Below are 113,795 nucleotides of genomic sequence, written 5' to 3' on the forward strand. Positions count from 1 at the left end.
GCTTTGCGGCGTTCGCTTTGGTTGGCCAGCTGCTGCTCGTAATACTGTTCCGGCGGCAAGCCTTGGCGGGCCAGCAGCATATCCTTCTCGCGGAATTCGTCAATCTTGGCTCCCGCCTGCGCGGCCAAATCTTCCCCGTACTGCTTAGAAATTTCCTGCTTTAATAAATTGTCCTTTTCAATGCGTTCCTGTTCAAACTTTTTAAATCCGTTGTCTTCCGACATTTTTTGCAGTTTCTGCTCGTACTTTTGAGCCACTTGCTGTACTTTTTCGGCAATTTGCTCAGAGGTTTGCCCCGGCGCATTGACGACGGCGGCCATTTCGCTTTGGAACGAATCCATTACTTTAGACGCTTCCTGCGCGGCCTCTTGCCCAAACGCCTGCCCCATGCTGTGCACCACCCCCGCCTTTTGGGCGGACACTTGCTCCAGCACCGGCGCAAACGGCCCGGCATGGGCCGCTTCCGGCGAGGCATGACGCTGGAGGTATTTTTCTATATTAGCGTCTTTTTTGCTTTTGGGAAGCAACGCCTTGGCCACGGCGCGGTTAATCCCGCTGGAAAGCCCTTTTAACTGCATTTGCAGCCGTTTTTGCTGTTCTTTGGGAACACTGGCCATAAACGGCGCAAAGGAGCGTTCCCGCTCGGCCTGCATTTGCTCCTGCACGGACGGGCGATAAACCCCCGCCTGCTGGCCGTCAGCTCCCCCCGTATACGAACCGGAAGAAGAGCCATACCGGCCGTAATCGGCGGCAGAAAGCCCTTTGGGGCGGTAGGAAGAAACTGCGGACGACTGCGCCCCAAAAGAACCGCGCACCCCCTTTTGCGGGCGGGCATAAGGTCGGGCGGAAAAAGCGTCCGCCTCGGCATGCCCCGGCCGTCTGATAGACAAATCCGGCCTTCTGGCATACCACTGCACCGCCAGGGCGCGTTTTTCTTCTTTACTGAGGGATTGCTGCGGATCAATGCCCAAAATTTCTTCAGCCTTTAAGTCTGCAATAACACGGCGCTGCTCCTGCCGGATTTGATTGGCCGCCCCGGCCGGAGACACCTGCTGATGATAAGCCGAAATACGCAGCCACGCCAATCCAATGGCGAGTAAAGCAATAATTAAAATTCCCAGCTGAAACAGCCGCTTATTGTTATTCATATGTTATTTCCTTGCCACCGAAACCGGAATTCCCCTCACTTCCGCCGCGCGGCGTTCCAAACTTTCATTTAACGCCACTTGCAGGGCCGCCATTTCTTTGCGGTAGGTTTCGCCGGCTTGGTTTAATTCATTTTGCATTTGGCTCAGGCGTGCCGCCCGGCGGACGATTTGATCCGCCGCGTCTTTGTAGCGCTCAAAAATGTCGCGCGTTTTCAGCACCGCTTCTTTGCCGTACAATTTATCAAATTGGTTTTCAATTTGCTGATGCGCCGCAATCAGCCGCGCCCGCAGCGAAGCCGCTTGGTCATCCGACACCGTAACCACCGGGTCTCCATACGCGGCCACCACGCCGCGGAAGGCTTCATCGGCTTCGTCGCCCACCCGCGTCAGTTCCTGCTCCATTTCCTGCGGATCGGAAACGGACGAGAGCGCCAGCCAATAATCATCTGCCGCCTTATGCAGCACCGGCTGAGCTTTTTGCGCGCAGACGCTTCCGTAATCCCGCTCAATGCCTTCCGTTAATCCGTCTACGGCATCCTGCAGGGTTTGGCGGGAAAGGAGGCTCTGCTCCTCATCCGGCAAGGCCCACGAAGCCGCTTGCTGGTTTTTGGAAAAAGCCGCTATTTTTTGCGAATACAAAGCTGTTGTTTCGTCCAGCTTTGTCGCCAGTTCCTGCGGGGTTTGCGCCGTCAGCGCGGCGGCCATGGCTTCTTCGCGAAATTGAGCCAACAATTCCCCCGTTTCTTGGGCTGCCCGGCGGGCGTGCGCCTGGCGCACTTCATTTTGAAGGGCGTTTTTCTGGGCAAAAATTTGAGAAGAAATCCGCAAGTCCGGCATTTGCGGCAAAAATTCTTTTAAAACGTCTGCGTCCACCAGCGGGCCTTGCACGATAGCTTTCGAGCGTGCTTGCGCCATGGCGCGGTGATGCTGGGCCTTGTTCATATAGCGCTGCAAATTATCGGCCCGGGCCGAGCGGCGTTTGGGGTGCACTTCGTCTTCCGGCGGAGTGCAGGCAACAAATCCGAAGCAAACCAACAAAGCAATTAGGAAGCGAGATGTTTTCATATTTTCATTATACTTCAAAAAGGCCCTTTTGTCAGGCCCTTTTCCGAACGCGCGCGTACTGCAAAAACGCTTAAACGCCCGATAAAAAACCCCGCCGAAGCGGGGTTTTAAAACTTTATTCTTTGCTGATTTCAATGCCCAGTTCTTTCAGCTGGATGTCATCTACCACATTGGGCGAATCCGTCAGCGGGCAGACGGCCTGAGCCGTCTTAGGGAAGGCAATGACCTCGCGGATGGACTCTTCGCCGGCCAGCAGGGCGGTAATGCGGTCTAACCCCAGGCCGATCCCTCCGTGAGGAGGCGCCCCCGCTTCCAGCGCGTTTAACAGCATGCCGAAACGGCGGGCGGATTCTTCTTTGGAGTGTTTCATCAAGGCCAAAATCCGTTCCTGCACTTCGCGGCGGCAGTTGCGCACCGAACCGGAGGCCAGCTCGTTGCCGTTTAACACCAAGTCAAACTGATAGGAGCGGACGGAGCCGGGATCCTTTTCCAAGTTGGGCAGGTCTTCTTCCACCGGGGCCGTAAAGGGGTTGTGTGCGGCGTCCCAGCGGTCTTCTTCCGGGATATATTCCAACAGCGGGAAGTTGGTAATCCACGCAAAAGCCCATTCGCTTTGGCGGGGCAATTCTTTAACCAATTCTTTGCGCAGCGCGCCCATAAACGTTTGGCAGGTGTGCAGGTTGGCGTCGCTTCCTACCAAAATAATATCGCCGTCCAGCGCACTCACGGCTTCTTTTAAAGCGCTCATTTCCTGCGGCGTAAAGAACTTGGCAGAAGGGCCTTCCAGCGCGCCGTCTTTTACTTTCAGCCACACCAATCCTTTCGCGCCGTTCTTTTTGGCCAGTTCCGTCAGTTTATCCAAATGTCCGCGCGAATAGGCGGCGCCTTTTTCGCCGCGCAGCGCACGGATGGCTCCGCCGGCAGCCAAGACTTCTTTAAACACTTTAAACCCGGTGTTCTTGAAAACGTCGTTGACGTTTTTCATTTCCAGGCTGTAGCGCAAATCCGGCTTGTCCGAGCCGTATTTTTCCATAGCGTCATGGTAAGAAAGCTTGGGGAACGGAACGGAAATGTCTTTGCCGGCCGTTTTAAAAATTTCTTTCATCAGCCCTTCCACCACCTCGTGGATATCGTCAATCGTTACGAACGACATTTCCATATCAATCTGCGTATGTTCGGGCTGGCGGTCGGCGCGGAGGTCTTCGTCGCGGAAGCAGCGCGCCAGCTGGAAGTAGCGGTCAATGCCGCTGGCCATCAGCGTTTGCTTGAACATTTGCGGGCTTTGCGGCAAGGCGTAAAATTCGCCGTGGTGCACGCGGGAAGGAACCAAATAGTCGCGTGCGCCTTCCGGGGTGGAGCGCGTCAAAATAGGGGTTTCCACTTCCAGAAATCCTTGCCCGTCCAGATAGCGGCGGGCGGCCTGCATAATGCGGTGGCGCAGCAGTAAATTGGCATACATGTGCGGGTTGCGCAAGTCCAGGTACCGGTATTTTAAACGGATTTCTTCGGCTACCGAGAGGGATTTGTCCACGTCAAACGGGAGCGGAATGGAGGTGTTTAACACTTTAAATTCTTCCGCCACCACTTCAATTTCGCCGGTTTTCATATTTTTGTTTACGGCGCCTTCAATGCGGCGGTTTACGGTGCCCGTTACTTCCACCACGTATTCATTGCGCACGGCGGAAGCTTCGGCAAAGAACGGCTTAGACGGCTCTACCACCACTTGGCAGATGCCGCTTCTGTCCCGCACGTCGATAAACAGCACGCCCCCGTGGTTGCGGTAACTGTTTACCCATCCGCACAGGGTTTGTTTGGTGCCCAGCAGGGAAGCGGTAATGTCCCCGCAATAGTTTGTTCGTTTCATACCAGTTTTTTTACCTCATCAGTTAAAGCTTCAAATGGAATTTGTTTTTGTTCGCCCGTCGTTAAATCCTTGAGCGTAACCGCCTGTTTGGCCAGTTCGTCTTCGCCCAAAATAAGCGCGTACGACGCGCCGCAGCGGTCGGATTGTTTCATTTGGCCTTTGACGTTTTTGTCAAACAAGCCCCCTTCCGTGCGGATGCCCGCGTGGCGAAGGGTTTGCATCAGGTTAAAGGCCGTTTCGTTGCAGGTTTTGTCCAGCGAAACCACATATACGCTTTTTTGTTTGGCGGGCACGGTTTCGCCGCGGGCCATAATCACGCGTTCGGCACCCATCGCCCAGCCGATGGCCGGCGTGGCGGGGCCGCCCATGTGTTTCACCAAAGTATCGTAGCGCCCCCCCGCCGCAATGGCGTTTTGAGAGGCATCCCCCGCCTGAAATTCAAATACCGTGCGGGAATAATAATCCAGCCCGCGCACGAGCATGGGGTCTACTTCAAAATCAATTTTCCCTTTCAGCAGGGCTTGCACTTCGTCAAAATGCGCCTGACATTCGGGGCAAAGCTTCATCGTAGGCACGCGGCCCGCAAAACGGGAGCCGTCTATCTTGCAGTCCAACACGCGCAAGGGGTTTTTCTCCAAGCGGGTTTGGCAATTTTCGCAAAGGGTATCTTTTTCGGCGGAGAGGAAATCAATTAATTCCTGGCGGTAGAGCGGGCGGCATTTGTCACAGCCCAAGCTGTTAATTTTGACCTTATAATTTTTGGCGCCGAATTTGGCCACAATGTCTTTTAACATCAAAATCACTTCGGCATCCGCCGCCGGAGCCGAGTTGCCTATATACTCCGCCCCGATTTGTTCAAACTCGCGGTAGCGGCCCGCCTGCGGGCGTTCGGCGCGGAACATATTGCCGATGTAATAAAACTTCTGAACCGGCGCGTTTTGCGTGAAATTATTTTCCAGATAGGCACGCACCACGCCGGGGGTGCCTTCGGGGCGGATGGCCAATTGGCGGTGCCCCGCATCTTCAAAGGCGTACATCTCTTTTTGGACGATATCGGTAGTTTCGCCGGTGGATTTAATAAACAGCTCTTTAAGTTCCACGGTGGGCAGGCGCAATTCGCCAAACCCATAGAGGGAAAATACGCCGCGGGCGCAATTTTCCAATTCGGTAAAATTTTTGGATTGGGGTTCAAAAATATCTCTGAACCCGCGTACTAGTTTAGACATATAGTTAATTTTAGCATTTTATGTTTCTGCGGGATAGTCATAAAAAGGCCTCCTTGCGGAGGCCTGTGAAAATTATTTTTCTTGTTCTTGGCAATACTGGGTAAGCTCGTAGTTCTTATAGAGTTGGCTGTAATTTTGTTTGACAAGCCGCTCTTTTTTGGAAAGCACGCGCCCGCCCTTTTCTTTCTTGCTGATTTGCTGAAGAACTTCTTTGTTTTCTTGCGCGTAGCGGGAAAGATCGTCCTTTGTTACCACCATATAGAAACCGCATTTTTCCTGCTTTTTGGCGCGGGCTTCTTCCTGCTGTTTCGTTTCCCGGAACTGGGCTTGAATCTGCTCTTGCTGCGCCTTTTTGGCGGCGGCTTCCTGCGCGGCATAGCGGCGGACGTCTTTAATCGTAAGTCCTAAATTCTTTAAATTTTCCCGCGCCTGCACGACATCCTGCGGCATATGCAGGAAGTAGAAATCTTCATAGCGGGCCAAGCTGGCATCATCCGTGGCGTGATACTGGGCAAAGGCCCGGTAAGCGCACAGGGAATTTTTATGTACGTGGCGGCTTTGCGAAAATGAATAATACTCGCCTTCTTCCAGTTCTTTGCCGCAAATATAGCATTTTTTAACCGGTTTCTTTACTTCGGCAACCGGAGGCACGGCACCGGCTTTGGCCACGCCAGCTGGCGAGCCTTCTTCCACCGCTTGAGGAGCGCGTTTTGCAAAAGACTTAGGCTGCAACTGCGGAGGCGTCGGCGTTTTGACCGGTATTTTTTGTACAAAACCGGTGCTGGGAGTCAAGCCGCCGCTTAAAGGGGCCGGGCGAGCCGCCGTACGCTGGGCAACAGGTTGATTCAGCACAGAAGGAGCTTTTTCCGCCGTGCTAGACTCTTCCGCCGCAGCCACCGTTCTTTCTGTTGTGGCAACCGGTACGGCAACCGCAACAGGGGTTTCTGCACTGGCCGATTGGTTAAAACCCTGCCGGGTAACCGGTTTACCGGGGATTTCCGGCAACGTCGTGGTAGACGGGGTTGCCATTTCTTTCAACGCGGCTAACGCAGGCGATACGGGCGGTTGCTCTTTCCAAGTTTTTAACAAGGATTGAATCCGGTTCCGAACTTCCTGCTCTTCCTTGCTGTGCTTAAGCGGAACGCAAACTTCCTTCTTGGCACGCTGGTTGTGATACCAACAAACCAACGTGGCTAAGCGAAGGCCGTCTTCCGAGCTGGGACGAACAACGCCTTGTCCACCAATAATGGAAGGATGCATAATAGAACTTTTGTCGTTAATATGCACTAATCCAAACAAGTGTCCCACTTCGTGGGTAACGACGTATTGATGATAATCCGCCCAAGGGCCTTTGCTTTTCCATTCCGCAACCGGAATTTTAGAAAGCATATTAAAGAAGCGTTTGGAATCGTCACTTAAATAGGAATCCCAGTCCTTCCCGATAGAACTGGGAGAGGAAAAATAACTTTCCCCCGCCAGTTGGGCACTGGCAGCTTTTTTGTATTCTTTGGCGGCGATGGCTTGTTCTTCTTCCGATTTATTTAACGAATTTAACCACCCCATCCATTCTTCTTCCATAAAAAATTGGATTTGCCCAAATCCGTTACCGTCATCCGTAAAATACGGAATAGCACGGCCGCGGACAGAATCGGAACCAATCTTACCCGTAGTGATTTCCAAAGTAAGGTTTAAAGCTTTGGGATTATAGTGAACGTTGCGGGCCATACGGGCCTTATAGATATCTTTTAACGTAAACTTAAGTTCCGGCAGATAGTATTTTTCGGGCAGCCACGCATTGGCTTTATCCCGCCAATCTTTCCAAGCCTGTTCCAGATATGGGGCAATTTCTGTTACACCCCGCCAATAACTGGGGTTGTTCTCCAAATATCCGGTCAGTTCATTCGCGGTGGCCAGTCTGGGGATATTAACAGAAGCCCAAACAACCACTTCTTTTTTCTGCTTGGGGAATATGATATTGGAAAGAAAAAATTCATAATTTCTGATTTTTTGCAAACGCAATACGGACGAATTCCCGGCAGAAAGCTGCTCGTGAGAGGAGTCGTCCCACACGGCAGATCCCCACGAAAAACCCGTGGAAACAAATAACACAAACAGAATAGATAATAAACGTTTCATATGTTCTCCTTGTAGGAGTCTTTTTTAAAAGTATAATTTTAAAAAACAGATTTTCAATGTATACTTTAGCAAAAAATACGCTACAAAACGAGGGCCTTTAGTCCTACATCCACATAGGCCTGGAAATGGAGATATATGCCGGCTGGATGATTCTCTAAAACAAGAAAACCGCGTCTAAACGTGGTTTTTAGCTAAATGGTGGACGTGATCGGGACCCGCCCGACGACCTCCTCCGCTCACTTCGGAAGCGGCTGCGCCTCGTTAGTTTATCCCCTAAAACAAGAAAACCGCGTCTAAACGTGGTTTTTAGCTAAATGGTGGACGTGATCGGGACCCGCCCGACGACCTCCTCCGCTCACTTCGGAAGCGAAACGCGCCTCGTTAGTTTATCCCCTAAAACAAGAAAACCACGCCTAAGCGTGGTTTTAGCTAAATGGTGGACGTGATCGGGATCGAACCGACGACCTCCTCCGCTCACGTCGGAAGCGAAACGCGCCTCGTTCGTTTCTTTGTCCGTAAACAAGAAAACCACGCCTAAGCGTGGTTTTAGCTAAATGGTGGACGTGATCGGGATCGAACCGACGACCTCCTCGTTGCGAACGAGGCGCTCTCCCAGCTGAGCTACACGCCCGAAAAATCGTTTTCGTAAGGACTGGGCCTTCTTGCAACATATTTATTATAGCATATCCGAATTTAAAAAGAAAAATAATTTTATTTTTTCACGTCGTACAAAGTAGTCCTGCGCCACACGGCGCCAATGCGGAAAAGGTCTTGCACTTCTTTTCCGTGCCGCTTTCCTGCGCGCCTGAGGCGTGCCCCTTTTGCGCGGGCGCACACGGCAAAGTGATTTTATTTTCTTGTCTCAAAAAGCTACAATATACATATACTTTTTATTTTGTAGAGGAAATTATGTCTAGCAAATATCGCGTCAAAGACGTGGGCCAGTACTTGGGCCAAGAAATTACCTTAAAGGGCTGGCTGTACAACAAACGCTCCAGCGGCAAGCTGCATTTCCTGCAGCTGCGCGACGGAAGCGGCATCATCCAATGCGTGATGTTTAAAGGAGACGTTTCTCCGGAACAGTTTGAACTGGGCGATAAAGTAACCCAAGAATCTTCCATTATCGTAACCGGTACCGTGCGGGAAGACAAACGCTCCCCCTTGGGCTATGAGCTGGGCGTAAAGAATTTAGAAGTGCTGCAAATGGCCAAAGACTACCCGATTTCCCCCAAAGAACACGGGCCCGAATTTTTGATGAATTACCGCCATTTGTGGCTGAGATCGGCCAAGCAGACCGCTATTTTGCGCATCCGCGACGAAATTATTTTTGCCATTCGCGAATACTTGCATAAAAACGGCTTTGTATTGGCGGACTCCCCCATTTTAACCCCCGCCGCGTGTGAAGGCACCAGCACGCTGTTCGAAACCGATTATTTCGGCGAAAAGGCATTTCTCTCTCAAAGCGGGCAGCTGTATGCCGAGGCCTCTGCCATGGCGCTGGGCCGCACGTATTGTTTCGGCCCCACTTTCCGCGCCGAAAAAAGCAAAACCCGCCGCCATTTAACGGAGTTCTGGATGGTGGAACCCGAAGTGGCCTATAACGATTTGGACGATAATATGGATTTGGCGGAAGACTTTATTAAATACATCATCCGCCAAGTGCTTACCAACCGGGCGGCCGACTTGAAAACTTTGGAGCGTGATACGTCCAAACTGCAAGCCACGGTGGAAAAGAAATTCCCCCGTATTGATTATACGGACGCCATTGAAATTTTGCATAAAAAAGGCAATAACACCCCCTGGGGCGGCGATATCGGCGGCGACGAAGAAACCCTGCTGGGCGAAGATTACGACACCCCGATTATGATTCACCGCTACCCGGCCGCCATTAAGGCTTTCTATATGAAACGCGACCCCAAAAACCCCAAAGTGGTCTTGGCGGTGGACGTGATTGGCCCGGAAGGTGCCGGAGAAATTATCGGCGGCAGCGAAAGAGAGGCCGATTACGACGCCTTGCTCGCCCGTTTGAAAGAACAGGGCTTAGACCCCAAAGGCTACGAGTGGTACCTGGATTTGCGCCGCTACGGCAGCGTGCCCCACTCCGGGTTTGGTATGGGCATTGAACGCATGGTGCGCTGGATTTGCGGTTTGCAGCACGTGCGTGAAACCATTCCGTTCCCGCGCATGATGGACAAAATCCATCCGTAATTCATACAACAGCATTTAAAAACCCCGTGGCAGCCCACGGGGTTTTTTATATTCTAAAAATCCTTTTGTAATTCCTTCTTGCCCACAAAAAACCGGCCCCGCCTGAACTGGCGGAGCCGGTTAACAAAGGGGCACTTCGTCAGCGCCGTTTGGCGGCAGAACGCGTCAGCGTTTTGGCCTGCGCCGGTTTGGCTTTGCATTCCTGCATTAAATCGGCCGGCGTTTTATAGCCCAAGATGTTAGGCTTTTTGCTCAGTCCGCCGTCTTTGGCACCCACCGATACCAAGTAATCGTAAATTTCTTTGTTGCACAGCAAGGCCGCATAGCCAAGCGGCGTCATGGATTGGGCATTCTTCTGCGGCGCGGCGCGGTATTCCAGCATCATGGCCAAGCGCCCTTCTTTGCGCGCCAGACTGACCAAATGTTTGAGCATTTCCAAATTTTGCGTGTTTACCGCCACATGGAAGACGTTTCCCTGCGGGGACGATTCAAACAGGCGCGCCATATTGTCCACCAAATAGGTAACCATTTCGATTTGCCCGTTTTGCACCGCAATAAACAAGGGCGTATAGCCGGCCTTGTTCTTTTTAAATACGGCCGCTTTATTGGACGCAATCACTTTCTTGGCCAGTTCCATATCCCCCGTCTGTGCCGCCGTGAAAATATCATCTTCCGTAACGGGTTTTGTTTGGTTTTTTTGGCCCGCCAGTTCCGGCAGTTCGCGGCCTTCGGCTTTGGCCTGGGCAATCAGCGCGGCATTATCCTGTTCAATTACGCTGTTTTTAACTTCCCGAATGTCTTTATTAAACCATTCCAGCACTTGCCCGCGTTTATTTTTGCGGGCGATCATATACGGAATCAATCCGTCTTTGGCGGCGATGGTCGGGTCGGCGTCGGCTGCCAGCAGGCGGCGCACCACTTCTTCATACCCTTTGGCCGCCCCCCAGTACAAAGCGGTTTGCCCCTGTTTGTTTTGCATATTTACGTCCAGCGGGGCTTGCATCGTCTGCGGTTTTAAAAGCTCGCGGATAATTTCCGGATGATTATAGCGCGCCGCATAAATAAGGGAGGTGTTGCCGTCGTTATTGGCGGCGTTTACATCGGCCCGGTAGGCCATAAGCGCCTGTACGCTTTCCACATCCCCCAGCGAAGCCGAAATAATAAGCGGCGTGTTTCCTTTTTCATTCTTTACGTTCGGATCCACGCCCCCCTTGAGCATAGCCAACACGCCCATCGGGTTCTTTTTGGCGCTGGCGCGGAAAAGATTGTCGGAATTTAATCCTTCTTTTACGCCGCTGGTAAGGAACAAGTCAATAAATTCGGGCAGTTTCTTCTCCAAGGCCAAATACATGGGAGAATGGTTATAATTGTTCTTGGCATTAATATCCGCCCCGGAATACACCAGCAGGCGGGTAATCTCCGGGAAATTGCCATACAGGCTGCGCAGAAGGGCCGTGTCTTTGTTAAAGGCGTTTGCCTTATTGACGTCCGCCCCGTTTAAAATAAGCTGCTGTACGGCTTCCAAATTGCCCATGGTGGCCGCCATTACAATCAGCGGGTCGCCTTTGCTGTTGACGATGTTGGGGTTATTTTTGGTTTGGGTATTTAAAATATCGGTAAACGTTTGTGTATCTTTTTTTTGCAGCGCGTCGGTGGCCTCGTCGGCAATTTCGGTAGGCGTTTTGACGATGACGATATCGTCAAACTTGGTATTTTTGGAATTGGGGGTGTAGCCGCTTTTAAAGGTGAATGCCAGCATCAAAATTACCGGCAGCGCCGCCACAATGGCAAGCGTTACCAGCGGTTTTTTGGTAAGCACGGACAAGGCTTCCGGCAGTTTCCTCTCCGACGACGGAACACTGACTTTCGCAGAGTCCTTCTTATGCGGAAGCATAGGCACCCTCCTTATTTCTTTTTCAACTGCTCCAACGCCGCATGCGCAGCGGATTGTTCGGCCAATTTTTTATTTCGGCCTTTTCCGACTCCCAACTCTTTCTCCCCCAGGCTCACGCGCACGGTAAACGTTTTGTCGTGCTCCGGGCCCACGGTTTGAATCACTTCGTACACGGGCGTATGCTGGCCGCGTTTTTGCAGAAATTCCTGCAGTACACTCTTAAAATCTTGGGCGTCCTGCGTAAGGGCTTGGGTTTTTACCCAAGGCAAAATCATCGCTTCGGCCGCCGGGTAACCGCCGTCTATATACACGGCGCCAATCACCGCTTCCACCGCGTTGGAGATGATACTGTCGCGCTCTCTGCCGCCGGTGGCCAGCTCGCCGTGGCCCAAGCTCATATAACGGCCCAAGTCCATTTGTTTGCCCCAAAGATACAGGTTGCGTCTGGAAACTAAGTTAGACTTAATTTTAGAAAGCACTCCCTCTTCTACATGAGGGCATTGGTTGTAGATATAATCCGCAACAATAGCGCCTAATATACTGTCCCCCAGGAACTCCAAGCGCTCGTTGTGTTTGGCGCTGCGGTGCTCCCCGGCAAAGGACTTGTGAGTGAGTGCTTCCTTTAAAACGGCCTTATCTTTAAAGCAATATCCAATGATATGCTCTATATCCGTATACACAATTATTTTTTGGCGTTTTGTTCAATGTATTCAATCGCTTCGCCAACCGTTTTGATCTTTTCGGCTTTTTCGTCCGGAATTTCGATGTTGAATTCTTCTTCCAGCGTCATGATCAGTTCTACCGTATCCAAGGAATCGGCGCCCAAATCATTCACGAACTGGGCTTCGGGTTTCACCTGGTCGGCTTCCACACCCAACTGATCCACAATGATATTTTTTACTCTTTCTTGCACGTTTTCTACAGACATTTTAGTCCTCCGGTAATTAAAAGGGGCTTCCCCTTGTTTACAATTTTATCAAATATAAAGCCCGCCATTGACGGCGAGAATATGCCCCGTAATGTACGAAGCATCTTCGCTGGCCAAAAACATTACTGCTTTGGCGATATCCTGCGTCGTAGCAAATCGTTTAAGCGGCACCGCTTCTAAAGCTTTTGCCTTTACGTCTTCGGGCAGGGCGTCGGTCATGGCGGTTTGCACAAAACCGGGCGCCACGGCATTTACCCGCACGCCGCGAGAGCCGAATTCTTTGGCGAAAGTTTTCGTCAGCCCGATAATGCCCGCCTTGCTGGCCACATAATTGGCCTGCCCGGCGTTGCCCATTTCCCCCACTACGGAAGAAATGTTGACGATGTTGCCGCTTCTCTTTTTAAACATCACTTTCAAAGCGGCCTTGGACATTAAAAACGTACCCTTCAGGTTGACGGCTATCACGTCATCCCAGTCTTCTTCGCTCATGCGTACGGTTAAATTGTCTTTGGTGATGCCCGCATTGTTTACCAGTACGTCCACCGAGCCCAATTCTTTGAGGGTATTTTGAACAAACTGTTCACAATCCTGCGCGTGGGCTACGTTTACCGGCTGGGTATACACCTTTACGCCGTGGGCGCTTAAGGTTTTGGCCGCCGGGGCCAAAGCGTCCGGATGGGTGCCGCAAATGGCCAGATTGGCGCCGGCTTTGGCAAATTCTTCGGCGATAGCCAAGCCAATGCCGCGCGTAGCGCCGGTAACCAAAACGGTTTTCCCTTTAAAATCCGCCATTAGGCTTCCTCCTGATGGATTTCTTTTTCAATCGCCTCAAAAGTCGGTTTCAAAGCAGCCATTTTTGCGGCAATATCGCCGATGAAATCTTTTTCCACCAGGCGGGCGGCCGTTTTAATGGCGTTAAAAATAGCAAAATCGTTGGATTTGCCGTGCGAAATAATCGCCACGCCGTTTACCCCCACCAACGGCGCACCGCCGTAGCAGTCCGGGTTGGTATGGTTTTTGACGGCTTTGAAAGCACCCTTGGCAAGCAGGGCGCCCAACACCGCCAGCGGGCGTTTTTTGATTTCGCGCTTGATCATTTGAATCATCGTTTTGGCCAAACCTTCGGCCATTTTTAAAACGATGTTTCCCACAAATCCGTCGCAGACGATGACATCCGTATCGCCTGTATTTACGTCGCGTCCTTCCACCGTTCCTTTAAAGTTCACGCCGATTTCGCGCATATGCGGAATGGTGTGTTTGACCAAAAAGTTGCCTTTGGTTTCCTCTTCCCCGATGGACAAAATGCCCACCGAAGGCGCCGGAATATCAAACACTTTTTGCATATAGGCCGAGCCCATTACCGCAAACTGCAGCAGGTGAATGGGTTTGCAATCGGCATTGGCGCCGCCGTCCAAAAGCAGGCTTACGCCTTTGTACGTCGGCATAGGCGTGGCAATAGCCGGCCGCTGGACGCCTTTAATGCGCCCCATGCCGAACAACGCCGCCACCATTGCCGCGCCGGAATGACCGGCCGAAACAAAAGCATCCGCCTGCCCGCGGCGCACCAAGTTGGCGCATACCACGATGCTGGCGTTTTTTTTGCTGCGGCATTCTTTGGCGGGTTCGGCCCCCATGTCAATGGTTTGGGGTGCATGGACGATGGAAATGTTTTTAGGCAAATCCGCGTAGCCAAGCGTTTTGAGTTCTTCGCGCAATACGGCTTCGTTGCCGACCAAAATAACTTCCAACTTCAGTTCTTTGGCCGCCTTCAAAGCGCCCAACACGTTGGGCTTTGCGCCGAAATCTCCGCCTAATGCGTCCAGGGCTATTTTCATAATAACGGTTATTTGGCTTCTTCGGTTGCTTCGGCCTTGGTTTTCTGGGCCACGACCACTCTGTCTTTATAGAATCCGCAAGTCGGGCAGACGTTGTGCGGCAGTCTGGGAGATTTGCAATTCGGGCAGGCCACGAGCTGCGGCAATTCTACTCCGGAATTGTGGGATCTTCTCATGTCCCGGCGGGAACGAGTGTGTTTTTTCTTTGGATTCGGCATTTGTCTAACTCCTGTTTTACTCTAGTAAAATTCAATCGAATTCTTACTTAAATTTTCCTTTCAGTTCGGCGAAAGGCGACAAATTCACCGGCTTGCAGGCGCACGGCCCTTCGTTTAAATCTTGGCCGCACTGCGGGCAAAGCCCCTTGCAATCGGGCTTGCACAGAAAACGGATTTCCTCCGTTAAAGCCAGCGTTTGTCTTACCAGTAACATTATATCAATTATTTCTAACTTGTTGCTATATGTTTCCAAAAATTCTTCGGCAAAGGGCTGCTCGGTCATCTTCAAACAGCGCGCGCACTGCACCCGGCGCTTGCCGCTGATATTGCCCCGCACCAAAATTTCGTGGGAGGCCACCGAAAAAGACAGCGCCACATTGACCTGCGTAATTTGATTGGGCGCGGCAAAAACATCCGCAAAATACTTGGGGCTCAGCCGGGCCGTGCAATCCAGCCCGCCCATGCGGATAATATCGGCGGTTTTAAACTGCAAATCCTGCGGGACATCATATTCTTGGTAAAAAGATTTTTCGCTCATATATATATATTTTAGCAAATAACTTCTGCCCGTTACGCGCGCCGGCGCGTGAAGCTTTTATCTTCCCACTTGCGGCTTTTCCAGCGGCGTTCAAACACCACGGCGCGGATGTTTTCGTCCAGCGCCATAGCCAGCCATATGCCGTTGAGCCCCCAGCCCCACCAAATGCCCAGCACATAGGAAAGCAGCGTGGCCACCCCCCACATCACGATAATGCCCGTAATGAACGGATACATAACGTCCCCCGCCGCGTTTAAGGAGTTGACGGACGTAATGTTGACCGCCCGGCCGATTTCCAGCAACACATCAATGTACAGCACCGTTGCGCCAATGGAAATCACCTCGGGGTTGGAAGAAAGTAGTTTAAAAATATCCGTTCCAACCAGCGCCGTCAGCACCGAAATGCACACCGTTACCAGCATGGCCAGTTTAATGGAGTATTTTTCTACCGAGAAGGCGGCATTGTCGCGCTCCTCCCCGATCAAATGCCCGATGGAAATGGCCGCCCCCTGGCCGATAGCAATGGCAAACACGTACGAAAACATCACAATGCTCATCGCATACGTACGCGCCGTCAGCGCGGCCGTACCCAGCATCACGGAAAAGTACGTAATTAACACCTGCGATAAATTATACGACACCTGTTCCCCCGCCGCCGGCAGGCCGATAGTCAGCAGGTTTTTAATTTTATCCCACGGGAAGGGCTTAAATAATTTAAGGGACGGCACCGCCGTTACTTTGCTAAACAAAATATAGGCCAGCAGTCCCACCGCCAAGAGGCGGCTTAGCGAGGTGGAAATACCCGCCCCCGTAATCCCCAGGCGCGGCGCACCGAAATTGCCGAAAATCAGCATATAGTTGCCGATGACGTTGACGATGTTAATCAGCAAGGTAACAAACATCGGGTAATACGCTTTGTTGTGGCTTCTTAAAATGGCGGAAAGCGTCATGGACAGGGCCTGCAAGAACGAAAACCCGCCCACAATTTTCATATACGAAATGCCGTACCCGATCAGGCTCTCGTCCAACCCCATCAGCTGCAGCGAAGGCCGTGCCAAGAAGAACAGCCCTGCACTTACCAACAGGCCCATCAGTAAGTTGGCCAGCAGCGAAACCCCTATCACCTGGGCCACATTTTTCTTTTGTTTGGCGCCTAAATACTGCGCGCACAACACGGAAGTGCCCAGCGTGGTAATGCCGTAGAGAATAAACACCAAGTTGAGCAGTTGGTTGACTACCCCCCCGGCGGCGACGGTTTCGTCCGAATAGCGGCTGAGCATAAACACGTCCACCGTGCCGGTAAGCATAATCAGCAGCGTTTCCACAAAAATGGGGCTGGTTAAATTAAACAATTTCCGGCGGATTACTTTTCGCGGTTTTTTAGATGAGACCTTTGTTTTCATTTTTTAGCTTCAAATTGGCTTTCCAGTTTGGCAACGTCAATCATTCCGTTTCCTTGGGCAATATCGGGCAGGCCCGGGATTTTGACGGCCGCTTTTTTAAGGGCGTCTTTCACTTCCTGCGCCGTGGGGTAGCGGCCCAATTGGCGGGTAAGGCCTTCCACCGCCAGCGCCGCCGCGGCGCTTACAAAGCCCGCCGCCGCGGAAGTGCCGCTCATCAGAGTATAGCCGCCGTCTGAAGAAGCGGTGAATACCCGGTCTCCGGGGGCGATAAAGTCCACCTCCGGCCCGTAGGCAGAATTGGGATAAAGGGTTTTTCCGTCCGCCCCCAAGGCGCTTACGGCAATGACGGTGGACAAATTGGCCGGGTAAAACACGCCCGGAAAGCCATAGTTCCCGGCGGGAGAAACAATCGTAATCCCCGAGTCGTGCGCGCGGTTAACGGCGTTAGTCAGTGCGGCGTAGCCGCCGCCCGAAACGCCGTAGCTTAAATTAATGACAGTAATTTTATCGTTGGGGTTCTGTTCGTTGTAGGTTAAAATCGTATTGAGCGCATTGGCCGCGGCCTGCGGGCCGATTAAGCGGCTGCCGTCGTCTATCTTGTAAATAAGCAGCGAGGCTTCCGGCGCAATGCCCGTAAAGCGCAGCCCGCGCGCGCCGATAATGCCGGCCACGCCCGTGCCGTGGTTTTTTAAATCCGTCAGCGCGCCGGACATGGTAAAATCCTGCCCCATAATATGTTTGCCGTTAAATTCCGGATGGGAAGAAATGCCGCTGTCGGCCACGGCCACTTTCACGCCCATGCCCGTCAGCTTTTTTTCAATGGGGTAATAGCGGTAGGCCCACAGGTTGTCAAACGCTTGCGGTTTGGGGGTTGTATCCACCCACGAAAATTCCCCCTGGTCGCTTACGCGCAGATTCGTCGGGCCAAGGAACACCGTGTCCGCCCCGTACACGCACGAACCGACACACAGGCACAATCCCAGCCACACGCTTTTGCGAATCATTACAAGTTTACCTTTTTGATAATCGGCCGCAAGACGGATGCAAACGGATGCGCGCTTACCTGCAGGGCAGGGGCCGTTTGGCGGCGTTTTAAATCCGCCTGGTTGACGCGGGTTAACACATCCTGCACCACAGCCGCCTTAACATGAAATTTTTTGCTGATTTCTTCCGGTGTTTTGCCTTCTTCCAAATAAGCGCGGAGCATTTTGTCCAGCACGGAATAGGGCGGCAGTTGGTCTTCGTCTTTTTGGTTGGGGCTTAACTCGGAAGTGGGGGCGCGTTCAATAATGCCGCGCGGAATGAGCTCCCCTTGTTTATTAATGTATTCCGCCAGTTCGTAAATTTCGCTCTTATACAAATCGCCGATCGGCTGCAAGCTGCCGCCGGCATCGCCGTAGAGTACAAAGGATCCTACCGCACATTCGCTTTTATCGTCGGTAGAAATCAGCATGGCGTGGTATTCGCTGGCCAGCGCCCCCAAAATGGTGGTGCGCAGGCGGGACTGCAGTTCCTGTTCGGTAGTGTCTTTGGGGTGCGAAACGATATGTGAAATGGCTTCCTTCACGCCGCCCAACGCCGGAATCACGCCGACTTCTTCCAAATTTACCCCCAACGTGCGGGCCAATTGCCCGGCCAGCGTTTTGCTTAAATCGCTGGTGCAGTAGGACGGCAAAGACACGCAGTACACGCTTTCGCCGCCCAGCGCCTTGGCCGCCAGTACGGCCGTGAAGGCGGAATCAATCCCGCCGCTGATGCCAAACATCACCTTATCCATTCCGCTTTTATGCACATAGTCGCGCAAACCGAATGCAAGCGCCGAAAGCAATTCTTCCTGCCACGGTTTTTTATAGGAAACGGGCGTATATTTTTCATCCAAATCAAACGTTAGCGTCTGCTCGCGGAAAGGTTCGCCCAGTAAAATTAGGGAGCCTTTTTTGTCGGCCGCGGCCAAGAGGCCGTCAAAAATCATTCCGTCCCCGCCGCCTAACAAACAGCATAATAAGGAAGGAACGCCGTGCTTTTTGGCAAACTTTTTAAGCGCGTCCACCCGCGGTGCGATGTTTCCTTTTAAATAAGGCCGCGCCGCCAGAAAGAGGACGGCGTCCGCGTCCGGGTCGGCCGGGGCCTGATCGGGCGTGCCCAGCACCAGCTGGAGGCGTTTGCCTTTATAAGACACGGTTTCGGTGTCAAAAATTTTGGTGATTTTTCCTTTATATATAAATGCCGCGGCGGTGGCGGGCGCGCCGTTTTGTTTGTCCATATACCCCAAAACGACGGCCGTTTCTTTGGTTTCTTTGGCAATTTCTTTCAACGCGGCCAGATTTTGCGCCAGCAGCCGTTTGTCGTCAAACAAATCAAACAGCGGGCAGCCGCACAAGGCCGCCTCCGGCAGCACCCATATATCCGCCTGGGGCGCGGGCGCGCGCAGCAAGTCCAGCACGCGGGCAGAATTGTCGGCGGTGTCGGCCGCCAGCGGATTAAAAGAAACCAAATTTATTTTCATATGTTTACCTCTTTAGTTTATTGTAGCACTTTCTACTCTTGTTTTTCTGTGTAAAAAAATGCCTAAAAAGTGCTACAATAAAAACGTTGAATAACTTTAAAACGAAACGGAGGACAACAAACACATGAAGAAACTAGCCTTGATTATGGCTTTATTTGTGGCGGCGGCTATGCCCGCGGCTGCCGAAGCGGGCAATTTAAAACTCTCGCTCTGGGACGAAATTGCAGTAGCCGTGCCCAATAACATTCACGACGTAAAAGGCGTGGATTTGGGTATCGCTTCCAAAACCTCTACCGTCACCGGCTTGCAGTTTGATTTCCTGTTTGCCCAAACCGAATACGAACTCAACGGCGTCAGCATGACCTGGATCATCAACCTGGCCAACCAAGTAAAAGGCGCCCAGTTTGGGTTGCTGACCAAAAACGACGACTTAATCGGCGCGCAGCTGGGTTTGGTCAACCTGTCTATGCACAGCACCACCGGCTTGCAGTGGGGCTTCTTCAACCAAGCCGAATACATGAACGGCTTGCAGCTGGGTTTTGTAAACTACGCCAAAACCATTGACGGGCTGCAAATCGGTCTTTTAAACATTGCCGAAAACGGCTGGTTCCCGGCGATGGTAATTGTGAACGGACGCTTCTAAACCGCTGTTCCGTTTAAAAAGTTTTAAACCGCGGGTATATGGCCCGCGGTTTTTTTATGGTATAATAATACAAGGTGTAATATGAGCGGGATAGCGAAAACAGTTTGTAAATCAAAGCCAGTCCCGACGACACCCACGGCCAAAACCACCGGGGAAGCCCCCTTCCCTAATTTCGGTTGCGGCCACAGGAGAAAACATGAGCAACGTATCGATGAAAGCCATGCTGGAAGCCGGTGTGCACTTCGGCCACCAAACTTCCCGCTGGAACCCCAAAATGGGCCGCTTTATCTTTGGAGAAAGAAACGGCGTCCATATCTTAGACTTACAAAAAACCGCCAAAGAACTGAAAAAAGCCTGTGCTTTTATTAAAGAAGAAAGCAAAAAAGGCTCCAAATTTTTGTTCGTCGGCACTAAAAAACAAGCCCAGGAAGCCATCCAGGCCGAAGCCGCCCGCTGCGGTGCATATTGTATCCACGAAAAATGGCTCGGCGGCACGCTGACCAACTTCCAAACCGTCAAGAAATCGGTTGAAAGACTCAACGAACTGGAAAAATGGGAATCTTCCGGCGTGTTTAAAGCCATCTCCAAAAAAGAAGCCAGCCGCTTGACCAAAGAAATGCTGCGCTTGCAGAAACTTTTGGGCGGCATCCGCGAAATGAAAGTATTGCCGGATGTGGTATTTGTAATTGACCCGGTGGACACCGCCGGCGCCGTGCGCGAATCCCATGCGTTGGGCATTCCGGTGGTAGCCGTGTGCGACACCAACGCCGACCCCGATATGATCACGCTGCCGATCCCCGGCAACGATGACGCTGCGCGCTCCATTAAGCTTTTCTGCTCCGCGATTGCCGACTCCATCTTGGAAGGCAAAGCCGAGCTGGAAGCCGTAAAAGCCGCTGAAAATCAACCCGCCGAAAACCCGGTAATGGCTCAGGCGTTTGAAACGGCCATGTTGGCCGCCGAAAAAGCCGAAGCCGCTGCCCCGGCCGCCGTGGAAACGACCGTCGTGGTGGAAGAAACGGTAAAAGCGGAAGAACCGGCTAAAGAAGAAGCCAAACCCGAAGCCGAACAGCCCAAAGCCGAAGAAGCTGCAAAAGCCGAAAAACCGGCCGCCAAGAGAAAAACGGCCGCCAAAAAACCGGCTGCTTCCAAAGCCAAAAAAACCGTAAAAGCCAAAGCGAAAGCCGAAGCCGAAACGGAAGCTGAACCGAAAGCCGAAGCCAAAGAAGAAGCTCCGGCCGAAGAAGCCAAATAAAATTGCTCACGGAAGTTCCCGCTTTGGCGGGAGCTTCCGCTCAGATTTAACCCTATTATAGGAGAACAAAATGTCTTTAGCCGAAAACATTAAAATCCTCAGAGAAAAAACCGGCGCCGGTTTGATGGACTGCAAAAAAGCCTTGGTGGAATGCAAAGACGATATGGAACAAGCCATCGTATTTTTGCGCAAAAAAGGCTTGGCGGATATGGCCAAACGCTCCGACCGGGAAACCAAAGAAGGACGGGTATCCGTTAAAACCGACGGCAAAAACTACGCCATGATTTACCTGGGCTGCGAAACCGACTTTGTGGCCAAAACCGATGCCTTCATCAAATTGGCCGACGAGCTGGCCCAATATGTGTTGGAACACCCCGGCTTGGATTATTCCGCCGATGAAAACATCAAAGCCATGATCGTGGAACAAGCCCCCAAATTTGGCGAAAACACCACCTTCAAAGGCGGCTACAACTGGACGCCCGCCGAAGGCAGCGTGATGGCTTATTATGTACACTCCGACAACAAAAAAGCTTCCATTTTGGAATTGGCCGTCATCGGCGATTGCAAAGATATGGAAAAAGCCAAAGAAATTGCCCGCGGTTTAGCGATGCACACCGTCGGTATGCAAAGCGGCTGGGTGGATGCCAAAGACATTCCGCAAGCCGTGATTGACCGCGAATTGGACATTTACAAAACCCAGGCCATCAACGAAGGCAAACCTGCCGCCGCCATTGAAAAAATGTTGCCCGGCAAAGTTAAAAAGTTTGCCAAAGAAAACTGCCTCTTGGAACAGCCGACCATTAAAGACAACAAAAAAACCGTTGCCGATTACCTAGCCGAAGAATCCAAGAACTTGGGTTGTGAACTGAAAGTCGTTCGTTTCGTTCGCTTCTAATCAAAAGCCCCTCCCCGCGAGGGGCTTCTTTTTATGCCGGTGCGCAACAGCCAAACCAAACGCCAGCATAAGAAGAAGCCGCCGCGTAGCGAAGAAAGCGGTTTTGTGCTACAATAGTAAAAACAAAATAACCCTGAGAGGATCCCATTTATGGAAACGTGCTGCCCATCCAAAAACTGCCAACCTAAAAAAAGAGTATTGCTCAAATTGTCCGGCGAGGCCTTAATTAACGAAGGCCACCGCGGCATTAATCCGCAGGCGCTGAAAGAAATCGCCGAAGAAATTGCCGACGCGTACCGCTGCGGCAACTGCGAGCTGACCATTGTGCTGGGCGGCGGAAACATCTGGCGCGGCGTACGCGACGGAGGCGGCGTGATTGACCGCGTCAATTCCGACAATATGGGTATGCTGGCCACCGTCATCAACGCCCTGGCCCTCCAGTCCGCGCTGGAAGAAGCCGGCGTGCCTACCCGGGTGCTAACCTCTATCAACATTTATCAACTGGCTGAACCGTTCGTGCGCCGCAAAGCCCTGCGCCATTTGGAAAAAGGACGCATTGTTATTTTTGCAGGCGGCACGGGAAACCCCTTCTTTACCACCGACAGCGCCGCCGCACTGCGCGCCTCGGAAATTAACGCCGATGTGCTGCTAAAAGCCACCCAGGTGGACGGCGTGTACGACAGCGACCCCAAGAAAAACCCCAACGCCAAACTCATTCACAAAATTACCTACAAAGAGGCCATTGCCCGCCAACTGCAATTTATGGACACCGCCGCTTTGGCCCTCTGCTTGGAAAACAAAGTACCCGTACAGGTGTTTAACCTGCACACGAAAGGAAACATCAAAAAAGCCCTCTGCGGCGAAGACGTGGGAACGATTATTTACTAATTGACAACACCGGCCCGAAGTTCCGTTTTGCTTCGGGCTGTTTTATTTTTATGAAAAAACACACGAACCTGACTGTTTTTCTTATTTTGGTAGGCTTACTACTGGCCAGCATCTGCTCGCTTATCTGGCAGGTGAAACGCAGCCTGGCGGAGGCCCCACGCGCCCAAGAAGAATTGAATGTGGCGCCCGTTCCGGCGGCGCCGCGGGAGGAACCGCAGCCTCTCCCCCCCGTACCGCCCAAACAGACAGCCGTTACCCTGCCCCCGGCCGAAGAAGCACCTGCCCCTTCCCCCATTCTTTCCAACGAGGAACTGCTGCAGTTGGCCAAGCAGGATTTGGCACCTTTTTTCCCGCCGGATCAATTGGAGGAGATGGCCAAGCGAACCCAGAATATCGTTTTGTATCCCATGGTCATTGCGGCAGGGACAAAAATCATTCATGCAAAATATCCCAAAACGGATCCTACGCTGGAGCAAACCCGTACGGAACAGATAAAGGCCCTGCAAAGAACCGTCTTTGACATCCGAAAACGCATCCAAAAAAATGATCTGTTAAAAAAACGGGTTCCGCCCGAGGAACAAAAAAATTGGTTGGAACAATCGCCTCTGCACCGCAAGAACATTTCCATTGCCGGGCCCAAAGGCCAAACGCCGCTGCGCCGCATTACCGTTTCCTGCCCGCCCTGGCAAAAGGACTACGATTTGTGCGAACAGGTTTTTTATTCTAAAAATGAATTCAGTTTATTTCTTTTTAAGAACGACATTCTGCTAAGCCGCGAAGACTATCAAGCCCCCAAAAAACTAAGCGCCGGTTATATGTTTTTCCCGCCCAATCCGTATAAAAGCGGCGAATCCGCCGCCGGGCAAGAGCTGCTGCAGGGCCGGGTGTCCTATTGCGCCCACTGGGATAGCACCCACCCGCTCCCCTTGCGCGAAAGCCGATACCGGGAAAACGGATTATTGCAGCAAAACCTGACACGCAATTTTGAAGAAAACACCCAGCAAACGATATTCTACGATGAAAAAGGACAATTTACCCAGCTGGATATTTCTTCCATTTCAACTACCGGCCGCGCCAAACTGCCGCAAAGCTTAGCGATTATGTCCCGGAAGTACGCTTCCCCCACCGCTTCCTTTGCCTCCGAAGGGAGTTACCGCAAGGACGTTTCCGCCCACGCTTCCGGCCGCTGGACGGCGTCGCCCGACGGAACCGTTACGTTAGATGAGGGGCGGCGTTTTCCGCCGGCGCAGTCTTTCCCGCGGGCGCCGCTTTACCGCGACATATACCCCGCGCAAGTTCCCGCCGCGCAAACCGCGCCAGAATTGCTATAATAAAGTAACATTTCACTATACGAGGAAATAACACTATGGAAGGCATCAGCAACCTTTTAAACAAAACCAAAACCAATATGGCCGAACACGTATCCCGCTTGGAACGCGACTTGGCCACCATCCGCACCGGCCGCGCCAGCGCAGGCCTGCTGGAAAACATCCGCGTGGAATACTACGGTACCCCTACCCCCATTAAACAAATGGCTATCATCAACGTGCTGGATGCCAAAACCTTGGAAATCCAGCCCTGGGACGTCAGCTCCATCAACGATATTGACAAAGCCCTTCAAAAAGCCGACTTGGGCGCCAGCCCCGTAAACGACGGCAAAGTAATCCGCATTACGCTGCCTTCTATGACCGAAGACCGCCGCAAACAGCTGGCCAAAAACATTTCCAAAATGAGCGAAGATTTCAAAGTAGCCGTGCGCAACGAACGCCGCGACGTAATTGAAAAGCTCAAAAAAGCCCAAAAAGCGGCCGAAATTACCGAAGACGATTTGAAACGCTACGAAGCGGACGTGCAAAAAGCGACCGACGCCAACATCGCCCAAATTGACAAGGTAATTAAAACCAAAGAAGACGAAATTATGAAGATTTAATTCGTTTCGTTTTTTGAACCCCGCTTTCCGGCGGGGTTTTTTATTTGCGTAAAACGCCAAAAAAGCTACAATATCTTTATGAGCCAAACACCCGTCAATCCCGTTCCGCAGCATGTTGCCATTATTATGGACGGCAACGGACGCTGGGCCCAAGAACGCCGCCTGCCCAGGCTGGCTGGGCATAACGCCGGAGCCAAAGCCGTGGAGCGCACCTTAAAAGCGGCGCAGAAAGCGGGTGTAAAAGTGCTTACGCTGTACGCCTTTTCTACCGAAAATTGGACGCGCCCGCAGGAAGAAATTGCCGGGCTTTTTAAATTGTTGGCGCAAACTCTTTCCCGCTATACGCAACAGGCGGATAAATACGGCGTACGCCTCCTGGTAAGCGGCGAGCGGGAGCCGCTGCCCCCGGCTATTCTTAACCAAATAGACCACGCCGTTTCCTCCACGGCACACAATACGAGATTTACCCTCAACCTGGCGCTTAACTACGGCGCGCGGCAGGAAATTGTGCACGCCGTCAATGCCCTTTTGCGGGAAGACAAAAAAGAAATTACGGTGCAGGACATTTCCCAGCACCTCTACCAGCCCGATCTGCCCGACCCGGAGCTCATTATCCGCACCTCGGGCGAGGAACGCCTGTCCAACTTCCTTTTGTGGCAGGCAGCCTACAGCGAATTTTATTTTTCGCCCGTATTGTGGCCCGATTTTGACGAAGCCGAATTTGAAAGGGCCCTCGCCGCCTACCGCGTGCGCAGGCGCCGCTTTGGAGGCGTATGACTTCCCCCATTACCCGTTCCCGCTGTGAAGAACTGCTGAGGCGCATCAAGCGTTTTTCTTCGCCCGCGTTTAAAAAACAAATGAGCGAACGCTTTGGCATCTGCATCGACAACGCCCTCGGCACCCCGGTTACGACGCTGCGCCTGCTGGTAAAGGGGCTGCCGCGGCCGGATCAGGAACTGGCCGAAGCCCTGTGGGAAACCGGCATACACGAGGCGCGCATCACCGCCTCTATGCTGGCCGATCCCGCCCGAATGACGCGCGAGCAATTAAACGACTGGGCCCACGCGCTCAATTCCTGGGATATTTGCGATTCGTGCTGCAACAACCTGTTTTCCAAAGTAAAAAATCCGCTGAAACTGGCGGAACGCTGGATCAAGCGGGAAGAAGAATTTGTACGCCGGGCCGGCTTTGCGATTATCTGCTCGCTGGCCGCGCCCCGCGCCAAAACAAAAGACGAGGAACTGATTAAGCTCTTGCCGCTTATCAAAAACCACGCCGCCGATCCGCGGCCGATGGTGTATAAAGCGGTCAACTGGGCGCTTCGCAACATCGGCAAAAAGAACCCGCGCCTGACGCCCAAAGCCATTGCCTGCGCCGAAGAAATTTTGGATTTGTACGCGGACAATAAATCCGCCCGTTGGGTAGCCTCCAACGCCTTGTGGGAACTGAAAAGCCCCAAAATAAAAGCGATGGTAGCCAAACGAAAATGACCACCCCCCTTATCCGCCCGGCCCGGCCGGCCGATTTACCGCGCATCCGCCAAATCATCCGGGCGGCCAAGTCGCTCTTGCTCAGCCGCCACGTAGACCAATGGCAGGACGGATACCCCAACGAAGCCGTCCTGGCCGACGATATCGCCCGCGGCAAAGGCTACGCCGTAGAAACAAACGGCGCCGTGCACGGGTATTTTGCCCTGTCGTTTGAAGACGAAGAACCTTACCGCGTCATTACCCAGGGCGCCTGGCTGACGGACGGGCACTACTGCGTTCTGCACCGCCTGGCCCTTACCGAAACCCTGCGCGGCACGGGAGCGGCAGGATTAATCATAGATTTTTGGGAACGCCAAACCCGCGCCCAAGGCATCCGCTCCCTCCGCGCCGACACCCACCCCCAAAACCATCCCGTGCGCCACCTGCTGTTGCAGCACGGATTTACGGACTGCGGCGTCATTTTTGTACGCCAAAGCCAAGCGCGCCACGCGTTTGAAAAAGTCCTTTCGTTTTAGCTTGTTTTTTCCAAGATAAAACCGCCTAAATATAGTAAAATAAAATTATGCTATTACCCCGTATTTTAACTGCCCTGATTGGGATTCCCGTTGTACTGGCCGCCATCCACTTTGGCGGCGTGATTTACATGGCCTTTGTAGGCGCTGTAATTCTGCTCTGTCTGTATGAATACGGACTGGTGCTGACTGCCGGCAAAAAACCGGTGCATATGCCCAGCTTGCTGCTGTTTGGCTTGCTGATGGCAGTAGTGGCCATTTTGGGCCGCGCGCCGGCCGATATGGTGGATCTGCCCGACAACTTGTACCCGTTCTCCGTCAGCGTGGTCATTTTCGGCGTGCTTTTCTTTGAAGTGCTTACCCCCAAACGCTCGTGGGACAGAGTCTGCAACACCTTTACGGGCGTGTTTTTAATTCCGTGGTCGCTGGCGCATTTGGTCAACCTGCGCGACATTGCCACCTACGGCGAATACTTAACCCTGTTTATGATTATTACCGTGTGGGTATGCGATACGGGAGCCTATTTCAGCGGGCGCTTTTTGGGGCGCCATAAACTAAACAAAGAAGTCAGCCCCAAGAAAACCTGGGAAGGGGCCGTCGGCGGTACGGTGCTGGCCGTGGGTGCGGCGGTGCTGATGCGCCATTTGTTTTTATCCACGCTTTTCTCCGTGAGCGAAGCGGTATGGCTGGGGCTGTTGGTAGCGGTAGTGGGCCAAGTGTCCGACCTGGCCGAATCCGTCATCAAACGCTCCACCGGCGTAAAAGATTCTTCCAATCTCTTGCCCGGGCACGGCGGCTTTTTAGACCGTTTTGATTCCTACCTGCTCCTGGCGCCGCTGTTCTACTACGTGGTATTGTATACGTTATGAAGAACATCGTTATTTTAGGCTCCACGGGTTCTATCGGCACGTCCGCGCTGGACGTGATTGCCCGTTTGGGCCCGGACTACCGCGTCATCGCTCTCTCCGCCAATAACAATACGGATTTATTTTTAAAACAGCTCCACTCGTTTAAGCCCCGTTTCGCGGCCGTCTTAAACCCGGCCAGCTACGAAAAAATCAAAGACCAAATGCCCGAAGGCACCCGGCTCTTGCCGCCGGAAATTGACAGCCTGATGTTTATGGCTTCCTTGCCTACGGCGGATTTAATCGTCAGCGGCGTGGTGGGCGCGGTGGGCTTTCAGCCGCTGGTCAGCGCCATTAAAGCGGGCAAAACCATCGCCCTTGCCAATAAAGAGCCTATGGTCATGGCCGGCAAAACCCTGATGAAAGAATGCGAACGCTGGGAAGCCGCCATTTTGCCGGTGGATAGCGAACCCTCCGCCATTTTCCAATGCCTAAGCGGCATGGCGGACGCGCACGGATATTCCAAACTGGAGCCGCAGATTTCCCGCGTGTTTTTAACCGCTTCCGGCGGGCCGTTTGCCAAGCGAAAAGGAGCGCTCTCCACGGTTACTCCCGGCGAGGCGCTAAATCACCCCCGCTGGCGCATGGGCAAAAAAATTACGATTGATTCCGCCACGTTAATGAACAAAGGCTTTGAATCCATTGAAATTATGAATTTGTTTAACCTGCCCGAAGAAAAAGTGCAAATTGTCATTCATCCGCAGTCTATTGTGCACTCGGCGGTGGAATTTAACGACGGGGCTATCTTGGCGCAGCTGGGCGAGCCGGATATGCGCGTGCCCATTCAATACGCCATCACCTACCCCAAACGTGCGCCCGGGCCGGTTAAAAAACTCAATTTGTTTGAAACCGCCAAACTGGAATTTTTCGCCCCGGACTTAGACCGCTTCCCCTGCCTGGACTTGGCCTTGGCGGCCGCGCGCAAAGGCGGCCTGCTGCCTGCGGTGTTAAGCGCGGCCGACGAAGTGGCGGTGGACGCGTTCTTAAAAGAAGAAATCAAATTTACCGACATTGCCAAACTGGTGTACACGGTGCTCAAAGCGGCCCCGCAAACCCAGGCGGACGCTACCCTCAACCAAGCCTTGGAAGCCGACCGCTGGGCGCGGGAAGCGGCGGCGGCGTGTCTGAAAGAAAAAGCTTATAAAAAAGCCGTTATCTAGGAGAGAATATGCTTTTATCCGTTATTGCCGTAATTGTGGTGTTAAGCCCTATCGTGATTGTGCACGAATTCGGGCATTATATCGCCTGCCGCCTGACCGGGATTCGCGTCAACGAATTTTCGTTCGGGTTCGGCAAAATTTTGTGGCATAAAAAAGTGGGCGATACGGATTACCAAGTCCGCGCCATTCCGTTTGGCGGCTTTGTGGAGCCAGCCGGCCCGATGTTCCACCCGCAGGACGCGCCCGAACCGCCCAAGCCGTACGAATTTGCGGCCAAGAAATGGTACGCCAAATTTTTTATGGTGGTAAACGGTGCGCTGTTTAACTACCTGCTGGCGGCGCTGATTTTTGGCGTTTTGATTTACATTAAAGGCATGCCGGAAACGGATCCCGTCAAACTGCCGGCGGCGGTGGGAACGGTAGCCAAAGGGTACCCCGCCGAAAAGCTGGATTTGCAGCCGGGCGACGTAATCCGCCAAATCAACGGGCAGCCCATTGCCAACTGGAAAGATTTAACCCAAGCCATGGCCCTGCGCAAAGGGGACGTAACCCTTTCGTACGAGCGCGACGGCCAAACGCTTACCGCCACGGCAAAAGCCGCCGATTTCAAGCCGGAGGCTCCCACCGTGCTGGGCATTACCGTCAACCCGACGTTTAAACCCGTTTCCATATGGGCGGCCGCGGGGCTGGGGTTTTACCAGTGCTACTACTGGACGGACTTTTCCCTGCGCTCGCTGGCGCAAAGCTTTACCAAAAAGAAAGCGCCCGAGCTGGCCGGGCCGATTGGCATTGTGAACGTGATTCACCAATCGGTGCACCGCAGTTTGTTTGATTTTGTGTTTTTAATTGCCATGCTGTCCTTGGCGGTAGGGATGTTTAACCTGTTCCCGATTCCGATCTTGGACGGCGGGTATGCGTTGGTATATTTATGGGAAGGGCTGACCAAAAAACTCCCCACCGAAAAAATGCTCAACCGCGCCGCCAACGTAGGATTATATATCCTGCTGTTGTTGGTGGTATATGCGTCTTATTCGGATATTAAACGCATTTTCTTTAAACCCAAGGCCGCCGCTGTGGCTACGCAAGCCCAAGCGGAAAAAGGCACCCCATCCGCGGAGGCGGAACATGTACAAGACTAGAGAAGTTAAAGTAGGCCCGTATATTTTGGGCTCCGGGCACCCCGTGCGCGTGCAGAGCATGTGCAACACCGATACGCGCAACGTGCAGGCAACCGCCGCACAAATTAACCTGCTGGAAGACGCCGGCTGCGAAATTAACCGCGTAGCCGTGCCCGATATGCAGGCCGCGCAGGCTATCGGCGAAATCAAAAAACGCATTCACTCCCCCCTCGTGGCGGATATTCATTTTGACTATAAACTGGCCTTGGAAGCCATTAAACAGGGCGTAGACAAAGTGCGCATCAACCCCGGCAACATCGGCGCGGTGGAGAACACCAAAGAAGTCGTCAAAGCCGCCAAAGACGCCGGCGTGGCCATTCGCATCGGGGTAAACGCGGGCAGCGTAAAATACTTAAAAAGCGTGCAGGGCAAAATGGATTTGTCCGATGAAAAATGGGCCGAAGTAATGGTAAACGAAGCCCTGGAGCAAGCCAACATTTTGGAGCAGTTAAACTTTAAAGATGTGGTCGTTTCGCTGAAATCGGATAATTTTAAACGCACCGTATTGGCCAACGAACTGTTTGCCAAACAGAGTGATATTCCGCTGCACATCGGGCTGACCGAGGCCGGCAGTTTTTTAAGCGGCACGGTCAAAAGCGCGGTGGCGTTGGGAACGCTCTTGCAAAAAGGCATTGGCGCCACGATACGCGTATCGCTGACGGAAGACCCGCGCATGCAAGTGCGCACCGCGTATGAAATTTTAAAGGCTCTTGGCCTGCGCGAATACGGCCCCAACTTAATTTCCTGCCCCACCTGCGGGCGCACCCAGGTGGACGTAACGGGCACGGTGCACGCGTTGGAAGAAAGAATTTATTCCGACAAAGCCCTCCTGCAAAAAGCCACCGGCCTTAAAATTGCCGTAATGGGATGTGTGGTAAACGGCCCGGGCGAAGCGCGCGACGCCGATTTCGGCATCGCCGGCGGCAAAGGCGAAGGCTTGTATTTTGAACACGGGCAGACGATGTTCAAACTCCCCCAGGAAAAATGGGTAGATTTTTTAATTCAAAAAATTAAAGACTGGAAAAAATAAAAGGAAACACTACAAATGAAACTCTCAAATTATTATTTGCCTACCTTAAAAGAAGCACCCAAAGATGCCGACACGCTTTCGGCCAAACTGATGATCCGCGCGGGGCTGATTCGCAAAGTGGCCAGCGGGCTGTATGAATGGCTGCCGTTGGGGCTAAAAGTGCTTAAAAAAGTGGAAACGATTGTGCGCGAAGAAATGAACCGCGCCGGCGCGTGCGAAGTGTGGCTGCCGCTGGTGCAGCCCAAAGAACTGTGGGAAGAAAGCGGCCGCTGGACGTATTACGGCAAAGAACTGCTGCGCTTTGCAGACCGCAAAGAAGCCGAATTCTGCTTTGCCCCCACCGCCGAAGAAGTAATGACCGATTTAGTGAAAAAAGACACCACTTCCTACAAACAGCTGCCGTTCTGCCTCTATCAGTTCGGCACGAAATTCCGCGATGAAATCCGCCCCCGCTTTGGCGTGATGCGCGCGCGCGAATTTTATATGAAAGACGCCTATTCCTTTGCCGCCAACGATGCAGACGCCAATGACTGGTACCAAAAAATGTACGACGCTTACCAGCGCATTTTCAAACGCTGCGGCTTTGAATTTAAAGCGGTAGAGGCAGACACCGGTGCCATCGGCGGGAACTTTTCGCACGAGTTTATGGTGCTGGCCGATACCGGCGAGGACGCCATCGCCAACTGCCCCGCCTGCGGCTACGCCGCCAATACGGAGAAAGCCGAAATTCAGGCCCCGGCCGACCTTGCGATAAACGAAGCCGATTTAAAACCCATGGAAAAGCGGGACACGCCCAAAGCTTATACCATCGAGGACGTAGCGGCCATGCTCAATGTGCCCACTTCCCAGTTAATCAAGCTCTTGGTGTTCACCGCCGACGGGAAACCCGTAGTGGCGTTGGTGCGCGGCGACCATGAACTCAATGAATTTAAATTTAAGGCCCTTCTTAAATGCAACGAGCTGGAAAAAGCATCCGAAGAAGTCTACACCCAGGTAACGGGTTCTTTTGTGGGCTTTGCCGGCGCGCAGGGGCTGAAAGAGAAAAACCCGTCCGTCATGATTTATGCCGATAACTACGTTAAAAACATCGTAAACGGCGTGTCCGGCGGCAACGGAAAAGACGTGCATATGATCAACGTTACCCCCCGCCGCGACATTAAAGTGGACGTGTACGCCGATTTAAAAATGGCCTCCGCCGGCGATAAATGCGCCCGCTGCGGCAAAGAATTTACCTTTACCCGCGGCATTGAAGCCGGGCATGTATTTAAACTCGGCACCAAATACTCCGCCAGTATGGGCGCCAATTTCTTGGACGAAAACCAAACTTCCAAACCCATGATTATGGGTTGCTACGGCATTGGCATCAGCCGCGTGGTGGCCGCCGCCATCGAACAATCCCACGATGAAAACGGCATCATCTGGCCCGCGCCGCTGGCTCCGTTTGACGTGGCGTTGGTGGCCATTGATTATGCGTCCAACCCCGAAGTCAAAAAACACGCGGACGCCATTACCGAACAATTGGAAGCGGCTGGGCTGTCCGTGCTGCTAGACGACCGCGACGAACGCGCCGGCATTAAGTTTAAAGATATGGACTTAATCGGCCTGCCGCACCGGTTGGTGGTCAGCAGCCGCACGGTAAAAGACGGGCAGTGCGAATACAAAAAGCGCACGGAGAAAGAGTCCGTCCGCTGGAATTTGGACGAAGCGGTTAAAAAACTGTTGCAAGCCGCCGGAAAATAAACTTTCCGCGCAGTGAGCCTTTAAAAAAGCCCCGGCTTTGCCGGGGCTTTTTTATCAACAACAATTACACACTCTATCTTCTATATTTAACGTTTTTGGCACATTAAATTTGGGATAATTTCCGTTACCACACCCAGCCGGCTCTTGATCGGCAAAGAAATTACCTTCTTCATCAATACATATACATACATCACTTAATTTATGATACCCTACCGCTAATACATCCGGATCAGTTAAAGAACCTCGGTCAATTATATAGGTAAACTGTTCCGTGTTAAAAAAATAAGAATCCGGCGTACCCAATTCTATATCTAAAGCAGAAGTATCATAACATGGATAAGTAGACCACTGTCCGGCAGGAGGGCCCCCATTTGTTAATTCACATACTTGTATGGCTCGTGCCAGATTTTTTAAATTGACAAAAGCTTCACTCATACGTGCTTTAAAAACTGCTTTTTCATATTGAGGCAAGGCGACCGCTGCCAAAATACCAATAATTAAAACCACTACTAATAACTCTATTAGCGTAAATCCAGCGTTTTTAGCACCCGGAGATGATTTTTGATAAATTTTGTTCATAGCCCAAATTTATCAAAAAAAGCGAGTCAAGGGGCGAGCCGCCCCTCCCGACTCAATGCCCGTTCATCCGATTGGTTTAGGCCACATTGTTTCTGTACTGTTGCACACTAACAAAACGGCAGGCGAGCCGCCCTGCTATACAAAGAAGTATTTCCCTTTTGTGTTGTTGCCGTTTATCCGCCCCTTTGTCCTGTTTCTAAAAAGCCTTTCAAACGACAAGGCCCTTTTATTGTTCGAGCGAAGCGAGTTGTAAAAGGGTCCGTTTGAAAGTGATTTTTAGAGAACGCCGGGGCGGACGCTTTTTGGTACTTTTTCCCGTCGGAAAAAGTACCCCCTTGCCGGGCCCGGCTGCCCGCTCTATGCCCGTTCATTGGACTAGTTTAAGCCACCTTATTTTCACACTGTTACCCCCTTGTAAAACACCTCCGAAATCCAGCCGGAGGTAAAGATTTTTCCTCTGTAAAAAAGTAAAATAGAAATATGTTAGAACAAATTTTTCACGTCCGTTTTGACGAATTAGACGCGGCCGGGCACATCCCCGCCGTTACCTTCTTAAAATACTTCCAGCAAGCCGCCGCACTGGACAGCGCACAATCTGGCTTTGGCTTTGACGATTTGCACCCCCAAAACCTGGCTTGGATCCTGACGCATATGCAAGTGCGCGCCTTGCAAAAAGACGTTCCGCTGCAGCCCGTAACGCTTAGAACGTGGCACGCTTTTTCGGATAAAATTTTAAGCCGCCGCCAGTTTGTGGCCTACGGGAAAGACCAAACGCCGCTGTTTGAAGGTTCTTCCTGGTGGGCGATTATGGATATTGTAAAGCGCCGCCTGACCCGCACGCCCGCGCAGCTCCTGTCCGTGCGCGCGCCGGAAGCAGACGCCTTGGAGCCCGAAGAAAATTTTAAAGCCCCCCTGCCCGCCGCCGCCCCTGCCGCCACGCTGGAAATTGTTACGCGCGAGGAAGACTTGGATTTAAATGCGCACGTCAACAACACCCATTATGCGGCGTGGGCCATTCAAAGCGTGCCCCCCTCCGCCCGCCAAGACCGCCAATTAGACCGCATGTTAATTTCCTTTAAAAACGAATGCCGCGCAGGAGAAGTCATCCGCATCGGGGTGTATCCCTGTGAAGAAAATGCCTTCTGGCATACGCTTGTCCGCGCTTCAGACGGCAAAGAAGCCGCCCGCGTATATACCCGCTGGCGTTAAACGCAGGCAGAACTGAAACCATAAAAAAAGGAGCCCCGAAAGGAGCTCCTTTTTTGACAGGGCGTATGTTAAAAGCGCATGCCCAGGCGCAAAAAGGCGGAATGGTATTGCAAATCTTTGTCGCGCCCGTAAGCAGAAAGGTCTTTGTCGCTGATAAAAGCATACGTATAGCGGTATTCCAACCCGGCAAATACGCGGGCGGAAATATCATACTGCAGGCCTAAACCTACATAAAAACCCGTCCCCCATTTGGACTCGCTGGAACGGGCCGCATCGGAATGGGTTTTCATTTTGGCGTTCATCATTCCCCAGCCCATGGGCACGTAAAGGCGCCAGCTGTCCCACGCGTTGATCGTGTACTTGCCGGCCAAAGCAATGCTGTGCAGGTACAAGTCGTCATAATTGCGGGCTTCGCCGTCGTGATTATGCGATTTGTTGCGGGGGTGCAGCATCATATAGTCCGCCCCGAAGGCAAAATGGGGCGACACGTGCCACAGCATATTTACGTTGCCCGCCAATCCGTTTGTGGCGTAGCGGTCGCTGCGGTTGTCTTTGTTGTAGCTGTAGGTTTCCCCCGCCGCAACAGACACTTCCAGGCGGTTGTCGTTGGTTAGGGCCGCTTTGCTGGGCGTATAGCTTTCGTAAACGGCGCCGTCCGTAGTGGTCTTTCCTTGGGCGTTGGTAACGCTTTGCTCCACAATCACGGAATCCGTCGTGCCTTTTTTGTTGCGAACCGACGTATCATACACGCTGGTCGTGGTGGTCGTCTTGTTTACTTTAAGCTGCGGCACGCCTTGTTTTAAAGACGCTTCATTGGCTTTTAGCGTAGCCGCCGCGCCCGCTTTTTGCTGGTAAGCGGCGGAATTCATCCCTTTCTGGGCAAAAGCGGCCGTGGCGCCCAAAAGCGTGCAAACCGCCAGAGCGAATGTTTTTTTCATTTTTCCCCCTGTAATTTGGAAGTTTGGCGAAAATCGCCTTGATACCTAATCATTTTAGATAAGGCTTTTCCCGCCCGCAACGGCAAAAAAGGATTAGAAGGAAAGTTTATTCTTCACATTGGATTTTGTGCCGGGCCAAAAAATTTCCGGCTTCAGTCTTCTCCCATTCCAAGCGGGCAAGCATCTTCTCTGCGGCTACTCCGTGCAGGACCCAGGTTGCCAATTGTTCACTAAAAAGCTCTTTTTATTTCGCACGAACAAAAAAATTCCACACACATAAAAGAGTTCCTGCCCGATGCAAACAATACAGCTTTATTTAGTTTTTGGATTGTAAACTTGACAAAACATATTTTTATAGCTAGAATATGACTGACAGTCAGTCATATTCTCTTCGTAAAAGAGGTTTAATGGATACAAAAACGAAGTTGGTAAACGCCGCCATGGCGGTATTTAAGAAAAAAGGTTTAGAAAAAACCAAGGTTTCCGACATTGTAAAACAAGCCGGCGTAGCGCAGGGCACATTTTACTTGTATTTTTCTTCCAAACTCTCTGTTATGCCCGCCATTGCCCAGGGCATGGTGCTCAAAATGAGAGAGGAACTGACAAATACGGTAAATCCGGCCGCCCCGCTGCCACAACAGGTAGACCAAATAGTGGAAAGCATTTTTAAAACGGTAGACAAACACCGCGATATACTGGCTTTTCTCTATACGGGGCTTACCCAAAGCGCCGACATTACCAAATGGGAAAGCTTATACGCCCCCATTTATGAATGGATAAAACAATTTCTGCAGCGCAACTGCCTTTCACTGCGTGCGGGAATGAATGCGCCGTACACGGCGCGATTGCTGATAGCTTGTATTGAAGAAGCGGCCGAACAAGTGTTTCTCTTCAGCCACCGGGATGCACAGGAGGCCGCACGCCAACAGGAGGAAACCGCCGTATTTGTTAAACACGCTCTGGGAGTCTGATGACTAGGCTGGCAGAGGTGTTTTATGAAGAAGTTAAATCCTTGGATCTTTGTTGTACTCACCTGTGTGTTTGAACTGCTGTGGGTGTATGGATTCAACACAGCAAGCACAGGCTGGCATTGGGGATTGGTAGCTGGGGTGATTGGATTGGATTTTTATTTTCTCACCAAAGCGTGCCAATCTTTGCCCACGGGCACGGTATATGCCGTTTTTGCCGCGGCGGGCTCTGCAGGGACGGTGGTTATGGATCGTTTCCTGTTCGACGAAACGCTTTCCGCAGGGCAGCTTATTTGTATTGCCTTGCTAATTTGCGGAGTCGTCATTTTGAAGTTGTCAGACGGAAAAGAACCGTCGGGAGGTATCCGATGAGTTGGTTATGGGTACTGGCGGCGGCTTTTGCCGAAGTTTGCGGTACAATCGGGCTAAAAAAATTTAGCTCATTTCCCACCTGGCGGAATTTGCTATTATTTACAGGCGGGTTTCTGTTCTCTTTTGCCCTGCTCTACACTTCCTTTCAGTACTTGGCCGTAAGTGCGGCTTATGCGGTGTGGATTGGGCTGGGAACAACGGGTGCTGTCCTGGTAAATATGTTCTTCTTTCACGAAGGACGCAACGCCGGACGCCTAGCCGGAATGCTTTTGATTGTTATCGGAGCCGCCGGCATAAAATGGCTGTCCTAACGGCACATAACCAAACGTCCCGGCTGCGCCTAGGCGTTTCGTTAAGGCCGTTTGCGGGGTTGACAAACATCCCCCCGGAATGTTATTATAATAATGTACTAGAAAGAGCGACTTGGCAACAAGTCGCTCTTTCCATAAATAAGGCACTTACAAGGAGTAGCCATGAGAGATCCCAAAACCATAGAAGAAACCGTGGCCAAAGCCCTCGCCCCGCAAGAGGTGGAATTGGTGGATTTGGTCATCCAAAACCAAGGCAGAAAAAAAGTTTTGCAGTTTTTTGTAGACAAAGTCGGCGGCATTACGCTTGACGACTGCGGCGAACTGACGGATAAAATTGATTCCATTTTGGAAATGGAAAATTTGATGGACGGCGCCTATATTTTGGAAGTATCTTCCCCCGGCGTACAGCGCGTGCTGAAAAAACCCGAACATTTTAAGCGCTTCGTTGGGCAGCGCGCCAAAATTGTGCTGAAAGTGCCCCTGGAAGGGCGCGGCTCTTTTACCGGAATCATCGCTTCGGCCGATGACGACGCTTTCGTATTGGACGACGGAACCAACCAATTTCGCTTTTCATACGACAACATCAAGAAGGCAAACTTGGATCCCGTTCTTGAATTTTAACCCCGCCGCGGCACCCGCCGGGCCATACAAGGAGAATAATAAAAATGGAAGGAACAGCTAAAGATTTAGTATTGGCGTTGGAAGGCCTCGAAAGAGAGAAAAACATCAAACGCGAAGACATTTTAAAAACGATTGAAGACGCCCTCGTTTCCGCCTTGCGCAAAAACTTGGGCAAAACGGCCCAAATCAGCGCCAAGATTGACGTGGAAAAAGGCACCATTCAGGCCTTTCAAACCTTAAACGTAGTGGAACTGGTTACCAACCCGGAAATGGAAATTGACGTGGAAGGCGCCAAAAAATACCTCAAAAACCCCAAAGTGGGCGACGTGGTAACCATTACGCTGGAAGTGGAAGACTTCTCCCGCATTGCCGCGCAGATTGCCAAACAGGTGCTGATTCAGAAAGTACGCGGCATTGAACGCGACAATTTTTATAAAGAATTTAAACCCCGCGAAGGCGAAGTGGTAACGGGTTCCGTGCGCCGCTTTTCCGACCGGGATATCATCGTAGACTTAGGCAAAATTGAAGCCATTTTGCCCTACTGCGAACAAATCAAAAAAGAACGCTATGTAAACGGTTCCCGCGTGAAGGCGGTCATTGCCAAAGTGATGAACCAAAACGACCTGGCCGCCGTAGGAGACGACCCCGTGCTTTCCCGCTATAAATCGGCCGCTTACAAAATGGATAAAGGCCAGCGTGGGCCGTACGTGTTTCTCTCCCGCGCCAACGGCAAATTCTTGGAAGAATTGTTTAAAGTAGAAGTGCCGGAAATCAACGAAGGCATTGTGGAAATTAAAAACATCCAGCGCGACCCCGGCTTCCGCGCCAAAGTGATGGTGTCGAGCATTGACAGCAAAATTGACCCCATCGGCACCTGCGTGGGCATGCGCGGCATCCGCATTCGCGCGGTGATGAACGAACTCTCGGGCGAACGCATTGACCTGATTAACTATTCCGACGATATTTCTACCGTGATTATGAACGCCCTTGCGCCGGCCAAAGCCGACTTCGTAAAGATTGACAGCTTGGCGGAAAAGAAAGCCACCGTCATCGTGCCGGACGACCAACTGGCCATTGCCATCGGCAAAGATTGGCAGAACATTAAACTGGCTTCCAAACTGACGGGCTGGAACTTGGAAGTAAAGAGCGAATCCCAAAAAGCGCAGGAAGGCAAAGAAGCTTCCGACGCCGTACAGGCCGCTTTGGCGGATGTGGAAGGGATTGGCCCCAAAATGGCCGAAGTACTGCAAAAATCCGGTTTTACGAGCGTAGAACAAATTGCCGAAATGGATGTGGAACACTTGTCTACCGTGCAGGGAATCGGCGAAAAAACGGCCGCCAAAATGATTGAAGGTGCCAAGAAGTACCTGGCGGACAAACAAGCCGCTAACGAGCAGGAGGATGTGAATGACAACCAAGAAAACAACTAATAGCGAAGAGGAATCCTCCGCCAAGAAGAAACCCGCGGCCAAAAAAACTGCGGCCAAGACAACGGCTAAAAAAACGACGGCTAAAAAAACCGCCTCTAAAACGACGGCCGCTAAAAAAACGACCGCCAAAAAGACGACGGCCAAAACAACGGCCGCCAAAAAAACAACCGCTAAAAAGACGGTCAAAAAAGTCGCTTCCGCCGAGCAAGAAGCGCCCCAAACGCAACCCGTGCAGGACGTTCAGCCGGCAAAAGAAAGCCCCGTTTCCGCAACGCAGCCCGTTGTGAAACCGGCCCAGCCGCAGGCGGCTCAACCGGCTCCTGCCCAAGCGCCGCAGGCAGTTTCCCAGCCTAAACCGGCTCAGCCGCAGGTGCAGCCCAAACCGGTGCCTCAGCCGGCCCAACCGCAGGTGCAGCCTAAACCGGCATCTCAGCCGGCACAACCTGTTTCCCAGCCCAAACCGGCGCCCACCCACCCGCAAGGCCCGCGCCACGGGCATCACCACGGCGAACAGCAAGCGCCCAAACAGCCGGAAAGAGACCCCAAATGCATCCGCATTGTGGGCCAGCCGACGGTAAAAGAGCTGGCTGAAAAGATGAATTTCAAAACCAATGATTTCATCAAAAAACTGATGATGATGGGCATTTTCGCCACTATTAACCAGCGTCTGGAAAAAGATATGATTGAGCTGATTGTGGACGAATGCGGCTTTAAGGCGGAAATGGCGGAAGAAGATTTGGACAAAGAAACCGTCGCCCTGATGGAAACGCCGGACGATCCCGCTTCTTTAAAACCCAGAAGCCCCGTCATCACGATTATGGGCCATGTAGACCACGGCAAGACCAGCTTGCTGGATGCTATCCGCAAGTCCAACGTAGCGGCCGGCGAAGAAGGGGCCATTACCCAGCACATAGGCGCCTACCGCGTGACCACGCCGCGCGGTACCCTGACGTTCTTGGATACGCCCGGCCACGAAGCGTTTACCGCCATGCGCGCCCGCGGCGCCCAAGCCACGGATATTGTGGTGCTGGTGGTATCGGCTACGGACGGCATTATGCCGCAAACCATAGAAGCAATGGAACACGCCAAAGCGGCGGGAGCTCCTATTATTGTGGCCATCAACAAGATTGATCTTCCCGGCGCCAATCCGGATCGCGTCAAACAAGACTTGGCGGCCCGCGGCCTGGTGCCCGAAGAATGGCAGGGAAATACGATTTTTGTGGAAATTTCCGCCAAGAAACACATCAACATTGATAAACTCTTGGAAATGATTTCCCTCCAGGCGGAAATGATGGAACTCAAAGCCAATCCGGATCGCCCGGGTGTAGGCGTGATTTTGGAAAGCAAACGCGACAATAAACGCGGCGTAGTGGCCACGGTGCTGGTACAGAAAGGCACGATGAAAGTGGGCGACCCGTTTATCGTAGGCACCAACTACGGCCGCATCCGCGCGCTGATTGACGAAAATTCCCAGCGTTACCAAAAAATCGGCCCCAGCACGCCGGCTGAAATTTTGGGCATTAACGGGGAGCCGCCCCAAGTAGGCGATACGCTCTACATTATGCCCAGCGAAAAAGAAGCCCGCTACGCCGCCGAAAAACGCAAACTGGCCCAAAAAGAAGACTCTCAGGCACACCGCAAGCAAATGTCTCTGATGAGCTTGGGCAAGAATGATGAAAACGGCAACCGCGTCAAAAAGCTGCAGCTTATCTTAAAGGCGGACGTGCAAGGCTCTATTGAAGCCATTAAAGACGCCTTGCTGCGCATTCCGTCCGATGAGGTGGAATTGGATATCATCCTTTCCGCGCCGGGCAACATCAACGAGTCGGATATTTTGCTGGCCAAAGCCAGCAATGCCGTAGTGATTGGCTTCCACGTGGACGTGGAAAATAAAGCCCAAGCCGAAGCCGAACGCGAAGGCATTGAAATCCGCCGCTATACGATTATCTTTGAACTCTTGGAAGACATCAAAGCCGCTATGGAAGGCTTATTGGAGCCGGACGTGGTGGAAACGGTCGTAGGGACGGCTACCATCAAAAAAGTGATGAAATTAAGCTCCGGTTTAATTTCGGGCTCTTTGGTGGAAAGCGGCACGATTATCCGCGGCTACGAAGTGCGCATTAAACGCAACGGACAAGAAGTGGGCCACGGCAAAATCGGCGGATTAAAACGCTTCAAAGACGACGTAAAAGAAGTGGAAAAAGGCTATGAATGCGGGATCCTGGTGGAAGGATTCAAAGGCGTTGCCGAAGGCGACACGATTGAATGTTTCCGGAAGGATAACGTGACGAGAAGAATTAAAATGTAATTTAATTCTTCGTCCTAATCATACGAATTGAAACATAAAGCCCCGGGCGTCAGCTTGGGGCTTTTTATGTAGCGCAGATTGTGACGAGCAGAATTAAAATGTAATTTAATTCTGATTCCAACAGCAAGAATTAAAACATAAAGCCCCGGGCGTTAGCTTGGGGCTTTTTATGTAGCGCAGATTGTGACGAGAAGAATTAAAATGTAATTTAATTCTTCGTCCTAATCATACGAATTGAAACATAAAGCCCCGAGCGTCAGCTTGGGGCTTTTTATGTAGCGCAGATTGGGACGAGCAGAATTAAAATGTAATTTAATTCTTCGTCCTAATCATACGAATTGAAACATAAAGCCCCGGGCGTCAGCTTGGGGCTTTTTATGTAGCGCGGGTGCGCAATAGGTGGGCCTTTCTCCCCCTAGCCAAAACAAAACACCCGCATTGCTGGCGCGTATTCATCCGGCTGGAAATTGCCGCGCAACGATTTTCTGTCATTTCCTTTCCGTCCCGGACAAAAAAAATCCGGGGCTTTTACAAGCCCCGGAAAATATCGTTTGCAAGCGTTATTTAATCATACCGCCCGCGTTGCCGTTTGCAATAGATTTGCAAATGGACGAAGCACCGGTGGTTTTATCCGCCGTTAACACAGCAGTCGGCTTTGCCGTTTCGCACCAGCGGCGAATGTTTCCGTTGGCATCAATGGAAGCATTGATGGTGTATTGGGTGTCCGTATTCGTAGAGGCCGTAAACGAAGTGCCGCTTACCGTTCCGCGCTGGGCAACCGCCAAGAAGGTGGTGGAAGTAGCCACCGGAATGGTCAGCTGAAAGTTTTTGGTTAGCGTAGAAGTTTGGGTCGTAGTTCCCGTAACACCCGGCAATTGCAAATCCAAAAGCGACAGGTCATTGGTGTAAGAACCGTTGGCCATTTTGTAGATTTGCTCCGCATTAATCAAGTCCCCTAACAAAGTAACCGCTTCCGTCGTGCGGGCTTTTTCCACCGCTTTGGTGTACTGCGGCAACGCCACCGCGGAAAGAATCCCGATAATCAACACGACTACCAAGAGTTCAATTAACGTAAAACCTTTTTTCATAGTTTATCTCCTTTTTTTGAATGAGCGCAGGAAAAATGCACCTATCAGATATAGTTTAAATATATTTCATTTCTTTTTCAAGTATTTTTTAGCTCGCGAAAGCAAAATGCTATAATAGGAATATGATTGACAGAATTAAACGTTTGGAAACCCTTTTTTTGGAAGAAATTAATACGCTTATTACCAAAATGGCCGCCAACGGCGATTTTGGCGGTTTTGTTACCATTACGGCGGTGCGCCTGTCTAAGGATTTAGCAAACGCCAAGGTGTTTTTCTCGGTGTTTGGCAGCCCCGAAGACAAAAAGAAAACGCAGGAAGCCCTGTCGCTCCTGCGCAAGGAAATCGGCGCCAAATTGCGCGGCCGGCTGCATTTAAAGCGGATTCCCTCTTTTAGTTTCGAATTTGACGATACGCCCGAAAAAGCTTCGCGCGTGGAATCCATTTTCCAAATTTTAGAAAAGGAAAAACAAGATGGAAAATAGAGAAGAAAGCCTGCAACAAATCTGGCAAGCCATCCGCGCCGGAAAACGGTTTTTTATTGCCGGGCACCTCAACCCGGACGGCGATTCTTTAGGCTGCACGCTGACGATGACCTCCCTGCTGGAACGGCTGGGAAAGACGGTCTATGCCTATGCGGCGCCCGCCATTGGAAACGATTTAAAATTTTTGCCGGGGCTTTCTAAAATTCACGTAGGCGTCTTGCCCGAACAGCCCGATTTTGACACCGTCATCCTCTTGGAATGTTCCGACCGCCAGCGCGGCGGCGATTTGGAAAGCGTCTTGGGCAAAGCCAAAACGCTGGTCAATATAGACCACCACTTGGTAAGCGACGCTTATGGAGACGTCAATCATATTGATTCCAAAGCCTCCTCCACGGCGGAAATTATCTTCCAGCTTTTTGAAGCCTCCGGCGAGGCTCACTGCCTGCCTACCCCCGACGAGGCCACCTGCCTCTATACCGGCCTTGTGACGGATACGGGCCGCTTTGTGCACTCCAACACCACGGCCGAGGCGCTGCGGGTGGGTTCTGCTTTGGTGGCGTTGGGCGCCAATGTGGATAAAATCAACCAGGTCATCTATTTCACCAAATCTTACATTGAATTAAAACTGCTGGGCCGGGCGCTTGAAAAAATGGAAATGCGCTTTGACAACAAATACAGCCAAATTATTCTTACCCGGCGCGATTTTGAATCCTTTGGCGCGACGCCCGCCCAAACGCAGGGCATTGTCAGCCAACCGACGATGATTCCCGGGGTGGAAGTATCGGCCCTGATTAAGGAAGAGCCGGACAAAGTATCCGTCAATTTACGCTCGCGCGGCGGGGTGGACGTAAGCAAAATCGCCCAGACGTTCGGCGGCGGCGGGCATGCACGGGCTTCCGGGTTTAAAGTAACCGGCAAAGCCGTCAACGAAGTAGCCGACGAGCTGGCCCAAGTGGTGTATGATGTCGTCAAAGATATCCGCTGAACCGCAAAAGAGCGGGCTGTTGCTGCTTGATAAACCGGCGGACTTTTCTTCGCACGACATAATTGCCATTTCCCGGCGCATTTTAAAAACCAAAAAAATCGGCCACAGCGGCACGCTTGACCCCATGGCCACGGGCCTGTTAATTTTGCTGGTGGGGCGGGAAGCTACCCGCCGGCAGGACGCTTTTTTGAAATTACCCAAGACTTACCAAGCCCGCTTGCAATTAGGTGCGGAAACGGATTCCTGGGATGCGTATGGCGAAGTAACGCGCCAAACGCCCGTCCCCCCGCTTACGCCGGAGCAAGTCCGCCAAGCCGCCCAAGCCCTTACCGGCACCATCCGCCAGCCGATTCCCTTTTTTAGCGCCAAACGCATTGGCGGCAAACATATGTACGATTTGGCCCGGCAGGGCCTGCCGATGGAACGAAGATACAACGACGTAACGGTTCAATGGCAGGACATCCGCCTGCTTGCGCCGGATAAAATTGAATTTACGGTATTTTGTTCCTGCGGCACCTATGTGCGGTCGTTAGGGTATTTGCTTGCCAAGCAGCTGGGCTGTGCGGGGCATTTAACGGCGCTGAGGCGTTTGCAAATCGGCCCTTACTGCGTGCAGGATGCGTTTGACGGCAACCTGCTTAAAAACGCGGATGCGCAAGTATTATACGCGCGGGTAACCCCTATTAGATTATGAGCAAGAAAAATTTTATCACCATTGGCACATTTGACGGCGTTCACATCGGACACCGCTGTTTATTTAACCGGCTGGAAGCCTTATCCGTCCGGCATTTGCAGCGGCCGCTGGCGCTGTATTTCCCGTATCCGCCCAAAACGCTTTTGTCGGCCCATCCCGAAATGACGGTGCTTACCACCCCCTCCGAAAAGAAAGCCCTTCTAAAAACGTTGGTTTCCAACACGCAGGCGCTGGACTTTGCCCAATGCCGCAATATGGAGCCGTTGGATTTTTTTGAAAATATACTCTTGCGTACCTTTCAAATGGGCGGGCTTTTGATCGGGCAGGATTTTGCCTTCGGCAAAGACCGCAGCGGGGACGCGGCCTTTCTGCGGGAAGAATGCACCCGCCGGGGAATTCCGTTTGAAACGCTTCCTTTTTACCAGGTAAACGGGGAGAAAGTATCTTCCTCCTTAATCCGCAAAACCTTGGCTCTGGGCGATATTGAGCGCGTCAACCTGCTTTTAGGCCGGCCGTACGAATTGACCGGCACGGTCGTGACCGGGCACAAGCTGGGCCGGCGGCTGGGCTTCCCGACCGCCAATTTGGATACCGGCATTTATAAAATTCTGCCGCTTGGCGTGTTTGCGGTAAAAGTGCGGGTGGGCCGCCGCTATTACGATGGATTCTGCAACATCGGTTTTCGCCCTACGGTAAACACCATTCATTCCAGCTTGCCGCTGGTGGAAGTAAACATTTTTGATTTTCACCAAAGCATTTACGGCCGTAAAATTACCGTATGGTTCGCCGGAAAACTGCGCGAAGAAACCAAATTTAACGGCTTGGATGCGCTGGTGGCCCAGCTGAAAAAAGACCGCCAAACGGCACGCGCCCTCTTAGCGCAAACGCCGCCGGATATTTTGCAGCGATAAAAAAAGCCCTCCTTTCGGAGGGCTTTTTCAGACTGCAAATTTTTTATTCTTCTTCCGGTTCGTAATAATCGCGCACAAACAGCACGATATACGCCAGCCAAGTGGCCCCGAAAAAAATCAGGAAGCAATACGAAAACCACCACAACTTGTTGAGCGGATTGTAGTCCAACACTATGGAATCCACAAACAGCGTGCACAAGATAACCGCTATATACCCCCACAAAAACACAGTCAGGAGTTTAAGCAGCAGGTCAAACGTGCCGACGATGAAACCCTTTTCGGCATACGGTTTTTTTAAATAGGCCAGTAAAGTTTGCATAAATTTATTTTAATCCCCCTTTTTCCGTTTGTCAAGCTACGGCTGCATGGCCGGGTCGGTAGCGTTATAGCCGAAGGATTGTTCCCCCGCCACCAGGTTATTGTCTAAAAATCCGTTCGGGGCCGCGCCGCCCGCGTTGCCGGACGGCTGGGAAAGCGGATCGTTTTCCAGCGCGTAGGCTTGCTGCAGTTCCCCCTGCGGGGTGCCGGTAGGAACAGCCGGCGTTTGCGGCTGGGCGCCCGGATAGGCGGCCGGCTGCGCCGCGTTTACGCCATAGAGGTTTTCATCATAAGAAGAAACGGGCTGAGTCTCTTGGGCGGGCGTTTTCATAAAGCGGCGGGGCTTTTGGTGGCGCGCCAGCAAGCCGGCTTCATTTTCTTCCGATAACACCGACGGAGCTTCCAACGGCTTTTTTGCCACGGATGCTTGAGGCGCGGCCGCGGGCGTTTTGCCCTGCGGTTTGCGCAGCATGGCCGCTTGGGCCGCATCTTGCTTGGCCAAGCGTTCCAAGGCGGCGCGTTCCTGCTCGCTTAACATTTCGTTTTCAAAAGCAGGGAATTTCTTGGTATCTACAAAATGTTGATTGACGGCGACACCGTCTTTATCAAAATACACGGGCTCGCGGTCTTTGGCGGGTTCTTGCGTTTCCGGCTCCGGGGCCGTATCGGCCACGCCGTAATACACCAGTTCCGGCCCGGCCGGGAGCGGCGGCTCCGGCTCCGGCGTAAGGCAATAGGCCACGCGTTGTTTGGTGGTGGCGTCGGGGTGGCTGTCCACGCGGGTTTCACAGGTGGACGCCGCAAAAGCCGGCAAAGCGGCTGTAAAAAACACAAAAAAGGATGCGAAGGTTTTTTTCATAATAAGCTCCGTAATTTTATCATAGTACATTTTGGCTGTTTTTTCCAGATAAAATAGACAAAAAAATACCCTTCCTGGCGGGAAGGGCATAAAAAAATGTCACCGGGTGGGATCGAACCACCGACCTAGCGCTTATGAAACGCTCGCTCTAACCAGCTGAGCTACGGTGACGTAAATCTTGTATATTTATTATAACAAAAGATTTGCCGGCCGTGCAAATTTTTTATTTCCCCGTCGGGGAAATACTAGTCTATCATGGAATAGACATTCAGCGTAGCCGGCATTTTGCCGGATTTTGCCGCTTCAAAATCCTTTTGGGCCAACTCATGCTGGCCTAATTTTTCATAAGCGGCACCGCGGGCGTTGTACACTTCGGCCGCCGGGCGCAAATTAATGACGGACGTGTAATCCATAATGGCCTCCTGATAGCGCCCCAGCATAAAATATACCCCCGCACGCGAAAAGAAAATTTCCGGCTTATTCGGTTTTAACTGCATGGCCAAATTCAACACGGTTAATGCGTTGTGAAAATCCCCCTTGGCCGCGAGCGTGCTGGCATAGGCGGTATAAGCATCGGCCTGATAAGGGTTGGCTTGCAAGACGCGCAAAAAATCCTGTTCGGCGCGGTCATAATCGCCGGTAAAAAAATACACCGACCCGCGGGAAGCGTAGCCTTCCAAATTATCCGGATTGAGATCCAAGGCCCGGGTATAGGCTTGCAGGGCCTGCTGGGGTTTGCCGTCTTTAAAATAACCGTCTCCGCGCAGCAGATATTCCGAAGAAGTAGGCAATGTGCCGCAGGCCGCCAGCCCTATCGCGGCCAATGCGCCCAAGTATTTTTTAAGCATAAGTTATCCCCCTTATCCAAAAGTCCTAAAAAATTATACAACATTGGGCCTATTTTTTTCTAGGCAAAGGGTTGTCTTTTACATAGGCATTTTTTCTGTTTGCTTTTAGGCCCAATGGCCCTGTTGCAGCCCCGCGGGAAGTGGTATAGTAAAGTTATAGAAATTAATTTCCATTTCATCCAAACCGCTGTAGTCCCAAACCCTGCTACAGCGGTTCCCCTTTTTATACGCTTTGGTTTTTCCCGCGGGAAATGCTACAATAGCCTTATGAAATCTCCCCGAATTACCCTTTTTATTATTGCCCACAACGAGGAGTCCAAAATTGCCAAATGCATTTTAAGTGCAAGAGGGCTCGCCAATGAAGTGGTGGTGGTAAACGGTTTATCCAAGGATAAAACCGCGCTGGTCTGCCGGGAATTGGGCGCCCAGGTGTTTGACCGCGCGTTTGACGGATTTGCCAGCCAGAAGAATTTTGCACTGTCTAAAGTAACGTCGGAATGGGCGCTGAATTTGGATGCGGACGAAACCCTTTCGCCGCAGCTGAAAGAAGAAATCGCCCGCGTGATTCAAACGACCGACTGCGCCGGATTTGAAATCCCGTTCTGCAATTATTTTTTAGGCAAAAAAATGCGCTTTAGCGGTCTGAATAAAGAAAAACACCTGCGCCTCGTCCGCACGCAGCAAGCCCGTTACGTGGGCGGGCTGGTGCATGAAGGGCTGGAAGCAAACGGCAAAATCGGCACGCTGAAACATCCGATTAACCACTATTCCTACGATTCCATTGAAACGTATTTCCGCAAATTTAATAAATATACGTCGCTGGCGGCCAACCAGATGTATCAAAACGGGCGGCGTTTTTCGCTGTTGTTTATGCTGGTTACGATTCCGTTTGAATTTATAAAACGCTACGTGCTTAAACTGGGCGTGTTGGACGGCATGCGCGGCTTGTTGTGGGCGTCGTTTTCCACCTTTTACGTATGGGTGAAATACGCCAAGCTGTGGCAAATTCAGGAGCAAAACGAAAAATGACCTTCTGCTGGATTGCATTACTTGTGTTGGTAATTTATCTTTTCTGGCGCTTTCCAAACCTGCGCAAAACGTGGTATCTGCCCAAGCGCAAAGGCTTTGTGGCTTTTATGTATCACCACGTGGGTGTTTTGCAAGACCCGCAGGCCGAACAATATCCCTTCACCATGCGTCCCGATATGCTGGAGCGGCAGATTTTGTTTTTAAAAGCAAACGGCTACACGCCCCTTTCGCTGGAAGACTTGCAAAACGCCACCCGCGCGGGCAAATCGTCCGTTTCTAAACCGGTGATGCTGACCTTTGACGACGGCTACCGCGACAATTACGAAAATTTGTTTCCCCTGCTTAAAAAATACAATCTCCCGGCTTTGATTTTTTTGATTACCGACCGGATCGGCTCCCCCGAGTACCTGACGTGGGAACAAATCTATGAAATGCAGCAAAGCGGGCTGGTGTCTTTTGGCTCCCATTCCTGCTCGCACCGCAGGCTGCGCAGTTTATCCGACGAAGAAATCGTGCAGGAGTTGACCTGCAGCAAACAAATTTTAGAAGAAAAACTGGGCCGCGAAATAACGGCGTTCTGCTATCCCTACGGCGCCGGCGGGTTTGACAAACGCGTCCGCCCGCAAGTGTTCAAAGCCGGCTACCTTTTTGATTTCAGCACCAAAAAAGGCATCAATCCGTGGCCTTGGAAAGGAAAATCCACCCTGCGCCGGGCCTTTCCGCGCGGCGGAGAAACCATGTTTGATTATTATCTCCAGCTGACCCGCGGGCAAAGCAAACTTTAATATGATTTACGGACTTTATACCGCGGCCGGATTATTGGCCGCGCTTTGCATTTACTTTTTGTTGCGGCGCCGGCCGCACGCCTTGTTTGTGCTGGCGTACGAAAAAGCAGGCGCGGCGCCTAAGCACTCCTCTTTAAAAGGCGAATGGATTTCTCCCCAAGTCTTTGGCCGGCACTTAAACTGGCTTTCCAAACACGGGTTTACCGTCATTTCTTTGCAAACGCTTTCATCCGCGCGGCGCCTGCCCGCAAAGCCCGTTGTATTGGCGTTTTTGGGCGGGTATCAGTCCTTTTTTACGCAGATTTTCCCCATGCTTAAGCAGGCCAATACGCCGGTCGCGGTATTTTTGCCCCCCGCGCTGGCGGACGCGTATAATGCCTGGCAAGACCCGCACCGCGAGCCGTGGCAAAACCTGCTGACGGAAAACCAAATAAAAGAAATGCAAAAAAGCGGACTGATCGATTTTGGCGCGCTGTGCGAAAACGGGGAAGACCTGACCCTTCTCCCCCTGCAGCAGGCGGCAGGTTTACTGCAGGAAAGTGCGGCCGTGATGCAAATCCGCCTTAAGCTAAAGCCGAAAGGATTTGCGTTTTGGCCGGCGGCCCGTTTTACGCTTAAAAAAGCTTCCCGCCTCCTGCCGGAAGGTTTTGGCGGGCTGGTTCTTACCCCGCTAGAGGGCCCCAACAAGCGCACCGGGAAAAAATTATTTTTAAAAGTTCTGTTTCCCGCCCGCCGCCCGCTTGCCGTACGCTGGGCCTTGTGGAAACGGCGCTAGACTTTGCTGACGATAAAAAAACCCGGCCTGAAAGCCGGGTTTTTTGACGGGCGAAAGTTCAGCGGTTTTTGATTTTGGAAAATTTCGGATACAGCACGTCCGTAAATTTATCAAATTCCTTTTCCCCGCCGCGAATTTTTAAATTGACCGACAGCACATACACGTTCTTCGTCAAAATATCGCGCCAGTTGTCGGGGAATTTCACAAAATCCTTAAACGTCGTAATCAGCGGCAAATCCCCGCGGGTTTCTTCAAACGTGCGCAGGTTTTCTTCCGTATAGAACTGATGATCCGGGAAACGCCATTTTTGTTTCAGTTCCAATCCCAAATTTTCCAGCGTTTTTTCAAACGTTTCCGGATGCCCCAGCGCACAAAAACACGCCGCCGGGCCTTGGATGTCTTTCAGTTCCACTTTTTTGGTGTTGCAAATATCAAAATAGTATTCCGGCTTGTGTACGCTTTCCAAAATTTCCACCGTGTCGTTCTGCAGGCGGATTTGGTCGCGGATGTCTTCCAGCTGGCGGTCGGACACTTGGTCACAATGCGTCAGCACGATTAAGGACGCGCGTTTTAAGGCCGAAAGCGGCTCTCGCAAAATGCCGTATGGAAGCAGGTGATAATTGCCAAAGGGGTTTTTGGCGTCTATTAAAATAATGTTGGCGTCGCGGCGCAGACGGTGGTGCTGGAAGCCGTCGTCCAACAAAATAATCTGGCTTTTAAAGCGCCGCAAGGCTTCTTTGGCGGCCTCGGCGCGGTTGGGGCAGATGACGATAGGCACTTTGTATTGGCTCAGCACGCGGCTCATCATAAAAGGCTCATCGCCGGCCAAGCGCCAATCGGCGTCCGGGTTATCAAAAAGCACCACGGGCTCGTTGCTTTTTTGCTGGCGTTTGTACCCGCGCGACACAATCGCTACGCGGATGCCTTCCTGCGCCAAAGTGGTAGCCGCCAGCAGCACCGCCGTCGTTTTGCCGGTGCCGCCCGCCGTAATGTTGCCGATGCACACCACCCGGGAATTTACGCTTTGGGCCGTTTTCCAGCCGTTTTCGTAAGAAGCGCGGTCTAACCACGCGCCCAAGCCGTAAAGTTTAGAGGCAACCAGTAACACCCCGCGCCCCAAAGCGTTTTGCTGTAAATTTTCTTTTAACTCTAATAAATCCATACATTCCTCAAAAATCGGTTTTAGATATTTTAGCATTTCCAAAGCGTTTTCAAAACCAAACGGGTTTCCAGCGAAAACTTGCTATAATGGGTATATATGGAAAAAGCCCGTTTTAAAAAGACTCCGTTTCATTTTATGCAATATGCGGCGCTCAAAACGTTTTGCGCGCTGTTTGGGCTGCTGCCCTATAAAACCGCCGTTTGGCTGGGGCGAAAAGCCACCGGCGCGGTGCGTTTTGTGATGAAAAAGCGCTTTGAACGCTCCGTCTACGATATCCGCCGGGCTTTCCCGCAGATGACCCCCGCCGAGGCCCGGGCCGTAGCCTTGGAGTCCTGGCGCAACATGGGCGGCATTTTGGCGGAATTTATAAAGCTTACCCGCATGACGCCCGAAGAATTTAAAAAGCACTGCCGCATTATCGGAGCGGAAAAAATGCTCAACGCCCAAGGACACACGGGCGGCATTATTCACATCGGGCATTTTACCAACTGGGAAGCGTTCGGCCTGGCGGGCGCCATTTACGGGGTGGACAAAGCCGTACTGGCCCAGCGGGTGGACAACCCGTATGTGGACGAAGAAACAAACCGCCTGCGCAATATCTTCACAGGGCGCACGTTTTACAGCAATAATGAAGACAAACCCTTTTTTGCCTGCATGCGCTGGCTGAAAAAGAAAAAAATGCTGGGCATTTTAATTGACCAAAACGCCGGCTCCAGCGAAGTGTGGATTCCTTTTATGGGGCGCATAGCGGCCTTCTCGCCGATTACGGCCCTGCTGGCGATCAAAATGCAGGTGCCGGTGTTCCCGGTGCGGGTCTGGAGAGAAAAAGACGGCACCATCGTTTCGGAAGTGATGGATCCGGTGCTTCCGCCCAAAGAATACAGTATGGAAAACGCCCGCCAATTTACCAAAACCCTGGTCGGCTATTACGAAGATTGGCTGCGCGCCAATCCGGGCTCGTGGCTGTGGGCCCATAACCGCTGGAAACGGGAAGCCGAAGGCGAGGCCTACCTGAAAAACCACCCGGAGGAACGGGTATGAAGGAGCGGATAAAAGCCGTTTTCCTAGACCGGGACGGCACCGTCATCCACGAAAAACCGGGCACTTATTTAAGCGACCCAGCCAAAGTAAAACTCTACCAAAGCGCGCCGGCCGCTTTTAAACTGCTCAAACAATGCGGATTTAAATTTTTTATTGTTTCCAACCAATCCGGCATCGGCCGCGGCTATTTTACCGAAAAAGAAGTCAACGCCGTACACGCCCGGATGTTAAAACTGCTTCGCCCGGCCGTAATAGAAGAAATTGCCTTCTGCCCGCACGCCCCGGAGCAAAACTGCAGCTGCCGCAAGCCGAAACCGGCTTTAGGGCTGCGCCTGATTAAAAAATATCATATTGACCCCGCCCAATCGTATATGATTGGCGACAAGAAAGCCGATGTGGAATTCGGCCACGCGCTGGGGTTTAAATCCGTCCTGGTTACTACGGCAAACGGCAAAAACCACTTGCAAAAATACCCGGATTTAAAGCCCGAAAAAGTGGCTTCCAACCTGCTTAACGCCGCACGCTTTATCGCCAAAGACAGCGGAGCCGCCCATGAAGCATAAGGTTACCTGCTTGCTGGCGGCCCTGTTGCTGGCGGCCTGCACCGCCCAGCGCCAAACGGTTGCGGAGCCTGATTCGCCCGCTCCCGTTTTCGCGGCGGCACCCGTAAGCGCCCCAGCTGAGGCGGCCCCGGCCGAGGCTGCCGCCCCGGCTGAAAAACCCGCTGCAAAACCGTCTATTCCCGTAAATCCGGCCGTTAAAACCGAGCCCCAAACGCAGGCCCCGGCGCCTGCCGCCGCACCCGCGCCTTCCTCCCCCCAGCAAGAGGAGCCTTCTCCTACGCCGCAAGCCCTGATTCGGCAGGCGCGCCAAGCCCAAACGCTTTCCGCCCCGCCGCAGGATACCCCCGCTTTTGAAGACGAAGACCTGATTTCCCTAGAAGGCCGCCGCTTAAGCCCGCTGGCCTATTCGCCCCTGCGCCCCGACACTACGCAAGCCCCCTGGAGCGCGGAAGAACTTAAATACGGCGTCTATTATACGTTTATCCGCGCCGGAACGGCCTACATCAAAAACCGCGGGCTGACCACCGTCAACGGGCGGGACGCCTACCTGCTGCAAACCACGGCGTTTTCGGCCTCGGTCATAGACGCGTTTTTTAAGGTAAGGGACGTAAATTATTCGTGGCTGGACACCGAAAATTTTTATTCGCTGGGCTACCTGCAAAGCGTGCGCGAAGGCAGCTATAAGCGCGACGAATGGCTGACTTTTGATTACCCCCGCCAATTGTTTTACGGCGAAGTGCAAAAAAAAGAAGATCCCCGCGTCATCTCGGGAGGGCTGTCCATGCGGGTGTTGGATATGCTTTCTTCGCTGTATTTTGTGCGGGCGCAAAAACTGGAGCCGGGCAAAGACATCGTGTTTGACATCATCAACCGCGAAAAGCAATATCCCTTGGTGGTAAAAGTGCTGGGAAAAGAAACCGTCAAAACCGATGCCGGAGAATTTGACTGTATTGTGGTGGAACCTCAGTTTAGAGGCGAGGGCATTTTTGTAAGCAAAGGCAAGAGCCTAAAAGTATGGCTGACGGACGACGCCTACAAAATGCCCGTTAAAATGAAGGCGGAAGTATTCATCGGCAGCGTATCGGCCGAGCTACTGGAATACAAACGCAATTAAATATATAATGGTGTAATAATACAGCAGGAGAAGCTATGCATACGATACCGACCAAACGCTTAAAAGAAATTTTAAAAGATTTTGAAGGACAGGAAATTATCGTCGTAGGCGATATTATGCTGGATCATTTTATCAAAGGCACGGTCAGCCGCATTTCGCCGGAAGCGCCGGTGCCGGTGGTGGACGTAAAGAAAGAATTTTTTGTAGCCGGCGGTGCGGGCAATGTGGCGGTAAACTTGGCCGCATTGGGTGCGCGCCCGGTGATGATTTCCGTCGTGGGGCAGGATTTGGGCGGCGAAATGCTCAAAGGATTTCTGCGGGAGAAAAACGTCAATATCTACGGCGTGGCCGAAGACCCCGACCGCCCGACCACCCAAAAAATCCGCGTGATGGCCGAGCAGCAGCAGATCGTCCGTTTTGACCGCGAAAGCAAAAAAACCATTTCCCCCTCGGTTTCCTCTTTGTGCATGAAAAGCTTTGAACTGGCGGTAAAAACCGCCAAAGGCGTCATTTTGTCCGACTACGGCAAAGGAATGCTAAGCGACCACAACATCCAAACCATCATCGAAACCTGCCGCAAGCACAAAATTCCCGTCTGCGTAGACCCGAAAATTGACAACTTTAAAAAATACAAAAACATTACCTGCATGACCCCCAACACCAAAGAAGCCTGGGAAGGCATGGGCGAAGCCCCCAAACCCGGCGAAGAAGCCATTGAAACGTTGGGCAACAAAATTTTAAAAATGTTAAATGCCGACTCTATTTTAATCACGCGCGGCGCTGACGGCATGAGCCTGTTTGAAAAAGGCAAAACAAAACCCGTTACCGTCCGGGCCACCGCACGCGAAGTGTACGACGTTACCGGCGCGGGCGATACGGTGATCTCCGTACTCACGCTTGCGCTTTCCACGGGCGCCACCCTGCAGGAATCGGCGGTGCTTTCCAACTATGCCGCCGGGATTGTAGTAGAAAAATCCGGCACGGCCACCGCCACCCGCGAAGAAATTGAAGGAGTATTGCCGTGAGTGATATTTTAATTGCCATCCCTGCGCGCTACGGTTCGTCGCGCCTGCCGGGAAAAATTTTGAAAGATTTGAACGGAAAACCCGTCATCCAACACGTCTATGAAGCGTGCAAACGCACCGGACTGGGAGACGTGGTAATCGCCACCGAGTCCCCTTTGGTGGTGGAGGCTGTTGCCAAATTCGGCGCCACCGCCGTACTGACCAGCGAATCCTGCCAGAGCGGCACCGACCGCATTTTTGAAGCGGCGCAAAACCGCCCGGAAAAATTTATTATTAACGTCCAGGGCGACGAGCCGTTTATCAGCACGGAAACGGTCAGTGCCGTAGCGGAACTGCTGCGAAGCGATCCGTCGTGCGATATTTCTACGGCCGTCTTTGCTACGTTAGACGACGCCAAAATTGACAATCCCAACTGCGTCAAAGCCGTTATCGCCAAAGACGGGCGCGCCCTCTATTTTTCGCGCTCGCGCGTACCGTACAAACGGGAGCTGACGGAAGAAAACAAAAAAGCCCCCTATTGGCAGCACTGCGGCATTTACGGCTACCGCCGCGAAGCGCTGGAACGGTTTGTACAGCTGCCGCCCAGCCCGCTGGAACAGTTGGAACGGCTGGAGCAGCTGCGCGCGCTGGAGGACGGGATGACCATCAAATGCGTGGAAACCCACCCCACCGGCCCCGCCATTGACACCGCGGCCGACTTGGAAGCCGCCGAAAAGTATTCGAAAGAACATCAATAGCGAAGAACTCCCGCTGCGGCGGGAGTTCCTCTTTTTGGCACGCCGCCAAACGGAATGTGCGGCAGAGAAGATTTTATTTTTATTTACAGGAGTCATTTATGTCTAAATTCATTATCATCACGGGCGGCGTGGTCAGTTCGCTTGGCAAGGGCATTTCCGGCGCCAGCATCGGCAAACTGCTGCAGCTTAACGGCCTGCGCGTCAATATGATTAAGTGCGACCCGTACATCAACGTAGACCCCGGCACCATGAGCCCCTACCAGCACGGCGAAGTGTTTGTGACCGCAGACGGCGCCGAAGCCGATTTGGATTTAGGCCACTATGAACGCTTCTTGGACGTTACCATGACCCGCGCCAATACCAACACCGCCGGCAGCATTTATCAAACCGTCATTGATAAGGAACGCCGCGGCGAATACTTGGGCGCCACGGTGCAGGTCATTCCGCACATTACCAACGAAATCAAAAAACGCTTTACCGCGTTTGAAAACGATACGGACGTGTCTATCATTGAAATCGGCGGTACGGTGGGCGATATTGAATCCCTCCCGTTTTTGGAAGCGGCCCGCCAGCTGCGGCTGGAAAAAGGCCCGCAAAACGTCATTTGCGTGCACGTAACGCTGATTCCGTACATTGCCGTAGCGCAAGAGCTCAAAACCAAGCCCACCCAACACTCCGTCAACAAACTGCGCGAAGTGGGCATTGAACCCAGCATGCTTATTTGCCGCACGGAAAAACCGCTGAACCAGCATTTAAAAGAAAAACTTTCCCTCTTTTGCAGCGTGCCGGCCAAAGCCGTTATTGAATGCGCCGACGCCAAATCCATTTACCACGTGCCGGAAATGTTCTATAAACAGGAAGTGGACAAGCAAATCATTTCCATGCTGGGCTTAAAACCCACCCAGGAAGTGGATCCCAAATGGTTTGATTTCTTTAACAAAGCGCTCAAGCCTTCCAAAACCGTCAAAATTGCCATCGCCGGCAAATATGCCGAATTTCAGGAGGCTTATAAATCCGTGCACGAAGCGCTGAAACATGCCGGAATGAATAACGACGCCAAGGTGGAAGTCGTCTATATAAACACGGAAAAAGACACCGTGGAAGACAAGCTAAAAGACGTGGATGGCATTTTAATCCCCGGCGGATTTGGCGGCCGCGGAATTGAAGGGAAAATTGCCACCGTTAAATACGCGCGCGAGAAAAAAGTGCCTTTTCTGGGCATTTGCCTGGGGATGCAATGTACGGTGATTGAAGCGGCGCGCAACCTCTGCGGGTTGCACGACGCCAATTCCACCGAGTTTGACCCCACCACCAAAGACCCGGTGGTGGATTTAACCCCCCAGCAAAAAAACGTGGTCTACAAAGGCGGCACGATGCGCTTGGGCAACTATACGGCGGACTTGAAAGAAGGCTCGCTGGCGCGGCGGTTATACGGCAAAGACCAAATTGTGGAACGCCACCGCCACCGCTACGAATTCAACCCGGCCTACGTAAAATTACTGTCGGAAGCGGGGCTGAAAGTGTCCGGCTGGCACGAAGGAGTACTGCCCGAAATTGTGGAACGGGAAGATCATCCTTTCTTTATCGCCGGCCAATTCCACCCGGAATTTGGTTCCCGCCCGTTGCGCCCGCATCCGCTGTTTGACGGGCTGATTAAGGCCAGTTTAAAACAAAAAGAAAGCAAAAAAGCTCACCATAAATAAAAACATCCCCCGAAGAAATTCGGGGGATATTTTTTAGTACCTTTTCTCTTTCCGCTTGGCTTGCTGTCCAAACCACTTATAGAAAAATAAAAAAACGCCGGAGCATACCCTCCGGCGTTTTTGAAACGATTTGACTGCGCGTTATGCGTCTTTCTTTTCGTCGGACAAGTAATGGCAGCCCACCGAATGGCGGTTTTTCAAGGCGGCGTAAGTAATTAACAGCGCCGTCTGGGTACCGTTGCGCAAGTCCAAGAGTTCCTGGCACAACGCCGTGCCTTTGTAGAACGCATCAATTTCGTTATGCAAGTGGCGCAGGATTTTTTCCGCGCGGCCCAAATGCTTGCGGCTGCGGATTAAGCCCACATAGTTCCACATCGTACTGCGCAGGGTGGCCAGATCCTGTTTTACCAGGTTTAAATCGGGCTTTTCTTCCGGCACGACCCACGGCTTGGGATCGGGAATGTGAAACGACCCCGAGGCGATATCCTTCGCATCCGCCTCGGCACACAAATACCCCATGGCCACCGCTTCCAACAGCGACGTGCTGGCCAAGCGGTTGGCTCCGTGGTAGCCGGTGCACGCCGTTTCGCCGATGGCGTTTAAATTGGCGATGTTGGTGCGCCCCTGCGGGGTGGCATACACGCCGCCGCAGAAATAATGCGCCGCCGGCACCACCGGCACGGGCACCTTGGTCATATCAAAGCCTTCTTCCAAACATTTTTTGTAAATAGCGGGAAAGCGCTCTTTGGTTTCTTCTGCCGGGTTGGCGGTGGTATCCAAATACACGCAGTCGTGGGATGTTTTCAGCCGTTCTTCTTCAATGGCGCGGGCCACGATATCCCGCGGGGCCAAATCTTTAAGCGGGTGATATTTGGGCATAAAGGCTTCACCATTGCAATTGCGCAAAATGGCGCCTTCTCCGCGCAGGGCTTCGGAAAGCAAAAAGCTTTTCCCTTTGGCAAACACCGTGGGGTGAAACTGCACAAATTCCATATTCATCACGCGCGCCCCCACCCGGTACGCCATCGCCACGCCGTGGCCGTAGGCGTGCGCCGCGTTGGTGGTATGGCGGTACACCTGCCCCACGCCGCCGGTGGCCAGCACCGTTTTCTTAGCCGTTACGGCAAAGACTTCACCCGTTTTATTATCCAGCACATAGGCGCCAAATACCGTCAGCGGGTAGTAGCGGTCCATCGGGTCGGGCGAACTGTGGGAAAGGGTCAGCAAATCAATGGCCGAGGCATATTCCCGCACGGTAACCAGCGGGTTTTTGCGAACGGCCTGCTGAATGGCCGCCAGCATGGCGTGCCCGGTGGTATCCTTGGAATAAATAATGCGGTTTTTGCGGTGGGCGCCTTCACGCGTAAAGCGCAGTTGATGTTGGGCGTCCCGGTCAAAATTGACGGACAAATCCGTCAGAAAAACTTCTTGGACGGCTTTGCACCCGGCGGCGGAAAGTTCCTTGACCGCTTTTTCGTTGCACATGCCGGCCGTGGCCATTTTTACATCGGCCAACAAATCGTCCATATTCAAGTTGGGCTCGTAAACAATCCCCCCTTGGGCCAAATCGCTGTTGGCTTCGGGCATATCTCCGCAGCACAAGAGCATGGTTTTAAGGCCTTTTTTGGCGGCTTGGTGGGCGTACACGCAGCCCGCAATGCCGCCGCCTATTACTAAACAATCGGTGTGAAGTACTTTCATAATATTTATATTATATAAAAAGGCGTTGGGGGCTGAGGAGCCAAAAAAGCAAAAAAATTATTGCATATTCTTTTTATTTTTGTTATTATATATATCCTTAATTTACAACGTTACTAAAAATTTGTATAATATTTTAAGAAAGATAAGAAGTTCTCTCCTTATCGGACTTTAAACAGGAGAATAAAAAAATGATGAAGTTACTTGAAAAAATGGCTGAAGCTCTGACGAAAGTCGGTGAAAATGTCAGCGGCGCCCATTATATGATCAGCAAAAAATAAGGGCGTCTAGAAGCACACAATTAGCAGTTTGAAGCCGGCCAGTTGTTTCGCCGGCGGACAGGGGAAGAAAACTCTTCCGCCTGTCCAAAACGGCTTAACAAGAAGATTCCATAAAGCATACGCTTTGTGGTTTTTTTATGCCCAAAAAATGCCCTGCTGGCGCAGGGCAATAAAAACACAAAAGCAGAGCACATTATTTTGTACAGCTATAATAAGAACCGGAGCCGGAGCAATTTGTATATCCCATGGTTACGCACAAGTCATGCCCGGTAGCACTGCGCGAGATGCATTGATCCGGGTAGCGGCCCGAAGCATACTCCGGATACAGGTAGAAATAATAATCTTTTACCGCATTGTTTTGTACGCGGTTTACCTGTACCCCCCAGGTTTGAATAACAATTTCAAAGTATTTGGTGCGCAGGCAATAGTCTTTATTGGGGTTTATGGTGCACGAACGCGCATTAGACAGCCCAATATCCAAATAATCGGCTTTGGGACGTTTGCGCTCCGAATCGGATAAATCCGGGTTGTCGTAATAATACCGGTTTACCGCTTCCAGAACCGTATGTCCCGCCACCAGCCCCTCCGTAAAATGGCTGCGTTCGGCGGCTTTTTTATAAGAGCCCAATGCAACGCCGGACAAAATGGCAATAATAATCACTACGGCCATGAGTTCCGTCAGCGTAAAACCTTTGGCAAGCATATTTTTAAGCATAAAAACCTCTGTTCAAAATTTTCATTACTTTATTATTATATCCTTTTTTGCTTTTCTTTCAATGAAACCGCGCCTTTAAAACAATTGAAAAACCGCCCAAAAACCGATATACTGTACAAGAAGAAAGGAGTCATTATATGAAAAGAAATCATACGGGTTTTACGCTTATTGAACTGTTGGCAGTGGTGATGATTATTGCCATGTTAACTTCCGTTGCTTTGCCGCAGTACCGCAAATCGGTACAGCGGGCGGAATCGATGGAAGCGTTGGTTAACTTAAGAACGATTTTTGACGCTGCCAAGCGCTACCGCTCCGCCAATTCCGAAGCGCCGATGAAACTGAACGGATTGGATGTTTCCTTTTTTGATGCCGACACGCCGGAAGCCTCCTCTTTTAACATCGGAAACTACCATTACGCTTTTTCCGACTGGGGCGTATCCGCCTGCCGCATCAGCGGAAGCGGTTCCTATGCCAATACTTATTGCTTGGATATGTATTATACGTACCGCTTGGGAGACACCAAATACAAGGATTTGCTTATTTGCGCGAGCAAGAGCCAAAAATACAGCTGGTTGTGCGACTCTTTAAAAACAGATGAACTGCCGGACGGAACAGCCGTCATCGGCACGGAACTGGATTAAAAAAGAGCTTAAAAAGCCCTTTTTTAACGGTGTTTGCGTTTAGAAAATTTTTTGACGTTTTTATGCCCGGTTTTGGATTTTTCCCAAGCCGGGTTTTCTGTCTTGCGGCGGGCGGTTTGCCGAAGCGTCTTTTTGCTGGCGCCTACTTTAACCGTGCGAAAAGGATTTTGTGTGGTCTCTTCCGCCAACACCGAGGCACCGGCTAACGCTTTGCGAAAGGTTTTTGGCTTTTGCGGGCGAAGAGGAAAGGCTTTAGTCTCTTCGCGCTTGGCCGGCAGTGTGTTGGGAACTTGGCGAAAGGGTGCTTTGCTGTCGGCAAGAGCGGCCGAGCGTTGAGGCAAATCCACTTCGCCTTCTTGCAAAAGTTGTTTTGCCAGTGCGGTGGCTTTGGACGGGCGGGACGTTTGGTGAACCCGCGCGCGGCGGCTCTTGCCGTGGGCGGCGCCTTCTTCCTGCGCCACAAATTTGGGCGCGGGCAGCGGTTCAATGGTTTTTTGAATGGTTTTGACGGGAATAGAAAAACGGGTTACTTTGCAAATCTCTTTCCATTTCTCGCCGTCATCTGAAATCAGCGACAGCGCCGCCCCCACCGTTCCCGCGCGGCCGGTGCGCCCGATGCGGTGGATGTAATCTTCCGGGCATTGGGGCAAATCGTAATTAATCACGTGTGCGATATGCGGCACGTCAATGCCGCGGGCCGCCACATCGGTAGCCACCAAAATCCGCACGGTGCCGTTTCGGAAAAATTCCAGCACCTGCCGGCGGCGGTTTTGGCGCAAATCCCCGTGCAGGGCATTGGCTTTTTGGCCGTATAATTTAAGCTGTTTGGCCAGCCGTTCCGCCCCGTGTTTGGTGCGCGTAAAAATCAAGACAGATCCCTTTCTCGTATTCAGTTCGTGCAGCAGCTGCGGCAGTTTTTCCCGCACGTCCACCCGCACAATTTCCTGTACCACCAAATCCGCCGGGCTGACCACCGAGCCGATTTGCACCCGCACCGGACGGGTTAAAAATTCCCGGGCCAGCGTTTGGATTTGTTCCGGCAGCGTGGCCGAAAACAACAGCGTCTGGCGCGGCGCGGGCAAAGCGGCCACAATCCGCCGCATATCGTCAATAAATCCCATATCCAGCATGCGGTCGGTTTCGTCCAGCACCAGCAGATGCGTCTTTGTTAAATCCACGCTTTTGCGGCCCATATGGTCCATTAACCGGCCGGGCGTGGCGATAATCACGCGCGGGTGTGCGCGCAAATCGGCATATTGTTTATGGATATTGTCCCCGCCGATAATAAGAGCCGTTGGAAGCGAAAAAGCCTCCGAAAACAGTTTTTTTAGCTCTTCCTGCGTCTGCTGCGCAAGCTCCCGTGTGGGCGACAAAATAAGTGCATTTTCCTGCGGATTTTCGGCCAGTTTTACGGCAAGCGGCAGCAAGAAAGCAAACGTTTTGCCCGTGCCGGTCTGCGCCGTAGCCAACACGTCGCGCCCCTGCAAAGCAGGCGGAACCGCCCCCGCCTGTACGGGCGTGGGGACGGTAATATCCAGGCGGGCCAGCGCTTGCTGCAAATACGCGGGCAGGCAGGAAAAATCGGGCATTTGTTCATTCGGCGCAGGCTTGTTCATATTCTTCACTCAGCCGCATCCATTCGTCTTCGGCTTTTTGGAGTTGGTCGTTTAACAGGGCCAGCTCAATACTGCCGTCTGCAGAGTATTGGGCCGTCAGTTGTTCTTCCAACGCTTTTTTGCGGGCGGTCAGCTTTTCTATTTTTTCGTCCAGCGCGCGGATTTCCTTTTTAAGCGGAGCGACGCGCGCCCGCCGTTGGGCGGCGGCACGGCGCTGGGCTTCTTTGGAGGTCATTTTGTCGCTGGCCAAGTCGTTGCGGTCGTTGTTTTTTAAGAGCTGGGCCTTGTAGTCTTCCAAATCGCCGGTAAACGTTTGGCAGGTGCCGTGGCGGACGATCCACAGCGTATCACAGGTATATTCAATCACGTGCAAGTCATGCGTAATCAGCACGACGGCGCCCTCGTAATCGTTCAGCGCCTCCAGCAAGGCTTGGCGGGATTGAATGTCCAAATGGTTGGTGGGTTCGTCCAAAATCAACAAATGCGGCGCGTCCTTGGTAATCAGCGCCAAAAGCAGGCGGGATTTCTCCCCCCCGGACAATTTGCCTATTTCCGTATCGGATTTGGCTTTGTTTAACCCAAACGCCCCCAGCTGGGCGCGAATCTGCGTTTCCGTAGCCAAGGGCATCACGGCGGAAAGCTGTTCGTAGGGCGTTTTTTCCACGTCCAATTCTTCCGTTTGGTGCTGGGAGAAATAGGCGATTTTCATTTTTTTGGCCATCGTCATCTTGCCCGACATCAATAACAGCCGGTGCGAAAGAATTTTGGCCAGCGTGGATTTGCCGTTGCCGTTGGCGCCCAAGAGGGCGATTCGGTCGTCGGGTTCAATGCGCAGGTTTAAATTTTGCAAAACGGGTTTATCGTCGTAGCCGGCAACGCCGTTTTCGATGGTAATCAACGAATTCTGCAGCCGCTCCGGCGAGGGAAACTGAAAGTGCACTTCCGGATCTTTGGGAATGGCGGGCGCGTCACCCAGTTTTTCAATCATTTTAATGCGGCTTTGGGCCTGCTTGGCCTTGGTGGCTTTGTAGCGGAAGCGGTCTACAAACGACTGCAAATGCGCCACCACGCGCTCGTGCTTGGCGGCCGCCAGCCGGGCGCCTTCTATGGCGGCGGCGCGGGTGCGCTCATACGTATCGTAATTGCCGTTATAAAGCTTCAGCTGGGCGTCTTCCACGTGGATGATTTTGTCGCACAGGCGGTTTAAAATATGGCGGTCGTGGCTGATGATAAAAATGGTTTTGTCCAACCGCACCAGATAGTTTTCCAGCCACATGGCGGTTTCCAAGTCCAAGTGGTTGGTCGGCTCGTCCAACAGCAAACAGTTCGACGGCGCATACAAGCACGCCGCCACATTGGCGCGCACCTGCCAGCCGCCGGAAAATTCTTTAAGCGGGCGGCGGAAATCTTCGTTCACAAACCCCAGCCCGCTTAAAATGGCGCTGGCGCGGGCTTCGGCGCTGTGGGCGCCCAAAAATTCCAGCCGGTCAAACACTTCCGCCATCCGCTCGCCCGATATATTGGGGTCTTGCAGTTCCTTTTGCAGGGCGGAAAGTTCCTTGTCGCTGGCCAGCACATAATCCAAAAGCGCCACGGACGGGTCTTCTATGTCCTGCGCGACGGAAGCTATTTTGGTGCCGCGGGAGATATCTATGCGTCCCCCGTCCGGCGAGAACTTGCCTTCAATCAGCTTAAAAAGCGTACTCTTGCCGCACCCGTTGGGGCCGACAAGGCCCACTTTCTGCCCGTCTTGAATCATGACGGAAGTATCTTCAAACAAGGTGCGCAGGCCGAAATGGAAGGAAAGGTCTTTGATGTCTATCATAGCTAATTATATTTTACTAAATTAAGACGGCGCGCGCCCCAAATTTGCGCGGCGCGCACCGACGGGAATGAGCCAAACGCTTGCGAGCCCCTCCGACGGAGAAATTTAAATTTTTCGGCCGGCCAAAAACGCCGCCCCTCTACAAAATTGCCAAACGGTTAAATTTGATAAAATAACATACAGAACGGAGCCTGTATGAACCGCGATATTTTATCCCTGGATTTTTACGGCGGCGAAATTACCGCCGCCCTGGCCGCCTTGGACGACGAAACCGACACCCTGCGCATCCGCCATATGCTGCGCCGGCCGTGCCGGTCGTTTGCGGGCGCGTTCGTGCGGGATATGCAAGGGGCGCAGGAAGAACTGGGAAAAGTTTTTGCCGAAGTGTCGGAATATGTGTCGTTTGATCCGGCGGTGGTGGTGGGATTGCGCGGCAATTTTTTGTCTTTCAAGCGCTCCAGCGGGTTTAAATCCATAGAATCGCGCCACCGCATCATCGGCCCGAGGGAAATGGAAGAAGCCGCCCGCTCCTCCGTGCCGCTAAACCTGAGCGACCGCCTGGAAGTGGTGGACATTTTGCCCCAGTTCTACTCGGTGGAAGGAAACATTGGCATTAAAAACCCGCAGGGAATGACGGGCTCTTTATTAGAGGTGGAAACATTTCTCTCGTTTGCGGCGTCCAGCCATTTGAACAATTTAAACCAAGTGTTTAACGCCTGCCACTGTACGGAATATCAGGTGTTGCCGTCGTCGGTTGCGCTGGGGGAGACGCTTCTTAGCACGGAAGAAAAGCAAGCCGGCGCCCTGCTGCTGGACATCAGCGCCAACCTTACTTCCGGCCTGCTGTACTACAAAGGCACGCTGATGGACGGCTGGGAACTGCCTTTCGGCACCGACCGCCTGTTGGAAGCCGCATCCGACTTATTGCAAAACGATTTGGAAACCACCCGCCAAACCCTGCGCGGCTACGAGCCGGGAACGGACGAAATTACCGACGAGATTATAGAAGACGCGGCCGAAAAATTAACCTCCGCCCTCAGTAAAGAGCTCTGCCAGTCGCTTCCGTACCTGCAACATTTGCCGGCGCGGCTGGTGCTGTGCGGCTCGGGCGCCAATAAAATTGTATTAAAATCCGCCAAACAAACCTTGGGCATACGCAAAGCACGCATCGGCGTATTTGACGATTTAATTTCCGACTGCCCGACCGATAACCCCGCCTATTGCGGTGCCTTGGCCCTCATCCGCCACGCCTTAGACCGCGAGAGCAAGCAGCTGGGCGTTGCCAAAACCAAAGAGCCGGGCCTGTTAGACGGCATTTTAGACAAATTGGGCCTAAGCCAACTTTTTTAACTTCCTTTATTTACAGAAATAAAAACAGCAAAAAACACCGGCTTCGCAGCCGGTGTTTTTTAGTAGTCCGACACGTCAAAACGTTTCTTTTTAAAATAAAAAGGGCGGTCTTCCTCGGTAATGGCGCGAAGCACCCGGCAGGGGTTGCCTACCGCCAGCACGCCTGCGGGAATGTCTTTTACCACCACGCTCCCCGCGCCGATTACGCTGCCGTCCCCCACCGACACGCCGGGCGCCACCACCACATTGGCCCCCAGCCATACATCTTTTCCAATATAAATGGGTGCGCCGTATTCATACCCGCTTCGCCGCGAAAGCGGATGCAGCGGGTGCCCCGCCGCCGCCAGGCACACATTGGGGCCAAACAGCGTATTATCCCCTATGTGCACGGGGCAGACGTCCAAGATGACGCAATTATAATTAATAAATACATTGTCGCCCATTTCAATCTGTTTGCCGTAATCGCAATAAAACGGGGGCAATACCGTTACGTTTTGCCCGCAGCGGCCCAGCATGGAGCCAAGCAGCTGTTTCATCTTTTGCGTTTCATTCGGGCGGCAGTGGTTGTAATCGTAAATTTTTTGTTTATTTTCAATTTGTTCCTGCGGCAGGCCGTCTTGACTAGCCCGGTATGGCAGGCCCGCCAGCATGCGTTCTTTTTGGTTCATATCCGTATCCTATCAAAATTTATCTTGGCGTGTAGCCAATTCCAACCATAAAAAAGCCGCGGCTTAAACCGCGGCTTATGAGCCAATAAAAAGCTTAGGCTTCTTCTTCCTCGGCCATTTCGGCGGCGCGTTCCGTGCGTTTTCTAAGCAGGTGAGAAAGAATCTTTTTGCGCAGGCGCAGCGAAGTGGGCGTAATTTCCACCAGTTCGTCCGGCGCGATGTATTCCACCGCCTGTTCCAAACTCATCACGCGCGGCGGGGTGAGCACGTAAGATTCGTCGCTTGCTTTGCTGCGCATATTGCTTAGGTGCTTGGCTTTGCAGGGGTTTACCACCAAGTCGTTGGAGCGGGAGTTCTGGCCTACAATTTCCCCGGCGTACACTTTTACGCCCGGGCCCAAAAAGAGCTCGCCGTTATTTTCCAGCGCAAACAACGCATAAGGCGTCGTTTCGCCGTCTTCTTTGGCAATCAGCACCCCGTTGCGGCGCAAGTCCGGCAGGTTTACTTTGGGATAATAGCCTTTAAAACTGTGGTGCATAATCCCCGTGCCGCGGGTATTGGTTAAAAATTCGTTTTTAAACCCGATGAGCGCGCGCGAAGCAATCAAATACTCCAGCCGCAGGCGGTCTTCCCCTTCGGAGACCATATTCTCCAACTTCGCCGCCCGCGTGCCCAACATCGTAAACACCGGGCCCTGAAATTCCGATTTAATATCCAAAATCAGGTATTCCATTGGCTCCAAAATCTGCCCGTTTTCTTCTTTATAAATTACTTCCGGCGAAGAAACCGCCAGCTCAAAGCCTTCCCGGCGCATATTTTCAATCAGAATCGTCAAATGCAGTTCGCCGCGGCCGTATACCTTAAATTTGCCTTCGCCTTCCAGCTGCTCTACGCGCAGCCCCACGTTGGTTTGGGCTTCTTTTTCCAAGCGGTTTTTCAGGTGGCGGCTGGTTACGAACTTGCCTTCACGCCCCGAGAACGGACTGTCGTTTACCATAAAATCCATAGACATCGTCGGCGCGTCAATGGCCAGGGGCGGCAGGGGTTTTAGGGCGTCGGGGCGGCAGATGGTATCGCCCACGTCTACCCCCTCCAATCCGGCGATGGAAACAATATCGCCCGCCGTGGCGCTTTCCACTTCCACTTTGCCTAACCCTAAAAAGCGTTCAATTTTAACGGCCTTTGCATTGGTGGTGGTGCCGTCCGGATGAATCAACGTAACCGGCTGGCCCTTTTGAATGCTGCCCGCCAAAATGCGCCCAATGCCTACATGGCCTAGGAAGTTGTTATAGTCCAGCATCGTTACCTGCATTTGCAGGGGAGCGTTGGGCATGGCTTGCGGAGCGGGCACATGTTCCAAAATCGTATCCAAAATAGGGGCGATGTCTTTGCCTTTTTCTTCCATTTTCAAGCTGGCCCAGCCCGCACGGCCGGAAGCGTAGATAATCGGAAAATCCAACTGTTCGTCCGTAGCGCCCAGTTCCATAAACAGGTTGAACACTTCGTCCACCACTTCGCTGGGGCGCACGTGATCACGATCCATTTTGTTAATAACCACAATCGGGCGCAGCCCTAAAGCAAGGGCTTTTCTTAATACAAAGCGGGTTTGCGGCATGGGGCCTTCCACGGCGTCCACCATCAAAATGGCGCCGTCCACCATGCGCAGCACGCGTTCCACTTCGCTGCCGAAGTCGGCGTGGCCGGGCGTGTCTACAATGTTAATGGTATGGCCTTTGTAACCGATAGAGGTGCATTTGGCCAAAATGGTAATGCCTCTTTCGCGCTCCAAGGGGTTGGAGTCCAAAACGGTGTCTTGCGCTTGATCTTCTTTTACTTTAAATTCGCCGGCAAATTTAAGAAGTGCATCCACAATGGTGGTCTTGCCGTGGTCTACGTGGGCGATAATGGCCACGTTGCGTACGTCCTCGCGGGTATTGTTCATAATACAGTCTGATTCCTATTCCTTTCCAAAAAAATACCCCTCTAACCAACTGCGGGGTATTTTATAATAAAGGCAAACGCCTTTAGCTAAATTACTTTTGCAGATATATATATTTTAGTATTTTTTAAGCCTTTCTGCTAAAAAACCGCAACCGCAGAAATAAAAATTATTATAATAGCCGTATGGAAAGATTACTGCAAATGCTGGGGGTATTGGCGGCGTTGTACGCGGCCTATGCGCTGAGCATCAAAAAATGGGATTATGAAACCGAAGCCCAACGCACGGCCAGACGTACGTTTTTAAAAAGCAAGGGCTTGTCCAACACGTTTTATTTTATCCACGCCGGAACGCTGTTTTTGCTTAATTTGCTAAGCGGAGGACTGTTTGCGTTTTATTGGCTCTACCGCCAATGGCAGGCGGTATTGCACGGCTTTCGCCGCTTAAGCGCCAAGCCGCTTAAACACGGCCCGTTTTTGCGCGCCGTAGGCGGGTTTGGCACGTTCTTCTCCCTAAATGCCATCATCTGCCGCACCTGCGAATATATGCACCACAAAGCGCCGCTGCCGCCGTGGGTATGGGGCACGGCGTGGCTGGCCGGGCTGGCGGGCACCCTGGCCGGGACAGACGTTACGACTCGGGCCGCGGGGTATTTGGTTTTTTGTGCGGCTCCCGCGCTCTTGCAGCGGCGACTGAATGCACTGCCCAAAGAAACGATTCCCCCCCAGCCCAAACCGGCCGAAATTGCCGCGGCCGCCCTTGCGCTTTTGCTGGCGCTTGGCCTGCTGGTTGCGTGGCGGATTTTTATTAAGTAACCCATAAAAACAGGCGCCCTGAAATCAGGCGCCTGTTTGAAATATCTTGCCGGTTTATTTTTTCTGTTGTCCTAAATTATGTTTGACCGTCCGTTTAACGGCTTCGGCCGCTTTGCGCTGCATATTGTGGCTTTGGGCCTTGCGCACGGTGTCTTTTAAAACTTCAGGCGTCATGGACAGGCTGTCCTGCACCGTTTGGAACATGCCGTTAATGCCCGCCATTTCGGCCGGCGCCTCCGCCAAGGCTTGTTTGAGCGATTGATCCTCCACCCGCTGCATCAGGCTCATTTCTTTATGGTATTTTACCGCCGCCGCCAACAATACCGCCAATTTGCGCTCCCGCGGATATTGCTGATACACCAGCACCGTCGTGCCCACGGTATGTGCGTCTTCGCTTTGAACGGCCAAAAACAGCGCCAAGCTTAAATCTTGCCCGCCGGCCTCGTCCACCCGGTCTCGCAACAAATCCAGTTTTGCGGGCATTTGGCGGCGGAGCTGTTCAAACGGGGACTGTTCCGCCGATACCGGGGCCGACCCCAATAACATTAAAGCACCCGCCACCGTCAGTAATGCTACCGCCCAGCCGTATCTGCCAAATAATGTTTTCATAACCCCACCTCCTGCCCTACTATTAGCCTACGCGCAAACGGCGTTTTTTCAAGAGGGACGCATTTAAAAAGTTTTATTTTTTAGGGATTTTTCATTTTTTCTCCATAAAAAAGCCGCCCCTTGCGGAGCGGCTTTTTGCGTTAAAACAGCAATTAGTTGGCTTCGGCTACGGCCACCGCAACGGCTACCGTCGCGCCGACCATCGGGTTGTTGCCCATACCGATTAAGCCCATCATTTCCACGTGCGCCGGCACGGAGGAAGAACCCGCAAACTGCGCATCGCTGTGCATGCGGCCCATGGTGTCGGTCATACCGTAGGAGGCAGGGCCGGCGGCCATATTGTCCGGGTGCAGGGTGCGGCCGGTGCCGCCGCCGGAAGCCACGGAGAAGTATTTCTTCCCGTTTTCGGTCGCCCATTTTTTATAGGTGCCGGCCACCGGGTGCTGAAAGCGGGTGGGGTTGGTGGAGTTGCCGGTGATGGACACGTCCACCCCTTCGTGGCGCATAATGGCTACACCTTCGTTGACGTCGTCGGCGCCGTAGCATTTTACTTTGGCGCGGTCGCCGTCGGAGAAGGCTCTTTCGCTCACGATTTTGAGTTCGCCCGTTTTATAGTTGTATTCCGTTTCCACGGAGGTAAAACCGTTGATGCGGGAAATAATGTAGGCGGCGTCTTTGCCCAAGCCGTTTAAAATCACGCGAAGCGGCGTTTTGCGCACTTTGTTGGCCGTGCGGGCAATGCCGATGGCGCCTTCGGCCGCGGCGAAGCTTTCGTGTCCGGCCAAGAAGCAGAAGCATTTGGTGTTTTCGGACAAGAGCATCGCGCCCAAGTTGCCGTGGCCGAGGCCTACGGCGCGTTGATCGGCTACGGAGCCGGGAATGCAGAAGCTCTGCAAGCCCACGCCGATTTTTTCGGCCGCTTCGGCCGCGGTTTTTACGCCGGATTTAATGGCGATAGCCGCGCCCACCGTGTAGGCCCAGACGGCGTTGTCAAACGCAATGGGCTGAATGCCGCGGACGATTTTTTCCACGTCAATGCCTTTTTTAGTGCAGATTTCTTTGGCTTCTTCCAAAGAAGCAATGCCGTTTTCTTTCAAAACGGAATTAATTTTATCAATTCTTCTTTCGTATCCTTCAAACGTAATCATATGTATCTTCTCCTGGGCTTACTCTTTGCGGGGGTCAATTTTCTTGACGGCTTCGTCAAAGCGGCCGTATTTGCTGACGTTCTTTTCAAACGCGGCCTTCGGGTCTTCGCCTTTCTTAATGGCATCCATCATTTTGCCCAGGTTGACGAATTTATAACCGATGATTTCGTTGTTTTTATCCAAACCGATTTCCAACACATACCCTTCGGCCATTTCCAGGTAGCGGGCGCCTTTGGCTTCGGTACCGTACATGGTGCCGATCTGAGAGCGGTGGCCTTTGCCCAAGTCTTCCATGCCGGCGCCAATCGGTAAGCCGTCGTCGGAGAAAGCGCTCTGCGTGCGTCCGTAGACGATTTGCAGGAACAGTTCGCGCATGGCGGTGTTGATGGCGTCGCACACGAGATCGGAGTTTAAAGCTTCCAAAATGGTTTTGCCGGGCAGAATTTCCGCGGCCATAGCGGCGGAGTGCGTCATGCCGGAGCAGCCCAGGGTTTCCACCAACGCTTCTTTAATAACGCCGTTTTTGACGTTAAGCGTCAGTTTGCAGGCGCCCTGCTGCGGGGCACACCAACCTACACCGTGGGTAAGACCGCTGATGTCGGTAATTTGTTTGGCTTTGACCCATTTGCCTTCTTCAGGAATCGGGGCCGGATCGTGCTTGGCGCCTTTGCAGACGCAGCACATATTCATCACTTCAGGGGTGCATTTTTCACAGCTCATGAGAGTCTCCTATATAAAAGTAAATCTTTCACTATATTTTACAAAATTTCTCCCCCCGCAAAGCAAACCTTCGCCACCAGTCCCCCTTCATTCCGCGGCGCCGGAAAGAAAAACGACTGCCAACTGAAAAAGACTTCCTCTTTTGACAGGGCATTCTTAGCCGCAAGGAGGTTGAAAGCAGTTCTGATTAATTCCTATATTCTCGGAAAACGGACGCCGATGCGCGCCGCGTTTGCAGCAAAACGCCCGGCCATTCGGCCGGGCGTTTGTTGCAGATTATTCTTACGAGGGATTACAACCACACCACCTCATCTGCTGTACAAGTTTCGCCATAGCTTACGCATCTTAATGTCTGCACAAACCCGGGGTAGGGGTGGCTACCCACTTGGTATCCCTCATGCGGACAGCTGTATTTATAGGTACAACTCAACCCGCCGTGCGAACCGTTCATTTTGACACCGGGCACGACCTGCGCAGGACATTGGGCCATTTCGTTCCCGGCTGCATTCAGACAGTCACTATAAGCCCATCCGCTATGATTATTAAACGTTATGATAGGGGCTAATTCCACCCGGCAGCAAGCAAATCTGGCCGGACCCGGCTCGGGTTCGGGATCCACCGTCGGAGCGGAAGAAATATTGGGTTTTTCTCCCGTGCAGGCATATTTTTTGAATCCGCTGGAAATCCACGAGATATTCTCCGACCGTAATTGCTGGCAGTATGTATCGGTAGGGGAACATGTGTTATTGGCAGCGCGCAGGAAAGAAGAGCCAAAGCCCACCAATTTGCTCGCGCATGCAGAAGCTCCCGCTATAGATCCTATTTCCTTGATATAGCCTAAATTCTTACCGCTGGCGCAAATATATTCGGTAGAGTCGGCCCCGTATTGTTCCAAAATACAGGCGGTAAATTCGCTGGAAGAAAGGCCGTCTGCACAGCAATCGTCTTCCGTTTCCGTGCATTCCTCCACGGTTTTGCTGCAGGTTCCCCAAGCGGAAGGTTGCCACTCTCCATTAGCCGTATTACACGCAACGGTACGTGTCTGCGTACCGCAGCCGTTGCAAGTTTGGGTAGAAGCCGGTTTCCCGTCCTCCGGGCAGGAACAAAACAGCGGCGCGCTGCAAGCCCCCCACGCACCCCACTGGCCCGTGGTGGTATTACAGACACGAGATTGGGTACCTTTGCCCAAGCAGCCGCAGGTTTGGGTGGAAGGGCCCACGCACTGCACTACCGTAGGGCGATTGTCCCCCGCACATTCTGCGCCGCTTTGATAATCCGCCCGGGCAATCAGATCCGAACAAAGCGGATAATCTTTATTTAATTTCAGGCATTCTTCTTCATTTTCGCAGCACAAACGCCCGTCTTTATACGACGGCATTTTAAGCGTATAGCCGTATTTCCCTTTGCTTTGCGCTTCTATACCCGTACCGGATTCATTGGTGCTGTATACAAAGTTTTTGGTATTGGTAGAAGGAATGATATCCGATAATTGCGACAAGTCCGCTATATAATCCTTATCCAATGCACAGCGCTTTTCCTGTTCGGTGCGAACGGCCGCCATCAGCTCTTCGGCTTCTGTTGTTTTGCGCGTCTCAATCACTTTGCTGAACTTTGGCAGCACTACCGCCGACAAAACCCCTATCACAATCACGACCACCAACAGTTCCGTAAGTGTAAACGCTTTTTTCTTTCGTTGCGTTTTCATGTGTTATCCTCGTTCTGTTCCAGTAAAATTACAGCTATCGCCTCTGCATAAAGACTTCGCTTTTTATAGTATCAAAAGTAAAAAAGAGAGTCAATTCTTTCTCTTCTATGCGTTCCCGTCAAAAAACGTGTCCGTTTCGGGGGAACGGAATACTCCTGCATATGTTTATAGTCTACGCATTTACGGATAAAAAACAAGAGATAAAAAACCCCTTTTCTTTTTACGAAACTTTGCTACAATGGAGGGAACTAAATACTACAACAGACGTAAAAGGAGAAAGATCATGAGCATTCAATTAGACATTTCCAAAATGCCAAGCGCCACTTTTACCTGCGGTCCCAGCCAAGGCCACCCCGTTATCCGCCAAACCCCGGTTTACAAAACCCTGTTTGAACGCAGCCACCGCGCCAAAGATATTTCTACCGAAGGTCTGTATAAAGAAGCGGTGGACAATCTGCGCCAGCTCTTATCGCTGCCGCCGGATTATACCGTTATTTTCTTTTTGGGCGGCGCCACCCCGGCGATGGACGCCGTCATCTGGAGTTTAACCAAAAATTCGCTTTCCGGGCTTTCGTTTGGGGCGTTTTCCAAACTGTGGGCCGAAAAAATTGCCTCCCGGCTGGAAGGAAAAGTCATCCGCAGCATCCGCAAAGCCGGCGAAAACGAATTTTTCCCATCCGAAAAACCCGATTATCAAGCCAGCCTGGTTATTTTAACGCCCAACGAAACGTCCACCGGCACCCAAATTCCTAACGAATATCTGGAAGAAGCGTGGAAATTAAAAGGGCCGGACACCCTCATCGCCTGGGACTGCACTTCCTGCGCCGGCGGACGCGAACTGCCCAAAAACAAATTTGACGTGATGCTCTTTTCCATGCAAAAATGCTTTGGCGTAGGCGGCGGATCCAGCGTCATTATTATGAGCCCGGCCGCCGTCAAACGTTTGGAAGAAGCCAAAAAATACCGCACCATTCCGTATGCGCTGGATTTATCCGAAGCGGTTGCCAAAGCGCAGGCCAAGTGCCAAACGGTCAACACGCCTTCCACCACTAACATTTGGATGTTTAACGAAGCGTGCAAATGGATGAACGAAAACGGCGGCCTGGCAGCGATGGACGCCCTCTGCCGCCAACACGCCAAATACCTGCTGGAGTGGGCCGCCAAGACCGATTATTTAAAACCCTTAATCAGCGATGAAGCCCACCGCTCCTACACCACGCTTACGCTGGAAGTAACGGATCCCGCCCTGAAAGACGCCGACATCTCCGCCGCCTTAAAGGCCACGGGGCTGCCCAACTTGGCAGACGGTATTAAAAAATACTCCTCCGTCAAGCAGAACTCGCTTCGCATTGCCTGCTTCCCGTTTGTGGATATCCACGGAACGGCCGAATACGAAAAACTTACCGCCGCGGTGGATGAAATTGTCCGCCAGCTGCGCCAGGAGGCCAAATGAAAATTCTGATTGCTGACAAATTCCCCGCCCACTGGAAAGAAGTGCTTTCCAAAGAAGGCCATCACATTACCGACAACCCGGCCTTGGACGAAAACACGCTGCCCGCCGCCATTGCCGACAACGAGATTTTAATCGTACGCAGCACCAAAGTACCCGCTGCCGTAATGGACGCCGCGGCGAACTTAAAACTCATCATCCGCGCGGGCGCGGGGACGAACACCATTGACGTAGCCCACGCCGCCCAAAAAGGCATTGCCGTGTGCAACTGCCCGGGCACCAATTCCATTGCCGTAGCGGAACTTACCCTGGGGCTTATCCTGGCGTTAGACCGCCGCATTTACCACAACACCAAAGACCTGCGCGAAGGCAAATGGAACAAGAGCGAATACGGCAAAGCCAAAGGGCTATTTGGGCGCACGCTAGGCATTATCGGGCTGGGGCATATTGGCAAAGAAGTAGCCAAACGCGCCGAAGCGTTTGGCATGAAAGTGCTGGCCTACGACCCCAACGACAAAGCGGAAGAATTCCGCGCCGCCGGCGTAACGCCCGAGCCGGACATTTACACCTTGGCCGCGATGAGCGACGTGATTACCGTACACATCCCGGAAACGCCGCAAACCAAGGGGCTGTTTAATAAAAAGTTTTTTGACGCGATGAAACCGGGCGCCATTTTCGTCAATGCGGCCCGCGGCGGCCTGGTGGTTGCCAAAGACTTGGCGGACGCCGTCAAAAACAAAGGCATCAAAGCCGGCTTAGACGTGTATGAAACCGAGCCCAAAGCCAACGACAATACGTTTGATTATTCCCCCTATCAAGGGGCCGAAAACCTGTACGGCACGCACCACATCGGCGCCAGCACCGACCAGGCGCAGGACGCCGTGGCCGAATGCACCGTGCAGATTATCAACCAATATGCCCAAGACGGCACATTTTTGCACCGGGTGAACTGATATGGCTACCATCAAACCTTTCCGGGGCTTTCGCCCCAGCGCCCACGCAGACAAAATTGCCTGCCCGCCCTATGACGTTATCAACTCGGCGGAGGCCCGCCAAATGGCGCAGGGCAATCCGTATTCTTTTTTGCACGTAGACAAACCGGAAATTGACCTGCCCGAAGACGTCAGCCTCTACGCGCAGGAAGTGTACCAAAAAGCCAAAGACAACTTGGAGCATTTCCTGCAGACGGGCGTACTCAAACAGGACGAAAAACCGTGCTTTTATCTGTACGCGCAAACGATGGACGGCCGCACCCAGTACGGGCTGGTGGCCGTGGCCTCGTGCGAAGAGTACGATAAGGACATCGTGCGCAAACACGAATTGACGCGCAAAGATAAAGAGGACGACCGCACCCGCCACGTGGCTACTCTTTCCGCCACTACAGGGCCCGTATTTTTGACGTATCCGGCCCGGGCGGAAATAGACGAAAAACTGGCGCAAATCGCTTCTGAATTTCCCGTCTATGATTTTACGGCGCCCGACGGCATTAAACATACGTTTTGGGTGATTGACGATTTGCAGGACATCCGTTTTCTGCAGGACGCCTTTGCCCAAATCCCCACCCTCTATATTGCCGACGGGCACCACCGCTCCGCCGCCGCGGCCAACGTGGCCCGCCAGCGCAAGGCGCATAACCCCAAGCATACGGGGCAGGAAAATTACAATTTTTTCCTAAGTGTTATTTTCCCCGCCAACCAACTGTATGTAATGGATTACAACCGCTTGGTGAAAGATTTAAACGGCCTGTCCAAAACGGACTTTTTGTCCAAAGCCGCCCAAAAGTTTGACGTGGCCGAAACCGGCCGCGAAAAACCCCAAAAACGCCACGAATTTGGGATGTATCTGGACGGCAAATGGTATACGCTGACGGCTAAAAAAGGCTCGTTTGACGACCAAGACCCCGTAGCCGCGCTGGACGTGAGCATCCTGCAGGAAAACCTGCTGGGGCCCGTGCTGGGCATTGGAGACCCGCGCACCGACAAACGCATTGATTTTGTGGGCGGCATACGCGGCATTGGGGAGCTTAAAAAACGGGTGGACAGCGGAAAATGGAAAGTGGCGTTTTCCATGTATCCCACTTCTATGGAAGAGCTGATGAAGGTGGCGGACGCGCATAAAATTATGCCCCCAAAATCCACTTGGTTTGAACCGAAGCTCCGCAGCGGTCTGGTGATTTACAAATACGAAGACAAATAAACAAAAACCCCGGGCATAGGCCCGGGGTTTTCTAGAAAGCTCAAGTCTTTAATAATAACACGGAACGCCGGAAGCATAATCTTTTCCGCGGGGCTTGGTCATGCCGATATTGCGGCACTTTTGGGCCTCGCTGCTGCAGCAGAAAAAAGTTTTATCCTCTTCCGTACCCAACACATAATCCGGGGTAACCGCATTGGGGTGGAACGCCCAATTTTGATACCATACTCTTCCGCCTCCGCCGGTGCCCCCTAAAGTATAAGTAAAGAAATTAGAATTACACGTCAGCACATGGTTATCGGCCGGGCCGCTGGTGCCTTTGCTGTTGCAAGGCAAATCAATGGACAAATCTTCCCACTCGTTCACCCCGGAGTTATTGATATTTCCCCCCATTTGCAGATACCACAGTTTTTGAGCTTCATAGATACTGCCCAACATCTGTATGCCTTGGGCCGCACGGCTCTTTTCCACCGCTTTCTGATACTGCGGCACGGCCACCGCTGCTAAAATACCGATGATTAAAACCACTACTAAGAGCTCTATAAGCGTAAATCCGGCGTTTTTACCGCCGGGGAATGATTTTTGATAAATTTTTGCCATACGCAAAATTTATCAAAAAAAAAAAACGAGTCAAGGGGCGAGCCGCCCCTCCCCGCTCTATGCCCATTAACCCGATTCGTTTGCGCCACACTGTTTCCGCCCTCTCGCGCTCTAACAAAAAAACAACATCTTCCGTTCCATAAGGAACTTCCATTTTACGCCGTTGCCGTTTAGACCCTCTGTTAACAAAGGTTTTTCCTTTTGATGTTGTTGCCGTTTATCCGCCCCTTTGTCCTGCTTCTAAAAAGCCTTTCAAACGACAAGGCCCTTTTATTGTTTGAGCGAAGCGAGTTGTAAAAGGGCCCGTTTGAAAGTGATTTTTAGAGGACGCCGGGGCGGACGCTTTTTGGTACTTTTTCCCGTCGGAAAAAGTACCCCCTTGCCGAGGGCTGCATTCAATACCCACTCATCCGACTAGGTTAAGCCACACCGTTTAAGCAATGTAGCACTCTCGCGCCACAACCCCTTCTAGGGGGCCAGAGCCTGGCACCCCACGCTAGACACGTTAACACGATTAGTTTTAGCCACACGGCTAAGCAATACCGCACCTCTTTAGGGACAGCAATTCTTTTTTTAAAATGAAAAAACCCCGGAACATTCGTCCCGGGGTTTTGCACCATAACCAAACTTGTTTATTGTTCATCGCGCACGATATAGCCAAAATCTTCCAGCATTTGGGTATCGTTGCGCCAATTGGGCGACACGACCACATTTAATTCCAACCGGTATTTGCGGCCCAAAAACTGCTCAATCCGCTTTTGGGCGCGTTTTCTCAGCTCGGCAATGGCGCTGCCGCCTTTGCCGATGATAATGGGTTTTTGGCTTTCGCGCTCTACGTGAATGTTGGCGCGGATATAATTTTTGGGGCCCAAGTCTTCCGTAAATTTTTCAATTTCCACATACGTGCTGTACGGCACTTCTTTGTGGTAGAGCAGGAAAATCTGCTCGCGGATAAATTCCGCCACGTAAAAACGCTCCCAGCGGTCTGTCCACTGGCCGGGCGGAAAATACGCCGGGCTGAAGGGCATGGCCTCAATGACGGCCTGTTGCAATTCCGCCGTTTGCGTGCCCTGCGCGGCGCTGATGCGGAAGGTCTTTGCTATTTTCAAATCCGCCTTTACGCGTTTTTCCAATTCGTCCAACACGGACGGATCTTTTATCAAATCAATTTTATTAATGGCCAAAAAAATCGGACAATAAACGGTTTTTAATTTTTCCACCAGCTTGGCGTTTAACGCGTAATCGGCCGTCGCATCCACCAAAAAAATGACCAAATCGGCGTCTTCGCGCACGGCGCGGTCTACGCAGGACACCATCGTCTGCTGCAGCTTATACTGGGCCGTTAAGAAGCCGGGCGTGTCCACAAACACCACCTGGTAATGATCCCCTTCCGCAATGGCCAAAATGTTCTGGCGCGTGGTTTGGGGTTTATTCGTTACCGCCGACAAAAGCCCCCCCGCCAAATTGTTCAGCAGGGTGGATTTGCCCGCATTGGGCAATCCGGCCAGTACGGCAAAACCGCTTTTAAAGTTTTTATCGTCCATAGAAGTATTGTACTTATTTTTAGCGGTTTCGCCAACGCACAAAGTGCTATACTGATCGTATGAAGTGGAAAACGCTCTTAGCCCTTATGCTGCTGGCCGCGCCGCTGGCCGCGCAAGAGGCAAAAAGCCTGGAACAGGCGGGCCTAGTGGACGTATCGGCCCTGCCCGGAGTGCGCGTGTTTATTGATATGCGCTATGCAACCCCGCATAATTTTACGGGCCAAAAAATATACGACTCCGCCAAATGCTACCTGCATCAAGACGCCGCCCGCGCCCTTCAGCACGCCCTCCGGCTGGCCGCCCGCGAAAAAGAGCCGTTTACGTTTTGCCTTTGGGACTGTTACCGCCCGCAATCGGCCCACCAAAAGCTTTGGCAAGCCGTCCCCAACCCCAATTATGTGGCGCCGCCCGCCAAAGGCTCCCGCCACAGCCGCGGCATGGCGGTGGATTTGACGCCGTGCGATTTTACCGGCAATCCGCTTCCCATGCCCACGGATTTTGACAGTTTTTCAGAACGCGCCCATATGGATTTTTATGACCTGGATCCGGATGTTTTGGCCCGGCGCGAAACGCTTAAAAAAATTATGACGGCCGCCGGATTTACCTATACCCGCACCGAATGGTGGCATTTTGACAAAACCGGCTGGAAGCAAAAACCCCTTTTGGACATTCCTCTCCCTCGTTAGACGCATAAAAAAACCTCCCTTATCGGGAGGTTTTTACAAAGCATTCTGGCCGTTATTCGGTGATATAACTGTCCAAAATTTCGCCAAAGTAAAACATATGGTAATCATCCGGTTCTTTGTTGTACCACAGTTCTTCCAACGCTTTATTTAAATGTTCCTTTCCCATCAGGCGGTTGTACACCACGGAACATTCAAAATGCATCCCGGGCAAATCCAGCACCGGCGTGGCGATTTTTTGGCCTTTCAAGGTTTTCAGCCCGCACGCGGCCAGCTTGTCTATATCCCGGCCGGAGCGTTCGCCGCAGACAGGAATTAAGTGGGACACGTCCCCATACGGAATGGTAACCGTAAACTCGTGCGATTTTTCCAACAGCGTATGCGTAAAGCGGTTTTGCCGCACCATCACGCTGAAAATAGGCAGCCGCCACATAACGCCCAGGCTGCCCCAGCCGATGACCATGGTGTTGATTTTATTGCCGGATTTGGTGGTTAAAAAAGCGGCTTTTGAAAGAATATCTAAATTTTTCTGTGCATTAAAATTATACGGAACTCTTTGCATACCTTCATCCTCCTGCTTTGATTATTATAGCTTCCCGCGAGCCGATATTCAAGCCGAAAAACAAATTACCCTCCGGCTTGAGAACCGGAGGGTAATTTTTAAAACAGCTCTTAGCGGTGCAGGTTGATAAATGCCGCCGCTTCAATGCCGGCCTTGGCGCCCGATCCGGCCGCGATAATGGCCTGGCGGTAGTGCTTGTCCGCACAATCGCCGGCTGCAAAAATGCCTTCTATGGTGGTGTGGGTGCGCTCGTCTGCAAGCACAAGACCGCTGTCGGCCAAGGCCACCAGCGAGTCCTTCAGGAAATCCGTCTGCGGTACGGCGCCCACCGCCACAAAAAGGCCGGAGCACGCGATATCGGACGTTTCCCCCGTCTTCACATTTTTTACCCGCACGCCTTCCACGGCGTCCGTACCCAAAATCTGCACCGGCACGCTGTTTAGCACCAGTTTGATATTGGGCGTATTTTTGGCTTTTTCCACCGTTACTTGGTCGGCGCGGAAGGCGTCCCGGCGGTGGATTAAATTGACTTGCGGGCAGAACTGCGCCAAAAACAAAGCGTCTTCAAACGCGGTGTTTCCGCCGCCTACAATGCACACATTTTTGCCTCGCATAAAGAAGCCGTCGCACGTGGCGCAGGCGGAAAGGCCGTGGCCTTTAAATTTTTCTTCTTCGGGCAGTCCCAGCCAGCGGGCCGTGGCGCCGGTGGCGATGATGACGGCCGCGGCTTTGTACTGTTTTCCGTCAGCACAGGTAAGCGTAAAAGGCGTTTTTTCCCCTTCCAGTTTTACGATCTCGTCCGACGTCAATTCCACCCCCAGCCGTTTGCACTGCTTGTGCATATTGTCCATCAATTCAAATCCGCCCACCGGATTTACAAAGCCGGCGTAATTTTCCACGTCGCTCGTTTGCAGCAGCTGCCCGCCCGGGGCCGCGCCCGCGGCAATGACCGTTTTAATCCCGGCGCGCACCGCATAAATGGCGGCGCTGCACCCGGCCGGGCCCGCGCCGATTACCACCAAATCCGTTTCAATCATAATGCCAAAAACTCCTTAAATAATTTTTGAAAAAATTCCACCGGAAACCCCACCACATTGCTGCGGCTGCCCACAATGCGTTCAATAAAAGGGTCGTCCGTATCCTGCACGGCGTAGGCGCCGGCTTTATCCATATGCTTTCCGGCCAAATGCTCCAGCTCCTGGGGCGAAAGCCGCCGCGCCTTGCATTTGGACACGTCGTGCCCAAACAGCATTTTTTGTTCCTGCAAATTCATCACGCATACGCCCGTATAGACCGACTGCCAGGCACCGTTCAATTTTTTTAAAATACGCAATGCGTCGGCCCGGTCTTTGGGTTTGCCGATAATTTCGCCTTTGCAGTACACCAGCGTATCGGCCCCGATGACCACCGCCCCCGGATATTTGCGCGCCACGTCAAACGCCTTCTGCACCGCCAGCTCTTTTACGCGGGCGGCCGGGCGTTTTTTGCGGCTGTTTTCCGGCGCCTGGGATGGGATAATGTCAAACTTCATGCCCAGTTCTTTTAAAATCGCAATGCGCCGCGGCGATTTGGAGGCCAAAACCAGCTGCATATTACTTCCGTACAAACTTGGAAATGATGATATAGCCAAACACCAGCCCCAGCGCCCCGCAAATGCTGATGTGCAGCGAAAGCGGATGCACGCCAATGGCGTATACGCGCGAAAGCGCCTGATCCAGCTGCACCGGCAGGAAAGAAGCCAGTTTGTCTAATCCCAGTCCAATCAGCGCGCCTACAATCAGCGTCAGCACGGTAAAAATAATTCCTCTCATACGTTTAACTCCTTGTTGCGTCAGTTTAAAGTGATTGTATCTTTTTTAATGGGCACCGGTACATTGGTTTTGCCGTCTTCTTCGTCCGTAAGGCTGCGGCGCATCCGCCAAAAGCCCCACCCGGCCAGCAGCGCGGCCGCGCCCACAATCAGCCACGGGCCGGGCAAGTAGTGCGGGGCCACGTAATCGCTCAGCAAGCCCGCCCCGAAAAAGCCGGCCGCGGAACCCAAATTATAAAAAACCATCAGCATACCTAAATAGCGCCCGCGCGTTTCGCGCGAAGCGATGTTGGAAACCAGCGTCTGTTCGCCGGGGGACACGATAAGCTCGCCCAACCCGGCCAAAAATACGCCCAGCGCAATCAGCGTAAAACCGTCAAAAAAACCTACCGATCCAAACCCCACCGCATACAAGGCGCATCCGATAAACATGGCCGTGGAAAGGCGTATTTTAGCCATCAGCCGCGTGGCCCAGTATTGCAAAAATACCACCACCAGCCCGTTAATGGTAAAGAACCAGCCGATGTAATACTCCGGCATATGCAAATACTGCTTGCAATGAATGGAAAGCCCCACCACCAGCTGCGAGTTGACGGCCGTAATCACCACCACGTAAAAGCAGATTTTTGCCAGACGACTGTCTTTTAGAGAAAGCAAGGCCGACACAAAGCTGGGCTTGCGGGATTTGCAGGGGGTGTGGTTATCCTGCACTTGGCGGTTTAAATACAAAATGGTAACGGCATACAAAAGGGCCGTAAAAAAGAAAGCCATACTGTAGGAATAGCGCACCAGAAAACCGCCCGCCGCAGGGCCCAGCGCCCAGCCGATGTTAAGCCCGATGCGAATAATGCCAAACGCTTCCACCCGCTCTTTGGGGGTGGTGTTGTCGGTTACCCAGGCGTTGGAAGCGGGGCGGAAAAACGCCCCCAAAAACGTGGTTAAAAAATAACACGCCAGCATCCAGCCCACCTGCACCTTCAGCTCAATGCAAAGCCCCAGCGCAAACATGGCTACAATCTGGGAAAAAAGCCCCCACACCATAACGGTTTTGCGGCCGAAAACGTCGGCCAGTTCGCCGCTGATGCCGCTGGATACGCAGCGCGAAAGGCCCGCCAGCGCAATCACCAGCCCCGCCATAGAAGACGTCAGCCCGCGCTGGGAAATGAGATAAATGGTAAAAAACGGCAGCGACAGCCCATAGCCAAAAAGCAACAGGCCGTTGGCGATGGCGATAATAATCATGGAGCGGCGGGTTTTGGTTTGCATATATAGATATTGTATTAAATCTGCAGGGGCAGAAAAAGCCTCGTTCGTCCGGCCGTCGCAACGGCGTTTCCGGTAAGAAAAAATTGGTCAATTAAAGTATATTTTGATATAATATGTCAAGGGATTTTTTATGAACAGGGAAGAAACACTGGTTGCCAATTTTCAAAACGTACGCCAAGCCCTGTTGTCCGCCTGCCAAAGAAGCGGGCGCGACCCGAAAGAAATTACCCTTTTAGCCGTTACCAAATACGCAAAAGATCAAGACGTTTTAACGCTTTTACAAAAGGGGCTTATCGTGCACGTGGGCGAATCCCGCGTGCAGCAGGCACAAGCCCGCTGGGAAAAACCCGAGTTCGCACGTTTCCACACGGTAAAGCACTTCATCGGGCATTTACAGAAAAACAAAGCCGCCAAGGCCGCCGAGCTGTTTGATTTTATTGATTCGCTGGATAATTTTGACACGGCCCTTGCTTTGGAAAAACATGTGCCGCAAGGCAAAACACTGCGGGCGCTGGTGCAGGTAAAACTGACGGACAAAGAAACCCAGTCCGGCCTGCCCTTGGAAGAAGCCCGCCAGTTGGCCCGCCGACTGAAAACGCTCCAGCGGGTGCGGGTGTGCGGATATATGGCCATTGCCCCGCAGGGGGCCGACGAAACCCGGCTGCGGCAGTTATTCAGGCCGCTTAAACAGGCCTTTGATGAAGATTTTAAATCCCTGCCGGAAAAATACCTTTCCCTGGGGATGAGTGCAGATTTTGAAACGGCGGTAGAAGAAGGCTCTTCTCTGCCCCGCATCGGCAGCAAGTTGTTTGCCGAAAATTTGGAGGGTTTATGATTATAAAAGTGCGTTTAATCCCAACCACGGGCCGCAACGAAGTGATCAGCCGCATTGGCAGCGTGCTGCGCGTGAAGATTAAAAACAAAAAAGTAGATGATGATGCCGCCAACGCCATCATGAGAACCTTCCTGGCCGACTTTTTTAACGTGCATGAAGAAAGCATTATCATCGTCAAAGGCGCCAAAGGAAAAGAAAAAACGGTGGAAGTCCGCGATAAAAGCGAAGAAGAGCTCCGCAAAATTATGGATTCCATTCCGTAAGCGTTTCTCCCCCTCTGATACACCCCGGGTAAAACCGGGGTTTTTTATGCTCAAACGGCATAGGCTTTCCCGCGCCCTCCTAGGCGCGGCGCCGCTAAAACCGGTTTCCCTGTTTGCCGCCGGCCATTCCTTTTGCCCGCCTGCGGGCGGCGCCGCTTGTGTGGCGGCGCTTATTGCCCAGAGTCGTTCTTCTTCGGGCCTTTTTATACAAACAAAAACCCCGCGCTTGGCGCGGGGTTTTTTAAACTGCAGCAATTTATTTAAGCAGGTTCGTCAAACTGAAAGACGCAACTTCTTCTTTCATCTTGGCGATGACCTCGTCCACCGGCAAAGCGGGCGTATTTTCGCCGCCTTTTAAGCGGATGGTCAGCTTGCCTTCGGCCGCTTCTTTGGCGCCGATAATGGCCGTATACGGAATGCGCTGCATATGCGCTTCGCGGATTTTCAGGCCCAGTTTTTCGGGTCTCACGTCCAGTTCGGGACGCAGGCCGGCTTGGCGCATTTTGGCGTATACTTCTTTGGCAAACGGAATTTGGTCGTCCGTCAGCGTCAGGAGTTTAATTTGCACCGGGGCCAGCCACAGCGGGAACCAGCCCGCATAGTGCTCAATAATCACGCCCGTAAAGCGCTCCAGCGAGCCAAACATCGCGCGGTGCACCATAATGGGGCGTTTGCGGCCTTCGGGAGCGACGTATTCCAAATTAAAGCGCTGGGGCAGGTTGAAGTCAAACTGGATGGTGGACAGCTGCCACAGGCGGCCGATCGCGTCCATCACTTTGATATCAATCTTCGGCCCGTAGAAAGCGGCCTCGCCCGCGTGCGTGGTGTAGGGAATATGGTTGGTTTCCAGCACGTGCTTCAGGGCGTTTTCGGCGCGTTCCCAGTCTTTTACGTCGCCGGTAAAATGTTCCGGGTGTTCCGGGTCGCGGGTGGAAAGTTCCACGGCGTATTTTTCAAAACCGAACGTTTTGAAAATGTGCATGGCGAACTCAAAGCATTGTTTGACTTCGTCTTCCACCTGTTCGGGCGTGCAGAAGATGTGCGCATCGTCCTGCGTAAACCCGCGCACGCGCAAAAGGCCGTGCAGCGCGCCGGAGCGTTCGTAGCGGTACACCGTGCCCAGTTCCGACAGGCGCAGCGGCAAATCGCGGTAGCTTCTTAAGTGGGTTTTGTAAATTTCCACGTGGAAGGGGCAGTTCATCGGTTTAATTTGGTACTTTTCGCCGTCTACTTCCATGGGATGGAACATACTGTCCGAATAGAATCCCGCGTGCCCGCTGATTTCAAACAGGTGCAGACGCGCAATATGGGGGCTGACCACCAAATCGTAGCCGCGTTTTAAGTTTTGGTCTTTAATCCAGTCTTCCAAAATTTTGCGCAGCATACCGCCTTTGGGGTGCATTAAAATCAGGCCGGGGCCGATGTTGTCGTTAATGCTGAACAAGTCCAGTTCCGGGCCCAGTTTGCGGTGGTCGCGCTTGGCGGCTTCTTCCTGTTGTTTAATGTAGGCGTTCAGTTCGTCTTTCGTATCAAAGCACAGGCCGTAAATGCGCTGGAGCATGGGGCGTTTTTCGTCCCCGCGCCAGTAGGCGCCGGCAATGGTGGTAAGTTTAAAGCTGTTGATTTTGCCCGTGTGTTCCACGTGCGGGCCGCGGCACAAGTCGGCATAGTCGCCGTTCATATAGACGGTAATCGTGCCGTCTTCCAGTTCGTCCAACAATTCCAATTTATAGGTTTCGCCGCGTTTGGTGAAAAATTCTTTCGCTTCGGCTTTGCTCATCTCCTTGCGTTCAAAAGGCTGGCGGGCCTTGATGATTTCTTTCATCTTGGCTTCAATCGCTTTTAAATCTTCGGGAGTGAACTGATGGGGGCAATCAAAATCGTAGTAGAATCCGTTTTCAATAGCCGGGCCGATACCGAGTTTCGTACCGGGGAACAACTGCTGCACCGCTTGCGCCATAACATGCGCGCAGGAGTGGCGCTTTGTTTCTAATTGCTTATTTTCCATTTTGGTTTACGCTATGATCCTGCCGGCCACAACGACCGGGCCAGGAGTCAAAGGTCCTTAATTAAGATATAATATTATATCAAATTGACACGGAACGGAAACGGTATGTCCTTCATTCAAAAATACATTTTTTCCCCTTTTAAAAACGATTGGAAATTGCTGCTGGTGTTATCTCTGCCGGCGGTGCTGCTGTGTTTGTTTGGGCTCGGCCAATTGGGCCGGCTGACGCCCGTTAACTTTTTGGCGGCGGAAAGCGTAAAATTAGTATGCGAGTTTTTGTTTTTGGGCGCTTTATTGTCTCTGTTACACCTGCTGGGCGTAAAAAACAAATGGCTGGCCGGCTTGCTGGCCTTTATTTATTACCTGACGCTGACGGCCGATTTAATTTTGCTTTGGTACTTTAAGGAACGCTTTGGCGCCAAATACCTGGATACGATGGAAGGAGGCGACTATAACTTCCTGACCGACTGGCGCGTACTTTCTTATTTTGCCGTTTTGGCCATCTTTTGCGGGTTTGCCGTCAAACGCTTCTTCCGCGCCGCACCGCGCAAAACGGCTTTCAACCGCCTGCTGGTGTGCGTGGCGGGGCTGGCGCTCTTAGGTGCGGCTAATCCGCTTAAACTGCTCCCGGCGCCCAACGATTTCTATACTTCTTATTTAATTACGCCTTCCCCGGTTTATACCTTAAACGCCGTGCTGACCCCGCGCCCGCAGGCCCGGCTAAACCAGCCGCTCACGCCGGAGCTTGAAAAACTGGCCCAAGAATATAACGTCTTTTCCGCCCGCAATACGGGCGTGGGCAAAAAATATACGCGGGTGATTTTAATCGCGTCCGAGTCGCTTTCCAACAAATACCTCCACCGCTTTAACCCCAATATCCCCCTGCAGGCCAGCCGCCCGCTGGACGAACTGATGGAAAAATATCCCTCCGCCTCGCTGCAGCACGTTACGCTTTCCACACTGTACGGGCTGACGGTTATTTTCACTTCCCACCCCTTTGCCGAACTGGCCTTTGCCAACGGATACCCCGTTTCATTTGTAAAAGAACTCAAAAAACACGGCTATAAAACGGCTTTTTTGCGCGGCGCGGATGAAACGTATATGGACGAAAACGTGCTCTTTCACCAAGCCGGGTTTGACGAGGTGATCGGCGCCACGTATTTTGAAACGCGCCCCGACTACAAAGACTATATTGACTGGTGGGGCCTGACCGACCGCAAACTGTTTGACTATGCCGCCGAATACCTGCAAGAACACAAACAGGAACCGCTGTTTATGACGCTTCTGACCGTGGACTCGCACGTGCCGCTGGGCCGCTTGGACTATCTGGGCCAGGAATACGAAGAAATTGACGCCGAGTTTTACGACGTGCCCACCCTGCCCCGCGCGTTCGCCCGCTTTGGGCAGGACGTAAGCCGCTTTTTAAAACAGTTGGACGAAAAAGGCCTCTTTGACCAAAACACCCTGGTGCTGATTATGCCCGACCACCCGTCTTATTCCAACACGCCGACCAATAAGCTTTTTAAGCCTTACCGGCCGGAATACGACAATTTGCCTTTTGTCATTGTAACCCGCACGCCCATTGAAAAACCGTTGGCGGCCAATCCCCTCGTGTCTCAACTGGACATCGCCCCCACCCTTATGGATTTGCTCAACCTGCCCCAACCCAAGGGCTTTTTCGGGCACAGCCTCTTTGACGCGGCCGCCCAGCGCAGCGTGTTTGACATTAAGGAAGACTACGCCGTCGTAACCACGGAAAAGAGTTCCCGCGTGGTGCCGCTTAATTCCAAAAAAGAAACGGATCAGCCCCTGTTGAACTTAATCCGCTCTTTCCCGCCCGAAGACTAAACGACACTTCTGATTTACCCAAACGCCCGTTTTTTGCTCTTACAGAACAAAGCGGGCGTTTATTCTATTACGCCGTCTGCCGAAACGACGGGAAATATGCTAAAATAACAATGTGTATTTCTATTCTTAACCGGAGGATGTAACCTATGGAAACGACAGCCCAAGGTGGTGGAATGTTCTTTTGGCTGCTTTTGCTGGTGTTTGCTTTTGTGGTGATTTTTCTGCCGGCCCGCTCTCAGAAAAAACGCGAGCAGGAGCTGATGATGAAAGTAAACGCGCTGCAAAAAGGCGACCAAGTGATTATTCCCGGCGGAATCATCGGTACGGTGGCCGGTTTCAAAGACAACGCAATTGAAGTGAAAATTGCCGAAAACGTGAAACTGACCGTACTCAAAACCGCCATCGTCGGGTTTCCTGCCGACGCGCAGCTCGCTGCCCAAGAAGGAGGCGCCAAGTAATGTCTAACAAGTTAGCCGTAAAATGGGGACTTATCATCGCCATTTTGCTGGGGTCTTTGTACCTGATTTACCCCAACTACAAGTGGTATTCCAAACCGCTGGCCGAGCGTGAAAAATTGGACACGCTGGGCGAACGCCCCAAAAGAATGCTCAATTTGGGGTTGGATTTAAGAGGCGGCTCCAGTCTGCTTTTAGAGCTGGACGTTTCCAAATTAAGCGCCAAAGAACCGCTTAACGAAGCCATGGCCCGCGCGGTGGAAATCATCCGCAACCGCATTGACCAATACGGCTTGGCCGAAACCCAAATCACCCGCCAGGGCGATAAATGGATTATGGTGCAGCTGCCGGGCGTTTCCAATCCGCAGCGCGCCGAAGAACTGATCGGCAAAACGGCCATGTTGGAATTCCGCATCGTTAAAAACGATACTTCCGCCGCCCAAAAAGCGCTGGAAAAAGTGGAATCCACCGAAAAACCGTTTGACGACAACGGCGTCCTCATCCCGGAAATTGCCAAACTGGTGCCGGAAGGCTACCAGATTATGCGCAACAAAGAAGGCGGCTACAGCGTGGTAACCGATACGGCCCCCGTGACCGGAGCCGATTTGGAAAATGCCCGCGTGGTGATGATGGGCGAAAACGGCTACCCCGAAGTGGCGTTTACGTTTAACGCCGAAGGCAGCCGCAAATTCGGCCAGCTGACGGGCTCCAACATCGGCAAACAACTGGCCATCGTGTTGGACAACACCGTCCAGTCCGCCCCGGTGGTGCAATCCCGCATTACCAAAGACGGCCGCATCTCCGGTACGTTTACCCCCGAAGAAGCCCGCTCGCTTTCCATTGTGCTCAAAGCCGGCGCGCTGCCTGCCCCCGTCAAAGTAATTGAAAAGAAAACCATCGGCCCGACCTTGGGTGAAGACTCTATTAAATCGGGTCTGTCGGCCTCGTTCTACGCGCTGGTGATCATCTTGCTGTTTATGCTGGTGTACTACAAAGCCGCCGGCTTTATTGCAGATATCGCCCTGCTGCTGAACTTTGTATTTACCGTAGCCATCATGAGCTATTTCTCCGCCACGCTTACGCTGCCCGGCATTGCGGGTATGATCCTTTCGCTGGCGATGGCCATTGACGCCAACGTGCTGATCATTGAACGCATGCGCGAAGAAAAACTCTTGGGCAAACCCGTGTACGAAATCATCAACTTGGGTTACGATAAAGCCTGGTCTGCCATTTTTGACTCCAACATCACCACCATCATCGTGGGTGCGTGCTTGCTGCAGTTTGGCACCGGCCCGGTAAAAGGGTTCGCCGTCACGCTGATTATCGGCTTAACGGTCAGCTTGTTCACCGCCGTATTTATTACGCGCGCCATCTACGAGTTGATCCTTACTTCTAACACCAAGGAGATCAGTTTATGATGTTAAAGTTACTTCCTAAAACAAACATTGATTTCCTTAAATACAGAAAAGCTTATTACATTTTCTTCGCTCTGGTATTGTTGGGCGGGGTAATCTGCTTTTTTACCAAAGGATTCAACATGGGCATTGATTTTACCGGCGGCACCATGGTGCAGGTAAAATTTGACGCCCCCGTAGAAATGAGCGCCATCCGCGAAGCGCTGTCCGCCACCGGCACCCAGTCGGAGCTGCAGTCCTTCGGGGATCACTCGTTCGCCATCAGCGAAAAAAGCACGTCCGATGAAGTGGGCGCCGTCCAAGCCCGTATTGAAAAAGCCTTGGATACGTTAAACGTCCCCTACACCGTACTGCTGACCAACTCCGTAGGCCCGGCCGTCGGCGAAAATATGACGGAAAGAGCCTTGTGGTCTATTTTGCTGTCTTTGGTGTTTATCATCATCTACGTGGCGTTTCGCTTCAGCAACATTTTGTGGGGCGTGTCGGGCGTAATTGCCTTGTTCCACGATTTGTTTGTCATGCTGTTTGCTTTCTCGCTTACCCAGCGCGAAATTGACCTGGTGGTCGTGGCGGCCTTCCTGACGGTGGCCGGTTTCTCCATCAACGACACCATCGTCATTTTTGACCGTATGCGCGAAAACATCCACCTGCATCCCAAACTGAAATTTGGCGAGCTTATCAACCTCTCCATCAACGAAACCCTCTCCCGCACCATTATTACCACGCTGACGGTAATTTTTGCGGTTGTGGTGTTGTATCTGTTCGGCGGGGAAGTGATCAACTCGTTTGCGTTTGCCATGCTGGTGGGTTGTATTTCCGGCGTGTACAGCACCATCGCGCTGACGACTCCGCTGGTGTACACCTGGAGCCACGGGGAAATGAACGATGGCAGCAATTTAAACAAAACGGCTGCCAAGCTTTCTGCCCCGGTAAAACGCGAAGAAGCCGCGGCGGAAGGGTATGCGCCTAAAAAGACCGTAACCAAAATTAAACGCACGCGCAGAAACAGAAAATAAGTTTTACGCAGGGCCTTTCCGCTTGGGAAGGCCCTGCCAAACGTTTTACACAACAGCCCCGCCGGGCGGGACTTTTCTGTAAGCCGTTTGAAAGGACATTGCTATGCGAAAGATTAAACGTTTCAAAATCGCTTCCCGCCAGCGCGAAATTTTGCGCAAGCTGCTGCGTGAACTGCCCCTCTTGCGTCGGGCCGGTTTTACCAGCGAGGCGGAAGTAACGGCTTTTATTTTGGCTATTTTTAAATTGTTGGATCCCGGCGTGGTGTATGAATTTAACCAAGACGCCCACTGGGAACTGGACGACCAAAACGTTCTCTATAAAGAAATGTTCAGCGCCTGCGCCGTAACCTTGGGCGGGCAGCTGGAGCCTTTCTTAAACAATATCACCAATGAAGACCGCAAAACGGCGGCGATGATTGTGATATTGGAATTTTTAAGAAGCGCGGTTACCTTCGTGGCGGAACTGGTAAAAGAGCAAGCCCAAAAAGAAGAATGCGAAACGCTGGACTTGCAATTTGTATATTTGCCCCCCTTTGGGGCGGCCGCCGCGCCAAAACTGCTGCGCGAAGCCGTACGCTTGGAGCCGGTGCTGGCGCAAAAGGCATTGCCGGTGATTTTACAGAATTTAAACGCGGAGAAAATTGACCTCTCCGTAACGGCTGACGGAGAGCTAACCCCCCGCATCAGTACGGTATTTTTGGTGCCGTGGCAAAAAAGCCGCAAAAAAGGAAAGAAATAATGTTTAGACCCACTTCGCTTGAAAAGAAAAAAATATCCTGGAAGCACGTCATCGGTTCCACGCTGGCCTATTGGTACACCGTATTTTTGGGGTGGACGACGCGCATCTACTGGTTTAAATCCGAAGAGGCCCTGCGGTTTGAAAAAGAAGGGCAGAACTATATTTTTGCCGTATGGCACAACCAACAGCTGTTTTTGTTATATCCCTACCGGGGGCAGAAAATCTGTGCGCTGATCAGCTTAAGCGACGACGGAGAATACATCGCCCGCTGCCTGCCCAAATTCGGAATGAAAGCCGTGCGCGGCAGCACCACCCGCGGCGGCGTGCGCGCGCTGATTAAGCTTAAAAACATTGCCGAAGCCGGCTACCACCCCATGCTCACGCCGGACGGCCCCCGCGGCCCCATTTACAAAGTGCAGCACGGCATTTTGTTTTTGGCGCTCAAAACGGGCTTGCCCATTATTCCGGTAGGAACGGCCTTGAGCCACAAAATAAAAGTGGGCTCATGGGATAAAATGCGCGTGCCGCTTCCGTTTGGAAAAACGGCCCTTACCTACGGAAAAGCCGTGTATGTAAAGTCAGACGCAGATATGGAAACCGCCGCTTTGGAACTGGAAAAACAGCTCAACTGGGCCACCGATCAATCGGAACGGTTTATTAATCATAAACCCTTTGACAACACCAAAGCGTAATTTTTATCTCCCCATAAAAAACCCCGGCCTTAACGCCGGGGGTTTTTATTTACCAGCAATTCAATACATGGGATAGCGGCAGCCGTAAGTACCACAATTATCCGGCTCCCGCCCGGAAACGGCACGGCATATTTTTTTGGCTTCTTCCCGTACGGAAGCATCCCCAGATTCCACATTGCAAAAGTGTTTGCTTTGCAAAGAGGTGCCTACAAAATACGGATACCACATGTAATACAGGCCCTTTAACTTGCTGGGCATTTGAAAGCGGACATGATCTTTTCCCACTACAATAATTTGAAGTAAAGAAGTTTGGGGAGGGGTTACGTCCAGCTCGTCCAGGCTATCCGGCATTTTCCCGGAAGCCATATAATACCGCTCTAAACTGCTCACTACAGCCGGGCGGCAACCTGCAGCTGCGTAAACCGAGCTTTCGCCGCGGCCAACTTGTACTGCGGCACCGCAACCGCCGCCAAAATGCCGATAATCAGCACCACGACTAACAATTCTATCAGCGTAAATCCGCCGTTTTTAATGCCGAAGAAGGATTTTTGATAAACTTTGTTCATACGCAAAATTTATCAAAAAAAAAAAACGAGTCAAGGCCCTTTTCCGCTAAGTCCTTTACTTGACCGCCGCAATGGGCTTCGGCCCGGCAGGCGGCGTTTCCGGCTGATCGGTTATAAACAGCAAACACACGCTTCCTAAATTTCCGTATATGTTCAGATGTTTATTCCACTGGTCTGCCACTTTCCGCAATTTCCCTTCTTCGCAATTGGGCATAAAAACAAACGCATCTTTGTTGCGCGCCAGCACCCGTTCCCGTTCCTGCGGGTTCAAATGCACCAATTCCGTTACGTCTGCTTTCACGCCATACACTTTATGAATATAATAGCCGTACATGGCCGGCATGGCCCTGGGCGGAAAAGCCTCCACCGCCAAGACCATCACTTCACGTCCGCGGAAAAAATCATAATAGAATTGGCTTACCAAGCGCGCCGGAAGCATCGTGGGATTAAGCAACGCTTTGCGCTGGATTGTAAACGTCCACACTTCCGCCACCAGTAACACCAGCAGCACCGCCCGGAAAAGATTGTTTTTCCGCACCACCCGTGCCGTAATAAGAGCCACCCATAAAAACAAAGCGGGCAAAATGGGGGTAAAATAACGGCCTATAAACAAAAACATCTTAAAAGAGATCAAAGACGTAACGGCCGCCACCGCCAGCACGGCGGTAAGCAGCAGAAGCCTTTCCCGCGCAAACGGGCACAAACGCCCCCGTACCCGCTGGAGAATCTGCCCGACTGCGCCCCCCGCCACCAACACGGCAAAAGCCGCAATACCCGTGCGGGAAAAAACAAAAAAACGCAGGCTGGATTTGACCATATACCACGAGGCGTCCTGATTGGCCCACCAATTGTTTTCTTCAAAACGATGGATCTGCAGCTGGGCCAAAAAATTGGGAATAATCCACGGCAAAAACAAAAGGCCCGTAATGACGGGAAGCACAATAAACGGTTTCAGCTTTTGCTTGTAACGCCACGCCTGCAAAAACAGCAAAATATAAAATATGCCTACTAACAAGGTGCCGAAATAGTGGCTCCAAGACAGGAACAAGGCCGCCAACGCATATTTGGCCCACAACGACGCAGCAATCCGTTTCCCGTGCCAAATTCTGCGCGAAATATCCAAAAACCAAAACGTAAGCAATACGGACAGGAACAACATCAGCGCATAGGCTCTGGCATGTTGGGAGTACAAAATCATATATTGATGGCACGCCAACAGCGACACAAAAATCAGCCGGGCCGTTTTGCCAAATCTTCTGGGAAACAGCCACCACCCGCACGCCAACGCCCCTACGCCTAAGATGACACTCGGCAGCCGCAGCCAAAACTCCGGCCCGTACGGCATCCAATGATTATATACCCACAACAATACATTGTGCAGCGGCGGATGTACATCCGGCACAAGCCAATTGCTCCAAATCCATCCCAGCGAAAGCACGGGATCCGAAGTAACGGCGGTAAACAGCTCGTCGTATTCAAACGACATGGAAAACAAGCTAAACCGGCAAATTACCGCAGCGACAATGGCTACAAAAATACATCCCGTTAAAATAAAGCGCAGCACCTTATTTCGGGTAAGAAACGAATAAATCTTGGAAATACTCATATGGTATAGTGTATGAAATTAGTTTTGCATTAGGCAATGAAAAACCGCAAAAAACCCCGGTTTTTGCCCGGGGTTTTTGCGGTTTTGAAACATGTTTTATTTACGTCTTGCGCCTTTGCGGCGGGCAGACGCCGTTTGGCGGGCCGAACGGCTTTTAGAGGCCTTTTTGGCGGTTTTTTTAGCCGGGCGGGCGGATTTCTTAGCCGCCGCTTTTTTTACCGTTTGGGCCGCCTTTTTATGTTTTTGGGCGCCGCGTTTTTTGGCATGGGCTTTCTTTTGCAGTTTGGCTTCAAACTCTTTCCAGCCTTCCAACGCAAGCGGCAAGACTTCGTCCATATGCTTGACGGGGATGAGCGTCATCTCTTTGCGCACCCGTTCCGGCACTTCGGAAACGTCCTTCTCGTTGGTGTGCGGGTAGAGAATCGTTTTGACCCCTTCGCGGTAGGCGGCCAGGAATTTTTCCTTAATTCCCCCCACCGGCAAAATGCGGCCCGTAATGGTTACTTCGCCCGTCATCGCCAAGTGCTTTTTAACGGGCAGGCCCGTCAGCAAGCTGGTAAGGGCGGTCGTAATCACGCTTCCGGCAGACGGCCCATCCTTGGGCACGGCTCCTTCCGGGAAGTGAACGTGAAAGTCCGTCTTATCAAAATCAATCCCCTCGCCATAGCCGCGGCTGCGGGCATAGGTCAGGGCCGCACGGACGGATTCCTTCATCACGTTGCCCAGCATACCCGTCAAAATCAGCTGGCCTTTGCCGGGCAGTTTGGTGGCTTCAATAGACAGGGTTTCCCCTCCCACGCTCGTCCACGCCAGGCCCGTAGCAATGCCTACGCCGTTTTCTTCCGTAGCGAAATTGGAATACTTGGGCACGCCCAAGAATTCGTGCAGGTTTTCCTTGGTGACGGTTACCTTTTTGGCGCCGTCCACAATCATCTTGGAAGCTTTGCGGCACAGCGAGCCGATTTCCCGCTCCAGGTTGCGCACCCCGGCTTCGCGCACATAATCGCGCATCAGCAGGGATACCGCATCGTACGTTACCTCAAGCTGGCCTTCCTTCAGGCCGTGCATTTTCATCTGCTTGGGCAAGAGGTATTTATCCACGATGTCGTGTTTTTCGTACTCGGTGTAGCCGTCAAAGTCGATAATTTCCAAGCGGTCGCGAAGCGTGCTGGGAATATTGGCCAGCGAGTTGGCCGTCGTGATAAACATCACTTTAGACACGTCAAACGGCACATCCAGGAAGTGGTCGGTAAATTCCTTGTTCTGCTCCGGATCCAACAGCTCCAAAAGCGCCGCGGCCGGATCTCCGCGCCAGTCGGAACCCATTTTGTCGATTTCGTCGAGCAAAAACACCGGGTTGGAACTTTTGGCCTTGCTGATGCCCTGGATAATGCGCCCGGGCATAGAGCCGATATAAGTGCGGCGGTGGCCGCGGATTTCACTTTCATCCCGCACGCCGCCCAGCGACATCCGCACAAACTTGCGCCCGATCGCCCGCGCAATGGACTTGGCCAAAGACGTTTTCCCCACGCCCGGCGCACCGGCAAAGCACAGCACCGGCCCGCGCAGGGAATTGGTCAGCTTGCTGACCGCCAAGTATTCCAAAATACGTTCTTTCGGTTTTTCCAAGCCGAAGTGATCTTCGTCCAAAATCCGTTTGGCCTCTTTCAAGTCCAACACGTCTTCGGTCGTTTTGTTCCACGGCATGTTCACCAGCCAGTCCAAATACGTGCGCGAAACCGTAGCCTCCGGCGAAAACGGCGCCATTTTGGACAACCGTTCTATTTCCTTTTCGGCCGCTTCTTTGGCGTGCGGCGGCAGGCCGTTCTTTTTTACTTTGGCCCGCAAGGAATCCAGTTCTTTCTGAAAATCATCCTTTTGGCTCAGCTCCTTTTGGATGGCTTTCATCTGCTCGTTTAAATAGTATTCTTTCTGGTTCTTTTCAATCTGAGCGCGCACCTTGGAGTGGATTTTTTCTTCCAGCCCCAAAATTTCCACTTCGCTGGTAATGAGCTTTAAGATTTTTTCCAAGCGGTCTTTAATGTGCACCGCTTCCAGAATTTCCTGCCGCTGGGAAGCTTTTACCAACATATTGGACGCCACCGTGTCCGCCAGTTTGGACGGATCATTAATCTGGCGCAGGAACGACACCCCTTCCACCGCAATGCGGTGCGACACGCGGGCGTAGTGGTCAAACTCGTCTAACACTTTGCGCATTAAGGCCTGCACCACCGGGGAATCGTCTTCTTCTTCCTCAATATATTCCACCGTGGCAAACCACGAGCCCGCCACATCGTTCATTTCCAGCTTGGTTACGCGCGCACGGGCCAGGCCCTGCAGGAAAATCTTCATAGATCCGTCGGGCATCTTTAAATTCTGGGTGATTTGGGCAATCACGCCAAAATGGTAAATGTCGGATTCTTTGGGTTCTTCTATTTCCGCATTCTTCTGGGAAACCGCCAAAATATACTTTTCCGGCGTATTGAGCGCCAGCTCTACCGCCGCAATGGATTTTTCGCGGTCTACCGAAAGCGGAAGCGACATCCCCGGAAACATCACCACATCCCGAATGGCGACTGCCGGCACTACCGTCGGTAACGAAAGAGTTGTTCTTCTAATTTCTTCTGCCATATGTTCTCCCTTACTAAGTGGGTAAATCGTGTTTGTAAGAAGCAATTTTTAGGATCCCCTGCTGCTTAGTTTATAAATTGTAGCAAATTGTTTTAAAATTAGCAAATGTTTTGTTTGTCTGCTAGTTTTGAAAGGATTTTACCGCCTGTGTTTTTATTTTCCCCTTCTAAAAAAACACAAGGAACGAAATTTTTATTTCGTTCCTTGCGTTCTAAAAAACCGCCAAAATGTTATTTTTTGAGCGGAAGCACTTCGTCAATTAAGCCGTATTCTTTGGCTTCTTGGGCGGACATATAATAGTTGCGTTCGCTGTCGCGGCGGATTTTTTCTTTGTCCTGCCCGGTGTGTTTGGCCAAAATATCCAGCAGGTGTTCTTTATTGTCGCGCAATTCTTTGGATTCAATTTCAATATCCGTTACCTGGCCGGAAATGCCGCCCCCCCAAATTAAGGGTTGGTGGATCATAATGCGCGCATGCGGCAGGGCGTAGCGCTTGCCCTTGGAGCCCGCCGCCAGCAAGACGGCGCCAAAGCTCATGGCCTGGCCCATGCAAATAGTGGTGATAGGGGCTTTGATAAACTGCATCGTGTCGTAAATAGCCAAGCCCGCCGTTACCAAGCCGCCGGGAGAGTTGATGTAGAGGTTGATTTCCCGGTTGGGGTCGTCCGCGTCCAAATACAGAAGCTGGGCGATAATCATATTCGCGCTGGCAGTATCCACTTCGCCCTCGCGTCCGCCTACAAAAATGATGCGGTCTTTAAGCAGGCGGGAAAAAATATCATATCCAACGTTCTTTTCAATAATAGTAGGTATAATCATATTTTACATTGTAGTATATTTTCAAAACCTGCGGGGCCCAAAAAAAATTAGGCCTTTTATCCGGCAAGACCTAGGCCTAAAGACCTTTGTTTTTCGGGAGTTGATTTATTAGGATAAAAGAAGGAAATAAACTTTTTGGGAGGGTTGTATGAAACTAAATAAATTTTTTGCCTTATTGGCCACCTTAGCCGTTTCCACCGCCGCTTTTGCCGGAAATTCTTCCAGCAACAGCGCGCTTATTGAACAGTCCGTCTCCAGTGCGGCAGCGACCGTAGAAGAAGAAGCCGCCGATCCGCAGATTTTGAAAAATACCCAGCAGGCGCTTACTATGGGCTTTATGATTTTTGACGCCCACCGCGATTTAAATTCTATGACCGAGACCGACCAAGCCATCGCCTCGCTGTTGGAATCCAACATCCCGGCTACGCTAAACAAAATTGAAACCTCGTCCGACGATGTAGTGGATGAAATTGAACCGATGATTGAACAGCTGACGGATTTGCTGCTTAAAAACCAGACGGTCTACCCCGCCGCTTCCTACGACAGACAAGCCGGCGTCTATATTACGTTTTTGACGGCGATTATGTACGCCAATCAAAAAGGCCTGCTCTTAGGAAAAGTATCCAATATCTTAAGCGCGGAAATTCAATCTTCTTTTGCAGAATAAGCTGTAATTAAAAGGCCCGGTGCATCCGGGCCTTTTTCTTGGATATACACAAACGGACTGGTACCGATTTTGAACGACACCCTCTTAGAAAACAGTCCTATTTTAAATTAGGTCTTTTTTTAGCCGCGGCCTAGGCCCAAAGGCCCTTTGCAAATCGATTTATTTTATTTAAACTACAGGTAAGGAAATTCTATTTACACCGATTCTTTTCGTGGAGGAACAATGAAAAATCTGAAATGGATGTTAGCCGTTTTAACCGCTGTCCTGATTACAGCCCCGGTTTTTGCCCAAGCCCCCAAATCGTCGGCCCGCACCGCACAAGAAGGGCTTTCGGCCAGCATTGAACGCGCGGCCGTCAAAGCGGTGCGCCAGCATCAAAAGAAAGTTTGCTGTTATTGCGGGGAAGAAATTTTGTACCCGGGCCAGCATTGCTCGGCCTCCGGCTACGTTTCTCTTTGCACGACGCAGGAATATCAGCCCGCCAAACGCACGGACAGCACTCCCTCCGTCTGCCCCAAATGCGGTGAAGAATATACGATTGACGAAAAATACCACGGCGCTAAACACGTCTGCCAAGTAAAAGACGCCCAAGAAGAACAAGCGCCCGTCTGCTGCCGCTGCGGCGAAGAAATCCTTTCTAAAGGACAGCACTGCGCGGCCTCCGGCTACGTTTCTCTTTGCACGACGCAGGAATATCAGCCCGCCAAACGCACGGACAGTGTTCCCTCCGTCTGCCCCAAATGCGGCAAAGCTTATACGATTGACGAAAAACACCACGGCGCTAAACACGTCTGCCAAGCGGAAAACACCCAAGAAGAACAAGCGCCCGTCTGCTGCCGCTGCAGAGAAGAAATTCTGTCCCAAGGCCAACACTGCCAAGCAACCAGCTGCACCTCTCTTTGCACGACGCAGGAATATCAGCCCGCTAAACGCACGGACAGTGTTCCCTCCGTCTGCCCCAAATGCGGCAAAGCGTACACGATTGACGAAAAATACCACGGCGCCAAACACGTGTGCAAAACTGCCCAAAAAGACACGGTAGAATACTGCATTTACTGCGGAGAACCGATTGTAGAAAACAACCAAAAATGCACCGTAGCAAAAGGGATGGACTGCAGGGTGCGCTGCCCGGAATGCACGGTCAACTTGCGGGATCCTAAAAACCTAAACGCCGCCGGCACCCACTACTGCAGATTCAAACTAGTCATCAAACCGGTTAAACCGCACACCGGCAAATAAGATTTATCCGACATTACAAAAATCCCCGCTTCGGCGGGGATTTTTTTTGCGGGGTTTAATCGTTGTTTTTCAGGGAAAATAAATTTTTCCGTTTGGCGGGAAAAAATGTACAATAAAAAATTGTTGGTCGGCCCGTACCCGAAATTTCTCTGCCGGCCCGAAAGAGGTTGCTATGACAATTCAACGAAACGCTGAAGAAAAAGAAAAAATTAAAGAAATTTTAGCTTTGGCCGAGCGGAATAATATCCAAATTATTAAGCTGTGGTTCGTGGATATTCTGGGCAATTTAAAGTCTCTTTCTCTTTCTTACCGAGAATTTGAATATGCAATGAACGAAGGAATGGGGTTTGACGGCTCCTCTGTGGAAGGGTTTGCACGGTTGTACGAGTCCGATTTGGTGGCCTTGCCGGATTTGGACACCTTCCAAATGTTTCCGCCGGAATTTACCGGCGCGCCCATTGCACGCTTTTTCTGCGATATCAAAACGACGGACGGCAAGCAGTTTGAAGGCGACCCGCGCTACATCCTTAAAAAGAACCTGGCGGAAATGAAAAAGGCCGGTTTTGACCAATTTATGGTGGGGCCGGAGTTGGAGTACTTCTACTTCAAAGACAACAAACATCCCGAAACGCTGGACTGCGGCGGATATTTTGACACGATTCCGCTGGATTCCTCCTACGCCGTACGCCGCCAAACCATGCAAATGCTGGAAAAATTGGGCATCCATGTGGAGTATTCCCACCACGAGGTGGCCCCTTCCCAGCACGAAATTGACCTTCGCTACGACGAAGCCATGAAAATGGCCGACCAAGTCATTACGTACCGCACCGTCGTCAAGCAAGTGGCGGCCGCAAACGGCATTTATGCCACCTTTATGCCCAAACCGTTGGCCCATGTAAACGGAAGCGGCATGCACGTGCATCAATCCCTGTTTGCCAACGGCTCCAATGCTTTTTTTGACGAAAAAGACCCGCTGTACTTATCCCAAACGGCGCGCCATTACATCGCCGGCATTTTGGCCAATGTAAAAGAAATCTGCTCCGTAACAGACCAGTGGGTAAACTCCTATAAACGCTTGGTGCCGGGCTTTGAAGCCCCTGCCTACATTGCCTGGGGCCGCAAAAACCGCAGCGCTTTGGTGCGCATTCCGCAAGCCAAACAGGGCAAGGCCAACGCCACCCGCATTGAATGCCGTTTCCCCGATCCGGCCTGCAACCCGTACCTGGCTTTTGCCGTTATGTTAGGCGCCGGGTTGGACGGCATTAAACGCAAACTGCAAGTGCCGCCGATTACGGAAGAAAATATCTTTCATATGACACCGCAAGAACGCAAAGCGCACGGCATAGATACCCTGCCGGCCTATTTGTACGAAGCCGTGAACTATACGCGCCATTCCAAATTGGTGCGCCAAGTACTGGGAGACCATACTTTTGAAAAGTTCATTGCCAACAAAGATATTGAATGGGACAATTACCGCACCCACGTTTCCAGCTATGAGTTGGAAAAATATCTTTCCGTACTTTAAGCGTACTGAAAAAATTCAAAACACCCCGGCCCAACCGGGGTGTTTTTATTTCAAGCCCAAACAAAAACGCCCCGCGCGCAAGCACGGGGCGTGTAAAAAATCACCGGGGTTATTTGTCCGCCCACCGCCAGAAGTTATCTTCAAAATTGGCAATAGAGTTATAGCGGTACGCCCGGCCCAAGGCCTTTTCCACCGAATAGGGCTGATAGACCGTTTTGCCGCGGGAATCTTTGACCAAAAACCCGGTAGAAGGGTTGCGCACGGCTTCCCCTTCCGAAAGCAGGCGGGTAAATTGCTCAAACTGCATACGATTGGACGGAGAAGCTCCCCCCGCCGGATTGAGCAGGAAGCGCACCATCAAATAGGCCTGGAAATACCAATCCTGCGTTTTGCCGCGGCCTTCTGCCGCGTTTAAGGAACCTTCTTCCATAAATTCGGCAAACGGAACCAAATAAAGCGGTTTTCCGGGTTTTTTGGCGGTTAGTTTTTTGGCCGAGCCAAACATGGAAGACGAACCGAAAGAGGCCACTTCCGTGGAAGGATCCCGCTGGAAATTAAGCGTTTTAAAATCATTGTTCCACGGGCCGCCTTTGAGGCCGTTGTACGCTTGGTCTTCCAACAGAACGGCCAAGCCTTCATCCAGCCAAGTGGGCGTCATAATGCGGCCGGTTTTGTGGCTGTCAAAAAATTGCTGGGTAAAAATATGCGTCAGCTCGTGCGTAAATACTTCTTTTAATTCCTGCGTTTTGCCGGGCTCGTCATAGACTACAATTTCCCCGCGCGTCGGGTACGCCATGGCGCGCGTCCACGCTTTGGCGTTGGGCTCATAGCGCAGGTAAGACTGATGATCCTGATACACAAACACGCGCACCCGACCGGACATCATCCACGGAATAAATCGGCGCAAGGTTTGGTAGGCCGATTCAAACGTCATGGACATATTGGAAGAGCTGATGCCGGTAGAGCGTTTTTGGGTATAGATATCAAAATGCGTGCTTTTGGACAATACCCACGTAACACCCGGCCGGTAGGCATTGGGGTCAAATTTTTTGTTGGGCGCCGGTACGGTTTTGGGGCGGTTCTGCGCGGCGGACGGAGGAATGGAGCGCCCCGCCGTTTGCAACGCTTCCTTGGATTTTTCCAACATTTTTACGGCATATTCCAATTCCGCCTCGGCCGCGGCTTCTTCCGGCGAAAGTTCTTCCGTTTCTTCAGAAGAGGAGGCTTGCTGCTGAGAGGCGGGAAGCAGTGCGTTGGACTTTTCTATATCTTTTTCCAAAGCAGTCGGCTTTGCCTGTGCCGCCTGGGCGCGTTTTTCTTTGGCTTGCTGTACGCGTTTGGCCGCCGCCGGCGAAAGTTGCTTGGCCGGGGCCGCAACGGTGGTCTGCACGCTTTGCACCGTACCGCCCATTTCAAGCGGCATATCCAAGGTGGTGGACGAAGCCGCCGGCGGCTGGGAAACGGGCATAGGCGCCGGTGGAGGAACTTCAATAGAAGAAGCCGTCCCCATCACATTGGAAGACGTTTGCAGCGATTGTTTTAATAAATCGATATTAGACTGCGGGGTTTGCACCGCCGTGGACACCTGAATGGAAGGCGAAACCGCCGGCGCAGTGGACGGCTGTTGGGCACTGACCGAAAGCGCCACACTAAACGACATTAAAAACAGAAGGCTCTTTTTCATAGGGCTTAATCCGTTATAAGGTATCCGTATCCGATTCTATGGTATAGGTCAACTTGCATTTGCGGGCATTATCGGCCGTAGGATAGGTGGTGGTAAATTCGGCCGTAACGTCGTAGGTTTTCCCGTTGACCGGAATGTGGCAAGTGTGGGTGCGCACCGAATTGGCCGTTGAACAGGCCGACGTGACATTCGTGGAGTTGCAGTACATAATGCATTGGCGCAAATCCCGCGAAAAGGCCTCCGAATTTTTGATAGACCATAAGGTGTTTACTTCCGCCATGCACGAGTTAACCAACATTTGGGCCGAAACCGTACGCCGCGTCTTGCGGGCCGCCGTTACGCGCGACAAACTGGCCCGAAGCAACATCGTTGCCATCCCCGCCAGAATGACCGTAATCAGCAAAACTTGCAGTAAAGCCGCCCCTTTGTTATTCTTCCACATACAAAACCCCTCAGTCTTCTACCCGAAAGCCATTGGGCAAAATAAATGTTTCTTCCACTACGTCATTTACGATAGGCGTGCTGTCCAGTTCGGTAATAATTTTCAGCACCAGCACGCTGGCTAAGTCTTTCCGCCGCCAATCCACCGATACGGCGTCCTTCTCGCTATATTCCGCATCCGAGCCGGACAAGCGAAACAAAGGCACCGGATAATACTTGGAATCGCCCGACGAACCAATGGGCGGAATAAACTTTACATTATGTAAAAATACTTCAAAATTATCGTCCGTATCAGGCGTACCGCAGACAGGAGCGATTCCGTCCCAAGTGGGAACGGAGGAACTCTCCCGGCGGTAAATCGTTCCTTTGGAAAGAGCCCCGGTAGGCGTAGCCGTCGTGCCGCCGGTAACGAAACAATAAGTCACGTACGAGGGAGTAACCATACTGTTAATGGCATTGTTATTTAAATTAATGTTCTTGGCCAGCAACAACAACGGGGTTACCGCCCCTTCAGAGGAAGAATCTATCCGCCCGCGCACGTACATTACCCGGCTGGAAGCATGGATATCGTCGCGCAGCTGCCGCAAGGCAATAGACAAATTGTTGCGTAATAAAATTTTACTGCGCCCCACTCCGGATTCCCGCGAAGCGGCCGTCGTAAGCGCGGCCAACGCCACCCCGATAATTCCCACAATCATCACGGCCAGTAAAATTTCCGTCAGTGTAAACCCTTTTTTATTTTTCATAGCGTAAATCCGTTACACGTAATATAATACTTCACGCTTATCACTGAAGCATAGGGCGAAGCCCCCCAGCCCTCCACCATGCCATTTGCATTGTAGTTGGCAGAAAAAGGAACCGACATATTCACTTTTTCCGTACCGGTGGTATAGTAAAAACTGGAGGTATTTCTGTCACAAATCGGTGGCAGCATACAATTGATAAAATGCGTCCGCCCGATCGCCAAGGGGTTGTTGTCCCCTCCGCACAAGCCGTTTCTCAATTCCGAAGGAATTTCCGCATCGGAAGACAAATACAGCACCGGCGGATACATTTGCAATTGTTCATTGGCGCGCTCTACCGCCAAAATCATGGATTCCCGGATGTCCGGCGTCCCGGCTTTGCGCGAAACGGAAAGCAGCACGCCAAAAGTGCCTGCCGCGACCAGCGCCAAAAGGCCCAAGGCAATTAGCCCTTCCAGCACCGTTACACCCGTTTTTTTGCTCAAAATCTTTTTCATTTCCGTCCCCCTAATCCGCATTATCCTGAGGCTTCATGGTTTGGTTCACGAAAATATGATAGCTGCTGCTCGTATATTTTTTGCCGGCCCCGCTGGCACCGCGCACCACCACCAACGGCGTATTGGTGCCCACCGTTTCGGTAATCTGGCATTTGGTAGGCTGCGCCCCGCCGGAAATGGGGTTGCACGCACAAAATTCATAGGGTAACCCCGAAAAATCTTTAAACGACAAATACCCGCACGCAAATAACTGCGACAAGCTGGAGCGGGAAGAATTATTTGTGGTACTGTTTTGATAGGGGATTCCGTCCGAAGTGGGAGACACGCACGCAGACGGCGCCGCCATGACCACCGCATTTCCCGCCGTAGTAGAAGGGGTAAAGCACTCTTGCTTTACGCCTAACCCGCGGCTGACTTGATAATAAGAACGCATCGCTTCCGCCATTTTTTTGGCCGCCGCCTTGGCCTGCCCGTTTTTAACTTCGTACCGCACGGAACGAAAAACCGGAACCGCCATGGAGACCACCACTGCGATCACCAACAGCACAGCCAAAATTTCCATTAGCGTAAATCCCTTTTTCATATGTTAATTGGCTCCAACTATTTCTAATACGCTTCCCGAATTTTCAAAACAATACAAATATCCTTGTTTGGCTAAATAGCGGTTGGGCAATTTTTCACTTTTCCCCGACATACAAGCCAAATATGTAGACGAGGGACAAATAATCGAGTTTCCCCCGGTGCATATTTCAAAAGAAAAATACGGATCCTCCAGTAAATACGAAAAACTCTTTTCCAAATACCCGCAATTTACTAAATTGCTGATGTTTAACGTAGAATTAGAGGTGATGAGGGTGCACGCCGCCGGATCCATCCGATAGCGCTGCACGGCATTGGCTAAGGCTTCCGCCTGGGCTTTGGCCCCGGCCAAACGCGTTTCCGCGGCACTCTCGCGATAGGCAACCGTAGCAAATACCGCCAAAATGCCAATGATAGTAGCCGCAATCAACAGCTCTAAAAGCGTAAACCCCTTGTTATTTTTCTTCATATTATTCCCTTACTAAAGTATTGCACCGATTCAGACGGATGTCAAGCCAAAAGCTATTTAGAAATGCGCTGAATCGTGCCGTCTTTTAAATACACCGCCCCGTAATACTGGCCCTTTGTCGGTCGGGACTTGTATTTGGAATCATACATGCAAACTACCACATCTTTGTTTCCTTGACAGCAATTGCCAGAACTGGCCACATTTTCCGGACAAAAAGAAAAATAATACCCTTTATAGCTATTGCTTAAATCAAACGGAATGGGGGCCGCGTATTTCCGCGCAAACAAGGCGGTGGAAGCATTTGAACGGGTAATTTCGGCATCTTCATCCAAAGACGTCGTTTGCAGCGAGGAGGTTACGTTGCGCGTCGTCCATGGAAACTGAAAATCCACTTCGGCCTGTAAGGTTCTCACCCCATTTCCAAAATCAATCAGCACCCCTTGTGCCGCCAAATAGCGGTTGCGGTCTTGCGTCTTTTGGTATGCCGGCACGGCAAACGCCGCCACGGACACCGCAATCACCACCACAATCAGCACTTCCAACAGGGTAAAGCCCTTTTGTTTTTTCATGCGTAGACCTCCTGTTAGTTCCCGCCGATTTGGGAAAGTTTGAAAATAGGCAAGAAAATGGACGCCACAATGATACCAATCAGCACACCGACGCCGCAGATCAGGATTGGGTCAATGACGGCCGAGAAACGGGCAATAAACTGGTCTACGTTATCAGAATAGAATTTGGACAGCGTGGCAATAATGCTGGGCAGCTTACCGGATTCTTCCCCCATCAGCATCATTTCCGTCATCAGTCCGGGAAATACACCCGTATCGCGGAACGATTCGGAAATGGACTTTCCGGCCGCTACTTCCGCCCGCACATGCTTCAAGGCGTTTTGGATAATCACGTTTCCGTCAAACGATTCTTCCAATACCAAAATGGCGTTTAAAATGGTTACCCCGCTTTTAAGAAGGGTAGAGAGGGTGGAAAGCATCCGATCGTAATAAATGTTTTTTAAGAAGTTGCCAAAAATCGGCATCGACAGCAAAAACGAGTGCCAGCGCTTTTTGCCGTCGGTCGTCTTGATATAGAACCGAAACGCCACAATCAAAAAGACGGTCAAGACAATCAGCAAAATACCGTTATTAATCAGTAATCCCGATACATTTAATACGATGACGGTAATCATCGGCAAATCAATGTTAAAATCTTTAAAGATTTGCGCGAAAGTAGGTACAATGCCCAAAATGAAGTAAACCAACACGCCTACGGAAGCAATAGTCAAAATCGCCGGGTAGGTGATAGCCGTGATGATTTTGCTTTTCATTGATTCTTGGGTTTTGGTATAGAGGGCCACTTGCATCAAGGTATCGGCCAACTGCCCGCCCACTTCGCCAGCCTGCACCAGCGACAGCCAAATATGGCTGAAGGTCTTGGGATGATGGGAGAGCGCCGTATGCAACGACTGCCCGCCGGCAATATCTTTGGCGACCTGCGTCAGCACATAGCCCAGCGTAGGGTTAGAGGCATATTCTCCCAACAGCGAAACGGCACGCACCAACGGCACACCGCCGGCAATTAACGTGGAAAGCTGCTCGGCGAAGAACGCCAACACATGCCCCGGGACTTTTCCCCCTTTTTTGCGCGTCTTGGAACCGCCGCCTCCGCCAAACAAACCGCTCGTGCCTTCTTTTACTTCCAACACGAGGTAGCCTTTATTTTGCAAAGCCAAAATAACTTTTTCTCTATTATCCGCCGAAACGGAACCTTTTAGCGTTTTTCCGTTGGCATCTTTTACCGTATACGTATATTTTTGCATAAACCCTCTTTTTTACAATACGTTATTCGTCTGCCGTCGTAATGCTTAAAATTTCATCCACCGTCGTCAGCCCGCGGATGACTTTGTGCCACCCATTGGCACGCAAGTTCAGCGCCCCCGAACGCACGGCTGCGCGTTTGAGTTCCACCAAGTCCTGCGTTTTGTAAATAATCGTACGCATTTCTTCCGTCATGCGGTATACTTCATAAATAGCGCGGCGGCCCATAAAACCGGTGCCAAAGCACTTCGGACAACCTACCGATTTAAAAAACGTCCACGAATTTTGATCGCGCGGATTTAAATGCCCTTCCTGAATGATACGCGCCAGCATGGCCGAATCCGGGATATGGGGCACTTTGCAATAGGGGCACAAAATACGCACCAAACGCTGGGCAGCTACCAGCGCCAGCGAACTGGCCAACAGAAAAGGTTCCATACCCATATCAATCAAACGGGGAACGGCGCCTAACGCGTCGTTGGTGTGCAGGGTAGACAACACCAAGTGACCGGTCAAAGCGGCTTTCAGGCACGCCTCCGCAGTTTCATTATCGCGGACTTCCCCCACCAGAATCACATCCGGGTCTTGACGCAAGAACGAGCGCAGCCCCGCCGCAAACGTAAGCCCAATGGCCGGCTTTACCTGCACCTGGCTGATCCCGGCCAATTTGTATTCCACCGGGTCTTCCAACGTCATAAAGTTCAGTTCTGGCGTGCGGATGGTGGTCAGTACCGCGTTTAAGGTAGTAGATTTACCCGAACCGGTGGGCCCCGTCAAGAAAATAAGCCCGTGCGGCAAGTTGGCCGCTTCTAAGAAGGCCTTTTTTTGATCCGGCTCAAAACCCAGTTTGTCAATGTTCATTTCCCCCGTGCCTTTATCCAAAATACGAAGCACGAGTTTTTCCCCATACACGGCCGGGCACACAGACACACGGACTTCAATGGAGCGGTTCTGGTAGCGGATTGTAAAACTGCCGTCCTGCGGCAAGCGTTTTTCCGCAATATCCAATTTAGACAAAATTTTAATACGGGAAATAATCGCGTTTACGGATTCTTTGGCCGGTGGAGTTCTTTCATACAACGAACCGTCAATGCGGAAGCGCAAGCTCACGCGTTCATCAAACATTTCCAAATGAATATCGGACGTACGTTCCGAAATGGCCTGGCGCAAGATAGCGTTTACCTGCTTTACATATTGGGAAGAGTTGGGCGAAACTTTATCCAAATCCAATACGCCAGTCACTTCCACTTCTTCATCACTTTCGGCTGTGGCGGCGGAAACTTCTTCCGAAATGGGCTTGGCCGCTTCGTTCATCACTTCTTCCAACAAATTTTTGTTGGAGTAGAACGAATCAATCACCCGCAGCAGCTGGCTTTTGCTGGCGATAAAAGGCTGCACCTGTTTGCCGGACATCATTTTGATATTGTCCAGCAAAAACATATTGGTCGGATCCAGCAAAGCCACCGCCAATTCATCATCCTCTATAAACAGCGGGATAACCATATTTTCGCGGGCAAACTTTTCCGGGATAATTTCCTGCAAATTTTGTTCTCTTTCCGGCACCAAAATGCCGTTTTCTTTAGAAGCGTAGGGAACGGCAAAATGTTTAGAGAGCGCCACCGTTACTTCTTCTTCGGAAGCAAAACCGAACTTCACAATCGCTTCCGCCACGGATACATTGTTTTGCTTGGCATAAAGCTGCGCGCGTTTTATTTGCTCCGCGGTCAAAGTACCTTGCTCCATCAAAATTTCACTTAACTGTTTTGCCATTTCCTAATCCTCAATTAAACCCTGTGTTCGTTTTTTTACACACCTGCCCCCGTTTGTCGGGGGCAGGTGAACAAGACTGCTTGATTAATTTATTCCGCTAAGATGGTCGGCGTGATAAAGATTACCAAGTCCGTTGTGCTTTTGGATGTGGTCTTGCTGGTAAACAGCCAGCCCAATATCGGAATATCCCCCAAAAGCGGTACTTTGCGGGTTTGGTTGGTTTCGCGGGAAGTGAGCAGACCGCCGATTACCACCGTCTGTCCGTTTTTCACACGCACCAGCGTAGAAGCGGCACGGGTGGTGGTATCTTTAGAGAAGTCAAACCCGGAGCTTACCAAGTCCGAATACGAAGGCTGCACATACAGCGTGACGTAGCCTTCGCGGTTTACCTGCGGCGTAACCTGCAGCGTCAGACCGACTCTTTTTCTTTCCGCAGAAGTCGTCGTCATCCCTTCGCCCGATCCGCTGCCGGACTGGCTCATCGTCTGGCCGACGGTAGCATCGGTGGACGTCGTGATGGTAGCCGTTTTGTTGTTCAAGGTTACGACTTTCGGTTTACCCAAGTATTTTGCTTCCCCGCGGGTCAGCAAGCTCTTGAGCACAATGTTAAAGGCAGAGAAATCCAACAAACCGCCTTCATCCGTCTGATCAGACGAAGAGCTGGAGCTGCTGCTGGAACCGCCGCTTTCCGAAGAGTCGCTGTTCATTTGGTCTTTCGTGGGGAAAATAAAGTTCCAGCCTTTTACGCCGTTGCCTTTAATATAATCCAAATCCACCACGCGGCTGGGGGCCGTCATCGAAACCAAGGCACCGCTTTCGCCGCCGTATTCAAAGCCCAAGCTCAACCCGCTGGTTTTGCTGACTTCCACAATTTGGGCTTCAATCAAGATCTGCGGCGGTTTGATGTCCAATTCCGCCAAGATGTTTTCCACCTGCGGGAATACTTCCGCCACGTCGGTAATAATCAGTTTGTTCGTGCGGGGATCTACCGCAATTTTACCAACAGGAGAGAGCATGCTTTTTACAATAGCGGTAATTTCGGCGCCGCCGCTATACGAATCCGTCGTGCCGGAGGTGCCGGTACCGCCTACACCAATGCCCGTATCCGTGCTGGAGCTGGAATAGCTGGAACCGCCCGTAGACACATCCTGCGGCATAATGCTGCTTAATTCGCTTTGGGCAGAGCCGATGCCTTGCAACGAAATATAGCTCAGCGTGTAGATTTTGGTAATCGTATCCGGAGCGTCGCTGGAGCGTTTGGTTACCACATAGCTGTCGCTTTTGCCGATGCGCTGATACGTCAAACCGTGTACGCGAAGAAGCGTATCCAGTGCCTCCCTCACCGTTACACGGGTCAGCGAAGCCGTAACTTTTTTATTGGCGAATTCTTCGCTCATAATAAAGTTAATCTTAGCTTGCGTGGTAATGCTGTTTAAAAACGCCGATATCGGTACGTTGGAAACACGAATGGAGACTTTTCTGTCCAAAGGAGAAAAAACCTCCGTTTCCTTATACAGATCGGATTCTCCCGACAGCTTTACCGTCGTATCCTCCGTCAAAGCGATGGTATCATCACTGGGAAGGGTCTGCCGGGCCTGTTGGGCCGAAACCGTACCCGTTAATCCCAAGGAAAATACACACGCCAGCACAACTGCTAAACGATTAGTCATCTATCCTCCTGTTGAGTATTCCTAAATGAGTTTTTAAAGCGGCAACTGCACTTTTCTTACAAATTTGTGTCCTTTATACGAAAACACCACTTCTTCCGGACGCACTTCCACGATACGGGCCCCATAAATGCTTTTCCCAATCGTGTAAATCTTATCTCCAATGAAAACTTCTTCCCCGATGATCCCCGTTACACGGATCTTATTGCGTACCTCGCGGGTGGGGTCTTTAATGCGGGCCAATTCTAACTGACGCAAGCGCTCTGCTTCTTCGCGGCGGCGGCGTTCTTCGGCCAGTTTGCGTTGGCGTTCCGCCTCCAAGGCGGCCAAGCGCTGTTGTTCACGATATTGCAGCAACAAAAAATCATCCGGAGACAGCGTAGGATCCCGGTGATTTTTGGGATTATAAACCACTTTCGGGGCGGCCGGTGTTTCCACCACTTCCGTCACTTCTTCCCGCGGAGCCACAAAAGATTCCCCTTCCGGCGCGTTCGCGGCAACCGGCAATACTTCACCCGGCTGGGCCGCGGGTGCAACAGGTTCTTGCGCCGCCGGAGCCGTTACCGTTTCCACCGAAACGTCCGCCTGAGCGGCCAGCGTCTCTTTTACGCCGGGAGCGGTTTTTCCCGTCAGCCGGGAAGCTTCCGCCGGGGAAACCCCGGCATTCTGTTCAACCGCCGGCTGTGCCTGCAAAATACCGCACGTTCCAAACAGGCACAAGGTAAACAAATAGATTACTTTCCGGTTCATTTATTTACCTCCTTGTTTTCGGCCTGCTGTTTGGCGGCTTTTGCGGCGGCCTCTCTTTCTTTCATAATTTTATCATAATCCTTAAATAAGGATTTTGCAATTTTTTCTTTCGGGAAAATCGTGTTGAACTTCATAGAAATTTTATTCATTCCCAATTTATCCGCTTCTTTCATTTTTTCCAATGAAAACTCGGATATTTTTACGAAGTCCTTTGAGTTTTCCACCTGCGCCAAAAAGTTGGCAAACTGGTCAAACCCCATTTCGGCATTGACCCGCAACGAAGTGGCCGTATAAGAAGCATTGGACGTATCTTCCGCCTGCCCCCCTTCCATTTGAGGGGTTACATTAGCTTCTTTAAACAGGCCCAGCGTCAGGCTTAAGAGCCATTCGTTTTTAGCAGAAATATCCGGAAACTGCGGTTCCAAATCCAAAAGTTTCTTTTTATTGCTTTGGTATTCCCGCTCGCTGGTTTGCTGCACGCGGATGGCATCCATCTGCCCTTCGTAATTGGAAATTTTTTCCGCAAATTTTCCATTTAAAAACCGAAAAGCCAGAAAGATAAGCAGCACGGCGATAAACTGTTTTAAAAACAGTTTAAAATTGCCCTCTTGGGAGACCGTTTGGATATCCTGAAAACCCTTTTTTAAATTTTCAACAATTTTATTTGTTTTCAAATTAACAGGCATATTAACGTCCTCCCTCTTTGCCGCAGGTAAACACGAAACTGGTTTCCTGGCCCGTAGTCTCCCGTCCGCCGGCAGACGCGGCCGACGTTCCGGCGCCGGCCACATTTACGTAGCGAATGGTAGCCGTCTTGCCGCAAATTTGTTGAAAAATCGGCTGCTGCACAAGCGCGTCTTTAAATTGGTTGCCCAACGCCAAATCGGCCCGGCCGTCTTTTCCTGTTTTAATGACGCCCTCCATATCAATCTTGCGGGAAGAAGCTCCCTTAGACGGGAAAGAATCCGTATAACTTAACTTCGTAATCCACATTTCCTGCGGAATGGTATTAACAATTTCTTCCAATACAGGTACCAGGACGCTGTCGCCGGACAATAAGGTCGAAAGGTTGCCGTTTTGGCTTTTCATTTTGCTCAAGTTCGATTGAATCTGATTGGCCGTAAGCCCTTCAAAATCTGCAATCGTTTGTCTGTTGGAGGCTTTGGTGCGGGCCAGTTCGCTGGCTTTGCTCTGCACGCCCAGCCATCCTTTGCCGATGAGCAACAGGAAAATGACAATAATCACCGCCGCAATCTTCCAAGCGGTTAAGCTGGCATTAAATTCATAATCGCTCAGGCGCGTTCCCTTGGTAAAATCCAAGTCCGGCGTTTTGTGATCATAAAATTTAATGCTCGCGCCAATGGCCGCAATTTCCCCGGCGGAGTTTGTCTCAATCCCGTATACTTCGCGCAAGTCCCATTTGCGCACCGGCTTTTTGGAATCGGCCTCCAACGCGGGAATCCATTGCTCCGTATCGTGCCCCATGATCACCGCTTCTTCAAACGGATCTTTTTCCAGCTGCTTGGCGATAAATTCGGTGCAGTTGGTAATTTCAAAGCGGCGGCGTTCTGCCGGCAGGGAGCCGTAAATTTCCACTTCACGCAATAAAACAGGCGCATTCTCGTTTAAAAACACGAAACTGGCCATATCTTTTCCGAAGAAAGAATAAATTCTTCCTCCGGGGCCAATGGCTTCTTTGTCGCTGTCGTTAAAAGCGCGCCCCATAGACAAGCTGGATGGTTCCACCGATACCAATTCCAACCCGGCCGCTTT

General features: G+C 51.9%; 111 protein-coding genes and 2 tRNA genes (2 of these 113 cut by a window edge). 53 read left to right on the forward strand and 60 right to left on the reverse strand.

Annotation, left to right across the window (positions count from 1 at the left end):
* The 6 genes from B5F75_RS03240 to B5F75_RS03265 form a co-directional block, all read right to left on the reverse strand.
* Positions 1-1,148: the 5' portion of a hypothetical protein gene (locus B5F75_RS03240; protein WP_087287894.1), read on the reverse strand. The gene continues 631 nt to the left of window position 1, outside the view; the window shows 1,148 of its 1,779 coding nt (coding positions 1-1,148); its start codon is at positions 1,146-1,148; its stop codon lies beyond the left edge, outside the window.
* A gap of 3 nt (positions 1,149-1,151) precedes the next feature.
* The gene (locus tag B5F75_RS03245) at positions 1,152-2,213 is read right to left on the reverse strand and encodes a hypothetical protein (protein ID WP_087287895.1); all 1,062 of its coding nucleotides are present in this window, start codon (positions 2,211-2,213) and stop codon (positions 1,152-1,154) included.
* A gap of 115 nt (positions 2,214-2,328) precedes the next feature.
* The gene (aspS, locus tag B5F75_RS03250) at positions 2,329-4,077 is read right to left on the reverse strand and encodes an aspartate--tRNA ligase (protein WP_087287897.1); all 1,749 of its coding nucleotides are present in this window, start codon (positions 4,075-4,077) and stop codon (positions 2,329-2,331) included.
* Entirely contained in the window at positions 4,074-5,303 is a 1,230-nt protein-coding gene (hisS, locus tag B5F75_RS03255) for a histidine--tRNA ligase (protein ID WP_087287899.1), read from the reverse strand. The genes aspS and hisS overlap by 4 nt, the downstream gene beginning before the upstream one ends.
* 72 nt (positions 5,304-5,375) lie before the next feature.
* Complete coding sequence (locus tag B5F75_RS03260; protein WP_087287901.1) at positions 5,376-7,439, reverse strand: matrixin family metalloprotease; 2,064 nt, start codon at positions 7,437-7,439, stop codon at positions 5,376-5,378.
* Between the two features lie 555 nt (positions 7,440-7,994).
* Positions 7,995-8,070 (reverse strand) — tRNA-Ala (locus B5F75_RS03265).
* A gap of 278 nt (positions 8,071-8,348) precedes the next feature.
* On the opposite strand from B5F75_RS03265, the gene asnS reads away from it, so the two are divergent.
* Positions 8,349-9,647 carry an asparagine--tRNA ligase gene (gene asnS, locus B5F75_RS03270; RefSeq protein ID WP_087288290.1) on the forward strand — a complete coding sequence of 433 codons (1,299 nt, stop codon included), beginning with the start codon at positions 8,349-8,351 and terminating at the stop codon, positions 9,645-9,647.
* Positions 9,648-9,786: 139 nt separating this feature from the next.
* Here asnS and B5F75_RS03275 read toward each other — a convergent pair whose 3' ends face one another.
* Genes B5F75_RS03275 through nadE form a run of 10 tightly spaced genes read right to left on the reverse strand, consistent with a single transcriptional unit; the run spans position 9,787 to position 18,969 of the window.
* Positions 9,787-11,541: an ankyrin repeat domain-containing protein gene (locus B5F75_RS03275; RefSeq protein ID WP_087287903.1), complete on the reverse strand. Its 1,755-nt coding sequence runs from the start codon at positions 11,539-11,541 to the stop codon at positions 9,787-9,789.
* Positions 11,542-11,552: 11 nt separating this feature from the next.
* A complete protein-coding gene (rnc, locus tag B5F75_RS03280) occupies positions 11,553-12,221 on the reverse strand; it encodes a ribonuclease III (RefSeq protein ID WP_158093761.1) in 669 nt (222 codons plus the stop codon).
* A gap of 2 nt (positions 12,222-12,223) precedes the next feature.
* Positions 12,224-12,469: an acyl carrier protein gene (locus tag B5F75_RS03285; protein ID WP_087287907.1), complete on the reverse strand. Its 246-nt coding sequence runs from the start codon at positions 12,467-12,469 to the stop codon at positions 12,224-12,226.
* A 48-nt stretch (positions 12,470-12,517) separates the two neighbouring features.
* Positions 12,518-13,261 (reverse strand): 3-oxoacyl-[acyl-carrier-protein] reductase, encoded by a 744-nt coding sequence (gene fabG / locus B5F75_RS03290; protein WP_087287909.1) that lies wholly within the window; start codon positions 13,259-13,261, stop codon positions 12,518-12,520.
* Positions 13,261-14,304, reverse strand: a complete 1,044-nt coding sequence (gene plsX / locus B5F75_RS03295) for a phosphate acyltransferase PlsX (protein ID WP_087287911.1) — start codon at positions 14,302-14,304, stop codon at positions 13,261-13,263. Before plsX ends, fabG begins: the two co-directional genes overlap by 1 nt.
* Positions 14,305-14,312: 8 nt before the next feature.
* Positions 14,313-14,522 carry a 50S ribosomal protein L32 gene (gene rpmF, locus B5F75_RS03300; RefSeq protein WP_087287913.1) on the reverse strand — a complete coding sequence of 70 codons (210 nt, stop codon included), beginning with the start codon at positions 14,520-14,522 and terminating at the stop codon, positions 14,313-14,315.
* Between the two features lie 43 nt (positions 14,523-14,565).
* Positions 14,566-15,060, reverse strand: coding sequence for a YceD family protein (locus B5F75_RS03305; protein WP_204201200.1), 495 nt, complete (start codon positions 15,058-15,060; stop codon positions 14,566-14,568).
* Positions 15,061-15,092: 32 nt separating this feature from the next.
* A complete protein-coding gene (locus tag B5F75_RS03310) occupies positions 15,093-16,463 on the reverse strand; it encodes an MATE family efflux transporter (RefSeq protein ID WP_087287915.1) in 1,371 nt (456 codons plus the stop codon).
* Positions 16,460-17,467, reverse strand: coding sequence for a S8 family peptidase (locus tag B5F75_RS03315; RefSeq protein ID WP_087287917.1), 1,008 nt, complete (start codon positions 17,465-17,467; stop codon positions 16,460-16,462). The genes B5F75_RS03310 and B5F75_RS03315 overlap by 4 nt, the downstream gene beginning before the upstream one ends.
* A complete protein-coding gene (nadE, locus tag B5F75_RS03320) occupies positions 17,467-18,969 on the reverse strand; it encodes an NAD(+) synthase (RefSeq protein ID WP_087287920.1) in 1,503 nt (500 codons plus the stop codon). Before nadE ends, B5F75_RS03315 begins: the two co-directional genes overlap by 1 nt.
* 124 nt (positions 18,970-19,093) lie before the next feature.
* On the opposite strand from nadE, the gene B5F75_RS03325 reads away from it, so the two are divergent.
* The 14 genes from B5F75_RS03325 (at position 19,094) to B5F75_RS03390 (ending at position 32,595) form a co-directional block, all read left to right on the forward strand.
* The gene (locus B5F75_RS03325; RefSeq protein ID WP_087287922.1) at positions 19,094-19,612 is read left to right on the forward strand and encodes an LA_2272 family surface repeat-containing protein; all 519 of its coding nucleotides are present in this window, start codon (positions 19,094-19,096) and stop codon (positions 19,610-19,612) included.
* A 196-nt stretch (positions 19,613-19,808) separates the two neighbouring features.
* Positions 19,809-20,867, forward strand: a complete 1,059-nt coding sequence (gene rpsB, locus B5F75_RS03330; RefSeq protein ID WP_087287924.1) for a 30S ribosomal protein S2 — start codon at positions 19,809-19,811, stop codon at positions 20,865-20,867.
* 70 nt (positions 20,868-20,937) lie between these two features.
* Positions 20,938-21,762: a translation elongation factor Ts gene (tsf, locus tag B5F75_RS03335; RefSeq protein WP_087287926.1), complete on the forward strand. Its 825-nt coding sequence runs from the start codon at positions 20,938-20,940 to the stop codon at positions 21,760-21,762.
* 150 nt (positions 21,763-21,912) lie between these two features.
* Entirely contained in the window at positions 21,913-22,650 is a 738-nt protein-coding gene (gene pyrH / locus B5F75_RS03340) for a UMP kinase (RefSeq protein WP_087287928.1), read from the forward strand.
* Between the two features lie 50 nt (positions 22,651-22,700).
* On the forward strand, positions 22,701-23,981 hold the full coding sequence (locus tag B5F75_RS03345; RefSeq protein ID WP_087287929.1) for a hypothetical protein: 1,281 nt from the start codon (positions 22,701-22,703) through the stop codon (positions 23,979-23,981).
* Between the two features lie 35 nt (positions 23,982-24,016).
* Positions 24,017-24,580, forward strand: a complete 564-nt coding sequence (frr, locus tag B5F75_RS03350; protein WP_204201201.1) for a ribosome recycling factor — start codon at positions 24,017-24,019, stop codon at positions 24,578-24,580.
* A 78-nt stretch (positions 24,581-24,658) separates the two neighbouring features.
* Entirely contained in the window at positions 24,659-25,357 is a 699-nt protein-coding gene (gene uppS / locus B5F75_RS03355; protein WP_087287931.1) for a polyprenyl diphosphate synthase, read from the forward strand.
* A complete protein-coding gene (locus tag B5F75_RS03360; RefSeq protein WP_087287933.1) occupies positions 25,354-26,070 on the forward strand; it encodes a DNA alkylation repair protein in 717 nt (238 codons plus the stop codon). Before uppS ends, B5F75_RS03360 begins: the two co-directional genes overlap by 4 nt.
* Entirely contained in the window at positions 26,067-26,585 is a 519-nt protein-coding gene (locus tag B5F75_RS03365; RefSeq protein WP_087287935.1) for a GNAT family N-acetyltransferase, read from the forward strand. Before B5F75_RS03360 ends, B5F75_RS03365 begins: the two co-directional genes overlap by 4 nt.
* Positions 26,586-26,632: 47 nt before the next feature.
* On the forward strand, positions 26,633-27,451 hold the full coding sequence (locus tag B5F75_RS03370) for a phosphatidate cytidylyltransferase (protein WP_087287938.1): 819 nt from the start codon (positions 26,633-26,635) through the stop codon (positions 27,449-27,451).
* Positions 27,448-28,647, forward strand: a complete 1,200-nt coding sequence (dxr, locus tag B5F75_RS03375) for a 1-deoxy-D-xylulose-5-phosphate reductoisomerase (protein WP_087287939.1) — start codon at positions 27,448-27,450, stop codon at positions 28,645-28,647. Before B5F75_RS03370 ends, dxr begins: the two co-directional genes overlap by 4 nt.
* Positions 28,648-28,655: 8 nt before the next feature.
* Entirely contained in the window at positions 28,656-29,786 is a 1,131-nt protein-coding gene (locus B5F75_RS03380) for a M50 family metallopeptidase (protein WP_087287940.1), read from the forward strand.
* Positions 29,773-30,855, forward strand: a complete 1,083-nt coding sequence (ispG, locus tag B5F75_RS03385; RefSeq protein WP_087287941.1) for a flavodoxin-dependent (E)-4-hydroxy-3-methylbut-2-enyl-diphosphate synthase — start codon at positions 29,773-29,775, stop codon at positions 30,853-30,855. The genes B5F75_RS03380 and ispG overlap by 14 nt, the downstream gene beginning before the upstream one ends.
* A gap of 15 nt (positions 30,856-30,870) precedes the next feature.
* Entirely contained in the window at positions 30,871-32,595 is a 1,725-nt protein-coding gene (locus B5F75_RS03390) for a proline--tRNA ligase (RefSeq protein WP_087287943.1), read from the forward strand.
* A 54-nt stretch (positions 32,596-32,649) separates the two neighbouring features.
* Here the strand turns inward: B5F75_RS03390 and B5F75_RS07675 are convergent, their stop codons facing one another.
* Positions 32,650-33,174 carry a type IV pilin protein gene (locus tag B5F75_RS07675; protein ID WP_087287945.1) on the reverse strand — a complete coding sequence of 175 codons (525 nt, stop codon included), beginning with the start codon at positions 33,172-33,174 and terminating at the stop codon, positions 32,650-32,652.
* A gap of 480 nt (positions 33,175-33,654) precedes the next feature.
* Between B5F75_RS07675 and B5F75_RS03405 the strand changes: the two genes are divergently transcribed.
* Complete coding sequence (locus tag B5F75_RS03405) at positions 33,655-34,383, forward strand: acyl-[acyl-carrier-protein] thioesterase (protein ID WP_087287949.1); 729 nt, start codon at positions 33,655-33,657, stop codon at positions 34,381-34,383.
* Between the two features lie 68 nt (positions 34,384-34,451).
* Here the strand turns inward: B5F75_RS03405 and B5F75_RS03410 are convergent, their stop codons facing one another.
* Positions 34,452-35,321, reverse strand: coding sequence for an outer membrane beta-barrel protein (locus tag B5F75_RS03410; protein ID WP_087287951.1), 870 nt, complete (start codon positions 35,319-35,321; stop codon positions 34,452-34,454).
* A gap of 407 nt (positions 35,322-35,728) precedes the next feature.
* On the opposite strand from B5F75_RS03410, the gene B5F75_RS03415 reads away from it, so the two are divergent.
* The 6 genes from B5F75_RS03415 to infB all read left to right on the forward strand — a co-directional run bounded on the left by B5F75_RS03415 (position 35,729) and on the right by infB (position 41,331).
* Entirely contained in the window at positions 35,729-36,292 is a 564-nt protein-coding gene (locus tag B5F75_RS03415; RefSeq protein WP_158093762.1) for a TetR/AcrR family transcriptional regulator, read from the forward strand.
* A gap of 24 nt (positions 36,293-36,316) precedes the next feature.
* A complete protein-coding gene (locus B5F75_RS03420) occupies positions 36,317-36,661 on the forward strand; it encodes a DMT family transporter (RefSeq protein WP_087287955.1) in 345 nt (114 codons plus the stop codon).
* Positions 36,658-36,972 (forward strand): DMT family transporter, encoded by a 315-nt coding sequence (locus B5F75_RS03425; RefSeq protein WP_087287957.1) that lies wholly within the window; start codon positions 36,658-36,660, stop codon positions 36,970-36,972. The genes B5F75_RS03420 and B5F75_RS03425 overlap by 4 nt, the downstream gene beginning before the upstream one ends.
* Before the next feature lie 162 nt (positions 36,973-37,134).
* Positions 37,135-37,593: a ribosome maturation factor RimP gene (locus B5F75_RS03430; protein ID WP_087287959.1), complete on the forward strand. Its 459-nt coding sequence runs from the start codon at positions 37,135-37,137 to the stop codon at positions 37,591-37,593.
* A gap of 44 nt (positions 37,594-37,637) precedes the next feature.
* Positions 37,638-39,023 (forward strand): transcription termination/antitermination protein NusA, encoded by a 1,386-nt coding sequence (nusA, locus tag B5F75_RS03435; RefSeq protein WP_087287961.1) that lies wholly within the window; start codon positions 37,638-37,640, stop codon positions 39,021-39,023.
* Entirely contained in the window at positions 39,001-41,331 is a 2,331-nt protein-coding gene (infB, locus tag B5F75_RS03440; protein ID WP_087287963.1) for a translation initiation factor IF-2, read from the forward strand. Before nusA ends, infB begins: the two co-directional genes overlap by 23 nt.
* Positions 41,332-41,891: 560 nt before the next feature.
* Here the strand turns inward: infB and B5F75_RS07465 are convergent.
* On the reverse strand, positions 41,892-42,419 hold the full coding sequence (locus B5F75_RS07465; protein WP_087287965.1) for a type IV pilin protein: 528 nt from the start codon (positions 42,417-42,419) through the stop codon (positions 41,892-41,894).
* 122 nt (positions 42,420-42,541) lie between these two features.
* Here B5F75_RS07465 and rbfA point away from each other — a divergent pair, with 122 nt between their 5' ends.
* From rbfA to ribF, 4 genes are read left to right on the forward strand one after another with little or no spacing between them, the layout of a single operon-like run.
* The gene (gene rbfA, locus B5F75_RS03450) at positions 42,542-42,901 is read left to right on the forward strand and encodes a 30S ribosome-binding factor RbfA (protein WP_087287967.1); all 360 of its coding nucleotides are present in this window, start codon (positions 42,542-42,544) and stop codon (positions 42,899-42,901) included.
* Positions 42,891-43,886: a DHH family phosphoesterase gene (locus B5F75_RS03455; protein ID WP_087287969.1), complete on the forward strand. Its 996-nt coding sequence runs from the start codon at positions 42,891-42,893 to the stop codon at positions 43,884-43,886. Before rbfA ends, B5F75_RS03455 begins: the two co-directional genes overlap by 11 nt.
* The gene (gene truB / locus B5F75_RS03460) at positions 43,861-44,580 is read left to right on the forward strand and encodes a tRNA pseudouridine(55) synthase TruB (RefSeq protein WP_087287971.1); all 720 of its coding nucleotides are present in this window, start codon (positions 43,861-43,863) and stop codon (positions 44,578-44,580) included. Before B5F75_RS03455 ends, truB begins: the two co-directional genes overlap by 26 nt.
* Complete coding sequence (gene ribF / locus B5F75_RS03465) at positions 44,577-45,491, forward strand: riboflavin biosynthesis protein RibF (RefSeq protein WP_087287973.1); 915 nt, start codon at positions 44,577-44,579, stop codon at positions 45,489-45,491. The genes truB and ribF overlap by 4 nt, the downstream gene beginning before the upstream one ends.
* A 43-nt stretch (positions 45,492-45,534) precedes the next feature.
* On the opposite strand, the gene B5F75_RS03470 is transcribed toward ribF, so the two are convergent.
* From B5F75_RS03470 to B5F75_RS03485, 4 genes are all read right to left on the reverse strand, one after another.
* Positions 45,535-45,810 carry a hypothetical protein gene (locus tag B5F75_RS03470; protein ID WP_087287975.1) on the reverse strand — a complete coding sequence of 92 codons (276 nt, stop codon included), beginning with the start codon at positions 45,808-45,810 and terminating at the stop codon, positions 45,535-45,537.
* A 36-nt stretch (positions 45,811-45,846) separates the two neighbouring features.
* Complete coding sequence (locus tag B5F75_RS03475) at positions 45,847-46,668, reverse strand: hypothetical protein (protein ID WP_143351238.1); 822 nt, start codon at positions 46,666-46,668, stop codon at positions 45,847-45,849.
* Positions 46,669-46,765: 97 nt separating this feature from the next.
* Positions 46,766-46,839: transfer RNA gene (locus tag B5F75_RS03480), tRNA-Met, on the reverse strand.
* Positions 46,840-46,913: 74 nt separating this feature from the next.
* The gene (locus B5F75_RS03485) at positions 46,914-47,516 is read right to left on the reverse strand and encodes a tetratricopeptide repeat protein (protein WP_087287979.1); all 603 of its coding nucleotides are present in this window, start codon (positions 47,514-47,516) and stop codon (positions 46,914-46,916) included.
* Positions 47,517-47,783: 267 nt separating this feature from the next.
* Between B5F75_RS03485 and B5F75_RS03490 the strand changes: the two genes are divergently transcribed.
* From B5F75_RS03490 to B5F75_RS03500, 3 genes are read left to right on the forward strand one after another with little or no spacing between them, the layout of a single operon-like run.
* Positions 47,784-48,545: a glycosyltransferase family 2 protein gene (locus B5F75_RS03490; RefSeq protein WP_158093763.1), complete on the forward strand. Its 762-nt coding sequence runs from the start codon at positions 47,784-47,786 to the stop codon at positions 48,543-48,545.
* Positions 48,542-49,330: a polysaccharide deacetylase family protein gene (locus B5F75_RS03495; RefSeq protein ID WP_158093764.1), complete on the forward strand. Its 789-nt coding sequence runs from the start codon at positions 48,542-48,544 to the stop codon at positions 49,328-49,330. The genes B5F75_RS03490 and B5F75_RS03495 overlap by 4 nt, the downstream gene beginning before the upstream one ends.
* A 1-nt stretch (position 49,331) precedes the next feature.
* Complete coding sequence (locus B5F75_RS03500; RefSeq protein WP_087287984.1) at positions 49,332-50,105, forward strand: polysaccharide deacetylase family protein; 774 nt, start codon at positions 49,332-49,334, stop codon at positions 50,103-50,105.
* Positions 50,106-50,163: 58 nt separating this feature from the next.
* Here B5F75_RS03500 and lpxK read toward each other — a convergent pair whose 3' ends face one another.
* A complete protein-coding gene (gene lpxK, locus B5F75_RS03505; RefSeq protein ID WP_158093765.1) occupies positions 50,164-51,267 on the reverse strand; it encodes a tetraacyldisaccharide 4'-kinase in 1,104 nt (367 codons plus the stop codon).
* A gap of 96 nt (positions 51,268-51,363) precedes the next feature.
* Between lpxK and B5F75_RS03510 the strand changes: the two genes are divergently transcribed.
* The 6 genes from B5F75_RS03510 to B5F75_RS03535 all read left to right on the forward strand — a co-directional run bounded on the left by B5F75_RS03510 (position 51,364) and on the right by B5F75_RS03535 (position 57,450).
* A complete protein-coding gene (locus B5F75_RS03510) occupies positions 51,364-52,308 on the forward strand; it encodes a lysophospholipid acyltransferase family protein (protein ID WP_087287988.1) in 945 nt (314 codons plus the stop codon).
* The gene (locus B5F75_RS03515) at positions 52,305-52,871 is read left to right on the forward strand and encodes a D-glycero-alpha-D-manno-heptose-1,7-bisphosphate 7-phosphatase (RefSeq protein ID WP_087287990.1); all 567 of its coding nucleotides are present in this window, start codon (positions 52,305-52,307) and stop codon (positions 52,869-52,871) included. Before B5F75_RS03510 ends, B5F75_RS03515 begins: the two co-directional genes overlap by 4 nt.
* Entirely contained in the window at positions 52,861-53,985 is a 1,125-nt protein-coding gene (locus B5F75_RS03520) for a DUF3108 domain-containing protein (RefSeq protein WP_087287992.1), read from the forward strand. Before B5F75_RS03515 ends, B5F75_RS03520 begins: the two co-directional genes overlap by 11 nt.
* A gap of 35 nt (positions 53,986-54,020) precedes the next feature.
* Positions 54,021-55,010: a D-glycero-beta-D-manno-heptose-7-phosphate kinase gene (gene rfaE1 / locus B5F75_RS03525; RefSeq protein ID WP_087287994.1), complete on the forward strand. Its 990-nt coding sequence runs from the start codon at positions 54,021-54,023 to the stop codon at positions 55,008-55,010.
* Positions 55,007-55,747: a 3-deoxy-manno-octulosonate cytidylyltransferase gene (kdsB, locus tag B5F75_RS03530; RefSeq protein WP_158093766.1), complete on the forward strand. Its 741-nt coding sequence runs from the start codon at positions 55,007-55,009 to the stop codon at positions 55,745-55,747. Before rfaE1 ends, kdsB begins: the two co-directional genes overlap by 4 nt.
* Positions 55,748-55,845: 98 nt before the next feature.
* Positions 55,846-57,450: a CTP synthase gene (locus B5F75_RS03535; RefSeq protein WP_087287998.1), complete on the forward strand. Its 1,605-nt coding sequence runs from the start codon at positions 55,846-55,848 to the stop codon at positions 57,448-57,450.
* 141 nt (positions 57,451-57,591) lie between these two features.
* Here B5F75_RS03535 and B5F75_RS03540 read toward each other — a convergent pair whose 3' ends face one another.
* Together B5F75_RS03540 and B5F75_RS03545 are read right to left on the reverse strand one after the other, a co-directional pair.
* Positions 57,592-59,151, reverse strand: coding sequence for an L-aspartate oxidase (locus B5F75_RS03540; protein WP_087288000.1), 1,560 nt, complete (start codon positions 59,149-59,151; stop codon positions 57,592-57,594).
* Between the two features lie 471 nt (positions 59,152-59,622).
* Complete coding sequence (locus B5F75_RS03545; RefSeq protein ID WP_087288002.1) at positions 59,623-60,144, reverse strand: type IV pilin protein; 522 nt, start codon at positions 60,142-60,144, stop codon at positions 59,623-59,625.
* A gap of 137 nt (positions 60,145-60,281) precedes the next feature.
* On the opposite strand from B5F75_RS03545, the gene B5F75_RS03550 reads away from it, so the two are divergent.
* Entirely contained in the window at positions 60,282-60,785 is a 504-nt protein-coding gene (locus B5F75_RS03550; protein WP_087288004.1) for a type II secretion system protein, read from the forward strand.
* A 23-nt stretch (positions 60,786-60,808) separates the two neighbouring features.
* Here B5F75_RS03550 and B5F75_RS03555 read toward each other — a convergent pair whose 3' ends face one another.
* Together B5F75_RS03555 and B5F75_RS03560 are read right to left on the reverse strand one after the other, a co-directional pair.
* A complete protein-coding gene (locus B5F75_RS03555; RefSeq protein WP_087288006.1) occupies positions 60,809-62,401 on the reverse strand; it encodes a DEAD/DEAH box helicase in 1,593 nt (530 codons plus the stop codon).
* The gene (locus tag B5F75_RS03560; RefSeq protein WP_087288007.1) at positions 62,379-64,226 is read right to left on the reverse strand and encodes an ABC-F family ATP-binding cassette domain-containing protein; all 1,848 of its coding nucleotides are present in this window, start codon (positions 64,224-64,226) and stop codon (positions 62,379-62,381) included. Before B5F75_RS03560 ends, B5F75_RS03555 begins: the two co-directional genes overlap by 23 nt.
* Positions 64,227-64,421: 195 nt before the next feature.
* On the opposite strand from B5F75_RS03560, the gene B5F75_RS03565 reads away from it, so the two are divergent.
* Complete coding sequence (locus tag B5F75_RS03565; protein ID WP_087288009.1) at positions 64,422-65,576, forward strand: cell division protein FtsA; 1,155 nt, start codon at positions 64,422-64,424, stop codon at positions 65,574-65,576.
* 59 nt (positions 65,577-65,635) lie between these two features.
* On the opposite strand, the gene B5F75_RS03570 is transcribed toward B5F75_RS03565, so the two are convergent.
* The gene (locus B5F75_RS03570) at positions 65,636-66,244 is read right to left on the reverse strand and encodes a sugar O-acetyltransferase (protein ID WP_087288011.1); all 609 of its coding nucleotides are present in this window, start codon (positions 66,242-66,244) and stop codon (positions 65,636-65,638) included.
* A 94-nt stretch (positions 66,245-66,338) separates the two neighbouring features.
* A complete protein-coding gene (typA, locus tag B5F75_RS03575; RefSeq protein ID WP_087288013.1) occupies positions 66,339-68,186 on the reverse strand; it encodes a translational GTPase TypA in 1,848 nt (615 codons plus the stop codon).
* 182 nt (positions 68,187-68,368) lie between these two features.
* On the opposite strand from typA, the gene B5F75_RS03580 reads away from it, so the two are divergent.
* The gene (locus tag B5F75_RS03580) at positions 68,369-68,998 is read left to right on the forward strand and encodes a hypothetical protein (protein WP_087288016.1); all 630 of its coding nucleotides are present in this window, start codon (positions 68,369-68,371) and stop codon (positions 68,996-68,998) included.
* 54 nt (positions 68,999-69,052) lie between these two features.
* Here the strand turns inward: B5F75_RS03580 and B5F75_RS03585 are convergent, their stop codons facing one another.
* The 4 genes from B5F75_RS03585 to B5F75_RS03600 form a co-directional block, all read right to left on the reverse strand.
* On the reverse strand, positions 69,053-69,607 hold the full coding sequence (locus tag B5F75_RS03585; RefSeq protein WP_087288018.1) for a hypothetical protein: 555 nt from the start codon (positions 69,605-69,607) through the stop codon (positions 69,053-69,055).
* A 152-nt stretch (positions 69,608-69,759) separates the two neighbouring features.
* A complete protein-coding gene (locus B5F75_RS03590) occupies positions 69,760-70,755 on the reverse strand; it encodes a GGGtGRT protein (protein ID WP_087288020.1) in 996 nt (331 codons plus the stop codon).
* A gap of 18 nt (positions 70,756-70,773) precedes the next feature.
* Positions 70,774-71,475: an iron-sulfur cluster assembly scaffold protein gene (locus B5F75_RS03595; RefSeq protein WP_087288022.1), complete on the reverse strand. Its 702-nt coding sequence runs from the start codon at positions 71,473-71,475 to the stop codon at positions 70,774-70,776.
* A 292-nt stretch (positions 71,476-71,767) separates the two neighbouring features.
* A complete protein-coding gene (locus B5F75_RS03600; RefSeq protein WP_087288024.1) occupies positions 71,768-73,180 on the reverse strand; it encodes a prepilin-type N-terminal cleavage/methylation domain-containing protein in 1,413 nt (470 codons plus the stop codon).
* 283 nt (positions 73,181-73,463) lie between these two features.
* Here B5F75_RS03600 and B5F75_RS03605 point away from each other — a divergent pair, with 283 nt between their 5' ends.
* From B5F75_RS03605 to B5F75_RS03615, 3 genes are read left to right on the forward strand one after another with little or no spacing between them, the layout of a single operon-like run.
* Positions 73,464-74,633: an aminotransferase class V-fold PLP-dependent enzyme gene (locus B5F75_RS03605; protein WP_158093767.1), complete on the forward strand. Its 1,170-nt coding sequence runs from the start codon at positions 73,464-73,466 to the stop codon at positions 74,631-74,633.
* Positions 74,630-75,583, forward strand: coding sequence for an NAD(P)-dependent oxidoreductase (locus tag B5F75_RS03610; protein WP_087288029.1), 954 nt, complete (start codon positions 74,630-74,632; stop codon positions 75,581-75,583). The genes B5F75_RS03605 and B5F75_RS03610 overlap by 4 nt, the downstream gene beginning before the upstream one ends.
* A 1-nt stretch (position 75,584) precedes the next feature.
* Positions 75,585-76,826, forward strand: a complete 1,242-nt coding sequence (locus tag B5F75_RS03615) for a DUF1015 domain-containing protein (RefSeq protein ID WP_087288031.1) — start codon at positions 75,585-75,587, stop codon at positions 76,824-76,826.
* Positions 76,827-76,874: 48 nt separating this feature from the next.
* Here the strand turns inward: B5F75_RS03615 and B5F75_RS07680 are convergent, their stop codons facing one another.
* On the reverse strand, positions 76,875-77,423 hold the full coding sequence (locus tag B5F75_RS07680) for a type IV pilin protein (RefSeq protein ID WP_087288033.1): 549 nt from the start codon (positions 77,421-77,423) through the stop codon (positions 76,875-76,877).
* A 632-nt stretch (positions 77,424-78,055) separates the two neighbouring features.
* Positions 78,056-78,967, reverse strand: a complete 912-nt coding sequence (era, locus tag B5F75_RS03625) for a GTPase Era (protein ID WP_087288035.1) — start codon at positions 78,965-78,967, stop codon at positions 78,056-78,058.
* Positions 78,968-79,026: 59 nt separating this feature from the next.
* Here era and ddpX point away from each other — a divergent pair, with 59 nt between their 5' ends.
* Complete coding sequence (gene ddpX, locus B5F75_RS03630; RefSeq protein WP_087288038.1) at positions 79,027-79,653, forward strand: D-alanyl-D-alanine dipeptidase; 627 nt, start codon at positions 79,027-79,029, stop codon at positions 79,651-79,653.
* Positions 79,654-79,705: 52 nt separating this feature from the next.
* Here ddpX and B5F75_RS03635 read toward each other — a convergent pair whose 3' ends face one another.
* The 5 genes from B5F75_RS03635 to B5F75_RS03655 form a co-directional block, all read right to left on the reverse strand.
* Entirely contained in the window at positions 79,706-80,212 is a 507-nt protein-coding gene (locus tag B5F75_RS03635) for a flavin reductase (protein WP_087288040.1), read from the reverse strand.
* A 110-nt stretch (positions 80,213-80,322) separates the two neighbouring features.
* Positions 80,323-81,249: a thioredoxin-disulfide reductase gene (gene trxB, locus B5F75_RS03640; protein ID WP_087288043.1), complete on the reverse strand. Its 927-nt coding sequence runs from the start codon at positions 81,247-81,249 to the stop codon at positions 80,323-80,325.
* The gene (locus tag B5F75_RS03645) at positions 81,246-81,803 is read right to left on the reverse strand and encodes a Maf family protein (protein ID WP_087288045.1); all 558 of its coding nucleotides are present in this window, start codon (positions 81,801-81,803) and stop codon (positions 81,246-81,248) included. The genes trxB and B5F75_RS03645 overlap by 4 nt, the downstream gene beginning before the upstream one ends.
* A 1-nt stretch (position 81,804) precedes the next feature.
* Entirely contained in the window at positions 81,805-82,023 is a 219-nt protein-coding gene (locus tag B5F75_RS03650) for a hypothetical protein (protein ID WP_087288047.1), read from the reverse strand.
* Positions 82,024-82,043: 20 nt separating this feature from the next.
* Positions 82,044-83,288 (reverse strand): MDR family MFS transporter, encoded by a 1,245-nt coding sequence (locus B5F75_RS03655; protein ID WP_087288049.1) that lies wholly within the window; start codon positions 83,286-83,288, stop codon positions 82,044-82,046.
* Positions 83,289-83,418: 130 nt separating this feature from the next.
* Here B5F75_RS03655 and B5F75_RS03660 point away from each other — a divergent pair, with 130 nt between their 5' ends.
* Both B5F75_RS03660 and B5F75_RS03665 read left to right on the forward strand, forming a co-directional pair.
* The gene (locus B5F75_RS03660; protein ID WP_087288051.1) at positions 83,419-84,123 is read left to right on the forward strand and encodes a YggS family pyridoxal phosphate-dependent enzyme; all 705 of its coding nucleotides are present in this window, start codon (positions 83,419-83,421) and stop codon (positions 84,121-84,123) included.
* Positions 84,120-84,386 carry a DUF167 domain-containing protein gene (locus tag B5F75_RS03665; protein WP_087288053.1) on the forward strand — a complete coding sequence of 89 codons (267 nt, stop codon included), beginning with the start codon at positions 84,120-84,122 and terminating at the stop codon, positions 84,384-84,386. Before B5F75_RS03660 ends, B5F75_RS03665 begins: the two co-directional genes overlap by 4 nt.
* Before the next feature lie 256 nt (positions 84,387-84,642).
* On the opposite strand, the gene thrS is transcribed toward B5F75_RS03665, so the two are convergent.
* A complete protein-coding gene (gene thrS / locus B5F75_RS03670; RefSeq protein ID WP_087288055.1) occupies positions 84,643-86,394 on the reverse strand; it encodes a threonine--tRNA ligase in 1,752 nt (583 codons plus the stop codon).
* Positions 86,395-86,499: 105 nt separating this feature from the next.
* Here thrS and B5F75_RS03675 point away from each other — a divergent pair, with 105 nt between their 5' ends.
* From B5F75_RS03675 to B5F75_RS03700, 6 genes are all read left to right on the forward strand, one after another.
* Complete coding sequence (locus B5F75_RS03675) at positions 86,500-88,242, forward strand: LTA synthase family protein (RefSeq protein ID WP_087288057.1); 1,743 nt, start codon at positions 86,500-86,502, stop codon at positions 88,240-88,242.
* Between the two features lie 146 nt (positions 88,243-88,388).
* Positions 88,389-88,700, forward strand: a complete 312-nt coding sequence (yajC, locus tag B5F75_RS03680) for a preprotein translocase subunit YajC (RefSeq protein ID WP_087288060.1) — start codon at positions 88,389-88,391, stop codon at positions 88,698-88,700.
* Positions 88,700-90,115: a protein translocase subunit SecD gene (gene secD, locus B5F75_RS03685; protein WP_087288062.1), complete on the forward strand. Its 1,416-nt coding sequence runs from the start codon at positions 88,700-88,702 to the stop codon at positions 90,113-90,115. The genes yajC and secD overlap by 1 nt, the downstream gene beginning before the upstream one ends.
* The gene (gene secF, locus B5F75_RS03690) at positions 90,112-91,128 is read left to right on the forward strand and encodes a protein translocase subunit SecF (RefSeq protein ID WP_087288064.1); all 1,017 of its coding nucleotides are present in this window, start codon (positions 90,112-90,114) and stop codon (positions 91,126-91,128) included. Before secD ends, secF begins: the two co-directional genes overlap by 4 nt.
* Positions 91,129-91,231: 103 nt before the next feature.
* The gene (locus B5F75_RS03695; RefSeq protein ID WP_087288066.1) at positions 91,232-91,867 is read left to right on the forward strand and encodes a hypothetical protein; all 636 of its coding nucleotides are present in this window, start codon (positions 91,232-91,234) and stop codon (positions 91,865-91,867) included.
* Positions 91,867-92,559 (forward strand): lysophospholipid acyltransferase family protein, encoded by a 693-nt coding sequence (locus B5F75_RS03700; protein ID WP_087288069.1) that lies wholly within the window; start codon positions 91,867-91,869, stop codon positions 92,557-92,559. Before B5F75_RS03695 ends, B5F75_RS03700 begins: the two co-directional genes overlap by 1 nt.
* A gap of 60 nt (positions 92,560-92,619) precedes the next feature.
* Here B5F75_RS03700 and B5F75_RS03705 read toward each other — a convergent pair whose 3' ends face one another.
* From B5F75_RS03705 to B5F75_RS03725, 5 genes are all read right to left on the reverse strand, one after another.
* Positions 92,620-92,925, reverse strand: coding sequence for a hypothetical protein (locus tag B5F75_RS03705; RefSeq protein WP_087288071.1), 306 nt, complete (start codon positions 92,923-92,925; stop codon positions 92,620-92,622).
* A gap of 23 nt (positions 92,926-92,948) precedes the next feature.
* Positions 92,949-93,125 carry a pilin gene (locus B5F75_RS03710; protein ID WP_087288073.1) on the reverse strand — a complete coding sequence of 59 codons (177 nt, stop codon included), beginning with the start codon at positions 93,123-93,125 and terminating at the stop codon, positions 92,949-92,951.
* A gap of 55 nt (positions 93,126-93,180) precedes the next feature.
* On the reverse strand, positions 93,181-94,731 hold the full coding sequence (locus B5F75_RS03715; RefSeq protein WP_087288075.1) for a glycosyltransferase family 39 protein: 1,551 nt from the start codon (positions 94,729-94,731) through the stop codon (positions 93,181-93,183).
* Positions 94,732-94,827: 96 nt separating this feature from the next.
* A complete protein-coding gene (lon, locus tag B5F75_RS03720; protein ID WP_087288077.1) occupies positions 94,828-97,362 on the reverse strand; it encodes an endopeptidase La in 2,535 nt (844 codons plus the stop codon).
* 230 nt (positions 97,363-97,592) lie between these two features.
* Complete coding sequence (locus B5F75_RS03725; RefSeq protein WP_087288079.1) at positions 97,593-98,180, reverse strand: ATP-dependent Clp protease proteolytic subunit; 588 nt, start codon at positions 98,178-98,180, stop codon at positions 97,593-97,595.
* Between the two features lie 148 nt (positions 98,181-98,328).
* Here B5F75_RS03725 and B5F75_RS03730 point away from each other — a divergent pair, with 148 nt between their 5' ends.
* The 3 genes from B5F75_RS03730 to B5F75_RS03740 all read left to right on the forward strand — a co-directional run bounded on the left by B5F75_RS03730 (position 98,329) and on the right by B5F75_RS03740 (position 101,611).
* Positions 98,329-98,847: a hypothetical protein gene (locus B5F75_RS03730; protein WP_087288081.1), complete on the forward strand. Its 519-nt coding sequence runs from the start codon at positions 98,329-98,331 to the stop codon at positions 98,845-98,847.
* A 222-nt stretch (positions 98,848-99,069) separates the two neighbouring features.
* Positions 99,070-100,086: a hypothetical protein gene (locus B5F75_RS03735; RefSeq protein WP_087288083.1), complete on the forward strand. Its 1,017-nt coding sequence runs from the start codon at positions 99,070-99,072 to the stop codon at positions 100,084-100,086.
* 172 nt (positions 100,087-100,258) lie between these two features.
* Positions 100,259-101,611 carry a glutamine synthetase family protein gene (locus B5F75_RS03740; RefSeq protein ID WP_087288085.1) on the forward strand — a complete coding sequence of 451 codons (1,353 nt, stop codon included), beginning with the start codon at positions 100,259-100,261 and terminating at the stop codon, positions 101,609-101,611.
* 109 nt (positions 101,612-101,720) lie between these two features.
* Here B5F75_RS03740 and B5F75_RS03745 read toward each other — a convergent pair whose 3' ends face one another.
* From B5F75_RS03745 to B5F75_RS03805, 13 genes are all read right to left on the reverse strand, one after another.
* The gene (locus B5F75_RS03745; protein ID WP_087288087.1) at positions 101,721-103,295 is read right to left on the reverse strand and encodes a gluzincin family metallopeptidase; all 1,575 of its coding nucleotides are present in this window, start codon (positions 103,293-103,295) and stop codon (positions 101,721-101,723) included.
* A gap of 13 nt (positions 103,296-103,308) precedes the next feature.
* Positions 103,309-103,737, reverse strand: a complete 429-nt coding sequence (locus B5F75_RS03750) for a hypothetical protein (RefSeq protein WP_087288089.1) — start codon at positions 103,735-103,737, stop codon at positions 103,309-103,311.
* A gap of 10 nt (positions 103,738-103,747) precedes the next feature.
* A complete protein-coding gene (locus B5F75_RS03755; protein ID WP_087288091.1) occupies positions 103,748-104,482 on the reverse strand; it encodes a PulJ/GspJ family protein in 735 nt (244 codons plus the stop codon).
* Positions 104,479-104,976 (reverse strand): hypothetical protein, encoded by a 498-nt coding sequence (locus B5F75_RS03760; protein WP_087288093.1) that lies wholly within the window; start codon positions 104,974-104,976, stop codon positions 104,479-104,481. The genes B5F75_RS03755 and B5F75_RS03760 overlap by 4 nt, the downstream gene beginning before the upstream one ends.
* Before the next feature lie 10 nt (positions 104,977-104,986).
* Entirely contained in the window at positions 104,987-105,559 is a 573-nt protein-coding gene (locus B5F75_RS03765; protein ID WP_087288095.1) for a prepilin-type N-terminal cleavage/methylation domain-containing protein, read from the reverse strand.
* A 3-nt stretch (positions 105,560-105,562) separates the two neighbouring features.
* Positions 105,563-106,024 carry a type IV pilin protein gene (locus B5F75_RS03770; protein WP_087288097.1) on the reverse strand — a complete coding sequence of 154 codons (462 nt, stop codon included), beginning with the start codon at positions 106,022-106,024 and terminating at the stop codon, positions 105,563-105,565.
* Positions 106,025-106,077: 53 nt separating this feature from the next.
* Positions 106,078-106,593 (reverse strand): prepilin-type N-terminal cleavage/methylation domain-containing protein, encoded by a 516-nt coding sequence (locus B5F75_RS07685; protein ID WP_087288099.1) that lies wholly within the window; start codon positions 106,591-106,593, stop codon positions 106,078-106,080.
* A 14-nt stretch (positions 106,594-106,607) separates the two neighbouring features.
* Positions 106,608-107,837, reverse strand: a complete 1,230-nt coding sequence (locus tag B5F75_RS03780; protein WP_087288101.1) for a type II secretion system F family protein — start codon at positions 107,835-107,837, stop codon at positions 106,608-106,610.
* Between the two features lie 22 nt (positions 107,838-107,859).
* Positions 107,860-109,605 (reverse strand): GspE/PulE family protein, encoded by a 1,746-nt coding sequence (locus B5F75_RS03785; protein ID WP_087288103.1) that lies wholly within the window; start codon positions 109,603-109,605, stop codon positions 107,860-107,862.
* A gap of 89 nt (positions 109,606-109,694) precedes the next feature.
* Complete coding sequence (locus B5F75_RS03790) at positions 109,695-111,275, reverse strand: secretin and TonB N-terminal domain-containing protein (RefSeq protein ID WP_087288105.1); 1,581 nt, start codon at positions 111,273-111,275, stop codon at positions 109,695-109,697.
* Between the two features lie 33 nt (positions 111,276-111,308).
* Complete coding sequence (locus B5F75_RS03795; protein WP_087288107.1) at positions 111,309-112,022, reverse strand: hypothetical protein; 714 nt, start codon at positions 112,020-112,022, stop codon at positions 111,309-111,311.
* Entirely contained in the window at positions 112,019-112,708 is a 690-nt protein-coding gene (locus B5F75_RS03800; RefSeq protein WP_087288109.1) for a hypothetical protein, read from the reverse strand. The genes B5F75_RS03795 and B5F75_RS03800 overlap by 4 nt, the downstream gene beginning before the upstream one ends.
* A 1-nt stretch (position 112,709) precedes the next feature.
* Positions 112,710-113,795, reverse strand: the 3' portion of a protein-coding gene (locus B5F75_RS03805) for a type IV pilus biogenesis protein PilM (RefSeq protein ID WP_087288111.1). The gene runs 519 nt beyond the window's last position; 1,086 of the gene's 1,605 nt are visible here — the last part of the coding sequence; its start codon lies beyond the right edge, outside the window; it ends in the stop codon at positions 112,710-112,712.

It is taken from the genome of Elusimicrobium sp. An273, assembly GCF_002159705.1.
GTDB lineage: Bacteria > Elusimicrobiota > Elusimicrobia > Elusimicrobiales > Elusimicrobiaceae > Avelusimicrobium > Avelusimicrobium gallicola.

Bases quoted from the DNA above. Each gene is read 5' to 3' on its own strand.
- B5F75_RS03310 (WP_087287915.1), bottom strand. From the start codon at position 16,463: ATGAAAACAAAGGTCTCATCTAAAAAACCGCGAAAAGTAATCCGCCGG.
- rfaE1 (WP_087287994.1), top strand. From the start codon at position 54,021: ATGCATACGATACCGACCAAACGCTTAAAAGAAATTTTAAAAGATTTT.
- B5F75_RS03360 (WP_087287933.1), top strand. From the start codon at position 25,354: ATGACTTCCCCCATTACCCGTTCCCGCTGTGAAGAACTGCTGAGGCGC.
- B5F75_RS03595 (WP_087288022.1), bottom strand. From the start codon at position 71,475: ATGAGCTGTGAAAAATGCACCCCTGAAGTGATGAATATGTGCTGCGTC.
- B5F75_RS03420 (WP_087287955.1), top strand. From the start codon at position 36,317: ATGAAGAAGTTAAATCCTTGGATCTTTGTTGTACTCACCTGTGTGTTT.
- B5F75_RS03715 (WP_087288075.1), bottom strand. From the start codon at position 94,731: ATGAGTATTTCCAAGATTTATTCGTTTCTTACCCGAAATAAGGTGCTG.
- B5F75_RS07685 (WP_087288099.1), bottom strand. From the start codon at position 106,593: ATGAAAAAACAAAAGGGCTTTACCCTGTTGGAAGTGCTGATTGTGGTG.
- dxr (WP_087287939.1), top strand. From the start codon at position 27,448: ATGAAGAACATCGTTATTTTAGGCTCCACGGGTTCTATCGGCACGTCC.
- B5F75_RS03760 (WP_087288093.1), bottom strand. From the start codon at position 104,976: ATGAAAAAGATTTTGAGCAAAAAAACGGGTGTAACGGTGCTGGAAGGG.
- frr (WP_204201201.1), top strand. From the start codon at position 24,017: ATGGAAGGCATCAGCAACCTTTTAAACAAAACCAAAACCAATATGGCC.
- B5F75_RS03475 (WP_143351238.1), bottom strand. From the start codon at position 46,668: ATGAAAAAAACCTTCGCATCCTTTTTTGTGTTTTTTACAGCCGCTTTG.
- B5F75_RS07675 (WP_087287945.1), bottom strand. From the start codon at position 33,174: ATGAACAAAATTTATCAAAAATCATCTCCGGGTGCTAAAAACGCTGGA.
- B5F75_RS03510 (WP_087287988.1), top strand. From the start codon at position 51,364: ATGGAAAAAGCCCGTTTTAAAAAGACTCCGTTTCATTTTATGCAATAT.
- B5F75_RS03405 (WP_087287949.1), top strand. From the start codon at position 33,655: ATGTTAGAACAAATTTTTCACGTCCGTTTTGACGAATTAGACGCGGCC.
- B5F75_RS03485 (WP_087287979.1), bottom strand. From the start codon at position 47,516: ATGCTTAAAAAATACTTGGGCGCATTGGCCGCGATAGGGCTGGCGGCC.
- B5F75_RS03605 (WP_158093767.1), top strand. From the start codon at position 73,464: ATGAGCATTCAATTAGACATTTCCAAAATGCCAAGCGCCACTTTTACC.
- B5F75_RS03500 (WP_087287984.1), top strand. From the start codon at position 49,332: ATGATTTACGGACTTTATACCGCGGCCGGATTATTGGCCGCGCTTTGC.
- B5F75_RS03660 (WP_087288051.1), top strand. From the start codon at position 83,419: ATGAACAGGGAAGAAACACTGGTTGCCAATTTTCAAAACGTACGCCAA.
- B5F75_RS03555 (WP_087288006.1), bottom strand. From the start codon at position 62,401: ATGAACAAGCCTGCGCCGAATGAACAAATGCCCGATTTTTCCTGCCTG.
- hisS (WP_087287899.1), bottom strand. From the start codon at position 5,303: ATGTCTAAACTAGTACGCGGGTTCAGAGATATTTTTGAACCCCAATCC.
- B5F75_RS03470 (WP_087287975.1), bottom strand. From the start codon at position 45,810: ATGCAAACTTTACTGGCCTATTTAAAAAAACCGTATGCCGAAAAGGGT.
- infB (WP_087287963.1), top strand. From the start codon at position 39,001: ATGACAACCAAGAAAACAACTAATAGCGAAGAGGAATCCTCCGCCAAG.
- plsX (WP_087287911.1), bottom strand. From the start codon at position 14,304: ATGAAAATAGCCCTGGACGCATTAGGCGGAGATTTCGGCGCAAAGCCC.
- B5F75_RS03305 (WP_204201200.1), bottom strand. From the start codon at position 15,060: ATGAGCGAAAAATCTTTTTACCAAGAATATGATGTCCCGCAGGATTTG.
- B5F75_RS03800 (WP_087288109.1), bottom strand. From the start codon at position 112,708: ATGCCTGTTAATTTGAAAACAAATAAAATTGTTGAAAATTTAAAAAAG.
- B5F75_RS03705 (WP_087288071.1), bottom strand. From the start codon at position 92,925: ATGGCTTCCGGGAAAATGCCGGATAGCCTGGACGAGCTGGACGTAACC.
- B5F75_RS03785 (WP_087288103.1), bottom strand. From the start codon at position 109,605: ATGGCAAAACAGTTAAGTGAAATTTTGATGGAGCAAGGTACTTTGACC.
- era (WP_087288035.1), bottom strand. From the start codon at position 78,967: ATGGACGATAAAAACTTTAAAAGCGGTTTTGCCGTACTGGCCGGATTG.
- nadE (WP_087287920.1), bottom strand. From the start codon at position 18,969: ATGAAAATAAATTTGGTTTCTTTTAATCCGCTGGCGGCCGACACCGCC.
- typA (WP_087288013.1), bottom strand. From the start codon at position 68,186: ATGAACAATACCCGCGAGGACGTACGCAACGTGGCCATTATCGCCCAC.
- B5F75_RS03740 (WP_087288085.1), top strand. From the start codon at position 100,259: ATGACAATTCAACGAAACGCTGAAGAAAAAGAAAAAATTAAAGAAATT.
- lpxK (WP_158093765.1), bottom strand. From the start codon at position 51,267: ATGGATTTATTAGAGTTAAAAGAAAATTTACAGCAAAACGCTTTGGGG.
- asnS (WP_087288290.1), top strand. From the start codon at position 8,349: ATGTCTAGCAAATATCGCGTCAAAGACGTGGGCCAGTACTTGGGCCAA.
- B5F75_RS03770 (WP_087288097.1), bottom strand. From the start codon at position 106,024: ATGAAGAAAAATAACAAGGGGTTTACGCTTTTAGAGCTGTTGATTGCG.
- B5F75_RS03600 (WP_087288024.1), bottom strand. From the start codon at position 73,180: ATGAAAACGCAACGAAAGAAAAAAGCGTTTACACTTACGGAACTGTTG.
- B5F75_RS03730 (WP_087288081.1), top strand. From the start codon at position 98,329: ATGAAACTAAATAAATTTTTTGCCTTATTGGCCACCTTAGCCGTTTCC.
- B5F75_RS03570 (WP_087288011.1), bottom strand. From the start codon at position 66,244: ATGAACCAAAAAGAACGCATGCTGGCGGGCCTGCCATACCGGGCTAGT.
- B5F75_RS03495 (WP_158093764.1), top strand. From the start codon at position 48,542: ATGACCTTCTGCTGGATTGCATTACTTGTGTTGGTAATTTATCTTTTC.
- B5F75_RS03545 (WP_087288002.1), bottom strand. From the start codon at position 60,144: ATGCTTAAAAATATGCTTGCCAAAGGTTTTACGCTGACGGAACTCATG.
- fabG (WP_087287909.1), bottom strand. From the start codon at position 13,261: ATGGCGGATTTTAAAGGGAAAACCGTTTTGGTTACCGGCGCTACGCGC.
- B5F75_RS03390 (WP_087287943.1), top strand. From the start codon at position 30,871: ATGAAACTCTCAAATTATTATTTGCCTACCTTAAAAGAAGCACCCAAA.
- rpmF (WP_087287913.1), bottom strand. From the start codon at position 14,522: ATGCCGAATCCAAAGAAAAAACACACTCGTTCCCGCCGGGACATGAGA.
- B5F75_RS03535 (WP_087287998.1), top strand. From the start codon at position 55,846: ATGTCTAAATTCATTATCATCACGGGCGGCGTGGTCAGTTCGCTTGGC.
- B5F75_RS03795 (WP_087288107.1), bottom strand. From the start codon at position 112,022: ATGAACCGGAAAGTAATCTATTTGTTTACCTTGTGCCTGTTTGGAACG.
- B5F75_RS03415 (WP_158093762.1), top strand. From the start codon at position 35,729: ATGGATACAAAAACGAAGTTGGTAAACGCCGCCATGGCGGTATTTAAG.
- B5F75_RS03260 (WP_087287901.1), bottom strand. From the start codon at position 7,439: ATGAAACGTTTATTATCTATTCTGTTTGTGTTATTTGTTTCCACGGGT.
- tsf (WP_087287926.1), top strand. From the start codon at position 20,938: ATGTCTTTAGCCGAAAACATTAAAATCCTCAGAGAAAAAACCGGCGCC.
- B5F75_RS03580 (WP_087288016.1), top strand. From the start codon at position 68,369: ATGGAAAGATTACTGCAAATGCTGGGGGTATTGGCGGCGTTGTACGCG.
- B5F75_RS03780 (WP_087288101.1), bottom strand. From the start codon at position 107,837: ATGCAAAAATATACGTATACGGTAAAAGATGCCAACGGAAAAACGCTA.
- B5F75_RS03275 (WP_087287903.1), bottom strand. From the start codon at position 11,541: ATGCTTCCGCATAAGAAGGACTCTGCGAAAGTCAGTGTTCCGTCGTCG.
- ddpX (WP_087288038.1), top strand. From the start codon at position 79,027: ATGAAGTGGAAAACGCTCTTAGCCCTTATGCTGCTGGCCGCGCCGCTG.
- B5F75_RS03590 (WP_087288020.1), bottom strand. From the start codon at position 70,755: ATGATTACGTTTGAAGGATACGAAAGAAGAATTGATAAAATTAATTCC.
- ribF (WP_087287973.1), top strand. From the start codon at position 44,577: ATGAGCAAGAAAAATTTTATCACCATTGGCACATTTGACGGCGTTCAC.
- secF (WP_087288064.1), top strand. From the start codon at position 90,112: ATGATGTTAAAGTTACTTCCTAAAACAAACATTGATTTCCTTAAATAC.
- B5F75_RS03550 (WP_087288004.1), top strand. From the start codon at position 60,282: ATGAAAAGAAATCATACGGGTTTTACGCTTATTGAACTGTTGGCAGTG.
- B5F75_RS07680 (WP_087288033.1), bottom strand. From the start codon at position 77,423: ATGGCAAAAATTTATCAAAAATCATTCCCCGGCGGTAAAAACGCCGGA.
- yajC (WP_087288060.1), top strand. From the start codon at position 88,389: ATGGAAACGACAGCCCAAGGTGGTGGAATGTTCTTTTGGCTGCTTTTG.
- B5F75_RS03725 (WP_087288079.1), bottom strand. From the start codon at position 98,180: ATGATTATACCTACTATTATTGAAAAGAACGTTGGATATGATATTTTT.
- uppS (WP_087287931.1), top strand. From the start codon at position 24,659: ATGAGCCAAACACCCGTCAATCCCGTTCCGCAGCATGTTGCCATTATT.
- B5F75_RS03790 (WP_087288105.1), bottom strand. From the start codon at position 111,275: ATGACTAATCGTTTAGCAGTTGTGCTGGCGTGTGTATTTTCCTTGGGA.
- B5F75_RS03370 (WP_087287938.1), top strand. From the start codon at position 26,633: ATGCTATTACCCCGTATTTTAACTGCCCTGATTGGGATTCCCGTTGTA.
- ispG (WP_087287941.1), top strand. From the start codon at position 29,773: ATGTACAAGACTAGAGAAGTTAAAGTAGGCCCGTATATTTTGGGCTCC.
- B5F75_RS03585 (WP_087288018.1), bottom strand. From the start codon at position 69,607: ATGAAAACATTATTTGGCAGATACGGCTGGGCGGTAGCATTACTGACG.
- B5F75_RS03380 (WP_087287940.1), top strand. From the start codon at position 28,656: ATGCTTTTATCCGTTATTGCCGTAATTGTGGTGTTAAGCCCTATCGTG.
- B5F75_RS03325 (WP_087287922.1), top strand. From the start codon at position 19,094: ATGAAGAAACTAGCCTTGATTATGGCTTTATTTGTGGCGGCGGCTATG.
- B5F75_RS03515 (WP_087287990.1), top strand. From the start codon at position 52,305: ATGAAGGAGCGGATAAAAGCCGTTTTCCTAGACCGGGACGGCACCGTC.
- B5F75_RS03560 (WP_087288007.1), bottom strand. From the start codon at position 64,226: ATGATAGACATCAAAGACCTTTCCTTCCATTTCGGCCTGCGCACCTTG.
- B5F75_RS03750 (WP_087288089.1), bottom strand. From the start codon at position 103,737: ATGTGGAAGAATAACAAAGGGGCGGCTTTACTGCAAGTTTTGCTGATT.
- B5F75_RS03675 (WP_087288057.1), top strand. From the start codon at position 86,500: ATGTCCTTCATTCAAAAATACATTTTTTCCCCTTTTAAAAACGATTGG.
- B5F75_RS03650 (WP_087288047.1), bottom strand. From the start codon at position 82,023: ATGAGAGGAATTATTTTTACCGTGCTGACGCTGATTGTAGGCGCGCTG.
- B5F75_RS03710 (WP_087288073.1), bottom strand. From the start codon at position 93,125: ATGAACAAAGTTTATCAAAAATCCTTCTTCGGCATTAAAAACGGCGGA.
- B5F75_RS03345 (WP_087287929.1), top strand. From the start codon at position 22,701: ATGAAAAAACACACGAACCTGACTGTTTTTCTTATTTTGGTAGGCTTA.
- B5F75_RS07465 (WP_087287965.1), bottom strand. From the start codon at position 42,419: ATGAAAAAAGGTTTTACGTTAATTGAACTCTTGGTAGTCGTGTTGATT.
- rbfA (WP_087287967.1), top strand. From the start codon at position 42,542: ATGATTGACAGAATTAAACGTTTGGAAACCCTTTTTTTGGAAGAAATT.
- B5F75_RS03245 (WP_087287895.1), bottom strand. From the start codon at position 2,213: ATGAAAACATCTCGCTTCCTAATTGCTTTGTTGGTTTGCTTCGGATTT.
- trxB (WP_087288043.1), bottom strand. From the start codon at position 81,249: ATGATTGAAACGGATTTGGTGGTAATCGGCGCGGGCCCGGCCGGGTGC.
- B5F75_RS03425 (WP_087287957.1), top strand. From the start codon at position 36,658: ATGAGTTGGTTATGGGTACTGGCGGCGGCTTTTGCCGAAGTTTGCGGT.
- B5F75_RS03765 (WP_087288095.1), bottom strand. From the start codon at position 105,559: ATGAAAAAGGGATTTACGCTAATGGAAATTTTGGCTGTGCTGTTGGTG.
- pyrH (WP_087287928.1), top strand. From the start codon at position 21,913: ATGGAAACGTGCTGCCCATCCAAAAACTGCCAACCTAAAAAAAGAGTA.
- rpsB (WP_087287924.1), top strand. From the start codon at position 19,809: ATGAGCAACGTATCGATGAAAGCCATGCTGGAAGCCGGTGTGCACTTC.
- B5F75_RS03700 (WP_087288069.1), top strand. From the start codon at position 91,867: ATGTTTAGACCCACTTCGCTTGAAAAGAAAAAAATATCCTGGAAGCAC.
- B5F75_RS03520 (WP_087287992.1), top strand. From the start codon at position 52,861: ATGAAGCATAAGGTTACCTGCTTGCTGGCGGCCCTGTTGCTGGCGGCC.
- B5F75_RS03410 (WP_087287951.1), bottom strand. From the start codon at position 35,321: ATGAAAAAAACATTCGCTCTGGCGGTTTGCACGCTTTTGGGCGCCACG.
- B5F75_RS03430 (WP_087287959.1), top strand. From the start codon at position 37,135: ATGAGAGATCCCAAAACCATAGAAGAAACCGTGGCCAAAGCCCTCGCC.
- nusA (WP_087287961.1), top strand. From the start codon at position 37,638: ATGGAAGGAACAGCTAAAGATTTAGTATTGGCGTTGGAAGGCCTCGAA.
- B5F75_RS03285 (WP_087287907.1), bottom strand. From the start codon at position 12,469: ATGTCTGTAGAAAACGTGCAAGAAAGAGTAAAAAATATCATTGTGGAT.
- lon (WP_087288077.1), bottom strand. From the start codon at position 97,362: ATGGCAGAAGAAATTAGAAGAACAACTCTTTCGTTACCGACGGTAGTG.
- B5F75_RS03565 (WP_087288009.1), top strand. From the start codon at position 64,422: ATGAACCGCGATATTTTATCCCTGGATTTTTACGGCGGCGAAATTACC.
- B5F75_RS03365 (WP_087287935.1), top strand. From the start codon at position 26,067: ATGACCACCCCCCTTATCCGCCCGGCCCGGCCGGCCGATTTACCGCGC.
- B5F75_RS03615 (WP_087288031.1), top strand. From the start codon at position 75,585: ATGGCTACCATCAAACCTTTCCGGGGCTTTCGCCCCAGCGCCCACGCA.
- B5F75_RS03755 (WP_087288091.1), bottom strand. From the start codon at position 104,482: ATGAAAAATAAAAAAGGGTTTACACTGACGGAAATTTTACTGGCCGTG.
- B5F75_RS03315 (WP_087287917.1), bottom strand. From the start codon at position 17,467: ATGATTCGCAAAAGCGTGTGGCTGGGATTGTGCCTGTGTGTCGGTTCG.
- truB (WP_087287971.1), top strand. From the start codon at position 43,861: ATGATGTCGTCAAAGATATCCGCTGAACCGCAAAAGAGCGGGCTGTTG.
- B5F75_RS03540 (WP_087288000.1), bottom strand. From the start codon at position 59,151: ATGAAAGTACTTCACACCGATTGTTTAGTAATAGGCGGCGGCATTGCG.
- secD (WP_087288062.1), top strand. From the start codon at position 88,700: ATGTCTAACAAGTTAGCCGTAAAATGGGGACTTATCATCGCCATTTTG.
- B5F75_RS03490 (WP_158093763.1), top strand. From the start codon at position 47,784: ATGAAATCTCCCCGAATTACCCTTTTTATTATTGCCCACAACGAGGAG.
- B5F75_RS03635 (WP_087288040.1), bottom strand. From the start codon at position 80,212: ATGCAAAGAGTTCCGTATAATTTTAATGCACAGAAAAATTTAGATATT.
- B5F75_RS03735 (WP_087288083.1), top strand. From the start codon at position 99,070: ATGAAAAATCTGAAATGGATGTTAGCCGTTTTAACCGCTGTCCTGATT.
- B5F75_RS03745 (WP_087288087.1), bottom strand. From the start codon at position 103,295: ATGAAAAAGAGCCTTCTGTTTTTAATGTCGTTTAGTGTGGCGCTTTCG.
- B5F75_RS03655 (WP_087288049.1), bottom strand. From the start codon at position 83,288: ATGCAAACCAAAACCCGCCGCTCCATGATTATTATCGCCATCGCCAAC.
- B5F75_RS03695 (WP_087288066.1), top strand. From the start codon at position 91,232: ATGCGAAAGATTAAACGTTTCAAAATCGCTTCCCGCCAGCGCGAAATT.
- B5F75_RS03645 (WP_087288045.1), bottom strand. From the start codon at position 81,803: ATGCAGCTGGTTTTGGCCTCCAAATCGCCGCGGCGCATTGCGATTTTA.
- B5F75_RS03455 (WP_087287969.1), top strand. From the start codon at position 42,891: ATGGAAAATAGAGAAGAAAGCCTGCAACAAATCTGGCAAGCCATCCGC.
- thrS (WP_087288055.1), bottom strand. From the start codon at position 86,394: ATGGAAAATAAGCAATTAGAAACAAAGCGCCACTCCTGCGCGCATGTT.
- aspS (WP_087287897.1), bottom strand. From the start codon at position 4,077: ATGAAACGAACAAACTATTGCGGGGACATTACCGCTTCCCTGCTGGGC.
- B5F75_RS03610 (WP_087288029.1), top strand. From the start codon at position 74,630: ATGAAAATTCTGATTGCTGACAAATTCCCCGCCCACTGGAAAGAAGTG.
- B5F75_RS03665 (WP_087288053.1), top strand. From the start codon at position 84,120: ATGATTATAAAAGTGCGTTTAATCCCAACCACGGGCCGCAACGAAGTG.